Source organism: Sphingopyxis microcysteis (assembly GCF_012274265.1).
GTDB lineage: Bacteria > Pseudomonadota > Alphaproteobacteria > Sphingomonadales > Sphingomonadaceae > Sphingopyxis > Sphingopyxis microcysteis.
In genome coordinates this window covers 1,138,011-1,250,268 of the sequence record NZ_JAANYY010000002.1, presented here as the reverse complement: position 1 = coordinate 1,250,268, position 112,258 = coordinate 1,138,011, and the positions used below count along the sequence as shown (strand labels likewise).

General features: G+C 64.7%; 111 protein-coding genes, 1 tRNA gene and 1 other RNA gene (2 of these 113 only partly in view). 59 read left to right on the top strand and 54 right to left on the bottom strand.

Annotated features, from left to right (window positions below; all coding sequences use genetic code 11):
* From G9408_RS06020 to G9408_RS05985, 8 genes are all read right to left on the bottom strand, one after another.
* Positions 1–41: the 5' portion of an ABC transporter ATP-binding protein gene (locus G9408_RS06020; protein ID WP_168453096.1), read on the bottom strand. Its footprint begins 1,090 nt before the window's first position; only the first 41 of its 1,131 coding nucleotides appear in the window; the start codon lies at positions 39–41; its stop codon lies off the left edge, out of view.
* A 121-nt stretch (positions 42–162) separates the two neighbouring features.
* On the bottom strand, positions 163–1,005 hold the full coding sequence (locus G9408_RS06015; protein ID WP_168453095.1) for an ABC transporter permease: 843 nt from the start codon (positions 1,003–1,005) through the stop codon (positions 163–165).
* A complete protein-coding gene (locus G9408_RS06010) occupies positions 1,005–1,910 on the bottom strand; it encodes an ABC transporter permease (RefSeq protein ID WP_168453094.1) in 906 nt (301 codons plus the stop codon). The genes G9408_RS06015 and G9408_RS06010 overlap by 1 nt, the downstream gene beginning before the upstream one ends.
* Positions 1,911–2,070: 160 nt before the next feature.
* On the bottom strand, positions 2,071–3,177 hold the full coding sequence (locus G9408_RS06005; protein WP_168453093.1) for an ABC transporter substrate-binding protein: 1,107 nt from the start codon (positions 3,175–3,177) through the stop codon (positions 2,071–2,073).
* A 91-nt stretch (positions 3,178–3,268) separates the two neighbouring features.
* A complete protein-coding gene (locus G9408_RS06000) occupies positions 3,269–4,660 on the bottom strand; it encodes a glutamine synthetase family protein (RefSeq protein WP_168453092.1) in 1,392 nt (463 codons plus the stop codon).
* A 7-nt stretch (positions 4,661–4,667) separates the two neighbouring features.
* Positions 4,668–6,011, bottom strand: a complete 1,344-nt coding sequence (locus G9408_RS05995) for an aspartate aminotransferase family protein (protein WP_168453091.1) — start codon at positions 6,009–6,011, stop codon at positions 4,668–4,670.
* The gene (locus G9408_RS05990; protein WP_168453090.1) at positions 6,008–7,276 is read right to left on the bottom strand and encodes an NAD(P)/FAD-dependent oxidoreductase; all 1,269 of its coding nucleotides are present in this window, start codon (positions 7,274–7,276) and stop codon (positions 6,008–6,010) included. The genes G9408_RS05995 and G9408_RS05990 overlap by 4 nt, the downstream gene beginning before the upstream one ends.
* A gap of 120 nt (positions 7,277–7,396) precedes the next feature.
* On the bottom strand, positions 7,397–8,743 hold the full coding sequence (locus tag G9408_RS05985) for a glutamine synthetase family protein (protein WP_168453089.1): 1,347 nt from the start codon (positions 8,741–8,743) through the stop codon (positions 7,397–7,399).
* A 246-nt stretch (positions 8,744–8,989) separates the two neighbouring features.
* Here G9408_RS05985 and G9408_RS05980 point away from each other — a divergent pair, with 246 nt between their 5' ends.
* On the top strand, positions 8,990–10,306 hold the full coding sequence (locus tag G9408_RS05980) for an aspartate aminotransferase family protein (protein WP_210423186.1): 1,317 nt from the start codon (positions 8,990–8,992) through the stop codon (positions 10,304–10,306).
* Positions 10,307–10,589: 283 nt separating this feature from the next.
* Here G9408_RS05980 and G9408_RS05975 read toward each other — a convergent pair whose 3' ends face one another.
* Complete coding sequence (locus tag G9408_RS05975) at positions 10,590–11,783, bottom strand: sensor histidine kinase (RefSeq protein ID WP_235957480.1); 1,194 nt, start codon at positions 11,781–11,783, stop codon at positions 10,590–10,592.
* Between the two features lie 187 nt (positions 11,784–11,970).
* Here G9408_RS05975 and G9408_RS05970 point away from each other — a divergent pair, with 187 nt between their 5' ends.
* Positions 11,971–12,384: a hypothetical protein gene (locus G9408_RS05970; protein ID WP_168453471.1), complete on the top strand. Its 414-nt coding sequence runs from the start codon at positions 11,971–11,973 to the stop codon at positions 12,382–12,384.
* Between the two features lie 58 nt (positions 12,385–12,442).
* A complete protein-coding gene (locus G9408_RS05965; RefSeq protein WP_168453086.1) occupies positions 12,443–13,444 on the top strand; it encodes a fumarylacetoacetate hydrolase family protein in 1,002 nt (333 codons plus the stop codon).
* A gap of 59 nt (positions 13,445–13,503) precedes the next feature.
* On the opposite strand, the gene G9408_RS05960 is transcribed toward G9408_RS05965, so the two are convergent.
* The 7 genes from G9408_RS05960 to G9408_RS05930 all read right to left on the bottom strand — a co-directional run bounded on the left by G9408_RS05960 (position 13,504) and on the right by G9408_RS05930 (position 20,660).
* Positions 13,504–14,481 (bottom strand): type II secretion system F family protein, encoded by a 978-nt coding sequence (locus tag G9408_RS05960; protein ID WP_137871152.1) that lies wholly within the window; start codon positions 14,479–14,481, stop codon positions 13,504–13,506.
* Between the two features lie 70 nt (positions 14,482–14,551).
* Entirely contained in the window at positions 14,552–15,520 is a 969-nt protein-coding gene (locus G9408_RS05955) for a type II secretion system F family protein (RefSeq protein WP_168453085.1), read from the bottom strand.
* A 57-nt stretch (positions 15,521–15,577) separates the two neighbouring features.
* On the bottom strand, positions 15,578–16,852 hold the full coding sequence (locus G9408_RS05950; protein WP_168453084.1) for a pilus assembly protein CpaE: 1,275 nt from the start codon (positions 16,850–16,852) through the stop codon (positions 15,578–15,580).
* Positions 16,849–17,493, bottom strand: coding sequence for a CpaD family pilus assembly protein (locus G9408_RS05945; RefSeq protein ID WP_120216581.1), 645 nt, complete (start codon positions 17,491–17,493; stop codon positions 16,849–16,851). Before G9408_RS05945 ends, G9408_RS05950 begins: the two co-directional genes overlap by 4 nt.
* A gap of 25 nt (positions 17,494–17,518) precedes the next feature.
* On the bottom strand, positions 17,519–19,084 hold the full coding sequence (locus G9408_RS05940) for a type II and III secretion system protein family protein (RefSeq protein WP_168453083.1): 1,566 nt from the start codon (positions 19,082–19,084) through the stop codon (positions 17,519–17,521).
* A gap of 1 nt (position 19,085) precedes the next feature.
* The gene (cpaB, locus tag G9408_RS05935; RefSeq protein WP_168453082.1) at positions 19,086–20,123 is read right to left on the bottom strand and encodes a Flp pilus assembly protein CpaB; all 1,038 of its coding nucleotides are present in this window, start codon (positions 20,121–20,123) and stop codon (positions 19,086–19,088) included.
* A gap of 54 nt (positions 20,124–20,177) precedes the next feature.
* Positions 20,178–20,660, bottom strand: a complete 483-nt coding sequence (locus G9408_RS05930; protein ID WP_168453081.1) for an A24 family peptidase — start codon at positions 20,658–20,660, stop codon at positions 20,178–20,180.
* Between the two features lie 96 nt (positions 20,661–20,756).
* Here G9408_RS05930 and G9408_RS05925 point away from each other — a divergent pair, with 96 nt between their 5' ends.
* Both G9408_RS05925 and G9408_RS05920 read left to right on the top strand, forming a co-directional pair.
* A complete protein-coding gene (locus tag G9408_RS05925) occupies positions 20,757–21,887 on the top strand; it encodes an NAD(P)/FAD-dependent oxidoreductase (protein WP_168453080.1) in 1,131 nt (376 codons plus the stop codon).
* A gap of 90 nt (positions 21,888–21,977) precedes the next feature.
* Complete coding sequence (locus G9408_RS05920; protein WP_120216577.1) at positions 21,978–22,154, top strand: YegP family protein; 177 nt, start codon at positions 21,978–21,980, stop codon at positions 22,152–22,154.
* Positions 22,155–22,171: 17 nt separating this feature from the next.
* On the opposite strand, the gene rnhA is transcribed toward G9408_RS05920, so the two are convergent.
* From rnhA to ispH, 3 genes are read right to left on the bottom strand one after another with little or no spacing between them, the layout of a single operon-like run.
* Positions 22,172–22,630: a ribonuclease HI gene (rnhA, locus tag G9408_RS05915; protein WP_168453079.1), complete on the bottom strand. Its 459-nt coding sequence runs from the start codon at positions 22,628–22,630 to the stop codon at positions 22,172–22,174.
* Entirely contained in the window at positions 22,627–23,589 is a 963-nt protein-coding gene (gene thrB / locus G9408_RS05910) for a homoserine kinase (RefSeq protein WP_168453078.1), read from the bottom strand. Before thrB ends, rnhA begins: the two co-directional genes overlap by 4 nt.
* Positions 23,589–24,575: a 4-hydroxy-3-methylbut-2-enyl diphosphate reductase gene (gene ispH, locus G9408_RS05905; protein WP_168453077.1), complete on the bottom strand. Its 987-nt coding sequence runs from the start codon at positions 24,573–24,575 to the stop codon at positions 23,589–23,591. The genes thrB and ispH overlap by 1 nt, the downstream gene beginning before the upstream one ends.
* A 220-nt stretch (positions 24,576–24,795) precedes the next feature.
* Here ispH and G9408_RS05900 point away from each other — a divergent pair, with 220 nt between their 5' ends.
* The 9 genes from G9408_RS05900 to tatC all read left to right on the top strand — a co-directional run bounded on the left by G9408_RS05900 (position 24,796) and on the right by tatC (position 32,055).
* Positions 24,796–25,407 carry a hypothetical protein gene (locus G9408_RS05900; RefSeq protein WP_235957479.1) on the top strand — a complete coding sequence of 204 codons (612 nt, stop codon included), beginning with the start codon at positions 24,796–24,798 and terminating at the stop codon, positions 25,405–25,407.
* Between the two features lie 134 nt (positions 25,408–25,541).
* On the top strand, positions 25,542–27,269 hold the full coding sequence (gene argS, locus G9408_RS05895; protein ID WP_168453075.1) for an arginine--tRNA ligase: 1,728 nt from the start codon (positions 25,542–25,544) through the stop codon (positions 27,267–27,269).
* Entirely contained in the window at positions 27,269–28,057 is a 789-nt protein-coding gene (locus tag G9408_RS05890; protein WP_168453074.1) for an SPOR domain-containing protein, read from the top strand. Before argS ends, G9408_RS05890 begins: the two co-directional genes overlap by 1 nt.
* A 108-nt stretch (positions 28,058–28,165) precedes the next feature.
* Positions 28,166–29,173, top strand: a complete 1,008-nt coding sequence (nagZ, locus tag G9408_RS05885; protein WP_168453073.1) for a beta-N-acetylhexosaminidase — start codon at positions 28,166–28,168, stop codon at positions 29,171–29,173.
* 7 nt (positions 29,174–29,180) lie between these two features.
* Positions 29,181–29,969 carry a segregation and condensation protein A gene (locus G9408_RS05880; RefSeq protein WP_168453072.1) on the top strand — a complete coding sequence of 263 codons (789 nt, stop codon included), beginning with the start codon at positions 29,181–29,183 and terminating at the stop codon, positions 29,967–29,969.
* Positions 29,966–30,559, top strand: coding sequence for an SMC-Scp complex subunit ScpB (gene scpB / locus G9408_RS05875; RefSeq protein WP_168453071.1), 594 nt, complete (start codon positions 29,966–29,968; stop codon positions 30,557–30,559). The genes G9408_RS05880 and scpB overlap by 4 nt, the downstream gene beginning before the upstream one ends.
* A 25-nt stretch (positions 30,560–30,584) precedes the next feature.
* On the top strand, positions 30,585–30,818 hold the full coding sequence (locus tag G9408_RS05870) for a twin-arginine translocase TatA/TatE family subunit (RefSeq protein ID WP_168453070.1): 234 nt from the start codon (positions 30,585–30,587) through the stop codon (positions 30,816–30,818).
* 29 nt (positions 30,819–30,847) lie between these two features.
* Positions 30,848–31,249, top strand: a complete 402-nt coding sequence (gene tatB, locus G9408_RS05865; RefSeq protein WP_168453069.1) for a Sec-independent protein translocase protein TatB — start codon at positions 30,848–30,850, stop codon at positions 31,247–31,249.
* A complete protein-coding gene (tatC, locus tag G9408_RS05860; protein WP_120216565.1) occupies positions 31,246–32,055 on the top strand; it encodes a twin-arginine translocase subunit TatC in 810 nt (269 codons plus the stop codon). The genes tatB and tatC overlap by 4 nt, the downstream gene beginning before the upstream one ends.
* A 20-nt stretch (positions 32,056–32,075) precedes the next feature.
* Here tatC and G9408_RS05855 read toward each other — a convergent pair whose 3' ends face one another.
* Both G9408_RS05855 and mgtE read right to left on the bottom strand, forming a co-directional pair.
* Positions 32,076–32,204, bottom strand: a complete 129-nt coding sequence (locus G9408_RS05855) for an entericidin A/B family lipoprotein (protein WP_162548515.1) — start codon at positions 32,202–32,204, stop codon at positions 32,076–32,078.
* 232 nt (positions 32,205–32,436) lie between these two features.
* Positions 32,437–33,891 carry a magnesium transporter gene (gene mgtE, locus G9408_RS05850; protein WP_210423185.1) on the bottom strand — a complete coding sequence of 485 codons (1,455 nt, stop codon included), beginning with the start codon at positions 33,889–33,891 and terminating at the stop codon, positions 32,437–32,439.
* Positions 33,892–34,047: 156 nt separating this feature from the next.
* Between mgtE and G9408_RS05845 the strand changes: the two genes are divergently transcribed.
* Positions 34,048–34,494, top strand: coding sequence for a peptidylprolyl isomerase (locus G9408_RS05845; protein ID WP_168453068.1), 447 nt, complete (start codon positions 34,048–34,050; stop codon positions 34,492–34,494).
* Between the two features lie 193 nt (positions 34,495–34,687).
* On the opposite strand, the gene G9408_RS05840 is transcribed toward G9408_RS05845, so the two are convergent.
* Complete coding sequence (locus G9408_RS05840) at positions 34,688–35,824, bottom strand: NAD(P)H-dependent flavin oxidoreductase (RefSeq protein ID WP_168453067.1); 1,137 nt, start codon at positions 35,822–35,824, stop codon at positions 34,688–34,690.
* Between the two features lie 105 nt (positions 35,825–35,929).
* On the opposite strand from G9408_RS05840, the gene nadC reads away from it, so the two are divergent.
* The 3 genes from nadC to G9408_RS05825 all read left to right on the top strand — a co-directional run bounded on the left by nadC (position 35,930) and on the right by G9408_RS05825 (position 37,900).
* The gene (gene nadC, locus G9408_RS05835) at positions 35,930–36,778 is read left to right on the top strand and encodes a carboxylating nicotinate-nucleotide diphosphorylase (RefSeq protein WP_168453066.1); all 849 of its coding nucleotides are present in this window, start codon (positions 35,930–35,932) and stop codon (positions 36,776–36,778) included.
* A 226-nt stretch (positions 36,779–37,004) separates the two neighbouring features.
* A complete protein-coding gene (locus G9408_RS05830) occupies positions 37,005–37,595 on the top strand; it encodes a ribonuclease T2 family protein (protein ID WP_328804391.1) in 591 nt (196 codons plus the stop codon).
* A gap of 83 nt (positions 37,596–37,678) precedes the next feature.
* On the top strand, positions 37,679–37,900 hold the full coding sequence (locus G9408_RS05825) for a hypothetical protein (RefSeq protein ID WP_120216561.1): 222 nt from the start codon (positions 37,679–37,681) through the stop codon (positions 37,898–37,900).
* 99 nt (positions 37,901–37,999) lie between these two features.
* On the opposite strand, the gene G9408_RS05820 is transcribed toward G9408_RS05825, so the two are convergent.
* Positions 38,000–39,271 carry an MFS transporter gene (locus G9408_RS05820; protein ID WP_168453065.1) on the bottom strand — a complete coding sequence of 424 codons (1,272 nt, stop codon included), beginning with the start codon at positions 39,269–39,271 and terminating at the stop codon, positions 38,000–38,002.
* Between the two features lie 147 nt (positions 39,272–39,418).
* Between G9408_RS05820 and pgsA the strand changes: the two genes are divergently transcribed.
* Genes pgsA through G9408_RS05805 form a run of 3 tightly spaced genes read left to right on the top strand, consistent with a single transcriptional unit; the run spans position 39,419 to position 40,690 of the window.
* Positions 39,419–39,991: a CDP-diacylglycerol--glycerol-3-phosphate 3-phosphatidyltransferase gene (gene pgsA / locus G9408_RS05815; RefSeq protein ID WP_120216338.1), complete on the top strand. Its 573-nt coding sequence runs from the start codon at positions 39,419–39,421 to the stop codon at positions 39,989–39,991.
* A gap of 4 nt (positions 39,992–39,995) precedes the next feature.
* Complete coding sequence (locus G9408_RS05810; RefSeq protein WP_168453064.1) at positions 39,996–40,253, top strand: MoaD/ThiS family protein; 258 nt, start codon at positions 39,996–39,998, stop codon at positions 40,251–40,253.
* Positions 40,250–40,690, top strand: a complete 441-nt coding sequence (locus G9408_RS05805; protein ID WP_168453063.1) for a molybdenum cofactor biosynthesis protein MoaE — start codon at positions 40,250–40,252, stop codon at positions 40,688–40,690. Before G9408_RS05810 ends, G9408_RS05805 begins: the two co-directional genes overlap by 4 nt.
* Positions 40,691–40,793: 103 nt before the next feature.
* Here G9408_RS05805 and G9408_RS05800 read toward each other — a convergent pair whose 3' ends face one another.
* Positions 40,794–41,699, bottom strand: a complete 906-nt coding sequence (locus G9408_RS05800) for a hydrogen peroxide-inducible genes activator (protein ID WP_168453062.1) — start codon at positions 41,697–41,699, stop codon at positions 40,794–40,796.
* Between the two features lie 135 nt (positions 41,700–41,834).
* Here G9408_RS05800 and G9408_RS05795 point away from each other — a divergent pair, with 135 nt between their 5' ends.
* A complete protein-coding gene (locus G9408_RS05795; protein WP_210423184.1) occupies positions 41,835–42,302 on the top strand; it encodes an EF-hand domain-containing protein in 468 nt (155 codons plus the stop codon).
* 97 nt (positions 42,303–42,399) lie between these two features.
* On the opposite strand, the gene trmFO is transcribed toward G9408_RS05795, so the two are convergent.
* The gene (gene trmFO, locus G9408_RS05790) at positions 42,400–43,749 is read right to left on the bottom strand and encodes a methylenetetrahydrofolate--tRNA-(uracil(54)-C(5))-methyltransferase (FADH(2)-oxidizing) TrmFO (RefSeq protein ID WP_168453061.1); all 1,350 of its coding nucleotides are present in this window, start codon (positions 43,747–43,749) and stop codon (positions 42,400–42,402) included.
* A 74-nt stretch (positions 43,750–43,823) separates the two neighbouring features.
* Between trmFO and G9408_RS05785 the strand changes: the two genes are divergently transcribed.
* A complete protein-coding gene (locus G9408_RS05785) occupies positions 43,824–44,492 on the top strand; it encodes a lysoplasmalogenase (protein WP_168453060.1) in 669 nt (222 codons plus the stop codon).
* 153 nt (positions 44,493–44,645) lie between these two features.
* Here G9408_RS05785 and G9408_RS05780 read toward each other — a convergent pair whose 3' ends face one another.
* Positions 44,646–45,488: a TauD/TfdA dioxygenase family protein gene (locus G9408_RS05780; protein WP_168453059.1), complete on the bottom strand. Its 843-nt coding sequence runs from the start codon at positions 45,486–45,488 to the stop codon at positions 44,646–44,648.
* 153 nt (positions 45,489–45,641) lie between these two features.
* Here G9408_RS05780 and G9408_RS05775 point away from each other — a divergent pair, with 153 nt between their 5' ends.
* Together G9408_RS05775 and G9408_RS05770 are read left to right on the top strand one after the other, a co-directional pair.
* Entirely contained in the window at positions 45,642–46,028 is a 387-nt protein-coding gene (locus G9408_RS05775; RefSeq protein ID WP_408021863.1) for a glycine zipper 2TM domain-containing protein, read from the top strand.
* Between the two features lie 146 nt (positions 46,029–46,174).
* Complete coding sequence (locus tag G9408_RS05770) at positions 46,175–46,735, top strand: peroxiredoxin (protein WP_168453058.1); 561 nt, start codon at positions 46,175–46,177, stop codon at positions 46,733–46,735.
* A 221-nt stretch (positions 46,736–46,956) separates the two neighbouring features.
* Here the strand turns inward: G9408_RS05770 and G9408_RS05765 are convergent, their stop codons facing one another.
* From G9408_RS05765 to G9408_RS05750, 4 genes are all read right to left on the bottom strand, one after another.
* Complete coding sequence (locus G9408_RS05765) at positions 46,957–49,026, bottom strand: amidohydrolase family protein (RefSeq protein ID WP_168453057.1); 2,070 nt, start codon at positions 49,024–49,026, stop codon at positions 46,957–46,959.
* 138 nt (positions 49,027–49,164) lie between these two features.
* Positions 49,165–49,473: a DUF952 domain-containing protein gene (locus tag G9408_RS05760; protein WP_168453056.1), complete on the bottom strand. Its 309-nt coding sequence runs from the start codon at positions 49,471–49,473 to the stop codon at positions 49,165–49,167.
* Positions 49,470–52,199: a DNA gyrase subunit A gene (gene gyrA / locus G9408_RS05755; RefSeq protein ID WP_168453055.1), complete on the bottom strand. Its 2,730-nt coding sequence runs from the start codon at positions 52,197–52,199 to the stop codon at positions 49,470–49,472. The genes G9408_RS05760 and gyrA overlap by 4 nt, the downstream gene beginning before the upstream one ends.
* Before the next feature lie 82 nt (positions 52,200–52,281).
* Entirely contained in the window at positions 52,282–52,989 is a 708-nt protein-coding gene (locus G9408_RS05750; RefSeq protein WP_168453054.1) for an SDR family NAD(P)-dependent oxidoreductase, read from the bottom strand.
* 108 nt (positions 52,990–53,097) lie between these two features.
* Between G9408_RS05750 and G9408_RS05745 the strand changes: the two genes are divergently transcribed.
* Genes G9408_RS05745 through G9408_RS05735 form a run of 3 tightly spaced genes read left to right on the top strand, consistent with a single transcriptional unit; the run spans position 53,098 to position 56,658 of the window.
* Positions 53,098–54,312, top strand: a complete 1,215-nt coding sequence (locus G9408_RS05745; RefSeq protein WP_235957478.1) for a hypothetical protein — start codon at positions 53,098–53,100, stop codon at positions 54,310–54,312.
* A gap of 58 nt (positions 54,313–54,370) precedes the next feature.
* A complete protein-coding gene (locus G9408_RS05740) occupies positions 54,371–55,276 on the top strand; it encodes a hypothetical protein (protein WP_168453052.1) in 906 nt (301 codons plus the stop codon).
* Complete coding sequence (locus G9408_RS05735) at positions 55,276–56,658, top strand: sensor histidine kinase (protein ID WP_168453051.1); 1,383 nt, start codon at positions 55,276–55,278, stop codon at positions 56,656–56,658. The genes G9408_RS05740 and G9408_RS05735 overlap by 1 nt, the downstream gene beginning before the upstream one ends.
* 81 nt (positions 56,659–56,739) lie before the next feature.
* Here the strand turns inward: G9408_RS05735 and G9408_RS05730 are convergent, their stop codons facing one another.
* The 3 genes from G9408_RS05730 to gltX form a co-directional block, all read right to left on the bottom strand.
* On the bottom strand, positions 56,740–57,051 hold the full coding sequence (locus G9408_RS05730) for a hypothetical protein (RefSeq protein WP_168453050.1): 312 nt from the start codon (positions 57,049–57,051) through the stop codon (positions 56,740–56,742).
* Positions 57,052–57,161: 110 nt separating this feature from the next.
* Positions 57,162–58,448 carry a citrate synthase gene (locus G9408_RS05725; RefSeq protein WP_168453049.1) on the bottom strand — a complete coding sequence of 429 codons (1,287 nt, stop codon included), beginning with the start codon at positions 58,446–58,448 and terminating at the stop codon, positions 57,162–57,164.
* Between the two features lie 38 nt (positions 58,449–58,486).
* A complete protein-coding gene (gltX, locus tag G9408_RS05720; protein WP_168453048.1) occupies positions 58,487–59,929 on the bottom strand; it encodes a glutamate--tRNA ligase in 1,443 nt (480 codons plus the stop codon).
* An 82-nt stretch (positions 59,930–60,011) separates the two neighbouring features.
* Between gltX and G9408_RS05715 the strand changes: the two genes are divergently transcribed.
* On the top strand, positions 60,012–62,171 hold the full coding sequence (locus G9408_RS05715; protein ID WP_168453047.1) for a ComEC/Rec2 family competence protein: 2,160 nt from the start codon (positions 60,012–60,014) through the stop codon (positions 62,169–62,171).
* Here G9408_RS05715 and lexA read toward each other — a convergent pair.
* From lexA to moaC, 3 genes are all read right to left on the bottom strand, one after another.
* The gene (gene lexA / locus G9408_RS05710; protein WP_168453046.1) at positions 62,125–62,808 is read right to left on the bottom strand and encodes a transcriptional repressor LexA; all 684 of its coding nucleotides are present in this window, start codon (positions 62,806–62,808) and stop codon (positions 62,125–62,127) included. The genes G9408_RS05715 and lexA overlap by 47 nt on opposite strands.
* Positions 62,809–62,874: 66 nt before the next feature.
* Complete coding sequence (locus G9408_RS05705; RefSeq protein ID WP_168453045.1) at positions 62,875–64,065, bottom strand: molybdopterin molybdotransferase MoeA; 1,191 nt, start codon at positions 64,063–64,065, stop codon at positions 62,875–62,877.
* On the bottom strand, positions 64,062–64,535 hold the full coding sequence (moaC, locus tag G9408_RS05700; protein ID WP_168453044.1) for a cyclic pyranopterin monophosphate synthase MoaC: 474 nt from the start codon (positions 64,533–64,535) through the stop codon (positions 64,062–64,064). Before moaC ends, G9408_RS05705 begins: the two co-directional genes overlap by 4 nt.
* A 370-nt stretch (positions 64,536–64,905) precedes the next feature.
* On the opposite strand from moaC, the gene ffs reads away from it, so the two are divergent.
* The 11 genes from ffs to G9408_RS05645 all read left to right on the top strand — a co-directional run bounded on the left by ffs (position 64,906) and on the right by G9408_RS05645 (position 75,175).
* An RNA gene (ffs, locus tag G9408_RS05695) (signal recognition particle sRNA small type) lies at positions 64,906–65,003 on the top strand.
* Between the two features lie 92 nt (positions 65,004–65,095).
* Positions 65,096–66,130, top strand: a complete 1,035-nt coding sequence (locus tag G9408_RS05690; protein ID WP_168453043.1) for a hypothetical protein — start codon at positions 65,096–65,098, stop codon at positions 66,128–66,130.
* 39 nt (positions 66,131–66,169) lie between these two features.
* Complete coding sequence (locus G9408_RS05685; protein ID WP_168453042.1) at positions 66,170–67,882, top strand: DNA polymerase III subunit gamma/tau; 1,713 nt, start codon at positions 66,170–66,172, stop codon at positions 67,880–67,882.
* Positions 67,879–68,214 carry a YbaB/EbfC family nucleoid-associated protein gene (locus G9408_RS05680; protein ID WP_120215986.1) on the top strand — a complete coding sequence of 112 codons (336 nt, stop codon included), beginning with the start codon at positions 67,879–67,881 and terminating at the stop codon, positions 68,212–68,214. The genes G9408_RS05685 and G9408_RS05680 overlap by 4 nt, the downstream gene beginning before the upstream one ends.
* A gap of 250 nt (positions 68,215–68,464) precedes the next feature.
* Entirely contained in the window at positions 68,465–70,861 is a 2,397-nt protein-coding gene (gene lon / locus G9408_RS05675; RefSeq protein WP_168453041.1) for an endopeptidase La, read from the top strand.
* A gap of 167 nt (positions 70,862–71,028) precedes the next feature.
* Entirely contained in the window at positions 71,029–71,301 is a 273-nt protein-coding gene (locus G9408_RS05670) for an HU family DNA-binding protein (RefSeq protein ID WP_088441614.1), read from the top strand.
* Positions 71,302–71,461: 160 nt separating this feature from the next.
* Positions 71,462–71,536: transfer RNA gene (locus G9408_RS05665), tRNA-Val, on the top strand.
* An 88-nt stretch (positions 71,537–71,624) separates the two neighbouring features.
* Positions 71,625–71,933, top strand: a complete 309-nt coding sequence (locus tag G9408_RS05660) for a hypothetical protein (RefSeq protein ID WP_120215988.1) — start codon at positions 71,625–71,627, stop codon at positions 71,931–71,933.
* Positions 71,934–72,048: 115 nt separating this feature from the next.
* Positions 72,049–72,714 (top strand): response regulator transcription factor, encoded by a 666-nt coding sequence (locus G9408_RS05655; protein WP_120215989.1) that lies wholly within the window; start codon positions 72,049–72,051, stop codon positions 72,712–72,714.
* A gap of 113 nt (positions 72,715–72,827) precedes the next feature.
* Positions 72,828–74,132: a sensor histidine kinase gene (locus G9408_RS05650; protein WP_168453466.1), complete on the top strand. Its 1,305-nt coding sequence runs from the start codon at positions 72,828–72,830 to the stop codon at positions 74,130–74,132.
* A gap of 161 nt (positions 74,133–74,293) precedes the next feature.
* Positions 74,294–75,175: an OmpA family protein gene (locus G9408_RS05645; RefSeq protein ID WP_168453040.1), complete on the top strand. Its 882-nt coding sequence runs from the start codon at positions 74,294–74,296 to the stop codon at positions 75,173–75,175.
* 52 nt (positions 75,176–75,227) lie between these two features.
* On the opposite strand, the gene G9408_RS05640 is transcribed toward G9408_RS05645, so the two are convergent.
* Both G9408_RS05640 and G9408_RS05635 read right to left on the bottom strand, forming a co-directional pair.
* Positions 75,228–75,923 (bottom strand): glutathione S-transferase N-terminal domain-containing protein, encoded by a 696-nt coding sequence (locus G9408_RS05640; RefSeq protein WP_168453465.1) that lies wholly within the window; start codon positions 75,921–75,923, stop codon positions 75,228–75,230.
* Positions 75,920–76,207 (bottom strand): chorismate mutase, encoded by a 288-nt coding sequence (locus G9408_RS05635; protein WP_120215991.1) that lies wholly within the window; start codon positions 76,205–76,207, stop codon positions 75,920–75,922. The genes G9408_RS05640 and G9408_RS05635 overlap by 4 nt, the downstream gene beginning before the upstream one ends.
* A 104-nt stretch (positions 76,208–76,311) precedes the next feature.
* Here G9408_RS05635 and G9408_RS05630 point away from each other — a divergent pair, with 104 nt between their 5' ends.
* From G9408_RS05630 to G9408_RS05615, 4 genes are all read left to right on the top strand, one after another.
* Positions 76,312–77,325 carry a polyprenyl synthetase family protein gene (locus G9408_RS05630; protein ID WP_168453039.1) on the top strand — a complete coding sequence of 338 codons (1,014 nt, stop codon included), beginning with the start codon at positions 76,312–76,314 and terminating at the stop codon, positions 77,323–77,325.
* 162 nt (positions 77,326–77,487) lie between these two features.
* Positions 77,488–77,868 carry a DUF1801 domain-containing protein gene (locus G9408_RS05625; protein ID WP_235957477.1) on the top strand — a complete coding sequence of 127 codons (381 nt, stop codon included), beginning with the start codon at positions 77,488–77,490 and terminating at the stop codon, positions 77,866–77,868.
* Positions 77,868–80,330 (top strand): ATP-dependent helicase HrpB, encoded by a 2,463-nt coding sequence (gene hrpB / locus G9408_RS05620; RefSeq protein ID WP_168453038.1) that lies wholly within the window; start codon positions 77,868–77,870, stop codon positions 80,328–80,330. The genes G9408_RS05625 and hrpB overlap by 1 nt, the downstream gene beginning before the upstream one ends.
* A 69-nt stretch (positions 80,331–80,399) precedes the next feature.
* The gene (locus G9408_RS05615; RefSeq protein ID WP_168453037.1) at positions 80,400–80,678 is read left to right on the top strand and encodes an ETC complex I subunit; all 279 of its coding nucleotides are present in this window, start codon (positions 80,400–80,402) and stop codon (positions 80,676–80,678) included.
* A 90-nt stretch (positions 80,679–80,768) separates the two neighbouring features.
* Here the strand turns inward: G9408_RS05615 and G9408_RS05610 are convergent, their stop codons facing one another.
* From G9408_RS05610 to G9408_RS05590, 5 genes are all read right to left on the bottom strand, one after another.
* Positions 80,769–80,984, bottom strand: a complete 216-nt coding sequence (locus G9408_RS05610) for a DUF4170 domain-containing protein (protein WP_120215994.1) — start codon at positions 80,982–80,984, stop codon at positions 80,769–80,771.
* Positions 80,985–81,065: 81 nt separating this feature from the next.
* Complete coding sequence (locus tag G9408_RS05605) at positions 81,066–81,431, bottom strand: hypothetical protein (protein WP_120215995.1); 366 nt, start codon at positions 81,429–81,431, stop codon at positions 81,066–81,068.
* On the bottom strand, positions 81,415–81,825 hold the full coding sequence (locus tag G9408_RS05600; RefSeq protein WP_168453036.1) for a DUF3618 domain-containing protein: 411 nt from the start codon (positions 81,823–81,825) through the stop codon (positions 81,415–81,417). The genes G9408_RS05605 and G9408_RS05600 overlap by 17 nt, the downstream gene beginning before the upstream one ends.
* Positions 81,809–82,183, bottom strand: coding sequence for a phage holin family protein (locus G9408_RS05595; RefSeq protein ID WP_328804390.1), 375 nt, complete (start codon positions 82,181–82,183; stop codon positions 81,809–81,811). The genes G9408_RS05600 and G9408_RS05595 overlap by 17 nt, the downstream gene beginning before the upstream one ends.
* Before the next feature lie 97 nt (positions 82,184–82,280).
* A complete protein-coding gene (locus G9408_RS05590) occupies positions 82,281–82,826 on the bottom strand; it encodes a hypothetical protein (RefSeq protein ID WP_137869936.1) in 546 nt (181 codons plus the stop codon).
* A 203-nt stretch (positions 82,827–83,029) separates the two neighbouring features.
* Here G9408_RS05590 and eno point away from each other — a divergent pair, with 203 nt between their 5' ends.
* The 7 genes from eno to G9408_RS05555 all read left to right on the top strand — a co-directional run bounded on the left by eno (position 83,030) and on the right by G9408_RS05555 (position 89,338).
* A complete protein-coding gene (gene eno / locus G9408_RS05585) occupies positions 83,030–84,304 on the top strand; it encodes a phosphopyruvate hydratase (RefSeq protein WP_168453034.1) in 1,275 nt (424 codons plus the stop codon).
* Positions 84,305–84,458: 154 nt separating this feature from the next.
* Positions 84,459–84,782, top strand: coding sequence for an FtsB family cell division protein (locus G9408_RS05580; RefSeq protein ID WP_120215999.1), 324 nt, complete (start codon positions 84,459–84,461; stop codon positions 84,780–84,782).
* Positions 84,783–84,937: 155 nt separating this feature from the next.
* Positions 84,938–86,008: a pyruvate dehydrogenase (acetyl-transferring) E1 component subunit alpha gene (gene pdhA / locus G9408_RS05575; RefSeq protein ID WP_168453033.1), complete on the top strand. Its 1,071-nt coding sequence runs from the start codon at positions 84,938–84,940 to the stop codon at positions 86,006–86,008.
* Between the two features lies 1 nt (position 86,009).
* Positions 86,010–87,413 carry a pyruvate dehydrogenase complex E1 component subunit beta gene (locus tag G9408_RS05570; RefSeq protein WP_168453032.1) on the top strand — a complete coding sequence of 468 codons (1,404 nt, stop codon included), beginning with the start codon at positions 86,010–86,012 and terminating at the stop codon, positions 87,411–87,413.
* A gap of 150 nt (positions 87,414–87,563) precedes the next feature.
* A complete protein-coding gene (locus G9408_RS05565) occupies positions 87,564–88,196 on the top strand; it encodes a hypothetical protein (protein WP_168453031.1) in 633 nt (210 codons plus the stop codon).
* A gap of 84 nt (positions 88,197–88,280) precedes the next feature.
* Positions 88,281–88,991: a serine O-acetyltransferase EpsC gene (gene epsC / locus G9408_RS05560; protein WP_168453030.1), complete on the top strand. Its 711-nt coding sequence runs from the start codon at positions 88,281–88,283 to the stop codon at positions 88,989–88,991.
* Positions 88,991–89,338 carry a DUF2794 domain-containing protein gene (locus G9408_RS05555; protein ID WP_168453029.1) on the top strand — a complete coding sequence of 116 codons (348 nt, stop codon included), beginning with the start codon at positions 88,991–88,993 and terminating at the stop codon, positions 89,336–89,338. Before epsC ends, G9408_RS05555 begins: the two co-directional genes overlap by 1 nt.
* A 98-nt stretch (positions 89,339–89,436) precedes the next feature.
* On the opposite strand, the gene G9408_RS05550 is transcribed toward G9408_RS05555, so the two are convergent.
* Positions 89,437–90,498 (bottom strand): hypothetical protein, encoded by a 1,062-nt coding sequence (locus G9408_RS05550; RefSeq protein WP_168453028.1) that lies wholly within the window; start codon positions 90,496–90,498, stop codon positions 89,437–89,439.
* A 237-nt stretch (positions 90,499–90,735) separates the two neighbouring features.
* Positions 90,736–91,638, bottom strand: coding sequence for an SDR family oxidoreductase (locus G9408_RS05545; protein ID WP_168453027.1), 903 nt, complete (start codon positions 91,636–91,638; stop codon positions 90,736–90,738).
* Between the two features lie 198 nt (positions 91,639–91,836).
* On the opposite strand from G9408_RS05545, the gene G9408_RS05540 reads away from it, so the two are divergent.
* Both G9408_RS05540 and G9408_RS05535 read left to right on the top strand, forming a co-directional pair.
* Positions 91,837–93,192: an OprO/OprP family phosphate-selective porin gene (locus G9408_RS05540; protein ID WP_168453026.1), complete on the top strand. Its 1,356-nt coding sequence runs from the start codon at positions 91,837–91,839 to the stop codon at positions 93,190–93,192.
* A gap of 541 nt (positions 93,193–93,733) precedes the next feature.
* A complete protein-coding gene (locus G9408_RS05535) occupies positions 93,734–94,537 on the top strand; it encodes an alpha/beta hydrolase (RefSeq protein ID WP_168453025.1) in 804 nt (267 codons plus the stop codon).
* Positions 94,538–94,549: 12 nt separating this feature from the next.
* On the opposite strand, the gene phoB is transcribed toward G9408_RS05535, so the two are convergent.
* The 6 genes from phoB to G9408_RS05505 form a co-directional block, all read right to left on the bottom strand.
* A complete protein-coding gene (gene phoB, locus G9408_RS05530; RefSeq protein WP_120216009.1) occupies positions 94,550–95,248 on the bottom strand; it encodes a phosphate regulon transcriptional regulator PhoB in 699 nt (232 codons plus the stop codon).
* A complete protein-coding gene (phoU, locus tag G9408_RS05525) occupies positions 95,248–95,967 on the bottom strand; it encodes a phosphate signaling complex protein PhoU (protein ID WP_120216010.1) in 720 nt (239 codons plus the stop codon). Before phoU ends, phoB begins: the two co-directional genes overlap by 1 nt.
* A gap of 25 nt (positions 95,968–95,992) precedes the next feature.
* Positions 95,993–96,775: a phosphate ABC transporter ATP-binding protein PstB gene (pstB, locus tag G9408_RS05520; RefSeq protein WP_120216011.1), complete on the bottom strand. Its 783-nt coding sequence runs from the start codon at positions 96,773–96,775 to the stop codon at positions 95,993–95,995.
* A 5-nt stretch (positions 96,776–96,780) separates the two neighbouring features.
* Positions 96,781–98,037, bottom strand: coding sequence for a phosphate ABC transporter permease PstA (gene pstA, locus G9408_RS05515; RefSeq protein ID WP_168453024.1), 1,257 nt, complete (start codon positions 98,035–98,037; stop codon positions 96,781–96,783).
* A complete protein-coding gene (pstC, locus tag G9408_RS05510) occupies positions 98,030–99,406 on the bottom strand; it encodes a phosphate ABC transporter permease subunit PstC (protein WP_168453023.1) in 1,377 nt (458 codons plus the stop codon). Before pstC ends, pstA begins: the two co-directional genes overlap by 8 nt.
* A 226-nt stretch (positions 99,407–99,632) precedes the next feature.
* Positions 99,633–100,694, bottom strand: coding sequence for a substrate-binding domain-containing protein (locus G9408_RS05505; RefSeq protein ID WP_168453022.1), 1,062 nt, complete (start codon positions 100,692–100,694; stop codon positions 99,633–99,635).
* Positions 100,695–100,803: 109 nt separating this feature from the next.
* Here G9408_RS05505 and G9408_RS05500 point away from each other — a divergent pair, with 109 nt between their 5' ends.
* Positions 100,804–100,950: a hypothetical protein gene (locus G9408_RS05500; RefSeq protein ID WP_168453021.1), complete on the top strand. Its 147-nt coding sequence runs from the start codon at positions 100,804–100,806 to the stop codon at positions 100,948–100,950.
* A gap of 299 nt (positions 100,951–101,249) precedes the next feature.
* On the opposite strand, the gene G9408_RS05495 is transcribed toward G9408_RS05500, so the two are convergent.
* Entirely contained in the window at positions 101,250–102,581 is a 1,332-nt protein-coding gene (locus G9408_RS05495; protein ID WP_168453020.1) for an AAA family ATPase, read from the bottom strand.
* 104 nt (positions 102,582–102,685) lie between these two features.
* On the opposite strand from G9408_RS05495, the gene G9408_RS05490 reads away from it, so the two are divergent.
* Together G9408_RS05490 and G9408_RS05485 are read left to right on the top strand one after the other, a co-directional pair.
* Positions 102,686–102,997 (top strand): putative quinol monooxygenase, encoded by a 312-nt coding sequence (locus tag G9408_RS05490; protein WP_235957476.1) that lies wholly within the window; start codon positions 102,686–102,688, stop codon positions 102,995–102,997.
* Positions 102,998–103,715: 718 nt separating this feature from the next.
* Complete coding sequence (locus G9408_RS05485) at positions 103,716–104,267, top strand: hypothetical protein (RefSeq protein WP_168453019.1); 552 nt, start codon at positions 103,716–103,718, stop codon at positions 104,265–104,267.
* Positions 104,268–104,407: 140 nt separating this feature from the next.
* Here G9408_RS05485 and uvrA read toward each other — a convergent pair whose 3' ends face one another.
* Positions 104,408–107,299, bottom strand: coding sequence for an excinuclease ABC subunit UvrA (uvrA, locus tag G9408_RS05480; protein WP_168453018.1), 2,892 nt, complete (start codon positions 107,297–107,299; stop codon positions 104,408–104,410).
* Positions 107,300–107,460: 161 nt separating this feature from the next.
* Between uvrA and G9408_RS05475 the strand changes: the two genes are divergently transcribed.
* From G9408_RS05475 to G9408_RS05465, 3 genes are all read left to right on the top strand, one after another.
* Positions 107,461–108,195: a hypothetical protein gene (locus tag G9408_RS05475; RefSeq protein WP_168453017.1), complete on the top strand. Its 735-nt coding sequence runs from the start codon at positions 107,461–107,463 to the stop codon at positions 108,193–108,195.
* A gap of 18 nt (positions 108,196–108,213) precedes the next feature.
* Positions 108,214–109,341 carry a M64 family metallopeptidase gene (locus G9408_RS05470; protein ID WP_168453016.1) on the top strand — a complete coding sequence of 376 codons (1,128 nt, stop codon included), beginning with the start codon at positions 108,214–108,216 and terminating at the stop codon, positions 109,339–109,341.
* A gap of 176 nt (positions 109,342–109,517) precedes the next feature.
* Positions 109,518–111,593 (top strand): M13 family metallopeptidase, encoded by a 2,076-nt coding sequence (locus G9408_RS05465; protein ID WP_168453015.1) that lies wholly within the window; start codon positions 109,518–109,520, stop codon positions 111,591–111,593.
* Between the two features lie 16 nt (positions 111,594–111,609).
* Here G9408_RS05465 and G9408_RS05460 read toward each other — a convergent pair whose 3' ends face one another.
* Positions 111,610–112,258, bottom strand: the 3' end of a protein-coding gene (locus G9408_RS05460) for a BCCT family transporter (RefSeq protein WP_235957475.1). Its footprint extends 875 nt past the window's final position; the window shows 649 of its 1,524 coding nt (coding positions 876–1,524); its start codon lies beyond the right edge, outside the window; the stop codon is at positions 111,610–111,612.

The window sequence follows — 112,258 nt, the reverse complement described above, 5'->3', positions numbered from 1 at the left end:
ACATTCTGGATCTGGATGATCGGTTTGGCGGGTTCGGTCATGGTCAAGGGTTCAGCCTAATAAAACCGTTCGCATCGAGCGAAGTCGAGATGCCCATCGGCAGTGCGGGCCTTTGGGGTGTCTCGACTTTGCACGACACGAGCGGAAACAGGGGGTGGTCCATCAATGCGTCTCCGCAATGGCTTTCACGCCCTGGGCCTTCAATGCGATAAAGGTCAGGACGACGGTCAGGATGATGAGCAGGGTCGACGCCGCATTGACTTCGGGCGTCACCGAGAAGCGGACCATCGAATAGACCTTCACCGGGAATGTGATCGTGTCGGGGCCGCTGGTGAAATAGGTGATGACGAAATCGTCGAGGCTTAATGTGAAGGCGAGAAGCGCGCCCGCGACCAGCGCGGGCTTGATATGCGGGATCAGCACGTCGCGGAACACCTGCGCCTCGCTGGCGCCGAGGTCCTTGGCGGCTTCCTCCTGCTCGCGGTTGAAGGTCGCGAGCCGCGAGCGGACGACCATCGTCACGAAGGGAAAGCAGAAGGTGATATGCGCGATCGTGATCGCGCCGAGGTTGAACGGCCAGATCAGGTCGGTTGGCCAGCCGACCGCGGCAAAGAACATCAGAAAGGCGACGCCGAGGCAGATTTCGGGCACGATGATCGGCAGCGAGATCGTGCCGTCGATCGCGCCTTTCCAGGGGAAGCGGAAGCGCCAGAGCATCACCGCGGCGAGCGTGCCGAGGACGAGGCTGGCGAGCGTTGCGAGCGCCGCGATGGTCAGCGAGTTGATCAGCGCTTCGACCAGCTGGTCATTACCCAGCGCCTTTTCATAATATTTGGTCGTGAAGCCGCGCCACACGACGTTGCGCTTGCTGTCGTTGAAGCTGAAGATCATCAGCACGACCAGCGGCGCGTACAGAAAGACCATCACCGCGCCGACCCACAGCCGCATCCAAAGCGTGCGGCTATATTCGAGCGGGGCAATCGGTGCGCGCGCGAACAGGGCCATCAGCGAACCTCCGGCACTTTTTTGCGCATCGACTGGATCGCGATCAGGATGAACATCGCGTAGATGAGCAGGAAGGACAGCGCGGCCCCGAACGGCCAGTCATTGGCTTTCTTGAACTGGCGTTCGATCACATTGGCGATCATCTGGCTGTCGGTGCCGCCCATCAGGTCGGGGGTCAGGTACGCCCCGAGCGCAGGAATCAGCGTGATCATCACCCCGGCGATGATGCCGGGCGCGGCGAGCGGCACGACAATGCGCATGATGGTGCGGAAATGCCCGGCGCCGAGGTCGAGGCTTGCCTCGATCAGGCTGCGATCGAGCCGGTCGAGCGCAGCGTAGAGCGGCAGCACCATGAAGGGCAGATGGACATAGACGAGCCCGAAGACGACCGCGAAATTGTTGAACAGCAGTTGCACCGGCTCCCACGTCGGCAGCGGTTGCAACCCGACAAGCGTCTTGATCCAGCTCGTTCCCTCCCACAGCGCGCCGAGCCCCTTGTTGGCGAACCCCTGCGTCCCGAGGAGCATCATCAGCGCATAGGTGCGGATGAGGAGGTTGGTCCAGAACGGCAGCATGATGCCGAGCAGCAGCCACGGCCGCCATTTTTCGCTGGCAAAGGTGATCGCCATCGCGACCGGGAAACCGACGATCAAGCAGATTAGGGTGACGAGCGCTGCGACCGCGAAACTCTTGCCGAAAATGGTGAGGTAGAGCCATTCGGTGGCGCGCTTGTAATTGTCGAGCGTGCCTGAAAATTCGATTTCGGTGAGGCCGCGGTTCTCGCCGAAGCTGTAAAGCCAGACGATGGCCATCGGCACGAGGAAGAAGAGGACCACCCAGAACAGGGTCGGCAGCGATACCGCCGCGAAGGTTCGTTTGCTCGTCTTCCAGTCCTGTTCGGCCACCCCCCGATTGCCTCCTCTAAAGTTCTGAGCTTTGTTCGATGTGGCAAACTGCGTGCTCCCGCGACGGCGGGAGCCCATCTCCTGTTGGCGCGATTTCAAACCGACCGGAGATGGATCCCCGCCTTCGCGGGGAAACACTCATTTCGGCCGAGCCTGGCATTTACGCCGCGCGAACCCGCGTAAAGGCTTCCTCGAACAACGGCTGCAACGTCGGGTTGAACTTGGCATATTCGCATTTCGCCAGCACGTCGGCGGGCGGATAGATGACCGGGTTGTTCTTGTAACTGTCGGGCATCAGCGCCTTCGCCGCAGTGTTGGGGGTCGGGTAGAGGATCGTTTCGGTGATCTTCTTGTCGACTTCGCCGTCGAGGATGTAATTGATGAAGGCGTGCGCGTTCTTGGGATGCGGCGCGCCCTTCGGGATGCACAGATTGTCCGAATTGAGCTGGCTGCCTTCCTTGGGCACGACGAAATCGATGTCGTCGTCCTCGGTCATCGCCTGCGCAATGTCGCCATTATATTCGAGCACCAGGTCGATATCGCCCTTCAGCAGCAGATCCTGACCGTCGTCGACGTGGAAATTCTTCACATTGGGCTTTTGCTTGATCATCATCGCCTCGATCGTCGCGATGTCGGCCGGGGTCAGCGCGTTGACCGATTTGCCGAGATATTTGCCATAGAGGCGGAACATGTCGCCAGCTTCGGACAACCAGGCGATGCGGCCGGCATATTCGGGGCTGTCGAACAGGACTTTCCAGCTGTCGGGCTTCGCCTTCACCTTCGACTTGCGATAGCCGATGCCGAGCGCGAGCCAGGTGTAGGGCATCGAGAATTTGCGGCCCTGATCGTAGTCGACGTCGATGAAGGTCGGGTCGATATTCTTCATATTGGGGATCGCGGCATGGTCGAGCGCCTGCAACATGCCCGCCTGTGCCATGCGTTCGACAAAGTCGTTCGAGGGCACGATGACGTCGTAACCGGGGTTACCGGCCTTGAATTTCGCAAACAGCACGTCGTTGCTGTCGAACAGGTCCATCTTGACCTCGACGCCGCTGGCTTCCTTGAAATCGTCGAGCGTCGTCTCGCCGATATAGGTGTCCCAGTTATAGAAGTTAAGCTTGGCTTCCTCGCCATTCGCGAGCTTCTTGCCTTCGCCCTTGCTGCACGCGGCGAGGCCGCCGAAGCTGATCCCGATCGCGGCGACGCCCATCGCCTGAAGCAGCGAGCGGCGCCCGCGGGTCTGTTTGATCAGTTCGTTGAAATCCATCGCGAGCCTCCCTGTCTGTGACGTCAAGCTGACTCAATCGAGCGCGCTTGGGAAGTGGTTTTTTGCGCTGCACCAAGATTTCGTGAAACTTTCATGCGTTGCGCAGGTACCAATCGTAATCGAGCGTTGGAACGACGCTGAAATAATTATCCTGTTCGACGCGTTTGACGATGCTGAACATGTCGACGAAGCGGTCGCCGAGATAATCGCGCATCAGCCCGGAGGCGTGGAATCGGTCGACGGCGGCAAACCAGTTCGACGGGGGCTTGTCGTCGCCGCTGTTGTCGCGGTCGTAGCCGTTGCCGACGACCGCGGCGCCCGGATCGGCCTTTGTCGTCATGCCGTGGTGCATGCCCGCCAGCACGGCGGCGACCGCGAGGTACGGGTTGGCGTCGGCGCCGCACGCGCGATGCTCGACATGGCGGCTCGGCGGCGGACCGGCGGGGATGCGGAACGACACGGTGCGGTTGTTGACGCCCCAGGTCGGCGCGACAGGGGCGTAGCTGTTCGCCTTGAAGCGTCGATAGCTGTTTGCATGCGGCGCAAAGAGCGCAAAGCCATCGCCGACGGTGCCGATCATCCCGCCGATCGCGTGGCGCAAGGCGGGGGTGCCTTCGGGGTCGTCGCTTGCGAAAATATTGGTACCCGTGCCGTCGTTGACCGAGACATGGATGTGCATGCCGCTGCCCGCCTGATCGGCAAAAGGCTTGGCCATGAAGGTGGCTTCGAGGCCGTGTTGCTGCGCCACCGCCTTGACCAGCCGCTTGTACATGATCGCATCGTCGCAGGCGCGCAGCGCGTCGGGCTTATGGCGCAAGGTCAGCTCGAACTGGCCAGGGGCAAATTCGGATATCGCGCTTTCAAGCGGGATGTCCTGCGCGTCGGTCGCAGCATAGAGCGCGTCGAAGAAGGGGCGGAAATCGTCGAGCTCGCGGAGGCCATAGACTTCGACATTGCGCGGCGTGTCGCGACTGTACCCGGGCCGGGCGGGGCGCACCGTGCCGTCGCGGGCGCGGCGCGGATCGACGAGATAGAATTCGAGCTCGACCGCGAGCACCGGGGTCAGCCCGTCCGCAGTAAAGCGGTCGATTACACGGCCAAGGACATGACGCGGGTCGAGATCGTGCGGGGTGCCGTCGAGTTCGTAGAAATCGACGAGGAACTGCGCGGCATGATCGCCGCCCCACGGGGTGCGGACGAGGGTGCCGGGGATTGGCTTCATCGAGCGGTCGGCGTCGCCGTCCTCCCACACCAGCCCGGTTTCGACGGTGTCCTGCCCGGTGATATCGACGACGGTGATCGATCCGGGGAACATCCGCCCGCTGTCATACACCGCCAGCACCTCATGCTGGCGCAGCCGCTTGCCGCGCGGCACGCCGCCCATGTCGGTATAGATCATCTCTATCGAATCGACGTCTGGATTGGCCTTGAAAAAAGCTTCCGCCTCCGACCGCGGCGCCACTACGCCCGATGATTTCGACATCGCCCCTCTACTCCTTCAACGCTTTTGCGCAGTCGGCGAACGCGCCGACGAGCCGGTCGATCTGGTCTTCGCCGGTAACCGGGCTCACCAACATCATATTGTGGAACGGCGCCAGCAAAATTCCGCGATTGGCGAGGAAGAGGTGGATCGCGGCCTCGAGTTCAGGGTGCATCGCCGCCTTGGCTTCGCCGCCGTTCCGTGGTGGGGTCGGGCAGGTGAGGAATTCGACGCGCGCGCCGACCTGGGTAACGTGCCAGTCGAGCCCGGCGGCTACGATTTCCTGCTCCAGTCCCGCGACCAGCTGCGCGGCGCCGCGCAGCATATCGTCGTAGGCGGCTTCCGTGATGACATCGGACAGCATCGAGTCCATCGCGGTGATCGCGAGCGCGTTGGCGGAAAGCGTGGTGCCGATGCCGCTGTGCCCGGGCGGGCGCGACGCATTGAGCGCCGCCATGCGCTCGGCGACCTCGGCGCTGAACCCATAGACCGCGCAAGGCACGCCGCCGCCGATCGACTTGCCGACGACCATCAGGTCGGGCCGCGGGCCGTGCGTGATCCCATGGCCGCCATAGCCCGAAGAGATGGTGTGGGTTTCGTCGAACACGAGCAGGGTGCCGGTCTCGGTGCAGAGCTCGCGTAGCGTTTCCAAAAACCCGGGCGCATCGCGCACCATACCGACATTTGTCATCACCGGCTCGGCGAGGACACAGGCGATCTCGTCGCGGCGCAACGCGGTCGCGAGGGCTTCCTCGTCATTGAACTCGATCACGGTGGTCGTGTCGCGGAGGTCGTGGACCTGTCCCACCAGACTGGCGCGCATGACCGGCGCGCCGCCTTTCAGGTCGACAAAGGCGTCATCGACCGCGCCATGATAGGCGCCGTTGAAAGTCAGGATTTTGGCGCGCCCGCTGACCCCGCGGCACCAGCGGATGACCGCGCGATTGGCTTCGCTGGCGGTGGTCGTAACCTGCCATTGGGGCAGTCCGAACATCGCTGCGAGCTTGGCCGACAGCGCCGCGCCGCGCTCGGTCGGGAGCATGTAGCTCAGCCCTTCGCTCGCCTGTTGGGACAGCGCCGCGGCGAGCGCGGGGGGCGAATGACCGAACAGGCTGGCGGTGTCGCCCAAGCAGAAATCGTCGTAGGTCTGGCCGTCGATGCTGGTCAGCGTCGCGTCCTTCGCCGACGCTGCCACGATCGGCACCGGGCTGGGCCAGTCGCGCATCCAGTGGAACGGCACCGACCGAAACCACCCGGTCGCGGCGGCGTGATGGGCAAAGGCGCGCGGGTTCGCGGTGCGGAAGCGTTCGCCTTCGCGGTCGGCAACGCGCGCAATGGCGGCATTGGCGATCATCCGAGCCGGTCCTTCATCGCATAATAGAGCAGCCCCAGCGTCGCGAGCGGCTGGCGCAGCCATTTGCCGCCGGGGAAGGGCTTTGAGGGCAGGCTGGCGAGCACATCGAACCGCTCGGCGGTCCCCGCCATCGCCTCGGCAATAAGTTCGCCCGCCAGCGTCGTCACCAGCGCGCCATGCCCCGAAAAGCCGTGCGCAAAGAACATGTTCCCGCGCCGCCCGATATGCGGTAGCCGGTTCATCGTCACCGCCACCGCGCCGCCCCAGCCATAGTCGAGCGGCGCTTTGGCGATTTGCGAGAACACCTTGGCCAAGAACGGCCGCACGAACGCCGCGATGTCGCGCGGTGGCGTCTGCGAATAGCGCTCGCCGCCGCCGAAGATCAGCCGCTTGTCGGCGGAAAGGCGGAAATAGTTGAGCACGAAGCGGCTGTCGGCGACCGCGGCGTCGCTTGGCAACAGGTCATCGGCGTTCACGAGCGGCGCGGTCGCGATATTGTAGTTCATGATCGGCACGGTGTAGCGGCCAAGGTCAGGCTCGACATGGCCAATCCAACTGTCGGTCGCATCGATCACGAAGCGCGCGCCGATATGCGCGCGATCGGTCATCACCCCCGGTCCTTCAGGATTATCGGTGATGCGATGGGCGCGCTCATGCTCCCAAATGCGGACGCCAGCGGCTTCGGCGGCTTGTGCAAGGCCGATCGCATAGTTCAGCGGGTGGAAATGACCGCCCTGCGGGTCATGGATGCCGCCATGGTAGAGCGGGCTGGCGATATGCTGCGCCATATCCGCCTTGATGACGACATCGGTCCGGTAGCCGAAATGGTTTGCAAGATAATCGGCCTCGCGGCGCATCGCGCCGAAGTCCTTGGGCGTCCACGCGGCTTCCAGATGTCCGGTCTTCAGGTCACAGTCGATGCCGTGCTTTTCGATCCGCGCCTTCACGCGGTTGTTGCGCCAGCACAGGTCAAACAGCGCATCGGCGCGATCGCGACCGAATTCGGATTCCAGCTCCGAGGCCGTCCAGCGAAGTCCCGGGATCAGCTGGCCGCCGTTGCGACCGGATGCGCCAAAGCCGATATGCTCGCGTTCGATCACGATGACCGAAAAGCCGCGCTCGGCGCAAGCTAGGGCGGCGGACAATCCCGTGAACCCACCGCCGACCACCGCGACGTCGCAGCTGCAATCGTTCCCGTCGAAGGGTCGCGGCCGCCACGCGCGCGCGGTCGCGGCATAATAGCTGTGGCTCAGCGGATCGGTCATTCAGACACCACTCTCTAAGCCCGTTCGTGTCGAGCGAAGTCCAGACACCGCCCATGCCTGCGCGGCGTCTGGACTTCGCTCGACGCGAACGGAAAGGGCGGGCTGAATGTCATCGGCGGGTCAGACCCGCATCAGCAGATGTTCGCGCTCCCAGCTCGACACCACCGACTGATAGTTGAACAGCTCATAATCCTTCACCGCGAAGAAGATCTCGAAGAAATCGTCGCCGAGCAGGTTGCGGACCTTCTTGCATGAACTGAACCGGTCGAGCGCCGCCTCCAGCGTGCGGGGGAGGGTGCGGGCGCGGTTGTACGCGCTGCCCGCGATCGGCTTGGGCGGTACCATGCGGTCGACCATCCCGATATAGCCGCACACCAGCGACGCCGCGATCGCGAGATAGGGATTGCTGTCGGCGCCGGGCAGGCGGTTTTCGACGCGGCGATTATGCTTGTCGGACACGGGGATGCGGAAGCCGCATGAGCGATTGTCCACCCCCCACTGGACGTTGATCGGAGCCGCGCTGTCGGGGCGCATGCGGCGAAAGCTGTTGACGTTGGGCGCCCACAGCGGCGCAATCTGCGGCATGAAGCGGATCAGCCCGGCGACATAGGAGCGGAACGCCGCGCTGTCGCGCCCGTTGGCGGTCGAAAACAGGTTCTTGCCAGTGGCGGCATCGACCACCGACTGGTGGATGTGCATCGCGCTGCCCGGCTGGCCCGCCATCGGGTTCGCCATGAAGGTCGCATAGACATTGTGTTGCTTGGCGACGCCGCGCACGACGCGCTTGAACAGGAAAACCTCGTCGGCAAGCCGCAGCGGGTCGCCATGCTCGAAATTGACCTCTAGCTGCGCGGCGCCCATTTCGTGGATCATCGTGTCGATATCGAGCCCCATCAGCTCGCAATCGTCATAGATATGATCGATGATATCCTCATATTCGTTCATCGCCTCGAGCCCGTAAGGCTGGCTGGCGCTCTCGCTGCGCCCCGACTGGCCGACCGGCGGGGTCAGCGGGAAATCGGGGTCGGCATTCTGCGAGACGAGATAGAATTCGACCTCGGGCGCGATGATCGGCTTCCAGCCCTTTTCGGCATAGAGGCCGAGGACTTTTTTCAGGATCGTGCGCGGCGCGATGTCGACTTCGCTGCCGTCGCCATTGAAGGCGTCGGCGATGACGAAGGCGGTCGGCGAGGTGAAGCCGGGCGCGACGCAGATGGTGTCGGGATCGGCGATCAGATATTTGTCGGGATCCTTGTCCCAGATGTCGTCGATGTCCTCGGGGTAGTGGCCGTCGATCGTGCAGATGAACACGCTGCCCGGAATACGCAGCGACTTGTCCTTGACCGACGAAAGGAACTTCTTGGCCGGCAGCACCTTGCCGCGCTGGACCCCGTTGATGTCGGGGACGATACATTCGACTTCGTCGATTTTATGGTCGCTGATCCATTGTTCCAGATTGACTGACATGCGCCCCCGATTGGGCCAAAGAGCTGGCCCGTTTGTGGAAGGCCAGCGTATCGCAAGCCGGGACGAAGCGCCAGAGGGGCCGTTATCGGCCATTTTCGGCGTTGCCAGCCCCGCGTTTGCTAGCCACATTACAACGCGTAATTGCCAGCGAAGCGAAGCAATCCAGGGCGGCTTACGCCTGCTCTGGATTGCGGCGTCGCTTCGCTTCTCGCAATGACGGTAAATGGCAGCGGAAGGCGGTACGCGATGAAGGGCGAAAATGATCCACTGGCAGCCTTCTGGATGCCGTTTACCGCGAATAAGGCCTACAAGGCGCACCCGCGCCAGCTCGTTTCGGCGAGCGGCATGTACTACCAGTCGGGCGATGGGCGCGACATTCTCGACGGCACGTCCGGCCTGTGGTGCAGCAATGCCGGGCATTGCCGCCCCGAGATCACCGAAGCGATCGCAAAGGCCGCGGCGACGCTCGATTTCGCGCCAACATTCCAGCTCGGCCACCCGCTGCCGTTTGAACTGGCGCAGCGGCTCGCGGCGCTCATGCCCGACGGCCTCGACCGGATATTCTTCACCAACAGCGGGTCCGAATCGGTCGATACGGCGCTGAAAATCGCGCTGGCGATCCAGCGCGCGAAGGGGCAGGGGACGCGCACCCGGCTGATCGGGCGCGAGCGCGGCTATCACGGCACCGGCTTTGGCGGGATCAGCGTCGGGGGTCTGGTCAATAATCGTCGCGCCTTTGGCGGTGGGTTGCCCGGCGTCGATCATCTGCGCCACACGCACGACCTTACGCGCAACGCCTTCACGCGCGGCTTTCCGCAGCATGGCGCCGAGCTGGCCGACGATCTCCAGCGCCTAGTCGACCTGCACGGCGCCGAAACGATCGCGGCGGTGATCGTCGAACCGATGGCGGGCTCGACCGGCGTGTTGATCCCCCCGGTCGGCTATTTGCAGCGGCTGCGCGAGATCTGCGACAGACACGGCATCATCCTGATTTTCGACGAGGTCATCACCGCCTTCGGACGCGTCGGCGGCGCAACGGCAGCAGGGCAATGGGGCGTGACGCCCGACATCATCACCATGGCCAAGGGATTGACCAACGCCGCGGTGCCGATGGGTGCCGTCGCGGTGAAGCGCGAACTGCACGATGCGGTGCTCGACAGCGTCGATGCGGGCATCGAGCTGTTCCACGGTTACACCTATTCGGGACACCCGTTGGCGAGCGCCGCCGGGATCGCGACGCTCGATCTCTATGCGCGCGACGGTTTGTTCGACCGGGCGACGGAACTCGCGAGCTATTGGGAGGAAGCGGCGCACAGCCTGAAAGGGCGACGCCATGTCATCGACATCCGCACCATCGGTCTGGTCGCCGGTGTCGAACTGGAGCCGCGCCCCGGCGCGCCGACGGCGCGCGCGATGGAGCTGTTCCACGCCTGTTTCGACAATGGCCTGTTGGTGCGCGCGACCGGCGACATCATTGCGCTGTCGCCGCCGCTGATCGTCGAGAAAAATCAGATCGACGAAATGTTCGGAAAGATCGGCGATCTTGTCGATCGTATCGACTGACGAATTCGGTCAGTCCAGCATATCTGCAATCACGCGCCGCAGTTCGCGTCGCGACAGCGTCGGCGACCGCCGCGCTGGTTTTTCGGCCTGCGCTTCGATGGCGCTATAGGGGCGGAGAAGGGAAGGGAACGCATTTAATTTGAAGTACATATTGTCCTTTGGTTTTCTTTTGTTTTCAGATTGAAGAAAGGTCGGCGATATGCCCCGCAGGGCGGCTCGCCGATCGGGAAATGGTGACGGGGCCGACAAATTTCAAGATGCGGGTGGCAGGACGCGCCCGCTGTCAGTCCTCGCTCGCCAGCGGGAAGGTGACCGAAACCCGCGTTCCCTTGCCGACCTCGCTTTCGATGTCGAGTTGGCCCTGGTGGCGCTCGCTGATGTGCTTGACGATAGCAAGGCCAAGCCCGGTACCACCGACCGATCGGCTGCGCGCCTCGTCGACGCGGTAGAAACGCTCGGTCAGGCGCGGCAGGTGGTCGGGTGCGATGCCATCGCCTTGGTCGCTGACCGACAGGCGTATGCGGCGCCCTTCGCGCGCGAGCTCGACGGTGACGGGGGTATCGGCATGGCCATATTTCATCGCGTTCGACACGATGTTGTGGGCAAGCTGTTTCAGCTGCGCTTCGTCGCCCAGGATCAGTGCGGGGTCGTCGCCGAACCGGGTGACGACGTCCTTGGCGCGCACCGGTTCGCTGTCGCCAAGCTGTGCGACGGTGGTGCGTAGGATTGCGCCCAGATCGACTGTCGTCGTCGGGCGCCGAAAGCGGTCGGCCTCGACGCGCGAGATCGACAGCAGGTCAATGACGAGTTGCTGCATCCGCCGCGCCTCGCGCTCGATGATCGACAGGAAACGGTCGCGGGTTGGCGCGTCGGTGTCGCCGTTCATTTCCTGCAGCGTCTCGACATAGCCAAGGATCGCGGCGAGCGGTGTGCGCAGCTCGTGGCTGGCGTTGGCGACAAAGTCCGACCGCATCCGGTCGGCGGCGTCGATCGCCGAGCGATCGGACAGGAAGATGACATTCTCGCTGCCCGACAAGGCGGCAATCCGCATGGTCCAGCGCTGGCCCGGCCGCGGAAAATCGACCAGGTTGACCGGCTCCAGCGGCGTGCCGCCCTGAATATGCGACAGCCATTCGGTCGCTGCCGGATGCCGGATCGCGGTCCGCACATCGGCGCCGACGATATGCCGCCCAAGCAGTCGGACGGCCGCGTCGTTGGCGATGGTCACGATATTGTCGGCGGTACCGAGCAGGGGCTCTTTTTCCTGATCGACCCAATGCGCGAAATCGGGATGGCGGAGGAGTGACGCCGGGGCAATGGTGGCGGGAGGAGGCGGAGCAGTCGAAGGTTCGGCGATGCTGGCGGGAAGCGCGCTATAAACGGTCCACGCGGCGATGCAGCCGACGATCGCCATGATCGCGATCGCCAACAGGTCGCCACCAGTCAATGCGGCAAAGATCGCCGCGATGACGATCATGGTGAGCGCAATGACGAGGCTGGATAGGCGATCGAACATCGTCTGCCGCCTCGCACGAAGCAAGGGGCAGGCGCAAGGCCGTTTGCGGGCGTTAACGCTTGGGCGGCGGATGTCCCAAACCGGGATGCAGGCGGTCGTGCGCGGTGTTTTGCTTTTCCTTGCGTCGTCATTGGGTTATGCGCGGCGCATGGATAATCGCGAAATTCCAACCGAGAACGCCGCCCGCCCCGACGACGCCATTCCCTCGCGGCGGCGCATGCTGGCGCTTGGCGCAGTGGGCGTATCGGCGGCGCTGACGATCCGTCCCGCCTTTGCACAGACGGCGGTATCGGTGATGAATTGCCAGATCCCTGTGCCGGGTCCGGGCGGCGCGGGTCAATTTATCGATGCGCAGGGCAAGCTGGTGCCGCCGGGCACCAAGGGGGCGTTTCCGGGCGCTCTGCGGCCCTTCACGGGCGAAGAAGTGAAACGCGCTTTCCGGGGCCAGACGCTCCCCGGTACGACTTATAATCAGTCGCAAGCGTATCTGCAGTACATCCGGCGCTTGCAGGCGGGGCAGAGCGGCTTTACCTGTTTCGCCTCGATCACGACGTCGCGCTGATTTTCGCTCTTTCGCAGGCGATGTCGGTTCAGCCGCGTCGCTAGCCAAAGGAGTTTTCGTGAAATTAGCTTCGCTCAAGCACGGCCGTGACGGCCGTCTCGTTGTCGTTTCGGACGATCTGGCCTGGTATGCCGACGCTGGTCAGATCGCGGCGACAATGCAGGCGGCGCTCGATAATTGGGCCTATGCGGCGCCGCGGCTGGCGGCGCTGGCCGAAGACCTGAATCACGACGCGATTCCCAAGGAGCGATTTCACGAGCGCGACGCGGCCTCGCCGTTGCCGCGCGCTTATCAATGGGCCGACGGCAGCGCCTATGTGAACCATGTCGCGCTCGTCCGGCAGGCGCGCGGCGCCGAAATGCCCGACAGCTTCTGGCACGATCCGCTGATGTATCAGGGGGGCAGCGATGCGTTTCTGGCCCCGCGCGACCCGATCCCGCTCGCCGACCCGGCATGGGGCTGCGATATGGAGGCCGAAGTCGTCGTCGTGACGGGCGACGTCCCGGCGGGCATCGACGCGGTCGCGGCGTGCGACAAGATTTTGCTGGTCGGGCTGACCAACGACGTGTCGCTGCGCGGGTTGATCCCGGGCGAACTCGCCAAGGGGTTCGGCTTTTTCCAGTCGAAGCCGTCGAGCGCGATGTCGCCGGTGTTCGTAACGCCCGAGGCGCTCGGCGCGCGCTGGCAGGACGGCAAGCTGCATGGCACGCTGTGCGTTGACCTCAACGGACAACCGCTCGGCCGCGCCGACGCCGGCGTCGACATGACGTTTGATTTCGGGGCTTTGATCGCCCATGCGGCCAAGACGCGCGATCTCGGCGCCGGGACGATCATCGGGTCGGGGACGGTGTCCAATCGCGACGCCGATGGCGGCCCCGGCAAGCCGATCGCCGAGGGCGGTCTGGGTTATAGCTGTCTGGCCGAGGTGCGGACGGTGGAGACGATCCAGCAGGGCGAACCCAAGACGCCGTTCATGCAAAAGGGCGACACGGTCCGCATCTGGATGGACGACGAACGCCACCACAGCATCTTTGGCGCAATCGAACAGCAGGTTGCCTGAATGAAAAAGGGGCGGGATTGATCCCGCCCCTTGTTTCCGATGGGTGAACCGCCGCCTGATCAGCCGAAGCTGCCGCCGGACATCGCGTCGGAGAGCGAACAGGCCGCCGGGCCGAGAATGACGATGAACAGCACCGGCAGGATGAAGAGGATCAGCGGCACCGTCATGATCGCCGGCAGGCGTGCGGCCTTTTCCTCGGCGCGCATCATGCGTTCGTTACGGAACTCGGCCGACAGCACGCGCAGCGCGCTGGCGAGCGGCGTACCATATTTTTCGGTCTGGATCATGGTCGTGACCACGCCCTTCACCGACTCCAGATTGACGCGATAGGCCAGATTTTCGAACGCCTGACGACGTTCGGTCAAAAAGCCCAGCTCGATCGAGGTCAGCGCAAATTCCTCGCCGAGTTCGGGATAGGCCCGGCCCAATTCCTTCGACACGCGCGCGAAGGCGGAGTCGACGGTCAAACCGGCTTCGGCGCAGATCACCAGGAGGTCGAGCGCGTCGGGCAGGCCCTTGCGGATCGCGTCGGTTCGCTTGGTCCGCTTGTTCTGAACGAACAGGTCGGGTGCCTTGTAGCCGAGGATCAGCGCCGCCATCGTCGCGCCCGAGCGTTTGAATGGCGTGAGATCGGGCCACATGTCGAGGCCGTAAATCAGAAACGCGGCAAGACCGCCAAACACGATCGGCAGCACGAGGCGGCCGAAAATCACCGCAACCGCCAGATCCTTTGACCGGATCCCCGCTTGCGCCAGCTTTTGCTGAACCTCTTTGACCTGGCCTTCCTGCAGCACCTGAAGCTTGCCCAGGAAGGTCCGCATCTTGTCGGCGTGCTGGTTCTTGCGCACCAGCTTGGCGCGGCGTTTCGCGGTCGATGCCGTGATACCGGCCTTCAGCTGTTCGCGGCGTTCGTTGAGCGCCTTGACGCGCTTGGTCATCGGATTGCGCACCGTCAGCGCGCCATAAATGGCGAACAGAACGGCAAAGACGCCGACCGCGGCCAGCATGGTACCGGCCCAGATCACGTCGACGCCCATCAGCGTCGGTCCAGCCTGGGCGCCGGTGAAGGTGGTGAGAAGGAGGCTGCTGTTCACTGGTTCCGCCCCTTCAGATTTCGAAACTGATCATTTTGGCCATGATCCCGGCCCCGATGCTCATCCAGATCAGGCCACCGATCCCGGTGATGATCAGCCGCTGCTCGTAGAAGAAGCCCTCAAGATAGCTGGGATTCATCGACCACACGACGCCAAAGACGAAGAAGGGCAAGGCGCCGACGATGTACGCCGATGCCTTGGCTTCCGACGACATGGCCCGGATCTTGAGTTTCATCTGGGCGCGCTTGCGCAGCACATCCGACAGGTTGGACAGCGTTTCGGCGAGGTTGCCGCCCGTCTCGCGCTGAATCTGGATGGTGATGCAAAAGAACTGAAACTCGGGCGTCCCCAGCATCACAGCCGATTCCTGCAATGCGGCTTCCATCGTGTTGCCGATACGGATGCGTTCGACAATGCCCTTGAATTCCTCACCCACCGGACCGGGGAGCTCCTGGCTCACCACCTGAAACGTCTCGGTGACGGGCAGGCCGGACCGCAGGCCGCGGACGAGCAGGTCGATCGCATCGGGAAAGCGGGTGTTGAACTGGGCGACGCGCTTTTTTATCGCGCGCCCGACGATCAGATACGGCAGGCCAAGGCTCAACAGCAAGCCGATGAGCCCGGCCATGGTGATCGGCGCGCGCATGGCCAGCATGCCGCCGGTGACGACGACAAAAAGGCCCATCGAGGCGAACATATATTGGGTAAGCGTCCATCCCTTGCCGGTGCGGCGAAGGCGCTTTTCCATCTCTTCGCGGCGCGGCATCAGGCTGGCCAGCGTTGCGTTGCCCTGGACACCCGACTGGATCGTCTTGCGCATCTGAGCCGCCACGACCGCTTCGGTCGAAGCGGCATGACGGTCCTTGACCATCGCCAGTCGGCGCGTCTTGGCTTTGCCGGCCGAAGGCCCGCCCAGCAAGACGACGAGCAGGGCAAAGGCCAGCACGGCCCCGGCGATGATAAGGATGACTGGCAGATTCATGTCAGCAGATGTCCGCTTCTATCGCTTTTTGGTGGTGAAGGTCCGTCTGGCGGACCGTCATGCCGCCTGCTTCGCACCCTTTTTCGTCATCAACCCGAGCTTGCCGAGCAACGAACCGCCCGACTTGCCCTTGGCCGTTGCTGCCTGCGCCTCTTCGGCTTCGACATCGGCGCCGTCGAGGATCAGGCGCATCAGATTGTTCCACACCTGCGCGGCTTTGGTGCCCTTGCAGACTTCGGCATAGGATTTGCCAAGCTTCGCTGACTGGCAGACCAGTTTCGGGTCGAACGGGATCACGACATCGATCTGGCGTTCGATCGAGGATTCAAATTCTTTGCGCGACAGTTCACCGACGGCACTTTGGAACTTGTTGGCGACCAGCACGACGCGGGCGCCGGGCACATTCTGTTTGAACCAGGACAGCAGGCGAATGGTATCGCGTGCGGCCGCCAGCGTGACATCGGTGACCAGCAGGATCGTTCCGGCCTCCGCCACCAGATGGGGGAAGGGGATCAGCACCTGGCGCGGAATGTCGACGATCGTCATTTCGAACGCACCGCGCAATTCTTCTTCCAACTGGAAAAAGGCAGATCCGTCCGTCATTACCGGCTGATGGATCGGCGCCTCGGCCGACAGCAGGCTGAGCTTGTCCGACGCCCGCACCATGGCGCGTTCGATGAACAGGCCGTCGATGCGGCTCGGATTGTCGATCGCGTCGATCAAGCCGCGACCCGGTTCCAGGTCGAGCGTCAACGCGCCGGTCCCGAAATGGACGTCGAGGTCGAGCAGCGCCGTTTGGCGGCTCGCCTGTTCGCTCATCGCCCAGGCGAGCGAGGTCGAGACAAGCGAAGCGCCGACGCCGCCACGCACCCCGACCACCGCCATCATGTGATGCGGTTTGTCGTCCTGCATATCGGCATGTTTCGGCGCGGTCAGCATCGCCTGCGCCATGGTCAGCGATTCGCGAACCTGTTCCAGCGACAACGGTTTGAGCAGATAATCCTGGATGCCGCTCGACAGCAGATCGCGGTACAGGCGCACATCGTTGACCTGCCCCGCCGCAATCACGACGGTGCCGGGTTCGCAGACTTCGGCCAGCGCGTTGATGTCGTTGATCGGGTCACCCGATTCCGACATGTCGACGAACAGGATGTTCGGGCTGGCGGACACCGACAGCGACTGGACCGCGTTGCGCAGACCGCCCTTGTTACATTTCTCGATCGGCCAGCCCATGTCGTTGGCGGCGGCGCGGATCAGCTCAAGCGTGTCGTCGTCGCACACGAAGGCGCTGAACGGGTCACGCAAGCCTGCGGATTTGAACGGCGCGTTCACTGGCCACCTCCTTCGTTGGTCTTTTCACCGCGCAGTTCACCGGCCCCTGTTGGCGGCTTTTCGCGGAAAGTCTTGATCGCGCGCGTCGCCATCGACGGATCGTTGCCGTCGCTGCGCGCGCCCTTGATCAGATCATTGGGGTCGGCGACCATCGCAGCGAGGTTGCTGTTCGTCGCGCAGCCATAGTTGGCCGACGTCGCATTGGCGGTATTGATCGAAGACTTGCTGGACCAATCGGGGCAGCCGGGGACGAAGGCTGACGCGCGGGTGATGATCACGCGCAAATGGCCCTGCGGCACTGCACCCGTGGTTACCGGAACAACGTCGCTCACCAGCAGTCCGCGACGGGCGACCATCGACCGCACAGTCGCTTGCGCCGACGTGGCGCCATAGACCGAGGGGTCTTCGATCGAAATGCGGTCGCCGTAACGCACGCCCATCGCGTCGAACCAACCTTGCAGTCGGCTCTGCTCGCTGGGGGCCAGCTCGCCGCTGGAAGCGGCGACGTCGAACTGATGGATGGCATTGCGCACGACCGGCTGATGCACCGAATCGAGGCTGCGGTTGCTGTAGGCGGTGCCGGTGCATCCCGCGAGCGAAGCGCTCAGTGCCAGGACCGTCCAAGTTGCAATTTTTTTCATCACTTTGCTCCTGAAATCCTGGACATCACTTGATGCTGAAGCCGGGGGCGACGTCGGCGCTGCTACCGCGCGGGCGATCCGCGTCGCCGACGCTGGTGTCGAGCCGCGGCTTCGGACGATCGCCGCCCGTCACGCCGTCACCGGTCTGATTGAGCAGGATCCGCTGCAGATCGTTCGCGTCCTGATAGGCGTCGGTCGGCAGCTTGATGTCGTTCGCCGACACCGGCTGGACCAGATAGGGGGTCACCACAATGACCAGTTCGGTCTCGCCACGCCGGAAGCTGTCCGATTTGAACAACGTGCCGAGCAGCGGCACGTCGCCAAGGCCGGGCATCTTGTCGATGGCGCCGATCGAACGGTTGTTCATCAGGCCGGCGATCATGAAGCTTTCGCCCGACCCCAGTTCGACCGTCGTTTCGGCCCGGCGAACCGTCAGGGCCGGAACCTGGAAACCGTCGAGCTCGATGGCGCCTTCCGTCGAAAGCTCCGAAACCTCGGGGCGAACGCGCAGGCTGATACGACCGTTCGACAGCACCGTCGGCGTATAGGCCAGGCTGACGCCATATTTGCGATACTCGATCGTCGTCCCGGCAAGGTTGCCGGGGATCGGAACCGGGAATTCGCCGCCCGCCAGGAAGTCGGCGGTTTCGCCCGAGATCGCGGTCAGATTGGGCTGCGCCAAGGTGGCGACCAGCCCCGATCGTTCGCCGATATCGAGCGACGCCATCAGGTCGAGCCCGAACAGGCGACCGGCACCGGCCAGGCTGCGCCGACCTGCCGGCTGATTGAACTGATAGTTTGTCCCGATAGTCGTACGACCGTTGCCGAGCGGAAGGCCGGTAGCCGGGTCATAGGGAATCGGAACCGTGCCGGGGGGGAACACCGCCGTCGGCGCTTGGGGGTAAGTAATTTCGCCAGCCGACCGACCGCCGAAAACTCCACCAAGGAAGCCGTTGCCCAGCGCCCCGTCTCGATCGCGAGTCAGAATGTTGCCGCTCATTTCCTTGACCAAAGTGCGATTCACTTCGGCGATGCGGACCTGCAGATTGACCTGCAGCGGCGTTGCCGTGCGCAGACGCGACAACACTTTCGTACCCTCGCCGACAAAGGCCTGAACCAGCATTTCGGCTTCGGCCGCGTCGTCGGGCGACTGGACGGTGCCGGTGAGCAGCACAAAGCCGTTCATCGTGTTCGCCGAGATGCTGGCGTCGGGCATTGCCAGCGACAGCATCTGATCGATCGTTTCGATATTGTTGCCGACGCGGGCGACGGTCGAGAACACCACGCGGCCGCTGGCATCGGTGGCATAGATGCTGGTTTCACCCGGCTTTTTGCCAAAGATGTAAAGCTGGCGCCCCGAACGGACCTGGACGTCGGCGACTTCGTCATTGGCGACGAAGATGTCGGTCATGGCAGCCGGAAGGCTGATCAGGCGGCCACGGCCCACCGACAGGTCGATGCTGCTGCTGGCGTTCTGGGTTGCCTGGGCAGCCACCGGCTGTACCGGCGCGGAAACCAGCGTCGCTGCGACTAGGCCAATGGCCAGGGTGCGGGCCAGGGCCGCTGCCTTGAAATTGGGTTTGCTGTTCATCTTACTTACCCCCAACCGAAACTTCGGTCACTTTGTCGCCGCGCGTCACGCGGACCACGGGTCCACTGCGCGCCGCCGGTCCATAATTGCCCCCTGAAGGTGCCGGCATTCCGACTGCCTGCTGCTGCGGACGCGATCCGCCGCCGCCGACACGGCCGCTGACCGGGATCCAGAAGCGCGATACGTCGCCGCCGGTTGTCGCGGTCTTTGCAGTAACCGGGCGGGCCTGGGCCTGCGCCAGCATGCGGCGTTCGGCTTCGGTGCCGCCCTTTGCGGGGACGCTGATGTCGCCCGAGGCGATCGCGGCTTCGAGTTCGCCGCTGCTTTCGGCCAGCGGACGGAGCGCCAGCGACAATTTGCCCATGCTCTGCGCGACCGCGATACGTTCGGCGAGTTCCGGAGTGGCTTCCAGCGTAACCGAGCCAAAGGTGCGAACCGGCGTCTTGCCCGTTTCGTCTTCGGCATCGTAGCGCTGGTCGGTCGCAAGCACGCGGACGTTACGCACGATCGTTTCGGCGGTGAAAATCTGATCGTCGGGATAGGCGCTGCCTTCCTTGACCTCGATCGTCTGCGCCAGCAGGACATCGACGCGGTCACCCGGGAAGACGAAGCCGGCGACGCCCTGTTCCTGGCTGACCTTGACCGTCACGGCGCGCATGCCGGGGCCGAGCGCCGCAGCAAGGAAGCCGCGATCGTCGGGATGGACCAGCGCGCCTTGGGTCAGCGGCTGGCCGGCGGTGATCGGATAGCGCACGACGGTGCCGACCAACGTGTTCACGTCGGTCTTTTCCTTCATGAAATACGCCTTTTCGACCAGCTCTTTCGGCCAGGGCTGGAAACGGAAGCTGTCGGGGCCGATGATCGTGCCGACCGGCAGCTGCCGCGTTGCGACCAGGATCATCGGACCGGTAATCTCCGGCGCCGCAGCGGCCCGAGCTTCCGGAGCCGAAGCCCCGCGCATCATCTGGTTGACCCCGAATGCCGCGCCGATCGCAATGACCAGCGCGCCAACGATCAGCATAATCTTTCGCGTATCCATGACGATTTTTCGCCTCCTAACACCAGCCAGACACGGCGGTGTTTGCCCTCAGGCTCAACCGATAGCCTGAAACTGGTTAAGATATTGTTGGTGAAGCGCCCAAAGCCCGGCGGCGGCGATCGCGACCCCATAGGGCACCTCGACCGGCGTTTCGGACCGACGAATTTTCATATGAATCAACATGACGGCCGACAGGATGCCGCCGCCCACGGCCATGACCGTGAGCATCGGCAGGAACAGCGGCAGCGGGATCCACAGCATCACCGCGCCGATCATCTTCACGTCGCCGCCGCCCATTGCGCCGATCGCAAAGAGTCCGGCAAAAACCAGGAAGACCGCAAACGCCGCACCGAACTGAACGGGCATGTCGGGCCACAGCGCGAGGCCGCTGGCAATCCAGAAGGGGATAGCGAGGAGGGCGATCGCCGCGTTGAGCTCGTTGGAAATTGTCCGCGATCGCAGGTCGCTGATCGCCGCAGCGATCATCAAAAGGCCTAATATGACCATCAGGCCAAGGGAGATATTGCCGCTGTCCATCGGCGGCCTCCTACGCAATATGGCTTACCAAACGGTAACCATGCACAGCCGACGGCGCGGCTTGCATTCCGTGGGCCAATGGATATGCGGCGGGGCATGACCGCCGCGCTGCCTTCTGCCATCGACGTGCTGATCGTCGGCGCGGGCATCGCGGGTGCCAGTCTGGCCGCGGCGCTCGCGCCGTGGCGCCGGGTGATGCTGATCGAGGCGGAAGATACGCCGGGTTACCACGCCACTGGCCGATCGGCGGCTTTCTGGCACGAAACCTATGGCGGGGCGACGGTCCAGCCGCTGTCCATCGCGTCCTTCGATATGCTTGCGCACCCGGCTCCCGACTTTTCCGAACGCGCCTTTCTTTCGCCGCGCTCGGCGCTGACCATCGGCCGTCGGTCCGAAGCAACGGCCGTCGACGCTTTTGCTGCCAAATTTGCGGCCAGGGGCGTCGATGTCGTGCGGATTGGCGCCACCGATATCGCGCGAAACATCCCCGGCGTTCGTGCCGATTGGAGCGAAGCGGCCTATGAGGCGGCGTGCAGCGATATCGACGTTGGCGCGCTTCACGCCGCCTATCTGCGGGCGGCCAAGCGAGACGGAGCGCTTCTCGCGATCCGAGCACCGCTGGAATCGGCACGGCGGACCGCCGACGGCTGGGACGTCCGGGTGGGGGGGGAGACCATCCATGCGGCGCTGATCGTCAATGCCGCGGGGGCTTGGGCGGACCGCGTTGCGGCGGCGTGCGGGGTCGCGCCGGTGGGCATCCGTCCCTATCGCCGCACCGTCGTCCAGCTGCGGCTCGGGGTGGCTGTGCCTGCCGAACTGCCGCTGATCGTTCACGTCGGCGGCGATTTCTATTTCAAGGGCGAGAGCGAAGGGCGGGTGTGGCTCAGCCCGCATGATGAAACGCCGGTCGAGCCGCATGACGCGGCACCCGAAGACGTCGATGTGGCGATCGCGATCGATCGCTTGCAGGCCGTCGTCGATTGGCCCGTTGCCGCCGTCGAACGCAAATGGGCGGGGCTGCGCAGCTTTGCACCCGACCGTGTTCCGGTGTTCGGCGCCGATCCGCACCAGCCCGACTTTATCTGGTGCGCGGGGCAGGGCGGCGTCGGGATTCAGACCTCGCCCGCGATTGCGGCGCTGCTGGCGGCCGAGCTCGGGGCGCCGCCACCCTCAGGCATGATCGGGGACGTCGATCCGTTGCCCTTCGCGCCCTCGCGCTTCGCCTGATATCAATCTGGCGGCTTGCACGCCGCCTCCGTCTGCTTACCATAGGCTTGTCGCGTCACCGTGGCGCGCCAACGACCGGCGGAGGATCCGATGGCCCATTATTTCGAAATCAAGAAGAACAAGGCGGGCGAGCATGTCGCCTATTTCAAATATAACAGCGAAACGATTTTCTGGACCGAAGGCTATTCCAGCAAGGCGTCGGCGCTCAACGCCATCGAATCGATCAAGAAAAACGGACCGGGCGCGGAGATACGCGAAGCCGAATAGAGCGACGGCGCGGGCGTTCAGCGCGCCCGCGCTACCTCGAGCGCCGCGTCGCTGGCGAGCTGATCAGCGATTTCATTGTCGCCATGCCCGGCGTGGCCCTTGACCCACAGCCATTCGATGTCGTGCCGCTTGGCTTCGGCCAGCAAGCGCTGCCACAGGTCGGCATTGGCCACGGGCTTTTTGGCAGCGGTTTTCCAGCCGTTTTTCTGCCAGCCAAATATCCATTTGGTGATGCCGTCGCGCACATAGACGCTGTCGGTCGACAGTTCGACTTTGCAGCCTCGTTTGAGCGCCGCCAGCGCCTCGATCGCCGCAAGCAACTCCATGCGATTGTTCGTGGTATCGGGCTCGCCGCCCGATAGTTTCTTGACCACATCACCCCACCGCAGGACCGCGCCCCAGCCGCCGGGGCCGGGGTTGCCCTTGCACGCACCATCGGTGGCGACGATCACCGTCTTCGTCCGTTCGTCGCTCATGCGGCGGCAAACAGGCTGGCAGCATCGGCGGCGCGATAGCGCAGCAGGCGGGCGAGGAAGGGCGAGGGATCCTTGCGCGTAACCAGCGCGTCCGCTGGCGTATGTACCCAGTCGTGCGCGCGCGTCAGCAGGAACCGCAGCGCGGCGCCGCGCGCCAGCGTCGGCAATGCGGCGCGCTCGGCCTCGGTCAAAGTGATTTCGCGCGCGTAGCCGCGCATCAGCGCCCCCGCGAGCGCGGGGTCGCAGGTGCTGCCGTCGGCGGAAAAGGTCCATGCCGCATGGGTGATCACCAGATCATAGGCGCGAAAGTCGGTGGCGGCGAAATAGAAGTCGATCAGCCCCGTCACCCGGTCGCCGAGCATCAGGACATTGTCGGGAAACAGGTCGGCGTGAATGACATGGGCAGGCAGGTCGGCGGGCCAATGCGCCTCCACGAAGGCGAGTTCCGCATCGACGATCGCCTGCAAGCCCGGGCGTACTGCGTCGAGGTTTCCGGTCGCGTCGGCGACACCGCGCCAATGTCGGTGGCCCATGCTGTTGTCGCGAGCGCCGTCATATCCGGCGAGCGAGCGGTGCATCGCGCCGAGCGCGGCGCCCGCCGCCTCGCACTGCGCGGCGTTGGGATGAGTGAGCGATATGCCCGACAAAAACTGGATGATGCAGGCGGAACGGCCCGAAATCTGCTGGACGGCGACACCGCTGCGATCGCGGATCATTGCCGGCACCGGCGAGCCGCTGTTCGCGAGATGGTCGAGCAGGTCGACAAAGAACGGCAGATCGCCTGCGCTGACGCGCTTTTCGTAAAGCGTCAGGATGAACCGGCCCGCGGTCGTTTCGAGCAGGAAATTGCTGTTCTCGACCCCCTCGGCAATGCCCTTGCACGACAGGACGCTGCCAATGTCATAGCGTGCGACCAGCGCAGCCAGGTCGGCGGGATCGACATGTGTATACACCGCCATCAGGCGGCTGCCGGTTCGAGCCCGCGCGGCAGCTTGAACACCATATTCTCTTCGGCGGTGACGACGACATCCTCGACGATGCGTCGGTGCGCCGCAACCGCATCGATGACTTCGCGGACCAGCGTTTCGGGCGCGCTGGCGCCCGCAGTGATGCCCAGTGTCGCGATATCGGTGAGCCAGACGGGATCGACATCGCCGCCGCGCTGCACCAGATGCGCCGGGGTTCCCATGCGTTCGGCCACTTCGACCAGGCGCAGGCTGTTCGAGCTGTTCGGCGCGCCAATCACGATCATGCGGTCGCAGTCACCGGCAATTGCCTTGACCGCATCCTGCCGGTTCGAGGTGGCGTAACAAATATCTTCGCCGCGCGGCCCCGAAATGGCCGGGAAACGGTGCTGCAGGGCGGCGATGATGTCGCGGGTGTCGTCCACCGACAGCGTGGTCTGGGTCAAAAATGCCAGCCTGTCGGGGTCGGGCGGTGTCAGCGCGGCGACATCATCGACCGATTCGACCAATGTCATCGCGCCGTCGGGCAATTGGCCCAGCGTGCCGATGACCTCGGGGTGACCGGCGTGGCCGACAAAGACGATGTGGCGGCCCGCTTCATGCGCGCGTTCGGCCTGCCGATGGACTTTCGATACCAGGGGGCAGGTCGCATCGATGTAATCGAGCCCGCGCATTTCCGCCTTCGCGGGAACCGCTTTGGGCACACCATGGGCGCTGAAAACAACCGGCACGCCATCGGGAACCTGATCGAGCGATTCGACGAAAATTGCGCCTTGCGCCTTCAGCGTGTCGACGACGTAGCGGTTGTGAACGATTTCGTGGCGGACATAGACCGGCGCGCCAAAACGCCCGAGCGCGAGTTCGACGATGCGGATGGCGCGATCGACGCCGGCGCAAAAGCCGCGCGGCGCGGCGATCAAAACCCTGAGTTCTGCGATTTCGTCGCCGTTCGGGCGCGGTGTCGGATGGGGAGCGTTCATGATGGAGGCGCTCTAGCGCAGCAGGCCATATAGCGTAAAGCGGCTTCACACCGTTGCGCCGCGTTCATCGCACCGATAAGAAGCGGCGCGCATGAAGCGGGATCAACCGTCCCGACTGACTTGAACTGGTTAGTGCGCCTGTTTGGAAAGCCCGATTATCATGATGTCCATTTCGTTCCCGTCGCGTAAACTTCTGACCGTGCTTTGTGGCACGGCGGCCATGGCGACGGTCGCGGGCTGTGCGAAGGACAATGACATCGACGTGTCGGGCGGCGTCGGCATCACCGCTACCCGCAGCGCGTGCCCTGCGGTCGCTGTCCCGCTGCACACCGGCGACATCACGCTGTTCGACCCGGCGACCAGCCGCGATGCGAGCGCGATCGACGTGGTCGCCGCGATCACCAATGTGACGCCAGTATGCAACGATGCGAGCGAGAAGGTTTACCAACTTGCCAGTTTCGACGTCATCGCCACGCGCCGCGATGCCGGTCCGGCGCGTTCGGTAACCCTGCCTTATTATGGCACCGTGTTGCAGGGCGGCACGGCGGTCGTTGCCAAGCGCCTCGGCAATGTCGTGGTGACTTTTCCCGAAGGACAGACCCGCGGCACGGGCCGCGGGCAGGCGTCGGCTTATGTCGACCGCGCTGCCGCGACGCTTCCCGCCGATATTCAGGAACGCATCACGCGCCGCCGCAAGGCAGGCGACCAGGATGCCGCGATCGATCCGCTGAGCCAGCCCGAGGTGCGCGCCGCGGTACAGCGTGCCAGCTTTGAACTGCTCATCGGTTTCCAGCTGACGCAGGAACAGCTCGAATATAACGTCCGACGATAGTTTCGCGGCGGCGCTTCGGCGTCGTTCGCAACCGTTTGCCCTGCGCGCCGTTCCGGTGACGCAGGGCTTTTCGCGTGCGCCAAGCTGCGATAGGGCGCGCCAGACTTTCTCCGATCGAAGATAGGCCAAACCCCGTGACCCTGTTCAGCCGTTTTTCCGACCATATCGGCGCCGCGCTCGATACGCTCGCCGCCAAGGGAGCCTTGCCTGCCGGGCTCGACCGCGCCGCGATCAGCGTCGAGCCGCCGCGCGATCCGGCGCACGGCGATGTTGCCACCAACGCCGCGATGGTGCTCGCCAAGCCCGCGGGCATGAACCCGCGCGCGCTCGCCGAGCTGCTGGTCGCCGAGCTGGCGGCGCTCGACGAAGTGACCGAGGCCAGCGTCGCCGGTCCGGGGTTCATCAACCTGCGCCTTGCCGATGGCAGCTGGCGTGACGAACTGGCGCTGATCCACATCGAAGCGGCCGATTATGGCCGGTCGGCGATGGGCCGGGGGCGGCGCGTCAATGTCGAATATGTGTCGGCGAACCCGACCGGCCCGATGCACGTCGGCCACTGCCGCGGTGCGGTCGTTGGTGACGCGCTGGCGGCGCTGCTCGAATTTGCGGGGCATCAGGTCACCCGCGAATATTACGTCAACGATGCCGGGGCGCAGGTCGATGTTCTCGCGCGGTCGGTGCATATGCGGTACCGTGAGGCGCTCGGCGAGAATATTGGCGCGATCCCCGAAGGCCTCTACCCCGGCGATTATCTGATCCCGGTCGCAGGTAAGCTGGCGACCGAATATGGCGACCGTTTCGTCGAGGCGCCCGAAAGCGCCTGGCTTGGCCTGTTCCGCGCTGAGGCGGTGAGCGCGATGATGGACATGATCCGCGCCGACCTTGCCAAGCTTGGCATTCATCACGACCTGTTTTCGTCCGAAGCCGAATTGCAGGCTGCGGGCAAGCCCGCCGACGCCGAAAAATGGCTGCGCGATCACGACCTCGTCTATGACGGCGTGCTCGAAGCGCCGAAGGGCGAAACCCCCGAGGATTGGGAACCGGTCGAGCTGCCGCTGTTCCGCTCGACCAAGTTCGGCGACGATCAGGACCGCCCGATCAAGAAATCGGACGGCAGCTGGACCTATTTCGGCGCCGACCTTGCCTATCATTTCCAGAAGGCCGAGCAGGCCGACGAGCTGATCGACATCTGGGGCGCCGACCATGCCGGGACGGTCAAGCGGATCAAGGCCGCTGTGGCGGCGTTGACCGACGGCAAGAAGAAATTCGACGTCAAGCTGGTCCAGATGGTCCGCCTGCTTAAAAATGGCGAACCGTTCAAGATGTCGAAGCGCGCGGGCAATTTCGTCACGCTCGCCGACATTGTCGATGAGGTGGGCAAGGACGCCGTGCGCTTCACCATGCTGACGCGCAAAGCCGACGCGCAGATGGATTTCGATTTCGCCAAGGTGGTCGAGGCCTCGCGCGACAATCCGGTCTTTTATGTCCAATATGCCCATGCGCGCATCGCTTCGCTCAAGCGCAAGCTCGCCGAGGCGGGGGTCGCATCCGCTGCGCCGAATGCCGCGCGCCTGGACGACTATGAACTGGGCCTCGTCAAGCTGCTGGCGCAATTCCCGCGTATCGTCGAGGCGGCGGCCTTGGCGCGTGAGCCGCATCGGATCGCTTTCTACCTCGGCGACGTTGCGGCGGCGTTCCACGCCTGGTGGAACCTTGGTAACGATCGTCCCGACGCCCGTGTCATTTTGGCAAATGACCCCGAATTGACTGCGACGCGCCTTTATTTGGCCGATGGAATCGGGCAGGTTATCCGAAACGGGCTGCACCTGATGGGGGTAGAGGCGCTCGAGGAGATGAACTGATGGCCGAGGACAAGAACGCCGAGCAGGGCGAAGCGGGGCTGGGGCTGGAAAGCGAAGACCGGTTGCCGTGGCTCGAAGCCGCCGACGGGGTCGAGGAAGATGGCGAAGTATCGCCCGCGCGCCTGCTGGTGATGGTGCTGGGCGGATTGCTGTTGATCGGCGCGGTGCTCGGCGGCCTGTGGTGGGTCCAGAATGGCGGCGCGCGCGGCAAGGGCGAACTGATCGCGGCGCAGGACGGCAATTACAAGGTCGCGCCGAAGAATGATGGCGCGAAGACTTTCGAAGGCGAGGGCGATGCCAGCTTCTCGGCCAGCGAAGGCGCCGAACCCGCGGGCAAGGTCGATCCGACGCGGATGCCCGAAGAACCTGCCGTCACGCCGCAGGAGCGCGAAGCGGCAAAGGCAGCGGCGGCCAAGGCCGCTGCGGACAAGGCGGCGATGGCGAAAGCCAAGCCTGCGCCGACGACCGCCAAGTCCGAGCCGAAGGTCGCTGCGGCCTCCGCCAAGGCTCCCGCCACGACAGCGAAGTCGGCGCCGACGCCTGCCGCTACCGGATCTGCGATGATCCAACTCGGCGCGTTCAGCAGCGATGCCGCCGCGGCGAAGGCATGGACGAACCTGTCGAAGCGTTTTGCCTATCTGGCCGATCTCAACAAATCGGTGTCACCGGCCAAAGTTGGCGATGGTACGGTCTATCGCCTGCGCGTTGCGGCCGGAACGGCAGCTAACGCCGCGAATTTGTGCGGAAAATTGCGCGTCGCGGGCGAAAATTGCGTCGTCGTTCGCTGATTTGGCCCGTCTGGCCGCAGACTCCGTTGGTACAATCGCGCCGCTATGGCATGTTGCGCGGCGTGGCGGCTGCGTGAGGGGGCGGCGGCCAAGGGAGTTTGAGATACGATGATACCCGCCATTTTCGGCCTGTCGGGACTGACCCTCACCGACGACGAGCGCGCCTTTTTTCGCGACAGCGACCCCGCGGGCTATATCCTGTTCGGACGCAATATCGAAAATCGCGAGCAGCTGCGGCGGTTGACCGACGAATTGCGCGCGCTCGACGGGCGGACCAACGTGCCGATCCTGATCGATCAGGAGGGTGGCCGCGTCGCGCGGATGAAATCGCCCGAATGGCCACTGTTCCCGAGCGGCGCGACCTTTGACGCGCTCTATGATCGCGCCCCGGCGAGCGCGATCGAGGCGGCGCGATTGAATGCGATGGCGCTCGCCGCGATGCTGGCCGAGGTCGGCATCAACGTCGATTGTCTGCCGCTGCTCGACGTGCGCCAGCCGGGCGCCAGCGACATCATCGGCGACCGCGCGCTGGGCAGCGAACCAATGCGCGTCGCGGCACTCGGCCGCGCGATCCTTGGCGGACTGCAGGACGGCGGCGTGCTCGGGGTCGTCAAACATATTCCCGGCCACGGGCGCGCGCTGCTCGACACGCACGAGGCGCTGCCCGTCGTAACCGCGTCCGACCGCGATCTGCAAACCGATCTCGCACCGTTCGCGGCGCTCCGCGATGCGGCGATGGCGATGACCTGCCATGTTATTTTCGACGCCTGGGACCCGGATCGGCCCGCAACGCTGTCGCCGATCGTCATCGACAGCGTGATCCGCCAGCGTATCGGTTTCCACGGCCTGCTGATGTCCGACGATCTGGATATGAAGGCCTTGTCGGGCGATGTCCCCTCGCGCGCCGCCGACGCCGTGGCGGCCGGGTGCGACATTGCGCTCAATTGCTGGGGCAAGATGGACGACATGGTCGGAATAGCGAACCGGCTCGACCCGATCAGCACCGTGTCGCGCGCGCGGCTGGAAGGCGCGATGGACCGTATCGCGGGAGTCGGCGACGACCGCGCCTTTGCCACGCTGGTCGATCAGCGCGACGCGCTGCTCGCGGTCGCCTGAGCGGTCGATGGACGAGCTGGCGCTCGAATTCGACATTGCGCCAGCGGCGCCCGAGCGCGACGACGCCCTGCAACTGACGCTTGAAAGCTGGGAGGGGCCGCTCGACCTGCTCCTCGCGCTCGCGCGGAGCCAGAAGGTTGACCTCAAGCAGATTTCGATCCTCGCGCTCGTCGAGCAATATCTGGCGTTCATCACCGAGGCGCGCGAGCTGAAGCTGGAGGTCGCCGCCGATTATCTGGTGATGGCAGCGTGGCTCGCCTATCTCAAATCGGCACTGCTGCTGCCCAAGGATCCGCTCGAGGAGCCGTCGCCCGACGAACTTGCGTTGCGCCTGCAACTGCGGCTGCAGCGGCTGGCGGCGATGCGCGAGGCGGCGGCGCGGCTGCTCGCGCGCGATCGCATTGGGCGCGACGTGTTTCTGCGCACCAAACCCGAAGGACTGCGCGACGTCCGGGTGCGGCGCTGGGATGCCAGCCTGTACGATCTTTTGGCCGCCTATGGTCAGGTCAAGCTGCGCAGCGAACCTGTCGTCCACATGGTGTCGCGCCGCCCGGTGGTGACGCTCGATGCCGCGCTTCATCATTTGCAACGGATGATCGGGGTCAAGCTCGACTGGGCCGAACTCGCCGATTTCCTGCCGCCCGACTATGACGGGCCGCTGCGCCGCTCGGCGATTGCGTCGAGTTTTGTCGCGGCGCTCGAACTGGCGCGGCAGGGTCGCGTCGACCTGAAACAGGCCGGGGCATTCGAGCCGCTTTATCTGAAAGCCGCGCAAACGGGACAAGCTACCGCATGATTGACGATCTGGAACGCGCCATCGAAGCGATGCTGTTTGCGAGCGACGCGCCGCTCGACCCGCGCCAGCTTGCCGCGCGGCTGGCCGATGAAATGACGCCGGGGCAGGTGCGGGCGATCATCGAGGCGATCGCCGCGCGCCACGCGGGCAGCGGCATCGAACTGGTTGAACGCGGCGGTCATTGGCATTTTCAGACCCCCGCCGATCTGGCGCATCTGCTCCGCCGCGAGCGCGACGATCCGCGCAAGCTGTCGCGCGCCGCCGCCGAAGTGCTGGCGATCGTCGCCTATCACGAGCCGGTCAGCCGCGCCGAGATCGAGGCGATCCGCGGCGTCCAGACGTCGAAAGGGACGCTGGACGTGCTGATGGAGGCCGAATGGATTGCCCCCGCAGGGCGTCGCGAGGTGCCGGGGCGGCCGCTCATCTACAAGACGACCGACGCATTTTTGCAGCATTTCGGACTTAGCAGCCGCAAGGATCTGCCGGGCATCGACGATCTGCGCGCGGCGGGTTTGCTCGACCCCGTCGATCTCGCTTTTGACGATGCGATGAGCGAGCTAGACCTAGTAAAAGACGGCGAAGAAGCTTAGATGAGCGCCGCAAGGAGAATTTGATATGGGTAGCTTCAGCATCTGGCATTGGCTGGTCGTCGGCATCCTCGTGCTGCTGCTGTTCGGCAAGGGCCGGTTTTCCGATATGATGGGCGATGTCGCCAAGGGTATCAAAAGCTTTAAAAAGGGCATGGCGGACGACGAGGAAGCGCCCGGCACGCCGAAGCATATCGAAGGCCAGCGCGCGCCCGACGGCGCCCCGGTCTCCACGCCGACGGGCGAGCGCGACAAGCTCTGAACCTTTTCGGCGCGCGGGAAAATTAGGTCATGTTCGACGTCGCGCCTACCGAGCTGCTGCTCGTCATCGTGGTTGCGCTGGTGGTCATCGGTCCCAAGGATTTGCCCAAGGCGATGCGCTTTGTGGGCAAGTGGATGGGCAAGGCGCGCGGGATGGCGCGCCACTTTCGATCCGGACTCGACACAATGATGCGCGAGGCTGAGCTTGAAGAGCTCGAGAAACAGTGGCGCGCGCAGAATGACGCGATCATGCGCGAATTTCCGCGCATCGATGATGCAAACGCTCCAGCGCCATCCCCAACGTCGGCACCGGACACGAGCGCCCCGGCTGGCACGTCGGGACCGCCGAGCGACGCCGATGTCGATCAGGCGGCCGCCGCGACACCGCCCGAAACGCATGCCGTGCCTCCGCGTGATGGGCCGCTGCCATGACCGCCGAACCCGTTTCTGTTGCGAGTGAAGAGGATGGCGCGGGCGGCAAGATGCCGCTGCTCGACCATCTGATCGAATTGCGCTCGCGGCTTCTGAAATCACTGGTCGCCATTGGTCTCGCCTTTGGCGTCTGCCTCTATTTTGCCGAGCCGATCTTCAGCATCCTCGTCCAGCCGCTCGTTGCAGCGGGGCAGGGCAAGATCATCTATACCCAGTTGTTCGAGGCGTTCTTTGTCCAGATCAAGGTCGCGCTGTTCGCGGCGATGATGATCGCCTTTCCGGTGATCGCGAACCAGTTGTGGAAATTCGTCGCGCCGGGCCTCTATCGTCAGGAAAAGCGGGCGCTGCTGCCGTTCATTCTGGCGACGCCCGTCCTGTTCACGGCGGGGGCGTGCCTTGCCTATTTTGTCACCATCCCCGTCGCGTTGAAATTCCTGCTCGGTTATCAGGGCGATATGGGCGGTATCCAGCAGGAAGCGCTGCCGTCGGTCGCCAATTATCTGAGCTTCATCATGCAGTTCATCATGGCGTTCGGCATTGCCTTCCTGCTGCCGATTTTCCTGATGCTGATCGAACGATCGGGGCTGGTCACGCGCGCGCAGCTGGTATCGGCGCGCCGCTACATGATCGTCGCCGCCTTTGCGATCGCGGCGGTTGCGACCCCGCCCGATATTCTCAGCCAGTTCCTGCTCGCGGTTCCGCTGATCCTGCTTTACGAGCTGTCGATCTTTGCCATCTGGTTTACCCAGCGCCGACGCAAAACAGGCGCCGAAGCGGCGCCTGTCGAGCCTCTCGAAGAGGCTTAGGGTAAGCTCTACTCGCCCGATCAGTTGATCGCGTCGCTGCCGGCCTGACCGACCGATTCGATGTCGCGGCCTGCACCCTTCACCGTATTGCAACCGGTGACGACGACGCTGGCCAAGATGGCAAGGATGATTGCTCGAAAACTGGTCATGGAATCCAACCTCTCTGAACTCGATGCAAAATGGCCCGGCGCGCTTCGAGGGGGGGGGAGGGAATGCGGGCCGGGCCAATGTTGCTGAGCAGCGCTGCGGGGGGGCGATGATCGCTGCTCGAACGGGAAACGAGCCAGATGTCCGATAAGTTCCCGAAAAAAGTGATCGCAGCGAAATAATTTTCGATTTTTTCTTCGTCGAGAAAATCGAATTTGGATTCCAATGGCTTGATTACGTCAGCGTGGTCAGTCCGCTGAGTACCGCCAGCCCCAGGAAGGCCAGAAAGCCCATGGAATCGGTGGTCATGGTGACAAAAATGGAGCTTGCCACCGCCGGATCCTGATCGAGCCGGTCGAGCAACAGCGGGATCGCGACGCCGGCGACCCCGGCGACGAAGATGTTGACGACCATCGCTGCGGCGATCACCGCGCCGAGCTGTGGGTTCGCGAACCATAGCGCGGTGGCGCAGCCGGCGATCAGCGCGATCGTGCCGCCGTTGAGCAGCGCGATCTTCATCTCGCGCCAGATCGCGCGCCAGCTGTTCGAATCGGTGAGCTGGTTCATCGCGAGTGCGCGCACGGTCACCGCCAGCGTCTGGGTTCCGGCATTGCCGCCGACCCCGGCAACGATCGGCATCAGCGCGGCGAGCGCGACCATCTGTTCGATCGCGCCGCCGAAAAATCCGACGATCGACGACGCGAGCAACGCGGTGCCAAGGTTGGCGACCAGCCACCGCACGCGCGCGCTGTATGTTTCGCGGATCGGTTCGTTGATGTCGCCGTCGCCGGCGCCCGACAGGCGCAATATATCCTCGCCCGCCTCTTCCTGGATGATGTGCACGATGTCGTCGACCGTGATCATCCCGACCAGCCGTCCGCCCTTGTCGACGACCGCGGCCGAAATCAGCGCATATTTCTGGAAGCGCAGCGCGACCTCTTCCTGGTCCATGTCGATCGGGATCAACGTCTGCTCGCGCTTCATCACGTCGCTGATCGCGATGTCGCGCGGGGTGCGCAGGATCCAGCTGAGCTGACAGGTGCCGATGGGGCGGTGCATCGGATCGACGACGAAGATTTCCCAAAAATCGCTGGTCAGCGTGGTGTCTTCGCGCAGCCGGTCGATCACGTCGCCGACGGTCACATGTTCGGGCACCGCGACAAGATCGCGCTGCATCAGGCGCCCGGCCGATTCCTCGGGGAAAGACAGCGCATCTTCGATCGCGGCGCGATCTTCGGGCTCCATCGCGTCGAGCACCGCCTGCTGCTCGTCGGCTTCCATATCCTCGATGATCGCGACGGCATCGTCGGTATCGAGTTCGGACGCGAGTTCGGCGACCTGTTCGGGCGCGAGCAGGTCGATCAGCTCCTCGCGAACATAATCGTTCATTTCCGCCAGCACGTCGGCCGACAGCATATTGCCCAGCACCGCAGCCAGCATCGGGCGCTCGTCGCTGCGCGCCAGTTCGAACAGGTCGGCGATGTCGGCGGGATGCAGGCGCCCGATCCGTTCGCGCGCCGCTTCGCCTTCGCCCGCTTCGGCCAGTTCGATGACGTCGCGGACGAATTCGGGCTTCAGCCGATCGTCTTCGTCCAGTTCGGTTTCGGGCTCACGCAGCGGCTGATCACGGTCGCGGTCATCGGCGGCGATGAGGTCGTCCGGCGGCAGGGATTCTTCGCGTTTGTCCATCGCGCGGTCCTCCCTGGTTTCTGGCGGCGTCCGAGTTTTCCCTAGTGCCGCGACCCGCCGATGGCAACGCTGCGAACGCCTTTTTGGCATTTAGTGCGTGGCTTTGATCGCGGCGGCGGCTATGGGACCGCCAACGCAGACCGCAGGAGTTCAACCATGTCCGAAACGCTCACCCTTTCGCTCTCGACCGGCGATGTCGTTATTCGTCTCCGCCCCGACCTCGCGCCGCAACATGTCGAACGCATCTCGTCGCTCGCCAAGGAAGGTTTTTACGACGGCGTCGTGTTCCACCGTGTGATCCCGGGCTTCATGGCGCAGGGCGGCGACCCTACGGGAACCGGCATGGGCGGCAGCCAGCTTCCCGACCTGCCGCAGGAATTCAACAGCGAACCGCACGTCCGCGGTGTGTGTTCGATGGCGCGCGCGCAGAACCCGAACAGCGCGAACAGCCAGTTCTTCATCTGCTTCGACGATGCACGTTTCCTCGACAACCAGTACACCGTCTGGGGCGAAGTGATCGAAGGCATGGAGAATGTCGACGCGCTGCCCAAGGGCGAGCCGCCGCGCGAGCCCGGCAAGATCGTCAAGGCGACCGTCAGCTGATCGCCGATGCTTCCCCCTTGATGGGGGAAGGATATGGAGCCTTATCGCAAAGCGATTAGGCGGAGTTGGATGGGGGTGACGGTGCGTCCTTAGACCATCATCTGAGGCCGAGAGCGCACCCCCACCGCTGCGACTAGGCGGCAAGCTGCCAAGTCTCGCTGCCTCCCCCATGGCGGGGGAGGCATTTGGTGCATTATTCCCCGATAAAGCCGTTCAGCCGTTCGCACGCGGCGACCCAGTCCTGCTTGAATTCCTGCACGACCTGTCCGGCGCCCATCGCTTCGTTCATCAATCCGACGCCCTGACCGACCCAATAGGTCGCCAGCGCTTTGGCGCCTTCGTGGCCGCCCTCGGACAATTTGTCGACCTTGCGCAGCGCGGGCTCGCTGACCAGCGATTGTAGCGGCATCGGCAGCGGTTTGGGCGCGCCGTCGGCTTCCCATGCGTCGGTCCACGGCGAACGCAGCTGGCGCGAGGGTTTGCCGGTGCGGCTCTTGGAGCGCACGGTGTCGCGCGCGGACGCGGCGAGCATCTTCTCTTTCACCACCGGATTGGTTTCGGCCTCGGCTGTGGTGAGCCAGACCGACCCGCACCATGCGCCATGCGCGCCCATCGCCATCGCCGCCGCCATCTGGCGCCCGGTGACGATACCGCCCGCTGCGAGGATCGGCGTCGTGTCGCCGATTGCGTCGAGCGCCGCCGCGACCTCCGGGACCAGCACCATCGTTGCGACTTCGCCGCAATGACCACCCGCTTCGCCGCCCGCGACGACCAGGATGTCGACTCCCGCGCGAACCTGCGCCAGCGCATGATCGCGGGTGCCGACGAGCGCGGCGACAGGAACATTGTGGCGCTTGCCAAGCTCCAGCATCAGCGGCGGGGGGACGCCCAGCGCGTTGGCGATCAGGCGGATCGGGTGGCGGAACGCGACTTCGAGCAGTCTTGCCGCGCCATCCTCGTGCATATTGTCGCCAAAGCTCTGGCGGCTTTCCATCGCGGCTTCGAGCCCCGAGGCATCGACGTCATATTTGCCGAGCAGGTCGGCGGCGAATTGCAGATGCGTTTCGGGGACTTTCGCCGCGACCGACGAGGGCGCCTCGCCCTTGCCGACGAAGCTGTTGGGGACGATCAGGTCAACGCCATAGGGCTTGCCGCCGATATGCGCGTCGATCCACTGCAGCTCTTCCTCTAGCCGTTCGGGCGGCAGCGCCGCGGCGCCAAAGACGCCCATGCCGCCCGCCTTTGACACGGCGACGACGACGTCGCGGCAGTGCGAGAAGGCGAGCAGGGGGAATTCGATGCCAAGCATCGCGCAGATGGGTGATTGCATTGAGCCTCTCCGGATGTGGACCAAAGTGCCACGTAGCGTGCATGTCAGCGTTAGTTAACGTAAACGTCAAGTTGATTTGCTGCGGTCGCCCACTATCGCAGTCCGATGACCCAGTTTTCCCTTCCTGACTTCGACATCGACGCCTTTGTTCGCACTACCCTTGCCGAGGATCTGGGGTCGGGCGGTGACATCACCTCAATGGCCGTGATTCCCGCCGACGCCCGCTTTGGCGGGGTGATGGACAGCCGCGATCCGATCATCGTCGCGGGGCTGCCGATCGCCGAAACCTTCTTTCGCGCGCTCGATCCAGCTATGGAGATCGAAATTCTGGTCGCCGAAGGCGCCGAAGTTGGCGCGGGCAGCGATTTGATGCGGCTGTCGGGCAATGCCCGCGCGATGCTGACCGCCGAAAGGTCGGCGCTCAACACCGTACAGCATCTGTCAGGCATCGCGACGATGACGCGGCAATATGTGAACGCGCTGGCCGGAACCGGCGCGACGTTGCTCGACACGCGCAAGACGATCCCCGGCCTGCGGGTACTGGAGAAATATGCGACGCGGATGGGCGGCGCAAAAAACCACCGCATGGGCCTGTGGGACGCGGCGATGATCAAGGACAATCATGTCGCGGTCGCCGGATCGGTCGAGGAAGCGGTGCGGCGTGCGGTTGTCGCCGGAATCGCCGACATCATTGTCGAGGTCGACCGGGTGGCGCAGGTCGAGCCCGCGCTCGCCGCCGGGGCGACGCATCTCTTGCTCGACAACATGACGCTCAATGAATTGCGCGAATGTGTGGCGCTGGTCGATGGCAAGGTGCCGACCGAGGCGTCGGGCGGGGTGCGGCTCGACACGATCGGTGCGATCGGCGCGACGGGAGTGACCTATGTGTCGGTCGGGCGGCTGACCCAGTCGGCACCCGCGGCGGACATCGGGCTTGATTTTGCGCTGGTTTGAAGATTCTACCGTCGCCCCCGCGAAGGCGGGGTCCGCTGCCGTTTTACCCAGCGACGGAGGAAAAGGCCGACGGCGGCCCACGCCTGCGCGGGGGCGACGGTGGAGGGCCGCGACCGCACTCGCGCTGCTCCTCGCACCCACCGCAGCCCAAGCGCAGGCGCTCGCCTGCCAAATCCCCGATCGGATCCCGGTCCCGCGGCTGGAACAGCCCAAGCGCGGCGAACCGGTGCGCAAGACGCCGACCACCGGCTATTTGCTCAGCATGAGCTGGTCGCCGCAACATTGCGCCAATGTCCGCAATCCCCGCGACGCGCGCGACCGGTTCCAGTGCGCGGGCGACAATGGCCGTTTCGGCTGGGTGCTCCACGGGTTGTGGCCCGAAACCGACAGCCGCGACTATCCGCAATGGTGCCGCCCGGCCAAGATCGTGCCGCAGCCGGTGCTGAAACAGCATATGTGCATGACGCCATCGGCGCAATTGCTCCAGCATGAATGGGCGAAGCATGGCACATGCATGAGCCCGCATCCCGCGGCCTACTTCCGCTCCGCCGCGATACTGTTCCGCGCCGTGCGTTTCCCCGACATGGCGGCGCTGGCGGCACGGCCACAGACCGCGGGCAGCATCCGCCGCGCCTTTGCGGCGAGCAACCAAGGCGTGACCGCACCGATGATCGCGGTGACCACCGACCGGCAGGGCTGGCTGAAGGAAGTCCGCCTGTGCCTGGGCCCGCGGATGCGGCCGCAGCGCTGCAAACCGTTTCAGGTCGGCGCGCGCGATGCGCGAACGGTGCGGGTCCGACCTATCCCAAAGGATTAGCCGCTGTGCCGCTTTGATACGTCGCTTCTGTTAACGATCTTTTAACCTTACCAAGTCGTTAAGACCGGCATAGCTTGCCGGGCATGGACTCGGATCGCATCGACATTCGCCGCCGTCTTCAGGCTCATGGCGCCCGCCAGCTGACGATCGCGCGGCTACTTGCGCCCACCGACTGGCAGGGCGAGTTGCGCACGGCGCTGGCAGCGCACCGCGAGCCGGTGACGATTTTTGCCGGGAACGACCTGAGGCTGTTCTTGCAGAGTTTCGCGGTGTTTTTTACCGCGACGATGATGTTTTTGATCTGAGGGCTGACGTCCGAAACAAGACGTCGCCCCCGCCTGCGCGGGGACGACGGTCAGTCGGAACGTCGGCTCACCACACCAGAAGCAGGCGCCATTAGCGCTCTAATCGCACGCCTTGTGCAGCTTCCACGCCAGCACCGCGGATACCAGGCACATCGCCGCCACCATCAGCAGCGTGTCGTCGATCGTCAGCCCGATGCCTATCAACAGGCTGAGCAACAACGTCGCCGCCACCATGAAGCCCGAATTGACGATATTGTTCGCCGCCACGGTGCGCGCGGTCTGCGATTTGGCGACGGTGGTGGTCAGGAAGGCGTAGAGCGGGACGACGAACATGCCGCCCGCGACCGCGATGCCGAGCAAATCGAGGATGATGCGGTCGCCGGTCGCCAGCGCCAGAAAGTCGCGCCAGTTCATCAACTCGGTACCGATATGGTCCCACCCTTTGACGTTCCACCACAGGTCGAGGACAAACAGCCCCATCACGATCACCGATCCCGGCGAATAGCGCGCGGAGACATGGCCTTTCAGCAGCCGGTTGACGATGATCGAGCCGATCGCGACGCCGACCGAGAAGATCGCCGTGAATAGTGTCGCGACGGTATTGTCGGCGCCGAGCGCATTCTTGACCAAGGGCGGAAATTGCGCGGCGAGAATCGCGCCGATCGCCCAGAAGAAGCTGATCGACACGATCGCCAGGAACAGGCGCGGGATGTGCATCGTCGAATTGACCAGCCGCCACGACGAGCGAAAGACATTATGGTCGATGACCAGTCCCTGCGCCTCGGTCTCGGGCGGCGCGGCGGGGACGTAGCTCGCGGTCAGGCGGCCGATGACGGCGACTATGATGATCCCGGGGATGGCGATGTGCGGCGGGGTCAGCCCGCCGACGATGGTGCCGCCGAGGATCGCAATATAGGTCCCCGCCTCGACCCAGCCGGTGCCGGCCAGAACCTCGTCCTCCTCCAGATGCTGGGGCAGGATCGCATATTTGATCGGGCCGAAAAAGGTCGAGTGCGTTCCCATCGCGAACAGCGCCAGCAGCATGACCGGCACCAGATGCAGCCAGATGCCGATGGCGCCGACGATCATGATGAAGATTTCGGCGGTCTTGATCAGGCGGATCATCCGCGTCTTGTCGGTGCTGTCGGCGAGCTGTCCGGCGAGCGCCGAAAACAGGAAGAAGGGCAGGATGAACAGGCCGCCCGCCAGCGCGTTGAACCACGCCTCGGTCTCCGGATCCTTGTAGATGGTGAAGGTGACAAGGATCACCATCGCCATCTTGTAGAAATTGTCGTTGAACGCGTTGAGGAACTGGGTCGCGAACAGGGGCAGGAACCGGCGTTGCTTCATCAGCGCAAAGGAACCGGTCATTGAAAATCCACTTTTGCAGCCTGACAATCGGACAACGCCGCGACGTCACGGCAATATTGTTGTCGCGCGGGGGGCTTATCGGTTAGGGCAGGCAGGGTCAAAGCCCATTTTGGGTTTAACGCGCCGCGCCGGCGGGAATCAGGGGTCATGCTGAGTCTTCCGAATATCCTGACATTGTCGCGCATTTTGGCGGTGCCCATCCTGCTGTTCCTGCTGTGGCCGGGGGTGGTCGAGGGATCGCACCAGCCCAAGCCGATCGATTATGCGCTGGCGTTCGGTTTATACTGCCTGATGGGCATTACCGATTATTTTGACGGTTATGTGGCACGCTCGCGCGGCATCGTATCGCGGTTGGGGGCTTTCCTTGACCCGATCGCCGACAAGATCATGATCGCGGCGGTTATCCTGCTGCTGGTGTTCACTCGCGACATCGCGGGTTACCATGTCATTGCCGCGCTGATGATCTTGCTGCGCGAGATCATCGTGTCGGGGCTGCGCGAGTTTCTGGCGACCTTGCAGGTGTCGATGCCGGTCACCCAGCTGGCGAAATGGAAAACGACGTTCCAGCTCGTGTCGTTCGGCGCGCTGATCCTCGCCGGAGCGCTCCCTGCGTTCGAGTGGGTCAAGACGGTCGGGCTGGCGACGCTGTGGGGCGCGGCGGTGCTGACGCTGATCACCGGCTGGGATTATCTGCGCGTCGGCCTGAAGCACATGGACTAGCGCGATGGCGCTCAACATTTCCTATTTCGCCTGGGTGCGCGAGCGGATGGGGACGGCCGAAGAGGTCGTCGACCTGCCCGCCGACATAACCGACCTGACCGCGCTGCTGGCTTGGCTCGCGGCGCGCGATGCGCGCGGGGCGTTGGCCTTTGCCGAGCCGCACCGGATTCGCGCCGCGATCGACGGCGTGATGGCAGGAGCGGGGGCGCCGCTGGGCGAGGCGCGCGAGATCGCGCTGTTCCCGCCGGTGACGGGCGGATGATCCGCGTCGCAGTGCAGGCTGCGGCGATCGATGTCGGCGCCGAACTCGACCGGCACGATGCGGGCGGCCATGGTGCGAGCGCCAGCTTCATCGGGCGGGTGCGCGGCGATGGTGGACTGACCGAACTGTTCCTCGAGCATCATCCGGTGCTGACCCAGGCGGGGCTGCGCGATCTGGCGCAGGTCGCCGCAGAGCGCTGGCAACTCGCAGCGCTGACGCTGATCCACCGCGTCGGCGCGATGGCGCCGGGCGACACAATCGTGCTGGTGCTGGCGAGCAGCCCGCACCGCAGCGAGGCGCTGGCGGCGTGCGAGTTTCTGATCGACCGGCTTAAGACCGAGGTGATGCTGTGGAAGCGCGAGACGTTCGAGGACGGGCGCGCGGCGTGGGTTGAGGCGCGGGTGGGGGATGCGGTGCGGGCCGAAAGATGGAGCTAAACTAACGTCCGTTCGTCTCGAGCGAAGTCGAGAGACGCGCGGTTCGCGCGTGCCTTCGCGTGTCTCGACTTCGCTCGACACGAACGGGGTATTTGGCGCTAGATCACCCCGCCCGATGCTTCCGGAATATATCCGCCAGCATCCGGAACTCGTCCGCCCGCGGGCTGCCCTTGCGCCATACCAGCGCGATCGTGCGCCAGTCGTGATCCGAATCGAGCGGGCGAGTGTCGATGTCGGTGTGGTCGAGGATACCGGCCTCGATCGCCATTTGCGGCAGCATGGTGATGCCTAGCCCATTGTCGACCATCTGCACCAGTGTGTGCAGCGAGGTTCCCATCATCCGCGCCCCGGCGCGCAATTCGGGGCGGTTGCACGCGGCGAGGGCGTGGTCTTTCAGGCAATGGCCGTCCTCGAGCATCAGCATCTGCGCCGGGTCGATCTGGTCGGCGCTGACCATCGCGGGCAGCTCTTCGGACTGGTCGCCCGGGAAGGCGACGAACAGCGCGTCGTCGAACAGCGGCTCGCTCTCGACGTCGCCGCACGCGTAGGGCAGCGCGAGCAGCACGCAATCGACGGTGCCATGATGGAGCGACTCGCACGCCTGCGCGCTCGGTTCTTCGCGCAGGAACAGCTTGAGCGCCGGGCGTTCGCGGCGCAGCAAGCGCAGCATGTTCGGCAGCAGGAACGGGGCGATGGTCGGGATCACGCTCATCCGCAGTTCGCCGACGAGCGGCGCCGCGGCGGCGGCAGCCATGTCGGCCAGCTCCTCGGCCTCGCGCAGCACGCGGTGGGCCTTGTCGACGATCGCATTGCCCAGAACGGTGAAGCGGACGACGCGGCGGGTGCGTTCGACGAGGGTCTGGCCGAGCAGCGTTTCGAGCTCGCGGATTCCTGCCGACAGCGTCGACTGGGTGACGTTGCATGCGTCGGCGGCGCGGCCGAAATGGCCATGGTCGTGCAGCGCGACGAGATATTGCATCTGCTTCAGCGTAGGGAGGTAGTTCGACATTGATCGGATATAGCCATGAACCGGGTCGTTTTGAATGGTTTTACCGATAAATATTCGTCGCCATATCGGTGGCGATTGTTGCCGCTATCGGCGGCGCCGTGATAGCCAACAGGATCGGACAAAGCGGAGGGGCGGATGGCAATTTCCCGTTTTCTGATTGGCGGCGTGGCCAGCGCCCTGCTGCTTACCGGCGGCCTGTTCCTGTGGGCGGGCTATACGCAGGTTGCCGAGGAGGAGCTGCTGCCCGATCCGCCGCCCGCGCTCGCCGCGATCCCGGTGGCCGGGCCGAATGCCCCGACGCGCGGACCAGCGCCGCCCGCCTTGCCCGCCGCGAAGGAGGCGTCGCGCGAGGAACGGCGCTTCAACCGCTTCGACCGCGACCGCAACGACCGGATCAGCCGCGTCGAACTGATGTCGTCGCGGACCGCAGCGTTTCGCAAGCTCGACAAGGACGGCAATAACCTGCTGACCTTTGAGGAATGGGCGGCGGCGACGGGCGCGCGCTTTGCCGGGGCCGACGGCGACAAATCAGGCGACCTGACGCGCGCAGAGTTCGCGACGACGGCGCCGAAACGGACGGTGAAGGCGAAGTGTAGTTGTTGACCTGCTCGTCGCCCCCGCGGAGGCGGCGGGCGCCGTCGTTTTACGCGACGAGGCTGGTTCAGGCCTCCAGCGGCCCCCGCCTGCGCGGGGCCGACGGTCAGGCCGCGACGCCCTCGGCGACCTTTACCCAATCCGCCAGCGCGGCGCCCGCGCGCTGGGTATAGCCGAGCTTGCGGTCTTTCTTGCGAACCTCTTCGGCCAGCGGCGGGAACAGGCCGAAGTTGACGTTCATCGGCTGGTAGCTGGCGGCATCGGCGCCGCCGGTGATATGGCCGAGCAGCGCGCCCAGCGCCGTCTCGGGCGGCGGCGGGGGCAGCGTGCGGCCCGCGAGTTCGGCGGCGGCAAAGCGGGCGGCGATGAGGCCTATCGCGGCGCTTTCGACATAGCCCTCGCAGCCGGTGATCTGGCCGGCGAAGCGGATATGCGGCGCCGATTTGAGGCGGAGCTGATGATCGAGTAGTTCGGGCGAGCGGATAAAGCTGTTGCGGTGAAGCCCGCCGAGGCGCGCGAACTCGGCCTTTTCGAGCCCCGGGATGGTGCGGAACAGCTCGACCTGTGCGGCATGTTTGAGCTTGGTCTGGAACCCGACCATGTTCCACAGCGTGCCGAGCGCATTGTCCTGGCGGAGCTGGACGACCGCATAGGGCCAGCGCCCGGTGCGCGGATTGTCGAGGCCGACGCCCTTCATCGGGCCGAAGCGGAGCGTTTCGACGCCGCGTTCGGCCATCACCTCGATCGGCATGCAGCCTTCGAAATAGGGCGTGTCCTTTTCCCATTCCTTGAATTCGGTCTTGTCGCCGTCGATGAGCCCCTGGACAAAGGCATGATATTGATCCTTGTCCATCGGGCAGTTGATATAGTCCTTGCCGTCACCGATCGGACCGACCTTGTCCCAGCGGCTCGCCATCCACGCGATGTCCATGTCGATGCTGTCGCGATAGACGATGGGGGCGATCGCGTCGAAAAAGGCAAGCGCGTCCTTGCCCGTCGCGGTGCCGATGCTGTCGGCAAGCGCGGCGGCGGTGAGCGGACCGGTGGCGACGATGGTGAGGCCTTCGGTCGGTAGCGTATCGATGCGTTCGCGGACGATCGTGACGTTCGGGTGCGCTTCGAGCGCGCGGGTGACGCCGCCTGCAAACAGGTCGCGATCGACCGCCAGCGCCGATCCCGCGGGCACCTTGGTCGCGTCGGCCTCGCGCATGATGATCGAGCCCAGCGACCGCATCTCGCGGTGGAGCAAGCCGACGGCATTGCTGTCGCCGTCGTCGCTGCGGAAGCTGTTCGAGCACACCATTTCGGCGAGCGCGTCGCCCTGATGCGCCGGCGTCATGTCGCCGCCGCCGCGCATTTCGGAAAGGCGTACACGATACCCAGCCTCGGCGAGCTGCCACGCGGCCTCGGACCCGGCGAGGCCGCCGCCGATGATGTGTACGTCGTATTCCGCCATTTACCCTATCCGTTGACTTGCGACCAATCTGCCGCGCACTAGGCGCGTTGGGAACAAGATGCAAAGGGGCGGGCATGAGTGAGCAGGGTTGGGATCGGGCGCGGTGGCTGTGGCTCGCGGCGCTGGTTGGCGGGATCAGCTATTTCGCGGCGGTCTATATGCGGCTCGACGGGCCGGCGATCTGGGCGTGGAAGGCATCGGGGGTCGGGCTGCTCGCGATCTGGGCCGCGATGAACGCACGGAGCACGGACGGAAAGCTGATCGCGGCGGTGCTGGCGTTCGGGGCGCTCGGCGACTGGCTGCTCGATGCGGTCGGGATGCTCGCGGGCGCGGCGGCGTTCGCGACCGGGCATCTGATCGCGATCATCCTCTATCTGCGCAACCGGCGGCCCAGCCTGACCGCGTCGCAGAAACTGCTGGCGTGGGTGCTGGTGCCGCTGGCACTGCTGATGGCCTGGGGGCTGACGCGCGGCGCCGAGGCGGCGCTGATGGCCGCGGCGATCGCCTATACCGGCGGGGTAGCGATCATGGCGGCGACGGCGTGGACGAGCCGTTTTCCGCGCTACCGGACCGGCGTCGGCGCGATGATGTTCCTGGCGAGCGACCTGTTCATCTTTGCCGGGGAGGGCGGGGCGCTGAGCAAGGATGTGACCTTGTGGCTGGTGTGGCCGCTGTATTTTGGCGGGCAGGCGCTGATTGCCCGGGGGGTGGTGAGTGTGTTGGCGAGGGAGGGGCGTGGCTGAGCGGTAAAAGCCGCCAACTATGACATCGTCATCCCGGCGAAGGCCGGGATCTCGCCGGTGCAGCGAAACGATAGGGTGAGATCCCGGCCTGCGCCGGGATGACGAAAAAAGGGGTGGCTCCTCAACCCCAAGCAGCCGCTCTGCCCCTCCTCACTACCCCTCCCACGCCGCAATCGTCGTACGGTGGAGCAGCCGGTCGTAACCATCGTAGCCGCCGGTGGCGCGGTGCAGGACCGAGCGGTTGTCCCACATCACCAGCATGTCGGGCTCCCAAGGGTGCGAGTAACGAAATTCCTCGCGCCCCTGCCACTGGATCAGTTCGTAGAGCAAAGGCAGCGCCTCGGCATCGTCCAGACCATCGAAGCCGATAATATAACCCGCGCAACCGAACAGGCCGAGCCGCCCGGTTTCGGGGTGCGCGCGGATGTAGGGATGGAGCTGGGTTTCCAGCGCTTCGTCGCCCGAGCGAATGTCCATGCTGCGGTTCTTGTCGTTCGCGCCATACATGCCCGACGGCGCATAGCCGGCGCGGGCGCTGTGGACGGCCTGCAAACCTTCGATCCGTGAACGTAGTGCGGCTGGCATCGCGTCGAGCGCCGCGTGCTGGTTGGCAAATTCGGTGTTGCCGCCGACAGGCGGGATGGTGATGCCGAAGAGGCAGGTGCCTGCGGGCGGCCGCGCCTGAAAGCTCCAGTCGCTGTGCCAGTTTTCGGCGAACAGCGGCGCGGTCTCGTCGGCGCGGCGCCGGACCGCGATGACATGATCGCGGCCGGGGATCGGGCGGATGAAGGGATCGTCGCCGAAACCGCCGAAATAGCCGGTGAAGCGTTCCAGATCATCGTCGCTCATCTTCTGGTCGGGGAAGGCGAGGACGTGATGGTCGAGCCAGGCGGCGCGGATGGCGGCGACGGTCGCGGGGGCGAGCGGCAGGGTCAAATCGACGCCGGTGACGCGCGCGCCGCAGGCCTGCCCGCTGGGTGTGATGGTCAGGGTCATACCGCCATGCTGCGCCGATTGGCCGGTGCGGTCAATCGGGCGCGGCGGACTGCCCGGAATCGTCGCTGAAACGATGCGAGCGCCGCGCGATGGTGCTCGCAGTTCAGCCCAGCGCCATCTTTGTTTTCCTAATTTTGCGCCAAGGGGTCGAATTTGGAGAAGAATATGTTCCAGCTCAAGAAACTCGCGCTCGCGGCGCTGATCGGCGCCGGTACGATCACCGCGCTGCCGACCGAAGCCGACGCGCGCGACCGGCACCACCGCCATGGCTATTATGGCGACCGCAGCGACTATCGCGATTACCGGCGCGACTATCGGCGCGATGATCGCCGCGACTATCGCCGCAGCCATTATCGCGACCGCCGCTATTATTGCCGCCGCGACAGCGGCACCACCGGCCTGATCGTCGGCGGCGCCGCGGGCGCGTTGCTCGGTCGCGAAGTCGATCGTTACGGCGATCGCGCGCCGGGCACGATCATTGGTGCCGCCGCAGGCGCGCTGATCGGCCGCGAAATCGATCGCGGCGGGCGTCGCTGCTGATCGGCGTCGGCCACTGAACGGAACCGGAGCCGCTTGGCCGCGACGGTTCCGTTCAGAGCCTTTGACCGCCGGTGATTGAAGTCTGCTCAGCAGGCGATACTATGGCCGCGCGGGTGGTTGTCCCGCCACCCGGACGGAGGCCGCAGATGAAAATGCTGATCAAATTGGCGATTGGGCTGAGCACTGGCCTGTCGCTGGCGGTGCTTCCCGTGCAGGGAACCGCGGCCCTCCAGCAAGGCGCCAAGGCGCCCGACTTTACGTTGAGCGCGGCGCTGGCCGGAAAGCCGGTTCGCCTGTCGCTCGGCCAGATGCTGAAAAAGGGGCCGGTCGTCCTCTATTTCTTCCCCGCCGCCTTCACCCCCGGCTGCACGATGGAGGCGCATCTGTTTGCCGAGGCGAGCGACGATTTCAACAAGCTGGGCGCCCGCGTCGTCGGGGTGACCGCGGGCAATATCGAACGCGTCGCCGAATTTTCGAAATCCGAATGCCGCGACAAGTTTGCGGTGGCGGCGGACCCCGGCGCCACGGTCGCGGCGCGCTATGACGCCGTGATGCAGCGTCCCGACGGCACCCGGTTGTCGAACCGCACGTCCTTCGTGATCGCGCCGAACGGCACGATCCTGCTGCGCTATACCGACAGCAAACCGCAGGCCCATGTCGAAAAGACGATCGCGGCAGTGCGGGCGTGGAAGGCGAAGCGGCGGTAGGTTTGGGCTGGCGGGGCAAGGTCTGTTTGCGCCCGAAGTCAGACGTCGCCCCCGCGAAGGCGGGGGCCGCTGTCGGTTTACTCGGCGGCGCAGGAATAGGCGGCTGGCGGCCCCCGCCTTCGCGGGGGCGACCATCTAGGTAGGCCCACTCGCCACCCCAAAGCGGACGACCGTGCCGACGTCGGTAGCGCCTGCCCGAAACAGGCGGCCAGCGCCGTTCCCTATTTCGGGCGCCCGCTGAACCCCGCCGCAGTCCGCAGCGCGTCGGCATCCATCACATAGCCGTCGCTCACCACGGTCACCACGCGGCGGAGCGCACCGAGATCGGTCGATGCGTCGCCATCGACCAGCACCATATCGGCTTCCTTGCCCACCGCGATCGATCCGGTGCGTTTGTCGGCGCCGACGACGCGGGCGGGAATGATCGTTGCGCTCTGGAGCGCTTCGGCGGGGGTGAAGCCGGCCTGGCCGTAGATTTCCAGTTCGCGGACGAGTTCGATGCCCCAGCCGTCGGTCCCGGCGACGATCGGCACGCCCGCCTTGTGCAGGCGGCCCACCAGTTCCACCATCTTCGCATAGCTTTTGCGGTAATCGTCGCGGGTCAGCCCCTCGACGAGCGGATAGCCGCCCGCGATGAAGTTCGACCGTTCGATGACCGGCGAGACGATGCCCATATAGGGGGCATAGGCCGGGTGCGGCTTGCCGCCGTCCTGTGTCAGCATGCCTTCGAAGATGACGATCGTCGGGTCGACCAGCGTCTTCCTTTTCGCCAGGTCGGCGATGAAGCCCGACATCAGCGGCGCGTCGAGGTCGACGTCCTTAAAGTAGCGCGCCGGTCCTTCCATCCGCTGGCGGGTGTTGGCGCGGTCGATGACGTCGCGCGGCATCGATTCCATCACGACGAAATTGAGGTGGGTGAGCTCGTCATAGCCCGCCGCGACGGCTTCGCTGGGCTTCATCGTGGCGGGGACGTGGCCGTGGACGTGCAGCCCGAGCTTGTGCGCTTCACTGGCCGCGGGGGCGATCCACGCCGGGTTCATCGAGGTGTAGAATTTGATCCCCCACAGCCCGGCATCCTTGACCCGCCGCACCGCGGCGATCGTTTCGGCCTCGCTGCTGACCACTTCGGCGCCCTGCGCGGCGAGGGGATCCTTTTTGTCGATGATGACCGAGATGAAGGGCTCGCCCATGAGCAGCGTTCCCGCGGCGCGGCGCTTGGTCGCATCGACTGCGCGGTCGAAGGTGGTGCCGGGGCTGCGGAAGCTGGTGATGCCGTTCGCCATGTTGGCGAGCACGCTCCAGTCGTCGCCGATATGCAGATGGCTGTCCCAGATGCCGGGGACCAGCGTCTTGCCGGCGCCGTCGATGACCTGCGCGCCCGCGGGGGCTTTCAATGATCCGGCGGCGCCGATCGCGGCAATCTTGCCCTCCTGCGCGAGCACGGCGCGATCGGTCAGGAACACGCCCTTGTCGGCGTCGAACAGCCGGACATTGTCGAACAGCACCGGCGCCCTGGCGGCGGGGGACTGAAAGCGTTTGGCGATCGCGGCCACGGTGTCGGCGGTCGCGGCGTCCTGCGCATCGCGCAGCTGGCGGAGCGCGCCTTCATAGCCCGCAGGCATCACCGACAAGAAGCTGACGTCGGCAAAATAGCGCTTCTGCTCGTCGAGCCAGACCGGATAGGGCGAGGGCAATATGCCGCTGATGAAAGCGAGCTGGACGGTTTTAGGGCCGTTCGGGCCATTGATCACCTGGGTCGGGCCAAAGCTCATACGGCCCTTGCCGCTGGGCAGGAAATCGAGCCCCTTGTCGCCCGCGGCAGCGAGCGCGTTGATCAGCGGGGCATTGGCGATGCCGACGCCGCCCGCCGGGATATACCAGCCGCCTGCTGCGGCTTCGCCCGCGTCGGTCGCCGTTTTCCAGGTCGCACGGCCGCCCGCGACGCGATAATCCTCCGCCGCGTCGCCCGACATCGTGACGCCGCGAACGGTCGTCGCCGCAATCGTGCCGTCCGCGGCAAAGGTCGTGACCTGATCCATCTCGGTGATCCAGCCGCGAAGTTCCTGCGACCATCGATAGGCGGTGCGGCCATCGGGCAATTGCCATTGCCACTGGGTACCATGCTGACCGGCTTCCGACACCACGAGATAGCGGACCGCGTCGGCGGGCGGTTTGAGCAGGTCTTCCTTGGGAACCGGCGTCGATGCCGCGGCGGGTGCGGCGGTTTCATGCGCGTGAGCGGCGGGCAGGGCAGTCGAGGCCAGCAGAGCGGCGGCAAGAATCAGGCGCATTGTCGATTTCCCCCAATATGTTGTGCGATGACCGACAGTGGTAGGCGCATGGGGGCAGCCGAAGCAAGAACCGACCGGCGGCGAAAAATTGTCGATGAGTGTCGGCCACCGCCGCGCCGGACGCGGGGGCGAAGATCGTCAGTCGCGCTTTTGCAGGCTCACGACCGCATGGATCGGCAGTTCGGCATAGATATGCGGAAACAGGTCGCCGCCACGCGCTGGCTCCCAACGGACGGCGTCGCCGAGGAGGAACAGGTCCACCTCGGCGATCATGAGCGGGCGGCAATCGGCAAAATATTTGGCGATCGTGCCTTCCAGCTGTTCGGCGGTCGACAGGTGGATATAACCGTCGGCAATGTCCACGGGGGCGCCGCGGAACACGCGCTCGCGTTCAAAATCGGCCCATTGCTGCTGGGTCAGTATCTTGAAGGCGGTCGCGGCGGTCATGCGGAGGGCGCGTCCGTTGCCGGGGGGGCCGCCGCGGCCTCGGTGGCCTCGACGCCTTCGGCCTCATCCTCGTCGCCATCCTCGATCAACGCTGCCGAGACGACATGCTCGTCCTTGGCGACGTCGAACAGGCGGACGCCCGCACTGCCGCGGCCGATGACGCGCATCGTGTCGAGCCCCATGCGAATGAGCTTCGCCTGATCGGTGACGAGCATCAGCTGATGCGCCTGCGTCGCGGGAAAACTCGCGACAACGGGGCCATTGCGGCCGATATTGTCGATGTTGGTGATCCCCTGGCCACCGCGGCCCGTGCGGCGATATTCATAGGCCGACGAAAGCTTGCCATAGCCGTTGGCGCAGACCGTGAGGATGAACTGTTCGCGCGCGGCGAGCTCGGCCATGCGGTCGCCCTCCAGCGTCGGTTCATTCTCATTGTCCTTCCACGGTGCGGCGCGGAGATAGGCTTCGCGCTCCTCGCTGCTGGTGCCGACGCGGTGGAGGATCGACAGCGAAATGACTTCGTCGCCATCGGCGAGGCGCATCCCGCGCACCCCGGTCGAATTGCGGCTCTGGAATTCGCGGACGTCGTCGCCGGCAAAGCGGATCGCCTTGCCCTGACGCGTCGCGAGCAGCACGTCGTCGCTCTCGTCGAGCAGGGCAACGCCGATCAGGCGGTCGTCCTCGTCCTCGCCCTCGAACTTCATCGCGATCTTGCCGTTTGACGGGACGTTGGTGAAGGCGTCCATGCTGTTGCGGCGCACGCTGCCCTTCGCCGTGGCGAACATCACGTGCAGCTTGCCCCATTCGGCCTCGTCCTCGGGCAGTGGGAGAACGGTCGAGATCGTTTCGCCCTGCGCGAGCGGGAGGAGGTTGATCATCGGGCGGCCGCGCGTCGCCGGGCCGCCTTCGGGCAGGCGCCACACTTTCATGCGATAGACCTTGCCCGCGGTCGAGAAGAAGAGGACGGGGGTGTGCGTCGAGGTGACGAACAGCTCGGTGACGACATCCTCGTCCTTTGTCGCCATGCCCGCGCGGCCCTTGCCGCCGCGGCGCTGGGCGCGGAAGGTGTCGAGCGGGGTGCGCTTGATATAGCCGTCGAGGGTGACGGTGACGACCATCTCCTCACGCTCGATCAGATCCTCGTCGTCAATGCCGTCGGCGGCGGGCGCGAGGAGGGTGCGGCGCGGTTTGCCGAATTCGTCGCGCACCGCGACAAGTTCTTCGCGCATCACGGCATAGAGTTTGTCGCGGTCGGCGAGGATCGAAAGCAGTTCCTCAATTTCGGCCGCCAACTCACCGAGTTCCTTGCCGATTTCATCACGGCCAAGCGCGGTCAGGCGGTGCAGGCGGAGGTCGAGGATCGCCTTAACCTGTACTTCGGACAGGCGATAGGTCGCCGCCTCTTCGACCTCACCCTCGATCGCTTCGACGAGACGGATATAGGGTGCGATATCGCCGATCGGCCATTCGCGCAGCAGCAGCGCTTCGCGCGCCGCCGCCGGGCTGGACGAGCCGCGGATGATGCGGACGACTTCGTCGAGATTGCTGACCGCGACGACGAGACCGAGCAAGATATGCGCGCGGTCGCGCGCCTTGTTCAGCTCGAACTTGCAGCGGCGGGTGATCACATCTTCGCGGAAATCGATGAACGCCGACAGGATCGTCTTCAGCCCCATCATTTCGGGGCGGCCGCCACGGATCGCGAGCATGTTCGCGGGGAAGCTCGACTGCGCCGGGGTGTGGCGCCACAGCTGGTTCAATACGACCTCGGCGGTCGCGTCGCGCTTCAGCTCGATGACGACGCGGACGCCCTCGCGGTTCGATTCGTCGCGGATGTCGGCAACTCCCTCGATCCGCTTGTCGCGCGCCGCCTCGGCGATCTTCTCGACCAGGCCCGACTTGCCGACCTGAAAGGGAATCGACGTCAATACAATCGATTGGCGATCGTTCCTGCCTTCCTCGATCACATGCGTCGAGCGCATCATGATCGAGCCGCGGCCGGTGGCATAGGCATTGCGCACACCACCCTGGCCCAGCATCATCGCGCCGGTCGGGAAGTCGGGGCCGGGGACGATCGCCATCAGTTCGTCGAGGGTGATTTCGGGATTGTCGATCGTCGCGAGCGTCGCGTTGATCACCTCCGCCAGATTGTGCGGGGGGATGTTGGTCGCCATGCCGACCGCGATGCCGCCCGCGCCATTTACGAGCAGGTTGGGATAACGTGCCGGGAGGACGGTCGGTTCGGATTCGGAGCCGTCATAGTTCGGCTGGAAATCGACGGTATCCTTGTCGAGATCGCCGAGCAGTGTGGTCGCGACCTTGGCCAGGCGCGATTCGGTGTAGCGCATCGCCGCCGGCGGATCGGGGTCCATCGACCCGAAATTGCCCTGACCGTCGACGAGCGGGACGCTCATCGACCAGTCCTGCGTCATGCGCGCGAGCGCGTCATAGATCGAACTGTCGCCGTGCGGGTGATATTTACCCATCACGTCACCGACGATGCGCGCCGATTTGCGATAGGGGCGGCCCGCGACATAGCCGCTTTCAAACGCCGAATAGAGAATGCGGCGATGCACCGGTTTCAGGCCGTCGCGCACGTCGGGCAGCGCGCGGCTGACGATCACGCTCATCGCGTAATCGAGGTAGCTTGTCTTCATTTCGTCGACGATATTGATCGGCGAAATGCCGTCTTCGGACGGCGGCGTCGGCGTATTTTCTTCGGTCAAGACCCGGCCTTTTTTCTGCTTTTCGGGAAGTGGCTTTTACCTAGCCGACGGTGGCGGGAAATGCCAGCGATTCGGTGGGTTTTCAGGGAATGATTTCGCTGCCGTCCCACGCGAAAATCCGGCCGCTTTGGCTCGGCGTCAGCGCCCCCAGCACGCGCAGCAGGTTGGCGGCTGCGGTCGGCACGCTGGCAAGCTTTTCGGGAGGGACGCCGCGCTGGAATGGCGCCGACAGGCCGGTGTCGACGGTGCCGGGATGCAGCGCGACGACAAGGGCGTCGGCATTGCGGCGCGCCTCGGCAATCGCAAAGCTGCGCACCAGCTGGTTGAGCGCGGCTTTTGAGGCGCGGTAGCTGTACCAGCCGCCGCTGCGGTTATCGCCGATACTGCCGACGCGCGCGGACAGCATCGCGAACAGTGTGCGCCCGTGGCGCGGCAGCAGCGGAAGGAAATATTTGGCCACCAGCGCAGGACCGATCGTGTTGACGGCGAAATTGCGCGCCATCCAGTCGGGATCGATGTCGGCGAGCTTGCGTTCGGGCTGGCGTCCCTGGGCGTGGAGCAGGCCAGTCGCGACGATGACCAGCCGTGGCGGCGAGCCGCTGTCACGCACCAGCGCCGCCGCGGCCGCGACCGAGGCCTCGTCGGTGAGATCGATGCGATGTGTTGCCGGGAATGAGCGAGCGAAGCGGTGGATGACGTCATGGCGTCCATCGGCGTGCAAAGCTTCGGCGAGGGCGCCGCCGATCCCGCCTGAAGCGCCGATGATTACTGCCGAACCAGCGTCTGTCACCGTGGCGGCGTATCACGCCGGTTGCCGCCGCGACAAGCGATGCTTGCCAAACCGGCTGTGCGCCATATGACGGTGCGCCGTGACCAACCTGCTTTTTCCTGCCCGTCGATGGCCCTGATCGCGCTGATTGGCGCCAGCGAAGTCTTGCCCGACGGCGGGCTGCGCGCGCTCGTGACCGTCGCGGGCGAAACATTGATCGAGCGGCAGGCGGCGCGGCTGGCCGATGTCGGGGTGACACATATCGCGGTCGCGGTGGCCGCAGTCCCCGCCGACCTGCTCGCGACGTGCGACCGGATCCGCCGCCGCGGGCTGAAGATAACCCCCGTGCGCGCGGCCACCGACCTGATGGGGCTGGTGCAGGAGGATGACCGGATCATATTGGTCACCGACGGGCTGCGCGCAGGCGGGACGCATTATGCGGCGATCGCCAAACCCGGAGCGCCCGCGATCCTCGTCACCGGCGATACGCCGCTGACGCAGGGGTTCGAGCGCATTGACGCGACGCGGCGCTGGGGCGGGCTCGCGAGTATCTCACAGCCGATGGTCGCCGAGCTGGCCGCGATGCCGGGCGAATGGGACATGATGCTCACCCTGCTGCGCCTCGCGGTGCAATCGGGTGCACGGCGGCTCTATTGCGAACCGGCCTTGTTCGAGCAGGGTGAGATTGCCATCGTCACCGATCGCCCGACCGCGGCGCTGATCGAGCAGTCAAGCCTCCAGCAGGTCGAATATGGCGGGATGGGGTTCGGGCGGTCGGCGATCATGATGCCGATCATCCGGCTCGCCGGGCCGCTGCTGGTCAAATCGCCGACCACGGCGCGCTATTTGCCCTATGTCACGGCGCTTTTATGGGTGGCGGTCGCGGCGCTGGCGGCGAGCGGGTTGGCCGCCGCGGGCGCGCTGGTCGCCATCCTTGGCGGCCTGGGGCTGACCGCGATGCGTTTCCTGTCGGCATTTCGGGCCGAAAGTGCCGCGCAAGACCGGGCGCGCGACGTCATCCGGATTTTTGCCTGGCTTCTGCTCGCGGTGTTTCCGTGGCTGGTGTCGCTGGCGGGACCGGGGCACCAGATGCCGCCGTTTTCAGAGGCTGCGCTGGCGACATGCCTCGCCGCGACGATCCTCGTCGCGCGATCGCTGTACGAAGATTCGGGCGAGCGCAGGCGCTTTCACTGGCTGCTGCCCGATGCCGATCAGGCGTGGATCATGCTGGCCCCGGCGCTGCTGTTCGGTTTCTCCTCGCTGATGTTCGCGATCCTGCCGTTGCTCGCGCTGCTCCAGATATTGGTCTGGCTGCGATTGGCGCGTCGTCCGGAAGCGCGCTAATACAAAGCGCTTCAAGGTTTAGCGCGTATTAACGTCATCCTGCTATCCGCGACCGTGCATGACTGACTCCGCCTCCTCGTCCGGCATCGATCCGCTGTCCGCGCGCTTGCGCGAACTCGCCGGCTATCTGGCGGCGCCGACGGTCGCGCGGTTGACCGAGGAACAGCGCGCCTTGTCGCTGGGCATCGCGCGGCGACTGGTCATCGACGTTGCGACGCGGCTCGATCGCGCGATCGATACCGACCGTTTGTGGCGCGAATGGCTGCGCGGCGGGTTGCCGGGGGCCGAACGGCTGGCGCGCATTTGCTTTGCGCGCGCTGAGGAGCATCGCTGGCGCGACTTGTCGATGCTGCGTAGCAGCCCGCCGCCCATTTTGCCGGAGACCGACGAGGCAGTGGCGGACGCGCCTTCAATCGATGCGCCGTTGTCCGACGTCGATCGTGCCTATCTGGCGTTGCAGATCGCCGACCGCCGCCGGTTCGATGCGCTGGGCCATCCCGCGCTTGCCGTTGCCGATCTGGACGACGACATCTTTCGCGCCCTGCTGCTGGATATTGCGGGCTGGCGTTTGTCCGAGGTCAGTCACGACCATAAACGCGCCGCCGAGCTGGGCGACGCGGTGCGGATCGCCACCGAGCGCCATGCCGATGAGAAAGGGATCACCCAGGCGGGCGCCGCGTATCGCGACCAGCTGGGGTCCGGACTGGCCGATGCCGCGCGCGACGCGATCCTTCGCCATGACTGGCCGACGCTGATCGCGCTGGCGGCAGCCGCGCACCGCCGCAGCTATGGCGACATGGCGCTGGCGCTGCTGACCGCGGAGACCGCGGCGCTGCCGTCGTTGCTGGCGCCGCTGGGCCTCGATCGCGCTGCAATGGCGCCGCTGGAAGCGTCGCTGACGATGTTGCCCGCCCGTGCGGTCACCGACGATGGCGCGTTGCCGATGTCGGGGCTGACCGCATAATGAGCGAACGGATCGTCCGCGGCCGGATCGACCGGTCGGGCGCGCTGGTTAGCGCCGACGCGCCGCTGCTGCGTCTGCAACAGCGCGCGGGCGCGGGGCTCGGCAAGCCGCTGGCGTTGCCGCATCTGGCGCGACTGGTCGCGCTGGCGCAGCGGCTGCACCGCGACGTCAGCCGCCCGCTGCACGCCGCCGACGACCATAGCGATATTCATGCTCTGGTCCGCATCATTCCCGATGCCGACGGGGCGGCGCTCGAGATCAGCGATTGGCGGACGCGTCCGATGACCCAGCCGCAGATTCCGGTGATCACCGACCCTATCGCAGCACCGCACGGGTGGACGTGGGAGTGCGACCAGCAGCTGCGAATGGTCGCGCTGCGCGCGGCGCCCGACGCGCCGTCGGTTCCTGCCGATTGGGAAGGACGGTCGCTGTCCGAGCTGTTCGAACTGCAACCCGACGGCGACGGTCGCTTTCCGGTCCTGCGCGCGCTGGCGCGGCAATCGCGGTTCGATGGCCAGCTGGTCCGGGCGGATGCCGGGACCGAACGGCTGTCCATGACCTTGTCGGGTGATGCGCTGTTCGACGGCGTCGGGCGCTTCACCGGATTTCGCGGCACGGCGATGGCGGCAGAAACGGACCCTGCGGTTGAAGCGATCCCCGCGGCGACGCTGATCGACCCGGCGTTCGGATCGCTGCCGCTGTCCGATCCGCAATTCGGCCGCCGCATCGACGGTGCGCTGCGCGGTCCGCTGAGCCGGATCATCGCGACCGCCGAGACGATCTCGGGTCAGTTCGATGGACCGATCCGTGCCGATTATGCGCGCTACGCGGGCGATATTGCCCACGCCGGGCGGCATCTGCTGGGTCTGGTCGACGACCTCGCCGATTTGCAGAATATCGAGCGCCCGGGGTTCAAGGCGGCCGCCGACGAAATCGATCTCGGCGATCTGGCGCGCCGCGCGGTCGGTCTGCTCGGCATGAAGGCCGAGGAAAAGGGCATCCGCATCGACGCGCCCAAGGTCGACGACAAGGCCCCCGCGACCGGCGAATTCCGTCGCGTGTTGCAGGTGCTGCTCAACCTCTTGGGCAATGCGATCCGCTATTCGCCCGACAATTCGCAAATCTGGATCCGCGTCGACCGCGACGGCGACCGCGCGATGGTGACGGTCGCCGACCAGGGGCAGGGGATCGATGCCGAACAGCAGGCGGTGGTGTTCGAAAAATTCGAGCGGCTGGGGCGCACCGACAGCGGAGGTTCGGGGCTGGGCCTCTATATCGCGCGGCGCCTGGCGCGGGCGATGGACGGTGACCTAACGGTCGAAAGCGCGCCGGGGCAGGGGGCGCGGTTTACGTTGAGTTTGCCGGCGCGGGATTTTGGTTAAGGGATGGCATCAGCTTTGGAGCGGGAAGCGGACAGTCGGCTTTCGAGCTTGAGGGGCGAATAGCAGACATGAGACGCGTAGCTAGTTTGGTGCCAAGAAGTGATAGGCTTCGACCAAACTGAAGTCATCTCCTGCGCAGAGGAATCTGCCGCCGCCCTCTTCAAACGTCTTAAATGTCCACCGAACATAATCGATAGCTAGGCAAAGCGCCTGAAAACCATCGCCTCCTGCAACTCTTAGCGGTGTTTGGAATTGGCCTGTTGTCACGATACAGCGCCAAACAAACTCTGTTTCAAGATAAGGCTGCTCAATCGACAGATCGAAATCGAATGGCTCACCCGCAACTGGTACAGCAGTAAGCGATAGCGAAACGATGGCGCGACTGGTTTCCATATGACCGGAGATGCATCAGAAAACATCTGGTCGCAATGTCCGCAATCGGTCGTAACAGGCCAAAAAAGGGGCGGTCTAGCGCCCCCTTTTCTTTTCGGTTTCGGACCCGATTAGCGCTGACCTACCGGTACATAATCGCGCGGTGCGGGGCCGGTGTAGAGCTGGCGCGGACGGCCGATCTTTTGTGCGGGGTCCGAGATCATTTCGTTCCACTGCGCGACCCAGCCAACCGTGCGGGCGAGCGCGAAGAGGGCAGTGAACATCGTCGTCGGGAAACCGATCGCCGACAGGATGACGCCCGAATAGAAATCAACATTTGGGAACAGCTTCTTCTCGACGAAATAGGGGTCGCTGAGCGCCATTTCCTCGAGCTGCAGCGCGACTTCGAACACCGGGTCATTGACCTTCAGCGCGTCGAAAACTTCGCGCACCGTTTTCTGCATCACCGTCGCGCGCGGGTCGTAGTTTTTGTAGACGCGGTGGCCAAAGCCCATCAGGCGGAACGGATCGTCCTTGTCCTTGGCGCGCGCGATATATTCGGGGATTCGTTCGGGACGGCCGATTTCGCGCAGCATGTTGAGCGCGGCTTCGTTGGCGCCGCCATGCGCCGGCCCCCACAGGCAGGCGATGCCCGCCGCGATGCACGCGAACGGGTTTGCGCCCGACGAGCCCGCAAGGCGGACGGTCGAGGTCGACGCATTCTGTTCATGGTCGGCGTGGAGGATGAAGATGCGGTCGAGCGCGCGCTCGACGACCGGATTCACCTCATACTCCTCGGCCGGAACGCCAAAGGTCATGCGCAGGAAATTGCCGGTGTAGCTGAGCTTGTTGTCGGGATAGACGAAGGGCTGGCCGACCGAATATTTATACGCCATTGCGGCGATCGTCGGCATCTTGGCGATCAGGCGGTGGCTGGCGATCATCCGCTGGTGCGGATCGTGGATCTCGGTCGAATCGTGGTAGAAGGCCGAGAGCGCGCCGACGACGCCGCACATGATCGCCATCGGATGCGCGTCGCGGCGGAAGCCGCGGTAAAAGGTCGCCAGCTGCTCGTGCAGCATCGTGTGGCGGGTGATCGTATTGTCGAAGTCGGCCAGTTCCTGCGCGTTCGGCAGTTCGCCATTCAGCAGCAGGTAGCAGGTTTCCATGAAGCTGGAATGTTCAGCAAGATCGCCGATGGCATAGCCGCGATGGAGCAGCACGCCCTCGTCGCCGTCGATATAGGTGATCTGCGATTCGCAGCTGGCGGTCGAGGTGAAGCCGGGGTCGTAGGTGAAGGCGCCGGTCTGGGCATAGAATTTGCGGATGTCGACGACATCGGGGCCGATGGTGCCCGACAATACCGGACTTTCGACAGTCTTGTCGCCCAGGGTGATTTTTGCGGGTTGGTCGGTCATATTTTTTTCCCTGTTATGACGGCGAGGAGAGAGCGTGGCTACGCCCCTGCCGGATAATGTTGCACTGCGTCAAGTCGGGCCAGACTGACATCACGCCCGAGCAACAACAGCACGTCGAAAATCCCTGGGGAAACGGTGCGGCCGGTTAAGGCAGCGCGCAACGGTCCAGCCAATTTGCCGAGTCCCAATTCGGCGGCTTCGGCCTCGGCCCGCACGGCGGCGTCCAGCTCTTCTATCGTCCATTGGTCCAGCCCGCGCAGCCGCTGCGTCACGGCAGCCAGCAAGCCTTCGGGCGCAGCCTTTAGCACCTCGGCAGCCTTTTCGTCCACCGGCAACGGATCGCCCTGAAACAGGAACATCGCGCCGTCGGCGACTTCGTCCAGCGTCTTGGCGCGCGGTTTGAGCGATTCCATGGCGCGGGTCAGCGTAGCGCGTTCGGCGTCGGTGAGCGCGCGGCCAGCAAGCTTTTCGACGCGCGGCGCGACCAGCGCGGCGAGCCGCGCATCGTCGGCCTCGCGCAGATAATGTCCGTTGAGATTTTCGAGCTTTTTGAAGTCGAAGCGCGATGGCGAGCGGCCGACATGGGCAAGGTCGAACCATTCGGTCGCCTGTTCGCGGCTGATGATTTCATCGTCGCCATGGCCCCAGCCGAGGCGGAGCAGATAATTGTTCACCGCTTCAGGGAGATAGCCCATTTCGTCGCGGTAAGCGTCGACGCCGAGCGCGCCGTGGCGTTTCGATAATTTCGCGCCGTCGGCGCCATGAATCAGCGGCACATGCGCATAGGTCGGCTCCCGCCAGCCCATCGCGCGGATCAGCGCGAGCTGGCGGAAGGCGTTGTTGAGATGGTCGTCGCCGCGGATGACGTGCGTCACGCCCATATCGTTATCGTCGACGACGACGCTGAGCATATAGGTGGGCGTACCGTCGCTGCGCAGCAGGACAAAATCGTCGAGTTCGGCGTTCTGGACGGTGACCTCGCCCTGCACCTTGTCGGCAATGGTTACGGCACCCTCCTGCGGCGCGCGCAGGCGAACGACGTGCGGGATCGACGGATCGCCGTCGCTGCGGTCGCGCCAGGGGCTGCGGACGCGGAAGGGCAGGCGCTTTTCCTGCGCTTCGGCGCGCATCGCGGCGAGCTCGTCCTGCGTCAGATAACAGCGATAGGCCTCGCCCTTCGCCAGCAATTCAGCGGCGACCGCCGCATGGCGATCGGCGCGTGCGAACTGGAACACGGTCTCGCCGTCCCAATCGAGATCCAGCCATTGCATCCCGTCGATGATCGCGTCGATTGCGGCGTCGGTCGATCGCGCGCGGTCGGTGTCCTCGATCCTGAGCAGGAATTTGCCGCCATGATGGCGCGCGAACAGCCAGTTGAACAGCGCGGTGCGCGCGCCGCCGATATGCAGGAAACCGGTCGGCGACGGAGCAAAACGGGTTACGACATCGGCGCCGGTTGCCTCCGGGGTTTTCGCGGTCATATCGGTTTCAATATCGGTTGCCACCACGGCCTCTTTCACTCAATTTGCCGCGCGTCGCGGCGGCGTTCGGGGAGCCCCTAGCATGGCGACAAGACAGCTTCAAACGCCCATTGCCCCGCGCCGTGGCAGTCGCTGGGAAGCGCTGGGCGACACCATCGAGCTGCGGCTCGAGGCAGAGCGCGAGCGGATCGCGTTGTGGCTTCCCGCCGCGCTTGGCGCCGGGATCGCGCTGTGGCTGGCGCTGCCGACGGCGATGCACTGGATCGGGTCGCTGCTGGCGCTGGGCGCAGGGGCGCTGGCAGGCGGCATGATCGGCTGGGAGCGGCGGCTGGGCCGCGCAATCGTCATCGGCTGCGGTGTCATGGCGACCGGTATCCTGCTCATCTGGGGGCGTGCGCTGTGGGTTGCGGCGCCGGTGCTGGCGCAGCCGGTCACCACCAGCTTTTCAGCCGAGGTCGAGCGCGTTGACGCGCAACCGGCGCGCGGACAGGTGCGGTTGATCGTCCGTCCCCACGCGCGCGCCGACCTACCGCCGCGATTACGCGTGACGGCGAGCGAAGAGCAGGCCGCCGGGGTCATCCCGGGCGAGCGGATCGGCCTGCGGGCGCGATTGATGCCGCCACCGACCGCCAGCCTGCCCGGCGGCTATGATTTCGCCCAGCGCGCCTGGTTCGACCGACTGGGCGCGGTCGGGACGGTGATCGGCGACATCGGCCGCGCGCCCGGTGCGGGCCAGGGGCCGCCGCCGCTGCGGGCGCGGTTGACACGGCATATCCACGAGCAGGTCGACGGGTCGGCTGGGGGCGTCGCGGCTGCGCTGGTAACGGGCGACCGCGGCGCGATCAGCGAGGCCGATGACGAGGCGATGCGGCGCAGCGGGTTGGCCCATTTGCTGTCGATCAGCGGACTGCATGTGACGGCAGTGGTCGGCTTTACGATGCTGCTGTCGATGCGGTTGCTCGCACTCAGTCGGCGATTGGCGCTGCGGGGCTGGGTGCTGCCGCTCGCCGCCGCCGCCGCAGCGCTGGCGGGCGGCGGCTACACGCTGCTTGCCGGGGCCGAAGTGCCGACGCTGCGGTCGTTCATCGCGTCTTTGCTGGTGATGGTAGCTTTTCTGATGGGGCGAGAGGCAATGACGCTGCGGCTGGTGGCGGCGGGGGCGTTGCTGGTGATGCTGTGGCGGCCAGAGGCGCTGGCGGGGCCGAGCTTTCAGCTCAGCTTTGCCGCGGTCACCGCGATCGTGGCGCTCCACGAAAGCCGCTGGATGCGCGCCTATGTCGCGCGGCGCGAGGAGCCGTGGGTGTTTCGGTTGGGCCGCGGCGTGGGAGCGCTGATCCTGACCGGACTGGTCGTCGAGGCCGCGCTGGCGCCGATAGCGCTGTTCCATTTCCACAAGGCGGGCCTCTATGGCGCGCTTGCGAATGTGGTCGCGATCCCGCTGACGACCTTTGTCATCATGCCCGCCGAAGCCTTGGCGCTGATGTTCGACAGCATCGGTCTTGGCGCGCCTTTCTGGTGGATTGCCGAAGAAGCCCTTAACGCACTGATTGGATTGGCGCATTGGGTGGCCTCTGCCCCAGGCGCCGTCGCTACGTTACCTGTGTTTCCGCCATGGGGATTTGCGATCACGGTGTTCGGCGGGTTGTGGTTTCTGCTCTGGCAAACGCGCTGGCGCCGGGCGGGGCTGATCCCGGTGGCGGTCGGCATGGCGGCGCTGCTTGCCCAGCCGCGCCCCGATCTGTTGGTGACGGGCGACGGCAAGCATATCGCCGCGGCCTTGCCCGATGGCGGCTACGCGCTGCTGCGTGACCGGGCGGGCGATTATGTCCGCGATACGCTGTCCGAGGCGGCGGGGATCGATACGCCGCTGGCGGCGCTCGCCGAGCTCGACCATGTCGAATGCAACCGCGATTTTTGCCGCTGGAGCCAGGGCGAGGGCCCCGCGCGGCGGATCATCCTCACATCGCGCGGGCGTGATCGGATCGAGGGCGCCGATATGGCCGCCGCTTGCGCCGCCGCCGATGTCGTGATCAGCGACCGCTGGTTACCGCGCGAGTGCGTCGGACGCTGGATGACGATCGATCGCGACAGCCTGGCCGAAACCGGTGGGCTGGCGCTCTATCTGGACGATCCGCCCACCGCCGTCAGCGCACTGCGTCGAGCCGATGCGCATCCGTGGCGCCGCCCGCAACAGCTTAGTGGTAACGACGAAGCAATCCCGACAGACGTCCTTGCACGATGACGCGATCGGCGGGATAGCGCTGCGGCTCATAGGCGCTGTTCGCGGGGTCGAGCCGGATCATCGGGCCTTCGCGGCGGAAATATTTGAGCGTCGCGTCCTGCCCGTCGACGAGCGCGACGACGATGTCGCCCTCGCGCGCGGTGCTGGCTTTCTGGATCAGCGCATAATCGCCGTCGAAAATCCCCGCTTCGACCATCGAGTCGCCCGACACTTCGAGCGCATAATGTTCGCCCGCGCCGAGCAGCGCGGCGGGGACGGCGAGGTTGTTGTAATCCTCGAACGCTTCGATCGGGACGCCCGCCGCGATCTTGCCGTGCAGCGGCACCTCGACGATGTCGTTCGCGGCAATCGGCCGCATCGCGGGGGCGGGCTTGCGCAGCGGGACGACATTGTCGCGATCATTGCCCACAGCGGATTTGCTGCCTTCGGGGAGCTTGATCACCTCGAGCGCGCGGGCGCGGTTGGGTAGGCGGCGGAGGAAACCCCTTTCTTCCAAGGCACTTATCAGGCGATGTATGCCCGATTTCGACTTGAGTCCGAGCGCTTCCTTCATCTCCTCGAACGAGGGCGAAATGCCGCCTGCGTCGAGCTTTTGCTGAATGAAGTGAAGCAGTTCATGCTGCTTGGCGGTCAACATCGATCATCCTCCGTCAGGACCAGAACCGGACATAATGAGAACGATAGTGGAACAGAGCGGAACTTGTCAAGCGATGACGATATAGTCAGCCAAGGCGCCCGCATCGCGCGGCGGGGCAGCGATCTCGCGGATCAGCAGCGCGTTCGTGGCGGCGAGCGGCGACGTCCTGCCGCTGTCCTGGCCGATCAGCGGGGTGAGACGGCCCCTCTCGAGTCGCGCACGCAGATAGTCGCGGCGCGCGCCGCCGCCGTCCAACGCGATTGCGAGCGGCGCTTGGTGGATCGCGGGCAAGGGATCGCGCGCGCCGGCGAGATGGCGGACGAGGGGCAGAAGAAACAGCGTCGCGGTGACGAACGCCGACGACGGGTTGCCGGGCAGGCCGAGCAGCGCGGCGTCACCGATCGTTCCGGCGATCAGCGGCTTGCCGGGGCGCATCGCGATCTTCCAGAAATCAATGGTCCCGCCCGCGTCTGCAAGCGCGCCGCGGACATGGTCATGATCGCCGACCGACGCGCCGCCGACGGTGACGATGACGTCGTGACGTCGCGCCAACTCGTTCAAAAGCTTGGTAAGTATGGCGCGGTCGTCGCGGACGTGATGCGGCAGGCTGACGATAGCGGGTTCGCCGGCGAGCATCGCGGCGAGCATCGGGCTGTTGCTGTCGGGGATCTGGCCCGGGGCGAGCGGTCGCCCCGCCTGAACGAGTTCGTCTCCCGTGGTCAGGATCGCAACGCGGGGGCGGCGCCCGACCGCGAGCTGGCCCGCGCCGCTCATCGCCGCGGCGGCAATCGCGCCGGGGGTCAGGCGGGTTCCCGCAGGGAGGAGGCAATCGCCCGCGGCAAAATCGCTGGCCCGCGCGCGAATATGGCGGCCGTGGGCGCCCGGGCCGTCGCCGGTTAGCACCAGCGCGGCGTCAATGGCCGCGACGTCCTCCTGCACGACCACCGTATCGGCGCCGTCGGGAAGCATCGCGCCGGTGAAGATCCGCATCGCTTCGCCTGCGTTCACCCCGCGATCGGGCGCGGTACCCGCGGCGCTTTCGCCGGTGATTGTCCAGGGGCCGGGCAGGTCTTCGAAGCGAATCGCATAGCCGTCCATTGCCGAAAGCGGCGCGGCAGGTTGATCGCGCGCCGCGAGAATATCGTCCGAGGTGTAGCGACCAACACATTCGGAAAAGGATATTTTCTCTGTCGGCAGCGGTTCGCGGAGCGCCAGCAATCGTGCTTGCGCCGCTTCGACCGGCAGCAACGCGCTCATTCGGCGCGCCAGTCGCCCGAACGCCCACCGCTCTTTTCGAGCAGCCGGATATCGCCGATCACCATCGCGCGGTCGAGCGCCTTCGCCATGTCGTAAAGCGTGAGCAGCGCGACCGACGCGGCGGTGAGCGCTTCCATCTCGACCCCCGTCGGACCGTTGGTTGCGGCGGTCGCGGTGACCGCGATGCCATTGGCTTCCCATGCAAAATCGACGCCGACCTTGGTGAGCGCGAGCGGATGGCAGAGCGGGATGAGGTCGGCGGTGCGCTTGGCCGCCATGATCCCGGCGATGCGCGCGGTCGAGAGGACGTCGCCCTTGGGCGCGTTGCCGCTGCGGATCGCCTCCAGCGCGTCCGCCGCCATGCTGATGCGGCCGCTGGCGACGGCGCGGCGCTGGGTGGCGGGTTTCGCACCGACGTCGACCATGTGCGCGGCGCCGGTTTCGTCGAGATGAGTCGGTTTGAGGGTCATGGGAGGAGCGAAGCAAGGTGGGGTGGGAAAGGCAAGGGGAGATGGGGGGGGTGGCGCCAAATGGCCACAAACGACCGATTGCGGACGTAGCCGATCCTCCCCCAACGGGGGAGGGGGACCACCCGAAGGGTGGTGGAGGGGCACAGGAGGTTACCGCAGCGCCGGGCTGGAAGAGCCAAGCGTTCGGGGAACGTCGCAATGGATCACGACTTCGGCGGCAAGGCAAACCGATGGTGCCCCTCCACCAGCTTCGCTGGTCCCCCTCCCCGTTCCGGGGAGGATCGCTCCGTCCGCTTTCCACCCCGAAGCCGACCTAACCCCGGACGATCGAGCCGATCTTGCATTTCCCCTCGACCCCCGCCATATGCGCCGCGGGAGTCGGGCGGACGCAGTCTTCGCCAACCCGGTCAGGTCCGGAAGGAAGCAGCCGCAACGAATTCGCTGCGGGTCGTTCCGGCTCCCACCCTCCAAAACGCACCGCCACCTGTCCGGTACATGCCGGGCCTTGCGTTGACCCAAAAGGCCCGCCAAGCCCCTCTCGGACTTGGTGGGGGATATTCATGCGTCTGTGCGGACTTGTCGTGGCGGCGGTGCTGGCAATGGTGTCGGGGCGGGCGGTGGCGGCGGAACCGATCGTCATGGGATCGGCATTGCCGGAGCTGTGCGGGTTGGCACAAGCGGGACCGTATCGGTTCGGCGCGGCAAGGACTGCCGCGGAGCCAAGTCCCGCTGCCGTGAGGCTCGGCCCTGCCTATGCCCCTTTCACGGGCGCGAATCTCGTGAGGACAAGCTGGTCCGATGCGCTCATGCTGGTCGAATTTCGTGCCAAGATCGCCCAACCGGAAGCGGGACTTGCAGCCGAGGCGGCCGTCGCATCGGCACTCGAAAAGGCCGGTTGGATCCTTGACAATGATGCGCCTCGCGAGCCCGCACCCTCTGCCCCCGAAATTGCCGACGCCAACCGCCTCTACAGCAGGATGATCGGCGGCGACGGAGCGTCGGAGCTACTCTACGCAGGATTGAGCTGGCGTGGCGGGCGGCTGACGCTGGCGTGCGCGCGGGCGGACTTGCTGGCGCTCGACAGACGCGAAGCGGAAGGCTTTCTGCCCGATGACGCGCAGCGCCCCGTGCCGCCGCCGCCCGTAACGGCAACGCCGATTACCGCCGACCAGTGCAAGGACGCGGCAACACGGGATCTGACAGCGGCGGTGTTCGATGGCGGCGCCGACCCCTATGTCGATCAGGTGACCGACCAGCGTGCCTATTGGGACCGGCTGGCACGATGGCTCCGCTGGCGGCTTGAGAAGTCGGGCAAAGCCGATGCCGCACAGCTCGACGAACTGCAGTTTGCGGCGGAGGATGCGAGCCGCGACGATGCGCCCGCCGACCCGCTCGCCGCGGTACTGGGGCTGATCATATCGATGCCGCAGCTCGAGGAGGCCCGGAAATCCAACGATTCTCGCCGAATATGTGAAGCTTATGCCGAAACCGCGACCTTGCTCGCGAGCGACCTGCTCCAGCGAACCGCGCGCTCGAAAGCCCTTGCGGGGGTCTGGACGGCAGAGGCCGCACGGTTGGGTGTCGCACTGGATTAAGCTCTTCGTCTTTCGCGCGGTCGTGGCTAAGACGATGCCATGAGCGATTCCGCCGACGACGAACCGACGATGCTGGGCATGGACCTGCCGGAGACGCCCGCGCCCGCCGCGTCCTCGGGCCCCTACCGCGTCCTCGCCCGCAAATACCGCCCGCAAACCTTTGCCGAGCTGATCGGGCAGGATGCGATGGTGCGCACGCTGGGCAATGCGATCGCGCGCGACCGGCTGGCGCATGCGTTTCTGATGACCGGCGTGCGCGGGGTCGGCAAGACGTCGACCGCGCGCCTGATCGCCAAGGCGCTGAACTGTATCGGCGTCGACGGCCAGGGCGGGCCGACGATCGATCCGTGCGGCGTGTGCGAACCATGCCGTGCGATCACCGAGGGCCGCCATATCGACGTGATCGAAATGGACGCTGCGTCGAACACCGGCGTCGACGATGTGCGCGAGATCATCGAGGCGGTGCGCTACGCCGCGGTGTCGGCGCGCTACAAGATCTACATCATCGACGAAGTGCACATGTTGTCGCGTAACGCGTTCAACGCATTGCTGAAAACGCTCGAAGAACCGCCGCCGCACGTCAAATTCCTGTTCGCGACGACCGAAGTGAACAAGGTGCCGGTGACGGTGCTGTCCCGCTGTCAGCGCTTTGACCTCCGCCGCATCACCCCCGATATGCTGTTCGCGCATTTCAGCGCGATCTTGCAGAAGGAAGGCGTCGAGGCCGAGGCACCGGCGATCTGGCTGATCGCCAATGCCGCCGAGGGCTCGGTGCGCGACGGGCTGTCGATTCTGGATCAGGCAATCGCGCATGCCGATCTAGATGGCGGCGGGATGATCGGCGCGGCGCAGGTGCGCGTGATGCTCGGGCTGTCGGATCGTTCGTCAATTGCCAATCTGATGGCGTCGATCCTGGACGGCGACAGCGGCGGTGCGATCGATCTGGCGCGCGCACAATATGCGCTGGGGATCGAGCCGGTGGCGATGGTGCGCGGGCTGATGGACCTGACCCACGCGGTGACGCTGGCCAAGGTGTCGCGCCATGACGATCCCGCGCTGGCCGAGGCCGACCGCGAACGCATCGGCGACTGGGCGCAGAAGCTGGGGTTCGCGCCGCTCAACCGGTTGTGGCAGCTGCTGCTCAAGGGCCATGACGAGGTGCTGCGCGCGAACAATCCGCTCGAGCATCTGGAAATGCTGTTGCTGCGGGTGATCTATGCCGCGTCGATGCCCGATCCGGGCGAACTGGCGAAGTTGCTGGAATCGGGGCGGCTACCGACGATGCCGCTCGCGGCGCCCGCCGCTGCGCCCGGGGGCGAGACGGCTGCCCTCGCAGCGCCGGTCGCCGAGGCGGCACCGCTGACCGAAAGTCCGGCCACGTCGCTGACGATCGCGCAGATTCACCAATTGCTTGAGAGCAGCGGCAATCATCGGCTGGCGGTGCAGGTGCACGATCATGTGCGGGTCATCGACCTTGCGCCGGGCGAGCTGGTCTTTGCCGCCGACCCGGCGCTGTCCGCCGCTTTTCCGCGCGATCTGGGCGACGCGCTGTTTGCCGCGACGGGCAGCCGCTGGCATGTCAGGGCGGGGGAGGGCGATGCGCGGCCCAGCCTGGGCGAAGTGCGCGCCGCGACCGCCGCCGACAATGATGCGCGGATTCGCGAACTGCCGGTGGTGAAGGCCGCACTGGCGGCTTTTCCCGACGCCAGTCTTGAAGACCCCGCCGACAATCGCCATAAGTCGAACGCATGAAATCGATCGAAGAAATGATGAAGGCGGCGCAGGAAGCCGCTGCCACCGTGCAGGCCCAGATGCAGGAGGCGCAGGCGAAGCTCGACAGCGTCGAGGTCGAAGGCGTCTCGGGCGGCGGGCTCGTGCGGATTTTGGCGAGCGCCAAGGGCCGGATCAAGTCGATCAGCATCGACGACAGCCTGATCGTTCCTTCGGACAAACAGATGCTCGAAGACCTGCTCGCCGCCGCGTTCAATGACGCACGCGAAAAGGCCGACCGGGCGAGCAACGAAGAAATGGGCAAGATGACCAGCGGCCTGCCGCTGCCCCCGGGTTTCAAGCTGCCGTTTTGAATTCAACCGTTCGTCCTGAGGAGGGACTGAGCCTGTCGAAGGCCCGTCTCGAAGGATCCCGCGCTGCGAGCATCCTTCGAGACGCCATATCGACGAGCTCAATGGCTCCTCAGGACAAACGGGGAAGGGTTCTATGCTCTTCCCGTTCAGCACTCCGACATTGAATGCGTGCGAAGTTACGCCATATTAGCGAGGAACACCCTATAAGAGGGGCGGTGCGTCCGGTCGTGGCGCCCGTCCAGGAGCCGTAATGACGCAATCTTTTCCCCTGCTGCCGCTGCGTGACATCGTCGTTTTCCCGCACATGATCGTGCCGCTGTTCGTCGGGCGCGACCGCTCGGTCGCCGCGCTCGAGACCGCGATGGAAAGCGACAAGGAAATCTTCCTTGTCGCCCAGCTCGATCCGGGCGAGGACGATCCGCAGCGCGAAGACCTGTACGACGTCGGCGTCATCGCGACCGTGCTGCAGCTGCTCAAGCTGCCCGACGGCACGGTTCGCGTGCTGGTCGAAGGCAAGGAGCGCGCCAAGCTGGTCGCGCTGACGAATGACGACAAGACGGTGATGGCGAGCGTGAAGCCGATCGCCGACACCGTCGACGACAGCGTCGATACCGCCGCACTGATGCGTTCGGTGGTCGATCAGTTTGAAAATTACGCCAAGCTCAACAAGAAGATGCCCGCCGAAACCGCGGTGCAGCTGTCGCAGATCGACGACGCTTCGCGCCTTGCGGACTCGGTGGCGGGCAACCTCAATATCAAGGTGTCCGACAAGCAGGCGCTGCTCGTCGAAGATACGCCGTCGAAGCGGCTCGAAATGGTGTTCGCCTTCATGGAGGGCGAACTCGGCGTGCTGCAGGTCGAAAAGAAGATCCGCGGCCGCGTGAAGCGCCAGATGGAAAAGAGCCAGCGCGAATATTACCTCAACGAACAATTGAAGGCGATTCAGCGCGAACTCGGCAACGACAATGGCGAGGGCGGCGACGACCTCGCTGAATTGCAGCAAAAGATCGACGGCATGAAAATGTCGAAGGAGGCAAAGGCCAAGGCGAACGCCGAGCTGAAGAAGCTGCGCGCCATGGCGCCGATGTCGGCCGAAGCGACGGTGGTGCGCAATTATCTCGACACGCTGATCGGCCTGCCGTGGGGCAAGAAGTCGAAGCTGAAAAAGGACATCGCCGCGGCGCAGGCCGTGCTCGACGACGACCATTATGCGCTCGAAAAGGTCAAGGATCGGATCGTCGAATATCTGGCCGTGCAGGCGCGCACCAACAAGCTGAAGGGGCCGATCCTGTGCCTCGTCGGCCCGCCGGGCGTCGGCAAGACCAGCCTTGGCAAGAGCATCGCCAAGGCGACCGGGCGCGAATTCATTCGTCAGTCGCTGGGCGGCGTGCGCGACGAGGCCGAAATCCGCGGCCACCGCCGCACGTACATCGGTTCGCTGCCGGGCAAGATCGTCACCAACCTGAAAAAGGCGGGGACGATGAACCCGCTGTTCCTGCTCGACGAAATCGACAAGCTGGGCCAGGATTTCCGCGGCGATCCCGCGTCGGCGCTGCTCGAAGTGCTCGACCCCGAACAGAATACGAAGTTCCAGGATCATTATCTGGAAATCGACGTCGACCTCAGCGACGTGATGTTCGTGACCACCGCGAACTCGCTGAACCTGCCGCAGCCTTTGCTCGACCGCATGGAGATCATCCGGCTCGAAGGCTATACCGAGGACGAGAAGGTCGAGATCGCCAAGCGTCACCTGATCGCCAAGCAGATCGAGGCGCACGGGCTGAAGAACGGCGAATTCGAGCTGACTGAGGAAGGCCTGCGCGACCTGATCCGCTATTACACGCGCGAAGCGGGGGTTCGCACCTTGGAGCGCGAGATCGCCAAGCTTGCGCGCAAGGCGCTGCGCCGCATTCTCGAAGGCAAGGTGGAAAGCGTTACGATTACGCCCGACAATCTTTCGGACTTCTCGGGCGTGCGCAAATATCGCCACGGCATGGGCGATCTGGAGGACCAGATCGGTGCCGTCACCGGCCTGGCCTGGACCGAGGTCGGCGGCGAATTGCTGACGATCGAAGCGGTGACCGCATCGGGCAAGGGCCAGGTGCGGACCACCGGCAAGCTCGGCGAAGTGATGACCGAATCCGTCCAGGCGGCGCTGTCGTTCGTCAAGGCGCGGGCGCCGAGTTACGGGATCAAGCCGAGCCTGTTCGCGCGCAAGGACATCCATATCCACTTGCCCGAAGGCGCGGTGCCCAAGGATGGCCCGTCGGCGGGCGTCGGCATGGTCACCGCCATGATTTCGACGCTGACCGGCATTGCGGTGCGCCGCGATGTCGCGATGACCGGCGAAGTCACGCTGCGTGGCCGCGTGCTGGCGATCGGCGGCCTCAAGGAAAAGCTGCTCGCGGCGCTGCGCGGCGGGATCAAGACCGTGTTGATCCCCGAAGAAAATGAAAAGGATCTGGTCGAAATCCCGGCGAATATCACCAGCGGGTTGAAGATTATTCCGGTCAGCCACGTCGATCAGGTGCTGGCGGAAGCGCTGGTCAGCCCGGTCGTGCCGATCGAATGGACCGAGGCGGACGAACTCGCCGCTTCGCCGCCGCTGGCGCCGGGAACGGACCCCGAGACGACGATTCGCCACTGACGGCGGCGGATCGACGTCTCGCAGCCCTGCTTTTCGTCGCAAAATCGTCGTTTAACCGCCGTTTTCGCCCTTTTTTGCTTTGACAAGGCGGGGCGAAACGGCGTTAGTGGCGCCCCATGGCATGACCATGAATCATTCAATCAACCAAAAGCAGGGGTTCCTTAGGCATGAACAAACAAGACCTGATCGCCGCCGTCGCTGACTCGAGCGGCCTGACCAAGGGTGACGCGAGCAAGGCGGTCGAAGCCGTTTTCGAAGCGATCACGGGTTCGCTGAAAAAGGGTGGCGAAGTTCGTCTCGTTGGTTTCGGCACGTTCGCAGTCAGCAAGCGCAAGGCATCGACCGGTCGCAACCCGCGCACCGGCGAAACGATGACTATTGCGGCATCGAACCAGCCCAAGTTCAAGGCCGGCAAGGCGCTCAAGGACGCGGTCAACTGATTGGCCAGCCCTTTGGGTGAGAATATTTCAGGCCGCGGCGCAAGCTGCGGCCTGATTTGCATCCGGACGGCCATTTCGGCGAAATCGCCGTTGCAATCATCGGCGCAGCGGCTATGGACGTCCGGCTTTCGGGCGTCGGACATTCGGTCGATCCCCGGACGGGCGCGTAGCTCAGTGGTAGAGCACACCCTTCACACGGGTGGGGTCGCAGGTTCAATCCCTGCCGCGCCCACCATGGCCCGGTCGACCCGACGCACAAGCGAAACGCCAGCTGACCGGACCATTCATCGCCTATTCAATGCCTTTGCATTAGAGAGACGGCCATGACCCGTACCCTGATCTTCTCGCTCATTTCGGCCCTGCTACTGTCCGCAGGCGCACCCGCGGCCGCGCGCGGCAATCGCGATCAGGATCATCTGCGCGATGCGGCGGCGCAGGGGCAGGTCATTCCGCTCAACCGGCTGATCGCCGAAGTCCGTTCGCGCGCGCCTTATAGCGAGATGACCTATCTCGGCGGGCCGCAGTTCGACGCGGGCCGGATGATCTATGCGCTGAAGTTCATGGACGGCAGCCAGGTCGTCGTCGTCTATGTCGATGCCCGCACCGGCCGGATCGTCGGCCGCAAACCCTGAAGCTTCCGAAATCGCCGACGCGCTTCGCAACGACATTTTGCGATGATCGTTCGGACTTGATACACAGTCGAAACATGCGGCCGGGGTCACCGGTCCGCCAAGGAAAGGCGTCCGAATGCGGATCTTGATTGTCGAAGACGAACCCACCCTCGGCCCGCAGCTAAAGGCGACGCTGGAAGCGACAGGTTATGCCGTCGATCTGGCGACCGATGGCGAGGATGGTCATTTCCTCGGTTCGACCGAAAATTACGATGCCGCGATCCTCGATCTGGGCCTGCCCGAAATCGACGGGCTGACGGTGCTCGACCGCTGGCGCCGCGAAAAGCGCAATTTCCCGGTGCTGGTGCTGACCGCGCGCGACAGCTGGTCGGACAAGGTCGCGGGGCTGGATGCCGGCGCCGACGATTATCTGGCCAAGCCGTTCCAGACCGAAGAACTGATCGCCCGCCTGCGCGCGCTCATTCGCCGCGCCGCCGGCAATGCGTCGAGCGAACTGACCGCGGGCGACGTGCGGCTCGACACCCGTTCGGGCCGCGTTACGCTGGCCGGCGAAGCGGTCAAGCTGACCGCGCAGGAATATAAGCTGCTGTCCTATCTGCTCCACCACAAGGGCAAGGTGGTGTCGCGCACCGAACTGATCGAGCATATTTACGATCAGGATTTCGACCGCGATTCGAACACGATTGAAGTGTTCGTGACGCGTATCCGCAAAAAGCTGGGCGCCGACATCATCACGACGATCCGCGGTCTGGGTTACCAGCTCGACGATCCGCAGGGCTGAACCGTTCGGCCATGGCCGATATGGACTCCAGTACGACAGGCGTCACGGCCCGCGAACCGGTGGAAAAACCTGTCGCGCTGACCAGCCGCATCACCGGATCGCTGGCGCGGCGCATGATCGCGATCGCGGCGCTGTGGATTTCGGTGCTGCTGATCGGCGGTGGTTTCGCGCTCGATCGCGTGCTCACCGGCGCGATCACACGCAATTTCGATTCCAGCCTCGAATATGTGCTGATCGCGATGATCCGCTCGTCCGAAATCGGCCCCGATGGCGAGGTGCGGCTGGTCGAGCCGCTCGGCGACCAGCGATTCCTGGAACCGTACAGCGGCCTTTACTGGCAGATCAGCGGCGGCAATCAGGAACCCTATCGCTCGCGGTCCTTGTGGGAACGGTCGCTGAAGGCGCCGACGCCGCATATCGACGACCAGATCCACACCTATGACAGCACCCAGTTCCCTGACGAGGAGCTGCGCGTGCTCGAACGCAATGTCATCCTGCCGGGCAGCAAGGTCAGCTGGCGCTACCAGATCGCGCAGTCGCGCGAGGCGCTGGACGCCCAGGTCGGCGCGGTGCGGCAGACGCTGATCCCCAGCCTGGCGCTGCTCGGGCTCGGGCTCATCATCCTTGCCGCGCTTCAGACCTTTTACGGCCTCTGGCCGCTGCGGCATATCCGGCGCGCGATCGCCGCGATGCGCGGCGGGCAGAATCGCCGTGTCGATGCGCCGCTGCCGCTGGAAGTGCAGCCGATGGTCGACGAACTCAATGCGCTGCTCGCGCATAACGAGAAACAGGCCGAGGAGGCGCGGCTGCACGCAGGCAATCTGGCGCACGCGCTCAAGACCCCGCTCACCGTGCTGCTCAACAGCGCGACCAGCCAGACCTCGCCGCTCGCCGACACGGTGCGGCGCGAGGCCGCGACGATGCAGCGACAGGTCGAACATCATCTGGCGCGCGCGCGCGCGGTCGGGCGTCGGGGTGCGGCGCAGGCGCGCGCCAATGTCCGCGAAAGCGTCGACAGCGTGACGCGCGCGGTGGCGCTGCTCTATCCCAAGGTCCGGCTCGACGCGGCGGGCGACAAGCAGCTGGTGGCGCGCGTCGAACGCCAGGACCTTGATGAACTGGTCGGCAATCTGCTCGAAAATGCCGCGAAATATGGGGGCGGCAGCGTGTTCGTCACCATCCAGCGCGACGGGGCGATGGCGGAGATACTGGTCGAGGACGACGGCCCGGGCATCTCGCCCGCCGACCGCACGCGCATTTTCGATCGCGGCGTCCGCCTCGACAGCGGCAAGCCCGGTACCGGGCTCGGCCTCGCGATCGTGCGCGACGTCGCCGAAATCTATGGCGGCAGCATTGCGCTCGAAGAGAGCGACGATCTGGGCGGGCTGCTGGTGCGGCTGCGGCTGCCGGCGGGCTAAACGCCCCCAAAATTCCCGCGATGCGGGGCGCTTTCCATCGGTTCACCGCACAATCCGCCCATATTGTCTGCGCAAACGAACGTCCCGTCTTGCCGGGCGAACCGAGTTGCAAGAAGGGGCGACGGGAATTCGCGGGGGCGGCTCACTGAAGGAGTAGGGTCATGCTTACCGTTTCCAAAAGACCAAAGACTTTGTTGTTCCTCACCGCGCTGGCCGCTGCGACGCCGGTCGGCCTTGCCGCGCAATCGCAAGAGGCACCTGCCGACGGCGACGTCATGGCGACCGTCTATGGCACCCTGCCGACCCCCGACCAGATGACCAAGGGGCCGCAGGTTGAAGGCATCATCTCGGCGCGCAGCGATGGCCGGATGCGGATCCGCACCGCCGATGGCAATGACACGACGATCGCGATCGCCGACTATACCAAGATCAAGGCCAAGGGCGGCTTCCTGGGGCTCAGCAGCAACAAGCTGGCCGCGGACTCGCTGCTCAACGGCCTGCCGGTCACCGTTGATACCCTGCAATGGGATGGCGGCCTGGTTGCGAGCGAGGTTGACCTCAAGAGCAAGGATCTGCGCACCGCGTCGATGATCCGTACCGGCACCGACCAGCGCTTTGCCGAGCAGACCGCCGCAACCGAAGCGCTGCGCAGCCGCGTCGGCGACATCGATCAATATAATGTCAAAAGCACGATCAACGTGAATTTCGACACCGGCAAGGCGATCCTGTCGCCGCAGGCCAAGGCCGACCTCTGTTCGACCGCCACCCAGGCCGAAGCGATGGACAATGCACTGCTGCTCGTCGTCGGTTACACCGATTCCACCGGCAGCGAGGAATTGAACCAGGCGCTGAGCGAAAAGCGCGCGGGCCGCGTCGTCAATCACCTGCAACAGGCGTGCGGCTGGAAGCCCTATCGCATGCTGACCCCGACCGGCATGTCCGAAGCCGATCCCGCGGCGGACAACAGCACCCCCGAAGGCAAGGCGATGAATCGCCGCGTCGCGGTGAATGTTCTCGTCAGCAAGGGGCTGGACGGGATGTAAGCGAACGCGCCGGGGGCGGGTAGAACCCGTCCCCGGCCGTGCTTCGAAAAGCTCAAGTCGCAGTCACAACCAAGCCGCGCTGCACCGCCGGCCGCGCAAGGCCCGCATCCAGCCAGCGCTGAACCTGCGCGAAACGGTCGAAACCGACGATCTCGGCGGCCTCGTAAAAGCCGATCAGGTTCCGGACCCAGCCGAGCAGCGAGATGTCGGCGATGCTGTAATCGTCACCCATCACCCACGACCGATCGGCCAGCCGCGCATCGAGGACGCCGAGCAATCGCGTCGATTCGGCCGCATAACGGTCGCGCGGACGCTTGTCCTCATATTCGCGCCCGGCGAATTTGTGGAAAAAGCCGAGCTGGCCGAACATCGGGCCGACCCCGCCCATCTGCCACATCACCCATTGGATCGTTTCGTATCGCGCCCCGGGATCGGCGGGCAGCAATTGTCCGCATTTTTCGGCCAGATAGATCAGGATCGCCCCCGATTCCCACAGCGCCAGCGGGTTGCCGCCGGGGCCCTCGGGGTCGTAGATCGCCGGAATCTTGCCGTTTGGGTTGAGCGCTAGAAAGGCCGGGTCATGGCTTTCGTTCGCCATGATGTCGATGCGGTGCGGCTCGTAAGGAAGGCCGGTTTCTTCGAGCATGATGCCGACCTTGACCCCGTTCGGCGTCGGGGCCGAGAAAAGCTGGAGCCGGTCGGGATATTGCGCGGGCCATTTCGTGAAGATCGGATGATCCACCGTCAGACGTCCTGCTCGCGCTTGGCCTGCTGGTGATGGCGGATCACTTCTTCGATGATGAAGCGCAGGAATTTTTCGGTGAAATCGGGGTCGAGGTCGGCGTCGCGCGCCAGGCTGCGCAGCCTTTCGATCTGCCGTTCCTCGCGGCCCGGATCGGCGGGCGGCATGCCTTCGCGCGCCTTCAGCTCGCCAACCGCCTTGGTGACCTTGAACCGTTCGGCCAGCATATAGACCAGCGCCGCGTCGATATTGTCGATGCTCTGGCGGTAACGGCTCAGTTGGTCGGTCATGCGCGGCTCCTCTCGTGCCCGGCCCGCTTGGCACCGGCGAGGGGGCGCTGGCAAGCCGAAAGTCGTTGCAAAATCGTGGCCGCGCCGCCAAGGCTCGCCGCATCATGACTGCCGAAATCCACCAGCTCCACGGCGACCGGCCCCCCTCGCTCGATCCGATGATGGCGCTTGTCGCCGCCGATATGAACGAGGTGAATTCGGTCATTCTCGACCGCATGCAGTCCGAAGTGCCGCTGATCCCCGAACTCGCGGGGCATCTGATCGCGGGCGGCGGCAAAAGGATGCGGCCGATGCTGACGCTCGCCTGCGGCAAGCTGCTCGATTATCCCGGGCGGCGCCATTGCAAGCTGGCGGCGGCGGTCGAGTTCATCCACACCGCGACCTTGCTCCACGACGACGTCGTCGACAAATCGGACCTTCGCCGCGGCCGCAAAACCGCAAACATCATCTGGGGCAACAGCGCGTCGGTGCTGGTCGGCGATTTCCTGTTCAGCCGCGCGTTCGAGGTGATGGTCGAGGACGGATCGCTGAAGGTGCTCAAGATTTTGAGCCGCGCCTCGGCGGTGATCGCCGAGGGCGAGGTCAACCAGCTCTCCGCGCAGCGCCGCATCGAAACCAGCGAAGATCAATATCTCGCGATCATCAACGCCAAGACCGCCGAACTGTTCGCCGCGGCGTGCAAGATCGCCGCGGTCGTCGCCGAACGCGACGAAGCGACCGAGGCGGCGCTCGACGCCTATGGCCGCAACCTCGGCATCGCGTTCCAGCTCGTTGACGACGCGATCGACTATGTTTCGGACGCCGAAACGATGGGCAAGGGCGTCGGCGACGATTTTCGCGACGGCAAGGTCACATTGCCCGTCATCCTCGCTTATGCGCGCGGTAACGCCGAAGAACGCGAATTCTGGAAACAGGCGATCACCGGTCACCGGACGTCGGATGAGGATCTTGCCCACGCCACCCGCCTGCTGCGCCAGCATGGCACGATCGACGATACGCTGGCGCGCGCGCGCCACTATGGCCAGCGCGCGGTCGACGCGATCGGCGGCTTCCGTGCCAGCCACGCCAAGGCGGCGCTGACCGAGGCGGTCGCCTTTGCGGTTGCGCGGGCTTATTAGATTCTTGGTAATCCCTCCCCTTCAGGGGAGGGCAGCGAGACTTGCCAGCTTGCTGGCTTAGTCGCAGCGGGTGGGGTCCAGCGGCCTTGCGCAAGGCCGACGGCCCCCACCCCAACCCCTCCCCTGAAGGGGAGGGGCTTTGCGGGGGAACGGACGATGCCGATGATGGGCCCAGCAGCGGAAACCCCCGATGCCTATATCGCCGCCCTCTCGGGCTGGCAGCGCGAACGCTCCGAAATGATGCGCGACGCGATCCTCTCCGCCGCGCCCTTTTCCGAAACGATCAAATGGACGAACCTGGTGTTCATGGCGAACGGCCCGTGCATCCTGATCCGCGCTGAGGAACACCGCGTCCTGCTCGGCTTCTGGCGCGGCAAGCGGCTGCGCGATGTCGAGCCGCGGATCAAGGCGAGCGGCAAATATGAGCTCGGCAATCTGGCGCTGACCGAAGCGACCGGGGTCACCGCGGACCAGGTCGCGACGCTCGCCGCCGAGGCTCACCGCCTCAATATCGAACTCGGCAACCCGGCGGCGCGGACCTGATGCAGCTGCTGCCGATCGATCAGGTGTTGCCCGATATTCTCGCGGCGCTGATCCTGAAACCCAATGCCGTCGTCGTTGCGCCGCCGGGGGCGGGCAAGACGACGCGCGTTGCCCCCGCGCTGCTCGATCAACCCTGGTGCAAGGGCGCGGTCTGGCTGCTCTCGCCGCGCCGCCTAGCCGCGCGCGCCGCCGCCGAACGGATCGCCGAGGAGATGGGCGAAGCGGTTGGCGGCAAGGTGGGCTATGCCACGCGCCTCGACAGCAAACAGTCGGCGGCGACACGGCTGCTGGTGATGACCCCGGGGCTGTTTCGCAATCGCATTCTTGCCGATCCCGAACTGGCGGACGTGTCGGCGGTGCTGTTCGACGAGGTCCACGAACGCAGCCTCGACGGCGATTTCGCGCTCGCGCTGGCGATCGATGCGCAGCAGGGGCTGCGTGACGATTTGCGGCTGGTCGCCATGTCGGCGACGCTCGACGGCGCGCGGTTCGGCGCGCTGCTTGGCAATGCGCCGGTGGTGAAAAGCGAAGGCAAGATCTTCCCGCTCGAGCTCCGCCACATCGGTCGCCGCGCCGAGGATCGGCTGGAGGCGAGCGTGCTGGCCGCGGTACGGCAGGCGATGGCGGACGAACCTGAGGGCGATATACTCGCCTTCCTGCCCGGCGCCGCCGACATCGAACGCGCCGCGGTGGCGGTCGAGGCCGCGGGTCTGCCGCTCGTCGTTCACCGGCTGCACGGCCAGATCGATCCGGCGCTTCAGCGGAAAGCGCTCGTCCGCGACCCCGATGGCGGGCGCAAACTGATCCTCGCGACCAGTATCGCCGAAACCAGCCTGACGATCGACGGGGTGCGGATCGTCATCGACGCCGGGCTGTCGCGCCGCCCGCGGTTCGACAAGGCGGCGGGCATCGCGCGGCTGGTCACCGAGCGCGCCAGCCAGGCGTCGGCGACGCAGCGCGCCGGGCGCGCGGCGCGGCAGGGACCGGGGGTGGCGTATCGGCTGTGGGAAGCCGCTGCGACGACGGGCATGCCGCCGTTCGATCCGCCCGAAATCCACGAGAATGACCTGATGCCGGTGGTGCTCGACTGTGCCAGTTGGGGGATCATCGATCCGCGCCAACTCGGCTGGCTCGACCCGCCGTCGCCCGCCGCCATCGCCGAAGCGAAGACGCGGCTGCAGTTGATCGGGGCGCTGGGCGAGGACGGCCGCATCACCGCGCATGGCAAGGCGCTGGCGGCGATCCCGCTGCCGGTGCCGCTCGCGCATATGTTGCTCGACGCCGCGCGCGCAGGGGAGGGCGCGTTGGCGGGGCAGCTGGCGGTGCTGCTCACCGAACCGGGACTCGGCGGGCGCGGCGTCGATGTCGAGGCGCGGCTGGCGCGCTGGCGCGGCCAGCGCGGCGACCGCAGCGAGGGTGCGGTGCGGTTGGCGCGGCGGCTGGCTACGATCGGCGAAAAACTGGCGGCGGGCACGGACGAACTGGCGCCCCGCTCGATCGGCGGCTGGATCGCGACCGCCTGGCCCGACCGGGTGGCGCGTCAGCGCGCCGGACAGCGCGGCGAATATCTCAGCGTCGGCGGCCGCGCCTATCGCATCGACCCGGTCGAAGCGCTGGCGGGCAGCGAATGGCTGGCGATCGCCGACGCGCAGGGCCACGCCGCCGGCGTCCGCATCCTCGCCGCGGCGCCGATCGACCAGGCCGAGGTTGAGGCGATCTTTGCGGACCGGATCGTCGCGCATGCCGCCAGCAGCTATGACGCCGCCAGCGACCGCGTCGACCATCGCCGCGAACGGCGGCTCGGCGCGATCGCGCTGACCAGCGGGCAGGCGGGGGGCGGCGACAATGCCGAGCAGGACATCGCGCTGCGACTGGCGGCGGTGCGCGACAAGGGACTCGGGTTGATCGGCTGGGGACCGGCGGCGCAGGCGCTGCGCCAGCGCGCCTCCTTTGCGGGCATCGATACGCTGTCGACCGGCGCGCTTGCCGACAGCCTCGACCTCTGGTTGCCGCCGCTGCTCGCCGACTGCCGCGGGCTGCGCGACATTGGCGACCGCAAGCTGACCGATGCGTTGATGGGACTGCTCGACTGGTCGGCGCGGCAGTTGCTCGAAAAACATGCGCCCGCCGACTATGTTACCCCGGTCGGCAGCCGCCATCCGATCGATTATGGCGCCGACGGCGGGCCGACGGTCAATGTGCGCGTGCAGGAACTGTTTGGGCTCGCGCGGCATCCGATGGTCGGCGATCCGCCGGTGCCGCTCGTCCTCGCGCTGACCTCACCCGCGCACCGTCCGATCCAGACGACGCGCGACCTGGTCAGTTTCTGGGGCGGCAGCTGGCACGACGTGGCGCGCGAGATGCGCGGTCGCTATCCCAAGCACAGCTGGCCCGACGATCCGGCGGGCGCGCGTCCGACGCTGCTGACCAAGGCGGCGCAGGCGCGGCGCGACGGCGCGTAAGGTTGGCCCTTTTCGGCAAGCCGACAAGCCGCTAAGGCGACCGAAACCAACCAACGCAGGACTGTTCCGATGAAAGCGCGCATCTTCCAGAAACCCAAAAATGCGATGCAGTCGGGGCGTGCCGGGACCGAGCGCTGGATGCTGGAATTTGCGCCCGCCGAAGCGCGCAAGCCCGATCCGCTGATGGGCTGGGCGGGTAGCGGCGATACGCAGCGCCAGATCCGACTGACCTTTGCGAGCCGGGACGAGGCGGTCGCCTATGCGGACCGCAATGGCATCGACGCGGAGGTTGTTGCGCCGCCGGTGCGGACGTTGAAAATTCAGGCTTATGCGGATAATTTCCGGTAAAGGACTATCCGTCGCCCCCGCGAAGGCGGGGGCCGCTAGAGATGTAGCGCAAGGCCGACTGCGGCCCCCGCCTTCGCGGGGGCGACGAAATTACTCGCTGTCCGGCTGCAACAGCTTGTGCAGATGCACCACCACATATTTCATTTCGGCATCGTCGACGGTGCGCTGCGCCGCGGCGCGCCACGCCTTTTCGGCGGTCTTGTAGTCGGGGAACAGGCCCACGACGTCGAGGTTGTGGAGGTCGACAAAGTCGGTGCCCTGCGGATCGCTGACGCGTCCACCGAACACGAGGTGCAATTTGCTCATGGCTGCTTTCCTTGCGGGCTGGCGCTGGGGAAGGGGAGAAGGCGCGGCCCCTAACAGCGCGGCGCCGCTACGGCAAGCCGGTCAATCGTCCTTGCGATCCGCCGAACCGGACTTGGGGAGCAACGACCCGAGCAGCGCGCCGATCGCCACCGCGCCCGCGACCAGTGCCAGCGGCTGCTTTTCGGCGACATCTTTGAGCTTGCTGTTCGCGCGCTTGGCCTGCGCCTTGCCGCGTTCATAGGCTTCGCCCGCGGCCTCGCGCGCGACGCCTGCCTGCTCGCTCGCCTTGGCGGCGAAATCGCCGGTCGCGGCGCGCGCGCGGCCATAGCCGTCCTGGATCCGCGCCTTGGCCGCTTCGGCGGTCAGCCGCGCATTTTCGGCGGTTTTCTCCGCAAGTTCACTCGCTTTCGCGCGGGCATCGCTGGCGGTTTCACTGAACGGCTTCATCGTCATTCTCCACTGGTGCGTCATGGTCGCCGTCGTCGGCGCTGGCCTGATCGGCGGGGGTTTCTTCGGCGGGGCGCAGTCGATCGGCGACCGCATTCGCCATATCCTGAATCTTTTGCGTCAGCCGCGGCGCATGTTCCTTGATCGGTTCGCGCAGCAGCCACGCCACGCCTGCCACCGCAGCGAGCGCGATGGGCAGACGGTTGTTGCGAAACTCCTGCCGCACCGCGTGCGCGGCGTCGTCGATCTTCGCATTCACCCGATATTTGCCGCGATCGACCAAGGCGCCCGGCTTGAACGCCGCCTTGGCGACGTCGAGCCGGCGATAGAGTTCGGCGCGTTGTAGCATCGAGCGGCGCGCGGCGGCGATCAGGCGGTTACGCGTCCGCGGCATCGTCAAATCCTTCGCCGGTCAGATCGCGCCGCAGCGCGGTGCGGATGTCGCCATAGCCGATGTGCGCGCGCCACGCCGCGCCGCCCGCGATGATCAGCAGCACGCTGACCACGATCAGCGTTGCCAGCAGCGGGCCGACGCGCGGCGCCAACACCAATATCGCGCCGAACGCCAGCGCCAGCAGCGCCACGCCCGCCGCGGTTGCGGCCACACCGCCCCAGATCGCCGCGCGGCTGGCGCCGTAAAGCGCCAGCTCGCTCCGCGCCTCGATCAGCGCCAGTTCGGCTTTTGCCGTCGCCGACAGATTGTCGACGACGTCGCCGACAATCTGTTCGAGCGGCACCGGAGGCGGTGCCACGGGCGCGCCATTGGGCGCGTAGCCGTGGCTTATGCCGTCAAAGCTGGGCGCGTCGGGCGTCGGTGGGGTGTGCGGGTCAGGGGATGGCAACGGCCGATCAATCGTTCGAGCCGCCCTTGAGCATCCGGGCCAGCACGAAGCCGATGACGGTGGCGGCGCCAACCGCGATCGCCGGGTTCTTTTTCACCATGTCGCGGGTCGAAGCGGCGAGCTCGTCGAGATCCTTCTTGTCGAGCGAAGTGGCGAGGCCAGCGACGGTCGACGCCGCCGAACGGGCGTAATCACCATATTGCTTGCCGAACTTGCTGTCGACCGTTCCGGCGCTGTCTTCGAGCAGCTTGGCGAGGCTGCCAACGGCTTCGGCGGCCTTGTCCTTGCCCTTCGTCGCGGCGTCGCGCGCCTTCACCGACGCCTGCTTCTTCAGGGCGTTCGCTTCGTCCTTCAGCGAAGCGGCCTTTTTCGATGCTTCGGTCTTGATGGTGTCGCGGGTCGCGGCGATCTGGTCGCGGATCGGGTGGTCTTTTGCGGCCTTCGCGGCAGCGGGCTTGCGCGCGGGCGCAGCCTTGGTCGCGGCGGCCTTGGCAGGCGCTTTGGGACGCGGAGCGGCAACTTTCTTGGTCGCGGGAGTAGCGGCTTTGGCCATGGCGTTGTCCTCTTCTTCTTATGTCGGGCGCCGCAACGGCGAACATCCCTTTGGTCCTGTCTGGATATATAGCAAGGCGCGCCGAATGGTTCCATAGGCGCGCAAAATTCCTATGCATTGTTGCGATTTCCGCGCCGCGCCGATAACAGGCGGGCGCCTTCCCCTACCGCCCTGCCGCCAGGGCTTTCAGCAGGACAATATCCATGACCGCCATCATCGACATTCACGGCCGCGAAATCCTCGACAGCCGCGGCAACCCCACCGTCGAAGTCGATGTGTTGCTGGAGGATGGCAGCTTTGGCCGCGCCGCGGTCCCCTCGGGCGCCTCGACGGGTGCGCACGAAGCCGTCGAATTGCGCGACGGCGACAAGGCGCGCTACCTCGGCAAGGGCGTGACCAAGGCGGTCGCGGCTGTGAACGGCGACATCGCCGACGCCCTGATCGGCCTCGATGCCGAGGATCAGCGCGAACTCGACCAGGCGATGATCGACCTCGACGGGACTGCGAACAAGAGCCGCCTTGGCGCGAACGCCATCCTCGGCGTCAGCCTCGCCGCCGCCAAGGCTGCGGCCGACGCGCGCGGGCTGCCGCTCTATCGCTATGTCGGCGGCGTCTCGGCGCGCACGCTGCCCGTGCCGATGATGAACATCATCAACGGCGGCGAACATGCCGACAATCCGATCGACGTGCAGGAATTCATGATCATGCCCGTCGGCGCCGGCAGCATCGCCGAAGCGGTGCGCTGGGGAGCTGAGATTTTCCACACGCTGAAGAAAGGCCTGTCGGCAAAGGGTCTGGCGACCGCGGTCGGCGACGAGGGCGGCTTTGCGCCGAACCTTGCCTCGACGCGCGCCGCGCTCGACTTCATCGCCGCGTCGGTCGACCAGGCGGGCTTCAAGCTCGGCAGCGATGTCGTGCTCGCACTCGACTGCGCCGCGACCGAATTCTTCAAGAACGGCAAGTATGAGATCAGCGGCGAGGGGCTGTCGCTCAGCCCCGAGCAGATGGCCGAATATCTCGCCGCGCTGGTGAACGACTACCCGATCAAGTCGATCGAAGACGGGATGAGCGAAGATGATTTCGTGGGCTGGAAGGCGCTCACCGACCTGATCGGCCACAAGTGCCAGCTCGTCGGCGATGACCTGTTCGTCACCAACCCCGCGCGGCTGGAGCAGGGCATCAAGGACGGCCTCGCGAACTCGCTGCTCGTCAAGGTCAATCAGATCGGCACGCTGTCGGAAACGCTCGACGCGGTCGATATGGCGCACCGCGCGCGCTACACCGCGGTAATGTCGCACCGCTCGGGCGAGACCGAAGACTCGACGATCGCCGACCTCGCGGTTGCGACCAACTGCGGCCAGATCAAGACCGGCAGCCTCGCGCGTTCGGACCGGCTGGCGAAATACAACCAGCTGATCCGCATCGAGGAAGAACTGGGCGACATGGCGCGCTATCCGGGAGCGTCGATTTTCGCCTAGGCCAAGACTGCACCTCATTCGTCATCCCGGCGAAGGCCGGGATCTCGACCTCGCGTCAGACCGCCACGGCGAGATCCCGGCCTTCGCCGGGATGACGATAATATGTGACCGGACGCCTTGACGCCATGAATCAACTCTGATTCAAGGGACGGCGATGACGCAGCGCCACAAACTCCGCAAATCGATGAACCGGGCCGTCGGTCCCGCGGTCGCGGTGATCGCGGTGCTGGCGATGATCGGCTACATCATTTTCGGCCCGACCGGGCTTTACGCCTGGGGCGACTACAGCCAGTCGGTCGAAAAGAAGCGCGTCGTGCTGAGCGAGCTTGCGAAGAAGGAAAGCGAGCTGCAGAACCGGGTCAATCTGCTCGACCGGCGCAGCGTCGATCCTGATCTGGCCGAGGAATATGTGCGCGAAAAGCTGGGCGCCTATCATCAGGATGAATATATCATTCCGATGGAGCCTGCGGCGAAGTAAGCCGTCGCCCGTCATTGCTTCGCTGCGCGCGCAATGACGGGATAATGCTGCATTCGTAATCGCACCGTCTTTGCCGCCAACCGGGCGTTGCCAAACCCACTTTGCCGCTCCTATAGGGAGCCTTGCCGTAACGGCTAACTGCAAAGGAACCCGCCTTGGCCAAAGCTCCCGCGCGCGCATCCGCCGCGTCGAAAAAGACTGCCTCGACCCCGTCGCCCGCGACCAATCGCGAAGGACCGCGCGATCCCGTTCCCTATGACGCCACCCCGGCGGAACTGGAGAAATTCTATCGCGAGATGCTGCTGATCCGGCGCTTCGAGGAAAAGGCGGGGCAGCTGTACGGGCTCGGGCTGATCGGCGGTTTCTGTCACCTTTATATCGGTCAGGAAGCCGTTGCCGTGGGCCTGCAGTCGGCGCTCGACGGCGACAAGGACAGCGTGATCACCGGCTACCGCGACCATGGCCATATGCTCGCCTACGGCATCGATCCCAAGGTCATCATGGCCGAACTGACGGGCCGTGCCGCGGGCATTTCGCGCGGCAAGGGCGGTTCGATGCACATGTTCAGCGTCGAGCATAAATTTTACGGTGGTCACGGCATCGTCGGGGCGCAGGTGTCGCTCGGCACCGGCCTCGCTTTCGCGCATAAATATCGCGGCGATGGTGGGGTCGCGATGTCCTATTTCGGCGACGGCGCGTCGAACCAGGGGCAGGTGTACGAAAGCTTCAACATGGCCGAGCTGTGGAAGCTGCCGATCATCTTCGTGATCGAAAACAACCAATATGCGATGGGGACTTCGGTCAACCGCTCGTCGGCCGAGGACCAGCTCTATCGCCGCGGCGAAAGCTTCCGCATCCCCGGCATGCAGGTCGACGGCATGGATGTGCTCGCGGTGCGCGGCGCCGCCGAAGCCGCGCTCGAATGGGTGCGCGCGGGCAAGGGGCCGGTGCTGATGGAGCTCAAAACCTATCGCTACCGTGGCCATTCGATGTCCGACCCCGCCAAATATCGCAGCCGCGAGGAAGTGCAGGCGGTGCGCGACAAATCGGATGCGATCGAACATCTCAAGAAACTGATGACCGACGCCGGGATCGGCGAGGACAAGATCAAGGATATCGACAAGGAAATCCGCGCGATTGTGGCGGAATCGGCCGACTTCGCCGAAAGCGCGCCCGAACCCGAACTTCATGACCTTTATACCGACGTGCTGGTGGAGCAATATTGAGATGGCCATCGAATTGAAGATGCCGGCGCTGTCGCCGACGATGGAAGAAGGCACGCTCGCCAAATGGCTCGTCAAGGAAGGCGATAGCGTCAAATCGGGCGACATCCTCGCCGAGATCGAGACCGACAAGGCGACGATGGAATTTGAAGCGATCGACGAAGGCACGATCGGCCAGATCCTGGTCGCCGAGGGCACCGACAATGTGAAGGTCGGCACCGTGATCGCGACGATCGCGGGCGAGGGTGAAGAAGCATCATCTTCCCCCGTTCGGACTGAGCCTGTCGAAGCCCCGTCCTTGCCTTCGACGCCGCCGGAAGAAAAGACCGGCCCTTCGACAAGCTCAGGGCAAACGGAAGAAAGGGTTGAAAAGCCCGCCGCCACCGAACGCGCCTCCGACCCCGCCATTCCCGCCGGTACGGCAATGGTCAAACTCACCGTCCGCGAAGCGCTGCGCGACGCGATGGCCGAGGAAATGCGCGCCGACGACCGCGTGTTCGTGATGGGCGAGGAAGTCGCCGAATATCAGGGCGCGTACAAGGTCACGCAGGGGCTGCTCGACGAATTCGGCGCGCGCCGCGTCATCGACACCCCGATCACCGAATATGGCTTTGCCGGGCTGGGCGCGGGTGCCGCGATGGGCGGGCTGAAGCCGGTCATCGAATTCATGACCTTCAACTTCGCGATGCAGGCGATCGACCACATCATCAACTCGGCGGCGAAGACCAACTATATGTCGGGCGGCCAGATGCGCTGTCCGATCGTGTTTCGCGGTCCCAACGGCGCGGCGTCGCGAGTCGGCGCGCAGCACAGCCAGAATTTCGCGCCCTGGTACGCCAGCGTCCCCGGGCTGATCGTGATCTCGCCCTATGACGCCGCCGACGCCAAGGGGTTGATGAAGGCGGCGATCCGCAGCGAGGATCCGGTCGTGTTCCTCGAAAACGAGCTGCTCTACGGCCGCAGCTTCGACGTTCCCGATCTGCCCGATCACGTCCTGCCGATCGGCAAGGCGCGGATCATGCGCGAAGGCAGCGATGTCACCATCGTCAGCTATTCGATCGGCGTCGGGCTCGCGCTCGAAGCTGCCGACAGCCTGGCAGGCGAGGGGATCGATGCCGAGGTTATCGACCTGCGCACGCTGCGCCCGCTCGACACTGCGACGGTGCTCGCCAGCCTCAAAAAGACCAACCATCTGGTGGTCGTCGAGGAAGGCTGGCCGATCTGCTCGATCGCCAGCGAGCTCGCGATGGTCGCGATGGAACAGGGCTTCGACGATCTCGACGCGCCGGTCGTGCGCGTGTGCAACGAAGATGTTCCGCTGCCCTACGCCGCCAATCTGGAAAAGGCGGCGCTGGTCGACACCCCGCGCGTCATCGCGGCGGTGAAGGCGGTTCTCAATCGCGGTTGATCGCGTCGACGCCGCCTCCAATTCCGTTTGTGCTGAGCTTGTCGAAGCACCGTTCTTGTCTTTGACGCCGCTTGAAGAAAGAACGGCCCTTCGACAGGCTCAGGGCGAACGGTTTCTTATTTGGCCGTCCTGCTCTAACGCTTGCGCCGCATGATGGCTGACAGCGAACATCTTTACCCCGACGCCCGCGACCCGCGCATCATGGTCGCCGTACCGCGCGAACGGCGCGCCGCGATTGCGGCGCTGTGGGCGTTCGCCGAGCGGCTGACCAAATTGCTCGCCGATGCGCGCGAACCGCTGATCGGGCAGATCAAGCTCGCCTGGTGGCGCGACATGGCGGCGATGCTGGCGGATGACCCCGCTGCGTTGCCAAAGGGCGAGCCGCTGCTCGCCGAACTCGCGGCGAGCTGGGCCGGGCGCGGCGCGCTCGATACGCTCGTCGACGCGGCGGAAGCAATGCTGGTCGCCGACGACGCGGCAGCGCACGACGCGGCGGCGAGGGCGTTCGGCGGCGCGCTGTTTGCGCTGTCAGGCGTACCCGCAGACGGCGGCGCGCGCTGGGGACTAGTCTGGGGCGCGGCGCTGCAAGATGGCGCGAGCGACGCGCAGCATTTTTTTGCTGCGGCGCGTAACCTGCCCCCGCCGCCGCGCGTATTATTCACCGGAAACAAGGCGCTGCTGATGCTCGACCGCTGGGCAGGCGCGATTGCCGCGCATGATGGCGAACGGCGCTGGCGGCGCGAGGGATTGCTGCTGCTGCGGCTCGGCCTCTTCGGTCGCTGACGATAAAAATGCGTCGGGGGTGGAAATGCGCCGGACGAACATCTATCTTGTCCGGTACAGAATAGGGTCGCAGGGGACACAAGGATGTTCAACGGGCTGATCGCCTATCTCGATTCGATCAAGGCGCGCGATCCGGCGCCGCGGTCGCGTTGGGAAATTCTTCTCTACCCGGGACTCGTCGCGGTGGGCATGCACCGCATCGCGCACTGGCTGTTCGAGGCGCGGCTGTTTTTCCTCGCGCGCTTCGTCAATCACCTGTCGCGCTGGATGACCGCGATCGATATCCATCCGGGCGCCAAGATCGGTCGCCACCTGTTCATCGACCATGGCTTTACCGTGATCGGGGAAACCGCCGAGATCGGCGACAATGTCACCATCTATCAATGCGTGACGCTGGGCGGCACCGATCCCGCCAATGGCATTGCGGGCAAGCGCCACCCGACGCTGGCCGATGACGTTATCGTCGGATCGGGGGCGCAGATCCTGGGCCCGATCACCGTCAATCCGCGCGCGCGCATCGGCGCCAATGCGGTCGTCACCAAGGATGTGCCGGAAGGCGCGGTGATGGTCGGCATCCCGGCGCGCTCGACCTTGGTCGATGCCAGCGAATATGCGCGCGAATTTGTGCCCTATGGCACCTGCAACGAGACATTCGATCCCGCGACGCAAAAGGTCGAACTGCTGCAATGCCAGCTTGAGCAGATGCAGAAACAGCTCGCGGCGCTGATTGCCGAGCGCGATGCGGTGACCGATGACGAGGCGCCGCGGCGCAAGGGGAGCCGGAAAAGCGCCTGATGGGAACGGTGACGCCTCTGCCGTTCGCAACGAAGGCGATCCCGCAGCAGACCGGTTTTGAACGCCCCGAACTGATGCGCATCCTCGACCTCTATGGGCGCATGGTCGCGGCGGGGCATTGGCGCGACTATGCGATGGATTTCCACCGCGACGCCGCGATCTTCTCGGCCTTTCGCCGCGCTGCCGAGCGCCCCGAATATCGCATCGAAAAACGCCCCGCCTTGCGGAGCCGCCAGGGCATGTGGGCCTTGGTCTCCGAAGCCGGGGCGATCTTGAAGCGCGGGGACGAGCTCGCAAATGTGCTCGCCCCCGTCGAACGCAAGCTTATGAAGCTGGTAGGGGACTGACGGCGCCCCCACGCCGTCATCCCGGCGAAGGCCGGGATCTCAACCTCTCGTCGTAACGCGAAGGCGAGATCCCGGCCTCCGCCGGGATGACGATGATATTAGGCTTGCGCCACCCGCGTCGTCGCCGGCAGCTGGTTCGCCAGATTGTCGGGCAGCATCCCGACCACGACCGCCCGGGCATTTTGCCAGAAGGCCGACAGCAGCAGCAGCGCCGAACCGATGACGAAAGCGGTCAGCGCCACGTTAAGCTCGACCGCGCCGAATTCGCGGAACAGCTGGGTCAGCGCGAACAGCACATAGGCGAGGGCGGACACCAGCAAGGCGCGGCGGTCGATCGCCAGCGCGATCAGCCCGAACAGCACATAGATGGCCACGACCATCACCGCGGCGCCGCTGCCGATATTATTGCCCTCGGTCACGCCGAGCAGGTGGAAGATCGGATGCGCGATCATCGGCGCGGCGAGCAGGTGGAGCCAGAAAGCGACGTCGCTGCGCCGCGTCTGGCGCACCCGGTCGCTGCGGTCCCACCACATGGCGAGCGCGAACACGCCGATCCCGGCGGTCAGCACCAGCGACATTACCAGCGCGTCGGGGCGTTCGGGCATGCCGGTGATCGACAGCACCAGCGCCACCGCGGTCCCCGCCAGCGCGGCAGTGCCGGCCGCCACGGTGATCGGCACCATGAAGCGCTTCCAATGCGCCCAGGTCGCCGCCGCGGTCACCAGCGCCATCGATCCGAACAGGATCGCGCCCATGGTGTCGCCCAGATGGTTGCCGAAAATCGCTTCGCCATGTTCAAACAGAAAGCCGACCATGGTCGCGAACACGCCGCCGGAGAAGGCGAGCACCAGCACGATGCTGGGCAGCGCCATGCGGCGTTTGCGGGTGAAATATTCGGCGAGGACCCATGCCGACAGCGCGGCAAAGGCGCCGCCGAGCGCGGTGTGGATCGACTGGCCGATCCACGCGACCGCGACGAGCAGGATCACCGCCGCGATGCTGACGAAAATATCGTTGAAACCGGTGATCAGGCGGAAGGATTCTTCATCCGCCGCGGGGGCCGAACGCGCCGACGCGATATGCGACCGGAACGCCGCAGCGGCCTCCGGCGTCAAAACTTTCGCATCGACCGCAGCTTGCAGGTCGCTTTCACTATACATCGGGGTCGTCCTTGTTAGACCGATCCCCTTGCCCCGCTGGCTTTATGACAGCAGCGTGTTGCTGTGTCAACACAGTGTGGCGCCCCGATTATCCTCCCTGTGGCGAAGCCATGGGGAGGGGGACCGTTCGCGAAGCGAATGGTGGAGGGGCCGCGATGCCAGCGTCATCGCCCTCCGTCAGCGCTTCGCGCTGCCACCTCCCCATGGCCTTCGGCCACAGGGAGGATCGACCGAGGCTCACCCCAGCGCCATCAACGCCTTCATCACATTCATCGACTGTTCGCTACCCGACTGCGGCACGATCTCGCCGCTGCGGTCGATGATCTTCTCCCACGCCGCGGCGACGCCTTCGGGGGTCCGCTCGCATTCGGGGAGCGCGACGCCGGGGGTCATGGTGACATAGGCGGCGTGGAAAGCGCCCGCACCCGCGCCGACGATCATGTTGGTCGGGGCGTCCTCGCTGACCAGGTAGAGCGCGGCAGGCACAACATTCTCGGGCGTGAACTTCTCGAACAGTTCGGCGGGGAAGATGTCTTCGGTCATGCGCGTGCCCGCGACCGGCGCGATCGTATTGCAGCGGATGTTATATTTCGCGCCTTCGAGGTGGAGCGTCTTGGTCAGCCCCGCGAGGCCCAGTTTCGCCGCGCCATAATTGGCCTGGCCGAAATTGCCGTACAGCCCGGTCGACGATGCGGTCATCAGTATGCGGCCATAGGCCTGTTCGCGCATCAGGTCCCAGCACGCCTTGGTGACATTGGCGCTGCCCGACACATGCACCTTCAGCACCAGGTCGAAATCGGCGGGCTCCATCTTGGCGAAGCTCTTGTCGCGCAGGATGCCGGCGTTGTTGATCAGGACGTGGACGCCGCCCCATGCTTCCTTCGCCTTGGCGACCATTTCGACCATCTGCTCATATTCGGTGACGCTGCCGCCGTTGGACATCGCGGTGCCGCCCGCGGCGCGGATTTCTTCGACCACCTGCAGCGCGGCGTCCGAATGGCCGGTGCCGTCGCGCGCACCGCCCAGATCGTTGACCACGACCTTGGCGCCGCGCCGTGCGAGTTCGAGCGCATAAGCGCGGCCCAGACCGCCGCCTGCGCCGGTAACAATGGCAACGCGTCCGTCAAATTTGATCGTCATGATGGTCTCCCGGATGGGGCCGCCGCAAAAGGTTGCCCGAAAAAACTGACACGTCCTTAGCCGTTCGCGTGTCGCTGGCAAGAGGTGAGCGAAAAGCGTCCGATGAAACAAAAATGTCACGATAATGACGTGCGTCTGTCATTTACTCGTCATAACAGCGCCACCAGATTGTCACCTTGTCCAACGGAGCAACCCCACATGCGCCACGCCCTGACCGCTGCCCTCCTGGCGACGTCGATGTTCTGCCTGCCGACGGCCGCGCGCGCGCAGGCGATGACCGCCGAGGAAGCGGCGCAGCTGCGCGCTGAGCTGGCGGCGCTGAAGGCGCAGGTGCAGACGCTCGAAACGCGGCTCGATGCCGCCACAGCGCAGTCGGCGCCTGCTCCGGCGCCAACGCCGGTGCCGCCCTCGGTCACCGCAAAACCTGCGACGGAAATCAGCTGGAAGGGCGCTCCCGAAATCAAGACCGCCGACGGCTGGAGCTTCAAGCCGCGCGGGCGCGTCCAGCTCGACCTCGCCGGGGTCGATACCCCCGCCGGGGTCACCGGCGCGCGCGGCGGCACCGCGACCGAATTTCGCCGCGTCTATCTGGGCGTCGACGGCAAGATCCCGGGCGGTTTTGCCTACCGCGTCGAAGCCGACATCGCGAATGGTGAGGTCGAACTCACCGACGTCTATCTTAGCTATGGCAAGGGGCCGCTGACGGTCACCGCGGGTCAGGTCAAACCGTTCAACGGGCTCGACGACATGACGAGCGACCTGTTCACCAGCTTCATGGAACGCGCCGCGTTCGTGCAGGCGTTCGGCTTCGAACGCCGCGTCGGCCTGTCGGCGCAGTATAAGGGCAAGGCGCTGCTGCTGCAGGGCGGGGTGTTCGGGGACAATGCCGCTGACCTCACCGACAGCAACCACAGCTTCGGCGTCGACGGGCGCGCGGTGTTCATGCCGAAACTCGGCGGCACCCAGCTGCATCTCGCCGCGTCGGGCCACTGGCGCGACCCGAACGACCCCGCCGCGACCGTCCGCTATCGCGCGCGGCCGTTCGTCCACACCACCGACGTCCGCCTAGCCGACACCGGCCTGCTCGACGTCGCCAGCGAGCGCGGGCTCGGGCTGGAGGGCGCGGTGATTGCGGGGCCGTTCCACGCGGCGGGCGAGGCCTTTTGGCAGACGCTGAAGCGCCGCGGCGCCGCCGACCCGACCTTCTTTGGCGGCTATGCCGAAGTCGGCATGGTGCTGACCCCCGGCGACGCGCGCGGTTACAAGGACGGCGCATTCGACCGGTTGAAACCGTCGAAGCCGATCACCGCGGGCGGCATCGGCGCAATCGAAATCAACGCGCGCTACGACCATCTCGATCTCAATGACGGCGCGATCGTCGGCGGGCGGCAACAGGCGGCGCTGATCGGGCTGGTGTGGGCGCCGATCGAATATATCCGCATCACCGCCAACTACGGCAAGCTGTGGATCGACAATGCGCGGGTCGCGACGGCGACGGGGGATCGCAGCTATACGGCGGATACGTTCGGTCTCAGGACGCAGGTCGATTTTTGATCGGAAAGGCGGCTTTGAGGTGGGGAGGGGACATTCCAATAGACCGTCGCCCCCGCGAAGGCGGGGGCCGCTACCCGCCTGGTCCTGCGTCGCTGCGTAAACCGACAGCGGCCCCCGCCTTCGCGGGGGCGACGTACCACTTCGCTCGTTGCCACACCTTCGTCATCTCGGACTTGATCCGGCATCCATTCTTCCCACGGTGCGTGAACGGATCCCGGTCGATGTCGGGCAAACGACGTGATCGATCGCCACTTCCAGCCAGCTTCCGCTCTCCGCCTCCGTCGCACCCGAACCGGTACAGAAATTTCCTTCCGCCGCGATTTCGGCAGCTTATGAGCATGACGATAAGCGCGTTCGTTGGTCTGCCCTGTCAACGCGCGTCCGACCATTCCGATGGAGCCTGAGATTGATCAGAGGTCTTTTGTGCGTCGCCCTTGCGGGCACGGTTCTGGCAAGCTGTTCCGACGTGGCCAATGGGCAAGCTGCGGCTTCCGCGGCGCCCTCGGTCGCCGCCCAGCGCGGCGAGGGACGGCCTTATGAAATGTCGGATACCGAGGTCTGGGACGTCCCCGACCCGGTTTCAGGCCGTGACTATCAACTGTTTGTCGCGCTGCCCCAATCCTATGGCACGCAGCCCCAGCGGCGCTACCCCGTGCTTTACGTCACCGACGCCGACTATGCCTTTCCCGTAATCAGGCAGATCGCACGGCGCCTGAATATCGAACGCGCCACGCTCGACGAGTTCATCCTTGTCGGCCTGTCCTATGCGAAGGGGGAGGGAGGTGCGCAAAGTCGGCGGCGCGATTACACCCCGACGCCGAACGGACCCAGCACGGCGCCGAGGGACGCGGTGCATGGCAAGTCGGTCGCCTACACCGCCTATGTCCGCGATCAGGTGCTGCCTTTTGTGGCGGGACGCTACCGGACCGATGAAAGCCGCCGCCTGTTCCTCGGCCACTCCTATGGCGCGCTGTTGGGGTCGGAAATATTGTTCAGCGAGCCGCGTCTGTTTAGCGGCTATATCCTCGGCAGCCCGTCCTTCTGGTACGATCGCCACCATATGGCGGCGCGCGAAAAGGCCTATGCCGCGACGCACAACGACCTTCCGGCCCGCGTCTATATGTATATCGGCGAATATGAAGAGATGCGGCCGGGCGATCCGCGCTATGCCAAGGACGTCAATATGGTGACCGACACCCGCAACATGGATCAGGCGCTACGGTCGCGCAAATATCCTTCGCTGCACATGGAGGTCGAGGTGCTGAACGACGAAGATCATTTCACCATTGCGCCGCGCGGGTTCACCCGCGGGTTGAAATATCTGCTCCCCGCCAAGGCGCAGTGAAGCTCGGCCGGATCAGCTGATCTTCCCCGCATCCAGCGCATAACCTGCCGAACGCACCGTGCGGATGATGTCGCTGGTACCCGGCAGGTTGATCGCTTTGCGCAGCCGCCGGATGTGGACGTCGACGGTGCGCAGTTCGATGTCGCTGTCCTGGCCCCAGACGCTGTCGAGCAATTGCCCGCGCGAAAAGACGCGGCCCGGATGCTCCATGAAATGGCGGAGCAGGCGGAATTCGGTCGGCCCCATATTCACCGTCTGACCATTCCGGATCACCTTGTGCGCGACCGAATCGAGTTCGATGTCGGCATAGGTCAGCAATTCGCCCGCGAGCGCGGGGCGCAGGCGGCGGAGCACCGCCGACACGCGGGCGACCAGCTCGCGCGGGCTGAACGGTTTGGTGACATAATCGTCGGCGCCGGTTTCGAGGCCGCGGATGCGGTCCTCTTCCTCGCCGCGCGCGGTGAGCATGATGATCGGCACATTTGCCGATTTGGGGTTGCGGCGCAGGCGGCGGCAAACCTCGATGCCGGGCAGGCTTTCGATCATCCAGTCGAGCAGGACGATGTCGGGGACACGCTCCTCGACCAGCACCAGCGCCTGTTCGCCGTCGGGTGTTTGCCGGACCGAAAAACCCTCGCGTGCGAAATGCCAGACGATGAGCTCGGCAATCGCCTCGTCATCCTCGATCAGCAGCAGGTCGGGCTGCGGCATCAGCCTTGCTCCTGCTCCGCGGCGCCATCTTCGGGCTGTTCGCCGCGCTCGCGCTCCTCCATATGTTCGCCGGTCACGACATAATAGACCATCTCGGCGATGTTGGTCGCATGGTCGCCCATCCGCTCGAGGTTCTTGGCGACGAACAGCAGGTGCGCGCTTTCCGAAATATATTTCGGATTTTCCATCATGAAGGTGACGAGCGTGCGAAAGATGCTGTTGTAGAAATCGTCGACATTCTTGTCGCGCACCGTCACTCGCACCGCCAGTTCGGCATCGCGCGCCGCAAAGCTGTCGAGCGCGTCGTGCACCAGGTCGGCGACGTTGGACGACATCGACATCAGCAGCGGGATCGCCTCGATCGAGCGCGTCTGATCCATCAGCGCGACGCGCTTGGCGATATTCTTCGCATAGTCGCCGATGCGTTCGACGACCGACACGATCTTCAGCGCCGCGATCATTTCGCGCAAATCGTCGGCCATCGGTGCCCTGAGAGCAATCGTCTGGACCGCCAGCTGCTCGACTTCGGCCTCCAGCGCGTCGATCTTCTTGTCATCGCGCACCACCTGCGCGGCGAGGTCGAGGTCGCCCTGTTTCAGCGCGGTCATCGCCTGGAGCAGCGCCTGTTCGGCGCGGCCGCCCATCTCGCTGATCAAACCGCGCAGGCGGTTGAGGTCTTCGTCGAAGGCTTTGACCGTATGATCGTTCGTAAGTGCCATCAATCTTGTCCTGTTGCGCTACGGATCAGCCGTAGCGGCCGGTGATATAGTCCTTGGTGCGTTCCTGCTTCGGGTTGGTGAAGATGTCGGTGGTCTTGCCATATTCGACCAGCGTCCCGAGGTGGAAAAAGGCGGTGCGCTGCGACACGCGGGCCGCCTGCTGCATATTGTGGGTGACGATCACGATCGCATATTTGCCGCGCAGTTCGTGGATCAGCTCCTCGATCTTGGCGGTCGCGATCGGGTCGAGCGCCGAGCAGGGCTCGTCCATCAAAATGACTTCGGGGTCGACCGCGATGGCGCGCGCGATGCACAGGCGCTGCTGCTGGCCGCCCGACAGCGCTGTGCCGCTTTCGAGCAGGCGGTCCTTGACCTCGTCCCACAGCCCGGCGCGGACCAGCGCGCGCTCGACGATCACGTCGAGATCGGCCTTCGACGGCGCCAGCCCGTGGATGCGCGGGCCGTAACCGACATTGTCATAGATCGACTTGGGGAAGGGGTTGGGCTTCTGGAACACCATGCCAACGCGCGCGCGCAGCTGCACGACGTCCATCGACGGCGCGTAGATGTCTTCGCCGTCGAGCTCGATCCGCCCCGTCACCTTCGCGCTCGCGACGGTATCGTTCATCCGGTTGAGCGACCGCAAAAAGGTCGACTTGCCGCAGCCCGACGGGCCGATGAAGGCGGTAACCAGGTCGGTGCCGACGTCGATCGACACGTCGTTGATTGCCTGCTTGTCGCCATAAAAGACGTTGACGCCCTGCGCCCGCATCTTGGGGTCGGCGATGATGAGATCGTCTTGGGTCATTCAGGTCACCAGCGTTTTTCGAATTTGTTGCGAAGATAGATCGCAAAGGCGTTCATCGACAGCAGCACGATAAGCAGCACGATGATCGCGGCGGAGGTTTTCTCGACAAAGCCCCGGTCGACTTCGTCCGACCAGAGGAAGATCTGCATCGGCAGCACCGTCGACGGCGAGCAGATGCCGCCCGGCACGTCGCCGATAAAGGCGCGCATCCCGACGAGGAGCAGCGGCGCGGTCTCGCCCAGCGCGCGCGCCATGCCGATGATCGTGCCGGTCAAAATGCCGGGGAGGGCGAGCGGCAGGACATGGTGGAACACCACCTGCACCGGGCTTGCGCCCACGCCCAGCGCCGCATCGCGGATCGACGGCGGCACCGATTTGATCGCGTTGCGGCTGGCGATCACGATCACCGGCATCGTCATCAGCGCCAGCGTCAGCCCGCCAACGAGCGGGCTCGCCTGACAGAGGCCGAACCAGTTGATGAACACCGCGAGCGCGAGCAGGCCAAAGATGATCGACGGCACCGCGGCCAGATTGTTGATCGACACCTCGATCAGGTCGGTCCAGCGGTTCTTTGGCGCATATTCTTCGAGATACAGCGCCGCGAGCACGCCGGTCGGAAAGGCGATCAGGAAGGCGATGAAGATTGTCAGCACCGATCCCTTGAGCGCGCCCCAGATCCCCGCCACCGCGGGATCGGTGGCGTCGGCGTTGCGGAAGAAGGGCCAGTGGATGCCCGTCGACAGCTTCCCCTCGCGTTCCAGCGCATCGACCTTGGCGCCGAGCTCGCCGCGCGCGCCTTCCTTCGCCATGATATCGACCGCACTCGCCGCGGGCAGTTCGAACACCGTCTCGCCGTCCAGCAGCGCCGGGTCGTCCTTGATCGCGGTGCGCACCTCTTTCCAGGCGTTCTCCGAAATCAGCTCAGACCCACCGTCGCCCAGCGCCTCGTCGGCGGCAAAGGCGACGATGTCGGCGAGCCCGGCATTCGCGATCACCTGATCGGCGTCGCCATCATCCAGCCGCGCCTTGTCGACGGTCAGCGGCATCGCCTTGAAATCGATCGGCACCGCGACATTGGTATAGGTAAAGCCGCGCGCGCCGTTGCCGACCATCACGAACAGCAGGAACGCCAGGAATGCGCCCGACAGCAGCACCGCGCCCAGCCCGATCAGCCGGAACCGGCGTTCGGCGGCGTAGCGGCCCGCGATGCGCTTCTGCATCGCCGCGGCTTTCCAGTCGGTGGGGGCAGTTTCCCTATTCATAAGCTTCGCGATACTTTTTCACGATCCGCAGCGCGGCGATGTTGAGCAGCAGGGTGACGATGAACAGCACCAGCCCCAGCGCAAAGGCGGCGAGCGTCTTGGCGCTGTCGAATTCCTGGTCGCCGGTCAGCAGCTTGACGATCTGCGCGGTCACCGTGGTGACGCTGGCAAAGGGGTTGGCGGTCATGTTCGCCGACAGGCCGGCGGCCATCACCACAATCATCGTCTCGCCGATCGCGCGGCTGACCGCGAGCAAGATGCCGCCCATTACGCCGGGCAGCGCGGCGGGGATCAGCACCTGGCGGATCGTCTCGTTCGGGGTCGCGCCCAGCGCCAGCGACCCGTCGCGCATCGCCTGCGGCACCGCGTTGATGCTGTCGTCGGCCATGGATGAGACGAACGGGATGATCATCACCCCCATCACGATCCCCGCCGCCAGCGCGCTTTCGGTTGAGGCGTTGGGAATGCCCAGCATCACCGCAAATTCGCGCAAGGCAGGGGCAACGGTTAGCGCGGCGAAATAGCCGTAAACGACGGTCGGCACCCCGGCCAAAATCTCCAGGATCGGCTTGACCCAGCGGCGCACGACCGGCGCGGCATATTGGGTCAGGTACACCGCCGTCATCATCCCGATCGGGATCGCGACGATCATCGCGATGATCGCGCCGATCAGCACCGTTCCCCAGAACAGCGGGATGCCGCCAAAGGTGTCGGGCTGCGGCGCGCCACTCGTCGGCGCCCAGGTCGTCCCGAACAGCAGCTCGACGGGCGAGACAAGGCGGAAGAAGCGGATCGATTCGAACAGCAGCGACAGCACGATCCCGAACGTCGTCAGGATCGCGACGAGCGACGCGAGCAGCAGCACCGCCATCACGATCCGTTCGACCCGCGTTCGCGCGCGGAAATCGGGCTTGATGCGGGTAAAGGCATAAAGCCCGCCCGCCAGCGCCAGCGCCAGCATCGCCGCGATGCCGATCCACGCATATTTGTGCGCCGCATCGGCATAGGGCTGGACCAGCGGCGCCGCGGCGGGCAGCCGCACCGCGTCCTGCTTGCCCTGCGCGACGCTGCGCGCATCGGACAGGATCGCCCCGCGCTCGAAACCAAAGGCGGGCAGGCTCTCGGCCGCCTCGCTCGCCAGCACCTCGTTGGTGATCAGTCCCGGCGACACCGACGACCACACCGCCAGGAACAGCGCCGCGGGCGCGAACAGCCACAGCGCGACATACCAGCCATGATATTGCGGCCGCGAATGCAACTTGGTCCCCGCACGCCCCGCAAGCAGGTTCGACCGCTGCCGACCGGCAATCCAGCCGATCAGCGCGAGGCCCGCGATCAGGAGTAACAGGGCGGCGGCGTTAAAGGTCACTTGGTCCTCATCTTGCGGTGCGCCGCGGGTGCGCCAAAAAACCGTAGCCCTGAGCCTGTCGAAGGGCGCCTGCCGATCAGGCGCTTTCCTGCGAGACGCCCTTCGACAAGCTCAGGGCTACGGTGAATTTGCAACAGCCTTTGCTCAGCGAGCATGGCAATTTGGTGACGTCCAAAAAAGCGGTGGCCGGACCGGGCAAGCCCCATCCGGCCACCGGGGGGGAAACCTACTTCAGCTCGGCACCGTTGAGCGCGGTCATGTTCGTGCCGTTCGCCTTCGCGGCGTCCGCGATCGGCTTCGGCGACACGATCAGCCCCTTGGCGTTCAGATAGCCGCCGTCGCCCGCGCCCTTCAGGAACTCGGCGACGAACTCGGCCAGCCCGGGGACGACGCCGACATGCGCCTTCTTGATATAGATGAACAGCGGGCGCGAACCCGGATAGCTGCCGTCGGCGATCGCCGCATAGGTCGGCGCGACGCCCTGCACCGGCACCGCCTTGATCTTGTCCTTGTTCGCATCGAGATACGAAAAGCCGAAGATGCCCAGGCTGGTCGGGTTCTTGTCGAGCTTCGAGATGATGAGGTTATCATTCTCGCCCTGCTCGACATAGAAGGGCGCGCCGCGCAGCGTCGTGCAGGTCGCTTCGTGCTTGTCCTTGTCGCTGTCCTTCAGCGCCTTCATCTCGGGGTTCGCATCGCAACCGCGGCCCAGGATCAGCTCCTTGAACGCGTCGTACGTGCCGCTGGTCGACGGCGGGCCGAACACCGAAATCGCGACCGCGGGCAGCGCCGGGTTGACGTCTTTCCACGTCTTGGCGGTGTTGGGCTTGCCATAGGGGTTCGCGGCCAGCGCCTTGTACACATCTTCTTCGGTCAGCTGGAATCCGGGCCCGCGCGTCGCTTCGCCCAGCGCGATGCCGTCGATGCCGATCTGGACTTCGACGATGTCCTTGACGCCATTGGCGACGCAGGTGTCGAACTCCTTCTTCTTGATCCGGCGCGATGCGTTGGCGATGTCGGGGGTGTCGCCGCCGACGCCCGAACAAAAGCGTTCAAAGCCGCCGCCGGTGCCGGTGCTGTCGATCTTCGGCGTCTTGTTGCCCGTCGCTTCGGCGAATTTTTCGCCGACAGCGGTGGCAAAGGGATAGACCGTCGACGAACCGACCGCGCTGATATAATCGCGCGCGCCGCCGCCCGACGAAGCCTGATCCTGACAGGCGGAAAGCGCCAGCGCGCACACGGCGGCGCCAACGACGCCAAGGGTGCGGGGCGCGAATTTCTGAGCCATGGAAAATCCTGTTGATGGGGGTCGTTACCGAACCAAGCCACCACCCCCGCGGCGACTCGCTGAGCGCCATTTGGGGGTTTTGTGTGACGTGTTTGTGACAGGAAGTGTCATGGAAGTGTCATGGAAGGCGCGGTTAGCAATGGCACTGCGTGAGCAGGTGTCGGTGCGCGGTCGTTTGATAAATAGCGCAAGAGTGAGTGACGAGCGCTCTATTCTTCAGATCAACATGCAAATTTTGGTCGTGCGTGAAAATTAACGCGCATCCCGTTACGCTGGCTAGTGCGACCACATGCGGGTCGTCCGACACGAGTGCTGCACTACCCTCAAGCTCGGCTTTTCGCGCGTCGCAGCGGTCGCTATCCGCTCGCACGAGTTTGCCAGCTTGCCCTAGGGTTGTAATAGTCGCAAATAGCTTTGTTGGTCTTAACTCCCTAAGCAGGTCATCGGACACGACCAGCTTTCCCGATCCGCGCAATAACCATCGCAACACCGCCGCTCCGGCTTCGTCGGTTGGACACATGTGATGTGCCGCATTCGCGTCGACTATAATACACATCAGATGCCAAGGACCCTTGCCTGCTCTCTTAGGAAAAAATCTCGATAATCTTCTGGGTATCCAACAATATCTCCCTTTTCATTTAAAAGTATGTCGTGAATTCTTATGTCCAATCCGCTCTTTCTGAAAAATAGAATTGATACATCATTGTTCGATATGTTTCCGGCTCTGACCTCAGATCTTAGCCTATCAACGATGAAGTCAGAATGAGTTTCGATGACGTAGATTTTGTCTGGTGAGTTTGACGAAAGGCCAGCAATTAGCGATCCGAATTCGGCCTGCGCCTTAGGGTGCAAATGTACCTCAGGTTGCTGGATCAAGAATGCCCCATATTTTGTCTCATTCTGCAGCGGATATAGAAGAGGAAGAGCTTGAGATACTCCGTATCCAACGTCGGCAATGTTCACTGATGGGCCGCTATTTTTTATCTGAATTTGAAAGGGATCGCTGTCGCTTCGTCCAAATCTCTTGACCTCAATGTCTTCAAACAGACCCGCTCTGGACCCAAACTCGTTCATTCTTTCTCGGCTTTTTTTCCACGCTTCTGGATATGCCAACTTTTGATTTGCCATCTCTAATGGCACCTGCTCGCCAGCATTTGATGAGGTCAGTTCCGACGGCGTGTATACCCGTCTCGGTTGGATTCGTACGGGCGCCGACGCAAATACCGAGTAAGACAAAAATCTTCTCGATCCCCGAAATATGTTTTGTACTACCCGTAGAGTTGCCTGTTCTTCTTTGCTGAATTTATCTCTTTCTGACCTGCTTCGAATCAAAAGGTCTTCAACGAAGAATCCGAGAAAATAAGGATCTTTTCTGATGAGGGAGGATGGCGGGAGACGGTCCGGGTCTATGCTAAATACGTTCTTGCCGCTTTTTAGTATTTGGATATTCGTCTTTGGAGCTGAAACGTCAAAGCTGGCCAGTATGTCGCCCGACTTCACGCTATATTGAACTAGCTCTGGCTGACTCGTTTGACCTTTTTCAAAAGTGAGTGAATGAGATGCGGTTCCCTCGGTCTTTCGTCCATCAGGGAACAAGTCTCCTTGGTCGCCAGGTGAGGTTTCGATCCCAAGCGAGAAGCGTTTTGCTCGTCCCGTTCGTCCGCCGCGATAATGCGCTATTTGCTCAAAGCTTCCCAAAAAATATGGTTCACTATTAAATGAAGTTGAAGAAGATGATCTGAATGCTTCCAGTAAAAACCTCACGGCAGCCATGAATGATGTTTTTCCCGAACTGTTCTCACCTACAAGAACCGTGATAGGTGCCAAGCGGACCGGACCTGTCGACGAAAAACAACGGAAGTTATCCATTTTTATGCCAATTTTCATCTTTTATGGGCTTCCACTAATATGGTCTCATCCGAGAAATCTGATTTTGGCCGATCCGATGATCAGAATCAGGACATATAAGCATTTCCATAGGACATAACGCAATGATGATCCTCATCACCGGCCACGTCATCCTGACCCCCGAGCATCGCGAGCGCATGATTGCGCTCGGCATCGAGCATAGCGCGCGGTCGCGCTCCGAACCGGGGTGTCTGGGGCACAACTGCCATGTCGATGTCGAAAACCCCGACCGCCTCGTCTTTGTCGAGGAGTGGGCGGATATGGCCGCGGTGCGCGCCCATTTCGCGGTCCCCGCGTCGGGCGCCTTCGTCGCCGAAATGCGCGCCCTCTCACCGCAGCCGCCGGTGATGCGGATTTTCTCGGGCGAAGATGTGACGGCGCGGGCGGTGGGGTAAGAAGGGTCTCACGCAAAGGCGCAAAGGCGCGAAGAAGGAAGAGAGAAAGAGAAAGAAATATCTCACACAAAGACACAAAGCCTGTCCTGAGCGCCTGCAAGGCAGTCGAAGGGGCACAAAGATTGCGGCTCCGGGCCGCCGACGACGTGAACCAGTTAACCTTTGCCATTTGATGGCCGGACAAAGTCCGGCAGCCAAATCGAAACGTCAGGCTTCTGCACCACGGTTGCGCCTGAGACCGCCCCCTTCGTGACTTTGTGTCTTCGTGCGAAACCCTCTTCCTTCCTTCTTCGCGCCTTTGCGCCTTTGCGTGAGATCCCTTCTTGCTACCGGCGGCTCAAAGCGCGATCCCGATCCCGTCCGGGTGACGAGCACGGGAATCGGGGACGGGTGACGATGTAGGAAAATAACCGCTTTCCTACATTATTTCGCTGTGCCAGCCTTCATCGCGGCTCTTTCAAATCATCGACAGAAGCGGTTGCCGCCCGTCATGCGGACACCTCCCCGCGACGGATTATCCCGCGCGCGGCAGGGTGACAGCAAAACAGCGCGTAAGGCTGAACTTTGCTGAACTTTGGACCAACATCGCGCCCTCCGCCGCCCTTTCCCTCATCGCCCGACCGCGCGCGGGCTTGATCGGGCGCCCGGTTGCGATAGGGCAGGGCGATCGATCCCGGAACGCGCCCGAGGGCGGCAGGGGTAAAGCGCCGGGGGGCATATGAGCGGGTTTGAATTCATCTTTTCGCTGTTCGGGCTGATCCTCGGGCTCGCGCTCGCCGAGGGGCTGGGCGGGCTGGCGCGCGCGCTCAAGGCGTCGCACCGCGTCCGCATCGGCTGGCCGACCGCGCTACTCGGGCTGTTCGTGTCGTGCGACGTCGTCACCTTCTGGATGTACGGCTGGGCGGTGCGCGACCTGCTGCCCCTCAGCTGGCCGGTGCTGTTCGGCGGCTTCGTCGTCACCGCGCTCTATTTCGTCGCCGCGTCGCTGGTGTTCCCCGACGATCCCGAAGGCTGGGACGACCTCAACGCCCATTTCGACAAACACCGGCGCCAGGTGATCGGCGGGGTGTTCCTGTGCAACGTCGCGTTGACCGCCACCGTCGCCTGGCTGCACGGCATGCCCGCGCCGACCAGCCTGCGCACCTTCATCATCGCGTGGAGCTTTTTCCCCGCCGCGCTGCTGGCGATCGCGGCCAAGGACCGCCGCGTCGTGCTCGCCTGCCTGATCTGGCTGATCGCACTCTACCCGCTGTCAGCGGTGTGGCGTTGAACCGACGGGCCACCCCAAACCCGTTCGTGTCGAGCGAAGTCGAGACACGCCGAGTTCGCGCTCGACTTCACGTGTCTCGACTTCGCTCGACACGAACGGCAATAGGGGGATGGCATTAGGACGAAACGAAGGCCGACGCCCTACTTCAGCAACGGCGCCAGATACTGCCCCGTAAAGCTCCGCGGCTCCTTCACCACCTGTTCGGGCGTCCCCGCCGCGACGATCTCGCCGCCCTTGACCCCGCCTTCGGGGCCAAGATCGAGGATGTAGTCGGCGGTCTTGATGACATCCAGATTATGCTCGATCACGATCACGCTGTTGCCCTGTTCGACCAGCTGCTGGAGCACTTCGAGCAATTTGCGGACGTCCTCGAAATGCAGGCCGGTGGTCGGCTCGTCCAGGATGTAGAGCGTCTGCCCGGTCGAACGCCGCGACAATTCCTTGGCCAGCTTCACCCGCTGCGCCTCGCCCCCCGACAGCGTCGTCGCCTGCTGCCCGACCTTGATATAGCCAAGGCCCACGCGCACCAGCATCGCCATCTTGTCGCGGATCGCGGGCACCGACTTGAAAAACTCCGCCGCATCCTCGACCGTCATGTCGAGCACGTCGGCGATGCTCATGCCCTTGAACTTTACCTCCAGCGTTTCGCGGTTGTAGCGTTTGCCGTGGCACGTCTCGCACGTCACATAAACGTCGGGCAGGAAGTGCATCTCGATCTTGATCAGCCCGTCGCCGGTGCACGTCTCGCACCGCCCACCCTTCACGTTGAAGCTGAAACGCCCGGGCTTGTAGCCACGCGCCTGCGCCTCGGGCAGCCCCGCGAACCAGTCGCGAATTACCGTGAAGGCGCCCGTATAAGTCGCGGGGTTCGAGCGCGGGGTGCGGCCGATCGGCGACTGGTCGATGTCGATCACCTTGTCGCAATGCTCCAGCCCTTTCAGGCTGTCGTGCGGCCCCGCGACCATGCGCGCGCCGTTGAGCACCCGCGCCGCGCTGGCATAGAGTGTATCGATGATCAGGCTCGACTTGCCGCTGCCCGACAGGCCGGTGACGCAGGTGAAGGTGCCGAGCGGGATCTTCGCGGTGACATTGTTGAGATTGTTCGCGCGCGCGCCCTTGAGCACGAGGTCGAAGCCGTTGCCGGGGCGGCGGTGCTTCGGCACCTCGATCTTCTTCGCGCCCGTCAGATACGCCGCGGTCAGGCTCTTCTTGTTCGCCAGCACCTGCTTCAGCGTCCCCTCGGCGACGATCTCGCCGCCGTGGACGCCCGCGCCCGGGCCCATGTCGACGACATAGTCGGCGTGGCGGATCGCATCCTCGTCATGCTCGACGACAATCACGGTGTTGCCGAGGTCGCGGAGTCGTTTGAGTGTTGCGAGCAGCCGGTCGTTGTCGCGCTGGTGCAGGCCGATGCTCGGCTCGTCGAGGACGTAGAGTACGCCCGACAGCCCGCTGCCGATCTGCGAGGCGAGGCGGATGCGCTGGCTTTCGCCGCCCGAGAGCGTCCCCGACGTGCGGTTGAGGTTGAGGTAATCGAGCCCGACATTGTTGAGGAAGCCGAGCCGCTCGTTGATCTCTTTCAAGATCGCCTTGGCAATCTGCTTCTGCGTGTCGTTCAGCTTTTCGTCGAGCGTGCTGAACCAATGGAGCGCGTCCGCGACCGAGCGCTGCGCCGACATGCTGATGTCCTCGCCCGCGATCTTCACCGCCAGCGGTTCGGGGCGCAGCCGCGCGCCGTGGCACGTCTCGCACGGCTGCGGCGTCTGATATTTGCTCAGCTCCTCGCGCATCCACGCGCTTTCGGTCTGGAGCATGCGGCGATTAAGGTTGCCGATCACCCCTTCGAACGCTTTGTGCGTCGTGTAACTACGCTTGCCGTCCTTGAAGGTCAGTTCGACGGGTTTGCCGCCGCTGCCGTAGAGGATGATCAGCTGCACCTCGCCGGGCAGATCCTGCCAGGGCGTGGTGAGGTCAAAGCCATAGGCTTTGCCGAGGCTTTCGAGCACCTGCATATAATAAGGCGAGGGCGGGTTCGATTTCGCCCACGGCACCACCGCGCCCTTTTTCAGGCTGAGCGCATGGTTGGGGACGACGAGGTCGGGGTCGAACTCCTGCCGCTCGCCGAGGCCATCGCACGCGGGGCAGGCGCCCTGCGGCGCGTTGAAGCTGAAGAGGCGCGGTTCGATCTCGGCGATCGTGAAACCCGACACAGGGCAGGCGAATTTCTCCGAAAAGATCAGCCGGTTCGCTGGAATGCCCGCGCCCTTCATCGCGCCGCCGGTATCTTCCTCCTCGCGCCCCGGCACCGGCCCGTCGGCGAGGTCGACATAGGCCAGTCCTTCGGCGAGTTTCAGCGCGGTCTCGAAGCTGTCGGCAAGCCGCGTGCCGAGGCCGTCGCGCACCGCGATGCGATCGACAACGACCTCGATGTCATGCTTGTACTTCTTGTCGAGCGCGGGGGCGTCGCCGATCTCGTAAAACTCGCCGTCGATGCGGACGCGGGTGAAGCCGTCCTTCTGCCACTGTGCGAGTTCCTTCTTATACTCGCCCTTGCGGCCGCGCACGACAGGGGCGAGCAGATAGGCGCGCGTGCCCTCGGGCAATTCCATCACGCGGTCGACCATCTGGCTGACCGTCTGCGCGCTGATCGGCTCGCCGGTTTCGGGCGAATAGGGGATGCCGACGCGGGCCCAGAGCAGGCGCATATAATCGTAAATCTCGGTCACCGTCGCGACGGTCGAGCGCGGATTGCGGCTCGTCGTCTTCTGTTCGATGCTGATCGCGGGCGACAAGCCGTCGATATGCTCGACATCGGGCTTTTGCATCATCTCGAGGAACTGGCGCGCATAGGCCGACAGACTCTCGACATAGCGCCGCTGCCCCTCGGCATAGATGGTGTCGAACGCCAGCGACGATTTCCCGCTGCCCGACAGGCCGGTGATGACGATCAACGCATCACGCGGCAGGTCGACGTCGACGCCCTTCAGATTATGCTCGCGCGCACCGCGCACTTTGATGTGGGTGAGACTCATGGGAGGGGTATGTTCCAGATTTGTTCTTGATGCGCAAGGGGCGGGTCGCCCGCAACATAGTGGCGCGGAAATGCTGCCACAATGGAACAAATTTGGCGTTTTGGTCCTATACAAGCGCAAGGCGAAATACTGGATTGCAGCCATCAGAAAGAGGGGGCTCTATGATCCGGAAAAATTTGCTCGCGGTGGCGGTGGCGTCGTTTTCGCTTGCCGGTTGCTATAGTTTTCAAGGGCCTGAGCGGCTAGTGACGAAGGACTTGAAGCCTGCCGAACTGCGATACAGCGATACATCGATGTTCAAGGCCGATTTCCAAAAGGCGTATGATTTCCGGAAAGCCGACCCGACACTCGACAATGATCATGTATATCCCATGCTCCGCAGCGGCTTCATGTATAATTATTCGTTCTGCGAAAACTACTTCACCCAAATGGTCCAGAACCAGCGGCGATCGCAGATCGCGCGTGATCTGTTGCCCCCTATCTCCGCGCTAATCACCGGTCTGATCGGGCTGGGCGACTTCTCAAAAAATCCCGGACGCAAAGAAGATTACATCCAGATGCTTGCGTTGGGCACCGCTGCGACTTCGGCGGCGCTCAATATTTACGACACGCACTTTCTGTTCGGTGCGGAGAATGTCGGAGCCGTGCAAACGATGGCGCTGAAGGCGCAGTCCGTCCACGCGTCTGGCGTTCTTAAGCAGCAGAGCATCACCTTTGAAATGGCTATGCAGCATCTGATTGACAATCAGGCGCAATGTTCGCCGCAGTCGATATTATCGCTGGCTCGCAGCGTCATTAAGGATTCAAGCCTCGTTGCGACTGACGGTGCACCGCCAGCTGCCGATGGCACGCGTAAGCCATTGGACGGCAAGGTTACCGTCGCTCCGGTTACTTGACCAGACTTGGACGAGGTTGTGGTCGACCTGATCCTGCCCGACGCCGTGTCCGAACGCCTGTGGGCGGCGACGGCGTTTCGGCGTTTGGCGGGCGATGCGGCGGATGGCGATGATGCGGCCGAAGTGGAAGCCGTCTTTCTTGATGCGGGCCACAACCGAATAGGTGAGCCTGTGCCGATCGAGCCGGACCCAGCGTTCATCGAGGCATTTTCCAGTGACGGCAGTATTGCTGCGATCCAGGCGTTTGTGCCGATCCGCCTGCCTCCATCTCCGGAGCGCGGCGCTGTGGTGCAGGTGCTCGGGGACGGCGGAATCTATTGGGAAGGGCCGACGGGTGATCTGGCACGTCGGACCAACCCGATGCCAGCAGTTGAACCAACCCTTGTCGGCCCCGCTGGCGCGCGATTGAAATTCCCGGTCTTTTCCGAACGATTTGTCGATGAGGATCGATTTCTTCTCCACGTGCGAGCGTTGCGCGCGTTCATCATTCGTATCCCGCCTTTCGACGCGCTGCAGGATCAATTCGCACTTTTGGCCTTTTATTGGCGCGCACCCGACACCGTTACAGGCTGGTTCAATACGCGCGATATTCCCGATAACTGCGGAGGTGGTGATGCACAGGTCATGCACGGCAACCTCGAACAGGCTCGGTCGCGGCTCGTTCACCTCATGCTCGACGGCAAATTCGGCCTCGTATTGATCGACAGCGGTGTGCGCGGCGGCGCCGGCGGGCTCGAAGACTGGCAATATCCGGCGTGGGCAACGATTACGCCGTGCAAGGACAATGCCGGGGTGCCGACCGAACATTGGGAAGCCATTGCCCTGCATGAAATCGGCCACGCGCTAGGATTGTGCGACGAATATCTTTCGGAAGCCCGAAAAAGCGAAAGACCGCGCGGCGAACCGAACGTCACCCGGCAGGCCGATGCCGCTGCAGCCGGTTGGTCGCTGCCCGTTAATCGACCCGGAAATCCGACCAGCATCGCAGATTTCCCGGGAGAGGATCGCGCAGCGGTTGGGACTTACCGCGGATGCCGCTATCGGACTGATCTTTACCGTTCAGCGCCACATTGTCTGATGCGATCAACGAACATCCTCTATTTCTGCAATGTCTGCGTCGATCATCTCTCGACCAAGCTCGGCTGATCCTACGGACATCGCGATCGTCCTGCTACGACGGCAAACTGGCTAAATTCCACCAACTTCCCAATGTCTTCGACCAGCGTCATCCCCCTCGCTTGACCCTTGGGCAGTGCGGGCGGACAGTCGCACTATGGCGTTGTCCGGTTTCGGGCGACGCGGGGACATAGGGAGACTGGGGAATGATGAAATATCTGGGCGGGGCCGCGAGCCTTGCGATCACCATTGCGTTGGCCGCGACACCGGCGCTGGCGAAGGATGCGCCGGCGACCGCATCGCTGCATGCGGCGGGTGCGGAGGAAGCGGCGGGCGATGCGGAATCGCTGAAGGCGCTGACCTTTGGCACCTGGGGGGTCGATCTCGGCGCGCGCGACCCGAATGTGAAGCCCGGCGACGATTTCGACAAATATGCCAACGGCGGCTGGTTCGCCCGGACCGAAATTCCGTCGGATCAGGCGTCGGCGGGGGTCGATTACGACGTTTACAACCTGACCCAGCGCCAGCTGCGCGCGGTGGTCGCCGGGGCGCCGGCAACGAGCCAGGTCGGCGGATTGTATCAGAGCTTCATGGACGAAGCGCGGGTCGAGGCGCTGGGCGCCAAGCCTTTGCTCGCCGACATCGGCGCAGTCAGCGCGATCAACGATAAATCGGCCATGGCGCGCTTCATGGGCGGGACGCAGGGCGGCTTCGGTGCGACGATCGTCAGCGGCGGTCCCTATGCCGACACCGCAGACCCGACGGTCAATGTGCTATGGCTGGGGCAGGCGGGGCTTGGCCTGCCCGAGCGCGATTATTATCTGAGCGACGGTTTCAAGCCGCAGCGCGATGCCTATCGCGCCTATATCGCGCGGACGATGAAGATGGTGGGGAACGCCGACCCCGAAAAGGCCGCGGATGCGGTGATGGCGTTCGAGACCGAGATCGCGAAGGTCAGCTGGGCGATCGCCGATCGCCGCGACATCGGCAAGATCAACAATCCGATGTCGTCCGACGAACTTGCCGCCTATGCGCCGGGGCTCGACTGGACTGCGTGGTTTGCGGGGGCAGGTATCGCACCGCAGAAGCGCATCATCGTCAATGAAAAGACCGCGGTGCGCGATATTGCGGCGCTCTATGCCCGCACGCCGCTCGACACGATCAAGCTGTGGCAGCAGTTCCATGTCGCGAACAGCGCCGCGCCCTATTTGTCCAAATCGTTCGTCGACAGCCGCTTCGAATATACCAAGGCGCTGAGCGGGGTCGGCGAGCTGCGTCCGCGCTGGAAACGCGGGCTGACGCTGGTCGATGGCAGCCTCGGTGAGCTGGTCGGCGAAACCTATTCGACGCAATATTTCCCCGCGAGCGCGAAGGCGAAGATGGAAGTGCTGGTCGCCAATCTGAAACTCGCGATGGGTGACCGCATCCGGGCGAACAGCTGGATGGCGCCCGCCACCAAGCAAGCGGCGCTGGCGAAGCTCGCCAAGATGGACGTCATGGTCGGCTATCCCGACAAATGGCGCGACTATGCGGCGCTCCGGATCGATCCCACCGACCTTTATGGCAATGTGAAGCGCAGTTCGGCGTTCGAATATGCCTATGCGCTCGGCGATCTCAACAAGCCGGTCGATCGGAAGAAATGGGCGATGAACCCGCAGGAAGTGAATGCCTATAATGGCGGGCTGGAGAACAAGATCGTGTTCCCGGCGGGCATCTTGCAGGCGCCCTATTTCAGCGAGAGTGTCGATGATGCGGTCAATTATGGCGCGATCGGCGCGGTGATCGGGCACGAGATCATCCATGGCTTCGATGATCAGGGCCGCAAGATCGACGCCGACGGCGCGGTGCGCGACTGGTGGACCGCCGAGGACGCGGCGAAGTTCGACGCCGCGGCCAAGGCGTTCGGGGCGCAATATGCGACCTATGAAGCCGCGCCGGGATCGTTCATCAATCCCGATCTGACGATGGGGGAGAATATCGCCGATCTTGCCGGGCTGGAGGTCGCGTATGACGCGTACCAGCGCTCGCTCGGCGGCAAACCCGCGCCGGTGATTGACGGCCTGACCGGCGACCAGCGCTTTTTCCTGGCCTTTGCGCAGGCTTGGCGCACCAAGCAGCGCGAGGATGCGATCAAGCAGCAGGTGGCGAGCGATCCGCACAGCCCCGCGCGGTGGCGGATCATCGGGCCGGTGCGCAATGTCGATGCGTGGTACAAGGCGTTCGGCGTTCAGGCGGGCGCCAAATATTATCTGAAGCCCGAAGAACGCACCCGGATCTGGTAGTCCTGAGACCCCTTTCTCAGGATTGGGCGGGGGCGGCGTCATGCCGTCCCCGTACCGCCATTGCGATCAGCGACAGCGCCGCTCCGACAATCACGAACAGCGCAGGAAAGCCACCGAGAACCGACATCATGCGGATGCCGTCGATGCCGCCGCTCGCCACGAGTACTAGCGCGACCAGCCCGACGGTGATGCCCCAGACGGCTTGCACCCACAGCGGCGCTTCCGGCGTTTCCGGAGAGATGCCGTGCGTCGACAGCGCACTCATCGCGGAGACATTGGCGTCGGCACCGGCGACGTAAGAGAGGAAGATCGCGAACAACACGACCGCCGCGACGCCGGGGCCGCCGCCGAGCGCGCTGAACAGGCGGAACAGCACCGGGTCGGGCCCCTGCGCGGTCAGGATCGCGTAGAGGCTGGCGCCGCTTTGCTGGTCGAGCGCGATCGTTGCGCCTGCGATCGCGGTCATCCACACTGCGCCGAACAACGATGGCAGGATCAGATTGTAGAGGATGAAGGCGCGGACGCTGTAGCCGACTGCGAGGCGGCCGAGAAACAAGGCGGTGACTGGCGCCCAGGCGAACCAGTTGGCCCAGTTGAAGATCGTCCATTGCCGGTGCCACCCCGTATCGACGTCGAGGCCGAGGTTGCGGGGGATGAAGGTCTGG

What these genes read in the sequence shown, in the direction of transcription:
- G9408_RS05655 (WP_120215989.1), top strand. Translation starts at nt 72,049, where the DNA reads ATGCGGATCTTGATTGTCGAAGACGAACCCACCCTCGGCCCGCAGCTA.
- G9408_RS05925 (WP_168453080.1), top strand. Translation starts at nt 20,757, where the DNA reads ATGACCGCCGCGCTGCCTTCTGCCATCGACGTGCTGATCGTCGGCGCG.
- G9408_RS05565 (WP_168453031.1), top strand. Translation starts at nt 87,564, where the DNA reads ATGATGGCTGACAGCGAACATCTTTACCCCGACGCCCGCGACCCGCGC.
- G9408_RS05605 (WP_120215995.1), bottom strand. Translation starts at nt 81,431, where the DNA reads ATGAAGCCGTTCAGTGAAACCGCCAGCGATGCCCGCGCGAAAGCGAGT.
- G9408_RS05810 (WP_168453064.1), top strand. Translation starts at nt 39,996, where the DNA reads ATGGCGCTCAACATTTCCTATTTCGCCTGGGTGCGCGAGCGGATGGGG.
- G9408_RS05745 (WP_235957478.1), top strand. Translation starts at nt 53,098, where the DNA reads ATGGCCCTGATCGCGCTGATTGGCGCCAGCGAAGTCTTGCCCGACGGC.
- G9408_RS06015 (WP_168453095.1), bottom strand. Translation starts at nt 1,005, where the DNA reads ATGGCCCTGTTCGCGCGCGCACCGATTGCCCCGCTCGAATATAGCCGC.
- G9408_RS05740 (WP_168453052.1), top strand. Translation starts at nt 54,371, where the DNA reads ATGACTGACTCCGCCTCCTCGTCCGGCATCGATCCGCTGTCCGCGCGC.
- G9408_RS05500 (WP_168453021.1), top strand. Translation starts at nt 100,804, where the DNA reads ATGGAAGTGTCATGGAAGGCGCGGTTAGCAATGGCACTGCGTGAGCAG.
- tatC (WP_120216565.1), top strand. Translation starts at nt 31,246, where the DNA reads ATGACCGCCGAACCCGTTTCTGTTGCGAGTGAAGAGGATGGCGCGGGC.
- G9408_RS05580 (WP_120215999.1), top strand. Translation starts at nt 84,459, where the DNA reads ATGACGCAGCGCCACAAACTCCGCAAATCGATGAACCGGGCCGTCGGT.
- pstA (WP_168453024.1), bottom strand. Translation starts at nt 98,037, where the DNA reads ATGAATAGGGAAACTGCCCCCACCGACTGGAAAGCCGCGGCGATGCAG.
- G9408_RS05840 (WP_168453067.1), bottom strand. Translation starts at nt 35,824, where the DNA reads ATGCAATCACCCATCTGCGCGATGCTTGGCATCGAATTCCCCCTGCTC.
- G9408_RS06005 (WP_168453093.1), bottom strand. Translation starts at nt 3,177, where the DNA reads ATGGATTTCAACGAACTGATCAAACAGACCCGCGGGCGCCGCTCGCTG.
- cpaB (WP_168453082.1), bottom strand. Translation starts at nt 20,123, where the DNA reads ATGGATACGCGAAAGATTATGCTGATCGTTGGCGCGCTGGTCATTGCG.
- G9408_RS05615 (WP_168453037.1), top strand. Translation starts at nt 80,400, where the DNA reads ATGAAAGCGCGCATCTTCCAGAAACCCAAAAATGCGATGCAGTCGGGG.
- G9408_RS05680 (WP_120215986.1), top strand. Translation starts at nt 67,879, where the DNA reads ATGAAATCGATCGAAGAAATGATGAAGGCGGCGCAGGAAGCCGCTGCC.
- G9408_RS05485 (WP_168453019.1), top strand. Translation starts at nt 103,716, where the DNA reads ATGAGCGGGTTTGAATTCATCTTTTCGCTGTTCGGGCTGATCCTCGGG.
- G9408_RS05715 (WP_168453047.1), top strand. Translation starts at nt 60,012, where the DNA reads ATGGCGACAAGACAGCTTCAAACGCCCATTGCCCCGCGCCGTGGCAGT.
- lexA (WP_168453046.1), bottom strand. Translation starts at nt 62,808, where the DNA reads ATGTTGACCGCCAAGCAGCATGAACTGCTTCACTTCATTCAGCAAAAG.
- G9408_RS05645 (WP_168453040.1), top strand. Translation starts at nt 74,294, where the DNA reads ATGCTTACCGTTTCCAAAAGACCAAAGACTTTGTTGTTCCTCACCGCG.
- pgsA (WP_120216338.1), top strand. Translation starts at nt 39,419, where the DNA reads ATGCTGAGTCTTCCGAATATCCTGACATTGTCGCGCATTTTGGCGGTG.
- moaC (WP_168453044.1), bottom strand. Translation starts at nt 64,535, where the DNA reads ATGACCCTCAAACCGACTCATCTCGACGAAACCGGCGCCGCGCACATG.
- G9408_RS05550 (WP_168453028.1), bottom strand. Translation starts at nt 90,498, where the DNA reads ATGTATAGTGAAAGCGACCTGCAAGCTGCGGTCGATGCGAAAGTTTTG.
- G9408_RS05970 (WP_168453471.1), top strand. Translation starts at nt 11,971, where the DNA reads ATGGATAATCGCGAAATTCCAACCGAGAACGCCGCCCGCCCCGACGAC.
- G9408_RS05490 (WP_235957476.1), top strand. Translation starts at nt 102,686, where the DNA reads ATGATGATCCTCATCACCGGCCACGTCATCCTGACCCCCGAGCATCGC.
- G9408_RS05890 (WP_168453074.1), top strand. Translation starts at nt 27,269, where the DNA reads ATGGCCGAGGACAAGAACGCCGAGCAGGGCGAAGCGGGGCTGGGGCTG.
- G9408_RS05820 (WP_168453065.1), bottom strand. Translation starts at nt 39,271, where the DNA reads ATGACCGGTTCCTTTGCGCTGATGAAGCAACGCCGGTTCCTGCCCCTG.
- nadC (WP_168453066.1), top strand. Translation starts at nt 35,930, where the DNA reads ATGACCCAGTTTTCCCTTCCTGACTTCGACATCGACGCCTTTGTTCGC.
- lon (WP_168453041.1), top strand. Translation starts at nt 68,465, where the DNA reads ATGACGCAATCTTTTCCCCTGCTGCCGCTGCGTGACATCGTCGTTTTC.
- G9408_RS05920 (WP_120216577.1), top strand. Translation starts at nt 21,978, where the DNA reads ATGGCCCATTATTTCGAAATCAAGAAGAACAAGGCGGGCGAGCATGTC.
- G9408_RS05760 (WP_168453056.1), bottom strand. Translation starts at nt 49,473, where the DNA reads ATGACCGCCGCGACCGCCTTCAAGATACTGACCCAGCAGCAATGGGCC.
- hrpB (WP_168453038.1), top strand. Translation starts at nt 77,868, where the DNA reads ATGCAGCTGCTGCCGATCGATCAGGTGTTGCCCGATATTCTCGCGGCG.
- G9408_RS05685 (WP_168453042.1), top strand. Translation starts at nt 66,170, where the DNA reads ATGAGCGATTCCGCCGACGACGAACCGACGATGCTGGGCATGGACCTG.
- G9408_RS05535 (WP_168453025.1), top strand. Translation starts at nt 93,734, where the DNA reads ATGTCGGATACCGAGGTCTGGGACGTCCCCGACCCGGTTTCAGGCCGT.
- G9408_RS05540 (WP_168453026.1), top strand. Translation starts at nt 91,837, where the DNA reads ATGCGCCACGCCCTGACCGCTGCCCTCCTGGCGACGTCGATGTTCTGC.
- G9408_RS05650 (WP_168453466.1), top strand. Translation starts at nt 72,828, where the DNA reads ATGATCGCGATCGCGGCGCTGTGGATTTCGGTGCTGCTGATCGGCGGT.
- G9408_RS05660 (WP_120215988.1), top strand. Translation starts at nt 71,625, where the DNA reads ATGACCCGTACCCTGATCTTCTCGCTCATTTCGGCCCTGCTACTGTCC.
- mgtE (WP_210423185.1), bottom strand. Translation starts at nt 33,891, where the DNA reads ATGGACAAACGCGAAGAATCCCTGCCGCCGGACGACCTCATCGCCGCC.
- G9408_RS05590 (WP_137869936.1), bottom strand. Translation starts at nt 82,826, where the DNA reads ATGGCCAAAGCCGCTACTCCCGCGACCAAGAAAGTTGCCGCTCCGCGT.
- G9408_RS05545 (WP_168453027.1), bottom strand. Translation starts at nt 91,638, where the DNA reads ATGACGATCAAATTTGACGGACGCGTTGCCATTGTTACCGGCGCAGGC.
- G9408_RS05795 (WP_210423184.1), top strand. Translation starts at nt 41,835, where the DNA reads ATGGCAATTTCCCGTTTTCTGATTGGCGGCGTGGCCAGCGCCCTGCTG.
- G9408_RS05975 (WP_235957480.1), bottom strand. Translation starts at nt 11,783, where the DNA reads ATGATCGTCATCGCGGCGATCTTTGCCGCATTGACTGGTGGCGACCTG.
- G9408_RS05930 (WP_168453081.1), bottom strand. Translation starts at nt 20,660, where the DNA reads ATGGACAGCGGCAATATCTCCCTTGGCCTGATGGTCATATTAGGCCTT.
- G9408_RS05670 (WP_088441614.1), top strand. Translation starts at nt 71,029, where the DNA reads ATGAACAAACAAGACCTGATCGCCGCCGTCGCTGACTCGAGCGGCCTG.
- G9408_RS05555 (WP_168453029.1), top strand. Translation starts at nt 88,991, where the DNA reads ATGGGAACGGTGACGCCTCTGCCGTTCGCAACGAAGGCGATCCCGCAG.
- G9408_RS05635 (WP_120215991.1), bottom strand. Translation starts at nt 76,207, where the DNA reads ATGACCGACCAACTGAGCCGTTACCGCCAGAGCATCGACAATATCGAC.
- G9408_RS05900 (WP_235957479.1), top strand. Translation starts at nt 24,796, where the DNA reads ATGGCGACGGTCGCGGGCTGTGCGAAGGACAATGACATCGACGTGTCG.
- eno (WP_168453034.1), top strand. Translation starts at nt 83,030, where the DNA reads ATGACCGCCATCATCGACATTCACGGCCGCGAAATCCTCGACAGCCGC.
- G9408_RS05625 (WP_235957477.1), top strand. Translation starts at nt 77,488, where the DNA reads ATGATGGGCCCAGCAGCGGAAACCCCCGATGCCTATATCGCCGCCCTC.
- G9408_RS05880 (WP_168453072.1), top strand. Translation starts at nt 29,181, where the DNA reads ATGGACGAGCTGGCGCTCGAATTCGACATTGCGCCAGCGGCGCCCGAG.
- thrB (WP_168453078.1), bottom strand. Translation starts at nt 23,589, where the DNA reads ATGGCGGTGTATACACATGTCGATCCCGCCGACCTGGCTGCGCTGGTC.
- G9408_RS05630 (WP_168453039.1), top strand. Translation starts at nt 76,312, where the DNA reads ATGACTGCCGAAATCCACCAGCTCCACGGCGACCGGCCCCCCTCGCTC.
- phoU (WP_120216010.1), bottom strand. Translation starts at nt 95,967, where the DNA reads ATGGCACTTACGAACGATCATACGGTCAAAGCCTTCGACGAAGACCTC.
- G9408_RS05600 (WP_168453036.1), bottom strand. Translation starts at nt 81,825, where the DNA reads ATGCCGCGGACGCGTAACCGCCTGATCGCCGCCGCGCGCCGCTCGATG.
- uvrA (WP_168453018.1), bottom strand. Translation starts at nt 107,299, where the DNA reads ATGAGTCTCACCCACATCAAAGTGCGCGGTGCGCGCGAGCATAATCTG.
- G9408_RS05570 (WP_168453032.1), top strand. Translation starts at nt 86,010, where the DNA reads ATGGCCATCGAATTGAAGATGCCGGCGCTGTCGCCGACGATGGAAGAA.
- G9408_RS05800 (WP_168453062.1), bottom strand. Translation starts at nt 41,699, where the DNA reads ATGTCGAACTACCTCCCTACGCTGAAGCAGATGCAATATCTCGTCGCG.
- G9408_RS05870 (WP_168453070.1), top strand. Translation starts at nt 30,585, where the DNA reads ATGGGTAGCTTCAGCATCTGGCATTGGCTGGTCGTCGGCATCCTCGTG.
- rnhA (WP_168453079.1), bottom strand. Translation starts at nt 22,630, where the DNA reads ATGAGCGACGAACGGACGAAGACGGTGATCGTCGCCACCGATGGTGCG.
- G9408_RS05495 (WP_168453020.1), bottom strand. Translation starts at nt 102,581, where the DNA reads ATGAAAATTGGCATAAAAATGGATAACTTCCGTTGTTTTTCGTCGACA.
- phoB (WP_120216009.1), bottom strand. Translation starts at nt 95,248, where the DNA reads ATGCCGCAGCCCGACCTGCTGCTGATCGAGGATGACGAGGCGATTGCC.
- epsC (WP_168453030.1), top strand. Translation starts at nt 88,281, where the DNA reads ATGTTCAACGGGCTGATCGCCTATCTCGATTCGATCAAGGCGCGCGAT.
- G9408_RS05770 (WP_168453058.1), top strand. Translation starts at nt 46,175, where the DNA reads ATGAAAATGCTGATCAAATTGGCGATTGGGCTGAGCACTGGCCTGTCG.
- G9408_RS05705 (WP_168453045.1), bottom strand. Translation starts at nt 64,065, where the DNA reads ATGAGCGCGTTGCTGCCGGTCGAAGCGGCGCAAGCACGATTGCTGGCG.
- G9408_RS06000 (WP_168453092.1), bottom strand. Translation starts at nt 4,660, where the DNA reads ATGTCGAAATCATCGGGCGTAGTGGCGCCGCGGTCGGAGGCGGAAGCT.
- G9408_RS05780 (WP_168453059.1), bottom strand. Translation starts at nt 45,488, where the DNA reads ATGACCCTGACCATCACACCCAGCGGGCAGGCCTGCGGCGCGCGCGTC.
- G9408_RS05465 (WP_168453015.1), top strand. Translation starts at nt 109,518, where the DNA reads ATGATGAAATATCTGGGCGGGGCCGCGAGCCTTGCGATCACCATTGCG.
- ispH (WP_168453077.1), bottom strand. Translation starts at nt 24,575, where the DNA reads ATGAACGCTCCCCATCCGACACCGCGCCCGAACGGCGACGAAATCGCA.
- G9408_RS05610 (WP_120215994.1), bottom strand. Translation starts at nt 80,984, where the DNA reads ATGAGCAAATTGCACCTCGTGTTCGGTGGACGCGTCAGCGATCCGCAG.
- G9408_RS05690 (WP_168453043.1), top strand. Translation starts at nt 65,096, where the DNA reads ATGCGTCTGTGCGGACTTGTCGTGGCGGCGGTGCTGGCAATGGTGTCG.
- G9408_RS05940 (WP_168453083.1), bottom strand. Translation starts at nt 19,084, where the DNA reads ATGAACAGCAAACCCAATTTCAAGGCAGCGGCCCTGGCCCGCACCCTG.
- G9408_RS05725 (WP_168453049.1), bottom strand. Translation starts at nt 58,448, where the DNA reads ATGACCGACCAACCCGCAAAAATCACCCTGGGCGACAAGACTGTCGAA.
- nagZ (WP_168453073.1), top strand. Translation starts at nt 28,166, where the DNA reads ATGATACCCGCCATTTTCGGCCTGTCGGGACTGACCCTCACCGACGAC.
- G9408_RS05730 (WP_168453050.1), bottom strand. Translation starts at nt 57,051, where the DNA reads ATGGAAACCAGTCGCGCCATCGTTTCGCTATCGCTTACTGCTGTACCA.
- G9408_RS05475 (WP_168453017.1), top strand. Translation starts at nt 107,461, where the DNA reads ATGATCCGGAAAAATTTGCTCGCGGTGGCGGTGGCGTCGTTTTCGCTT.
- G9408_RS05855 (WP_162548515.1), bottom strand. Translation starts at nt 32,204, where the DNA reads ATGACCAGTTTTCGAGCAATCATCCTTGCCATCTTGGCCAGCGTCGTC.
- G9408_RS05735 (WP_168453051.1), top strand. Translation starts at nt 55,276, where the DNA reads ATGAGCGAACGGATCGTCCGCGGCCGGATCGACCGGTCGGGCGCGCTG.
- G9408_RS05980 (WP_210423186.1), top strand. Translation starts at nt 8,990, where the DNA reads ATGAAGGGCGAAAATGATCCACTGGCAGCCTTCTGGATGCCGTTTACC.
- G9408_RS05505 (WP_168453022.1), bottom strand. Translation starts at nt 100,694, where the DNA reads ATGGCTCAGAAATTCGCGCCCCGCACCCTTGGCGTCGTTGGCGCCGCC.
- G9408_RS05845 (WP_168453068.1), top strand. Translation starts at nt 34,048, where the DNA reads ATGTCCGAAACGCTCACCCTTTCGCTCTCGACCGGCGATGTCGTTATT.
- G9408_RS05945 (WP_120216581.1), bottom strand. Translation starts at nt 17,493, where the DNA reads ATGAAAAAAATTGCAACTTGGACGGTCCTGGCACTGAGCGCTTCGCTC.
- pstB (WP_120216011.1), bottom strand. Translation starts at nt 96,775, where the DNA reads ATGACCCAAGACGATCTCATCATCGCCGACCCCAAGATGCGGGCGCAG.
- G9408_RS05765 (WP_168453057.1), bottom strand. Translation starts at nt 49,026, where the DNA reads ATGCGCCTGATTCTTGCCGCCGCTCTGCTGGCCTCGACTGCCCTGCCC.
- G9408_RS05955 (WP_168453085.1), bottom strand. Translation starts at nt 15,520, where the DNA reads ATGAATCTGCCAGTCATCCTTATCATCGCCGGGGCCGTGCTGGCCTTT.
- G9408_RS05825 (WP_120216561.1), top strand. Translation starts at nt 37,679, where the DNA reads ATGGACTCGGATCGCATCGACATTCGCCGCCGTCTTCAGGCTCATGGC.
- trmFO (WP_168453061.1), bottom strand. Translation starts at nt 43,749, where the DNA reads ATGGCGGAATACGACGTACACATCATCGGCGGCGGCCTCGCCGGGTCC.
- G9408_RS05960 (WP_137871152.1), bottom strand. Translation starts at nt 14,481, where the DNA reads ATGGGCGTCGACGTGATCTGGGCCGGTACCATGCTGGCCGCGGTCGGC.
- G9408_RS05785 (WP_168453060.1), top strand. Translation starts at nt 43,824, where the DNA reads ATGAGTGAGCAGGGTTGGGATCGGGCGCGGTGGCTGTGGCTCGCGGCG.
- G9408_RS05995 (WP_168453091.1), bottom strand. Translation starts at nt 6,011, where the DNA reads ATGATCGCCAATGCCGCCATTGCGCGCGTTGCCGACCGCGAAGGCGAA.
- gltX (WP_168453048.1), bottom strand. Translation starts at nt 59,929, where the DNA reads ATGACCGCGAAAACCCCGGAGGCAACCGGCGCCGATGTCGTAACCCGT.
- G9408_RS05805 (WP_168453063.1), top strand. Translation starts at nt 40,250, where the DNA reads ATGATCCGCGTCGCAGTGCAGGCTGCGGCGATCGATGTCGGCGCCGAA.
- G9408_RS05990 (WP_168453090.1), bottom strand. Translation starts at nt 7,276, where the DNA reads ATGACCGATCCGCTGAGCCACAGCTATTATGCCGCGACCGCGCGCGCG.
- scpB (WP_168453071.1), top strand. Translation starts at nt 29,966, where the DNA reads ATGATTGACGATCTGGAACGCGCCATCGAAGCGATGCTGTTTGCGAGC.
- tatB (WP_168453069.1), top strand. Translation starts at nt 30,848, where the DNA reads ATGTTCGACGTCGCGCCTACCGAGCTGCTGCTCGTCATCGTGGTTGCG.
- G9408_RS05985 (WP_168453089.1), bottom strand. Translation starts at nt 8,743, where the DNA reads ATGTCAGTCAATCTGGAACAATGGATCAGCGACCATAAAATCGACGAA.